Source organism: Chitinophaga oryziterrae, from assembly GCF_009758125.1.
GTDB lineage: Bacteria > Bacteroidota > Bacteroidia > Chitinophagales > Chitinophagaceae > Chitinophaga > Chitinophaga oryziterrae.
In genome coordinates, this window is the sequence record NZ_WRXO01000003.1 from 692,058 (window position 1) to 807,400 (window position 115,343).

The window sequence follows — 115,343 nt, forward strand, 5'->3', positions numbered from 1 at the left end:
TTAGCGGTCCCAGGCTGCGTACGGAAGGCATCAGCAGGGTAGTGGTTGCATCGGTATACAGCTGACTGGGTACAAAGCGCAGGAATGTCATCACGATCCCGTTGTATGAAATCAATTGCTCCTGTGACAGCATGTTGGGATCGGGAAGTACTGCCTTTATGATAATATTCACGAGTATCTGGTAGAAAATCGTGAAGAACAACCAGATAGCAATGGCTGTCAGCGCCGAGGTAGCGGTTTGCCGGAATTTTACCGATAAAAGTATGGATAGATTAAGCCAGAAGGATACATAGATAATACTCAATACAACAAAACACAGGATGCGTATAAACTCGGACGGCTCTATCCTTACACCCGTGATCATCAGTCCACCGCCTATCATCAGCAGATTGAGAGATAAAAATAGCGTGCTGATAACGATCAGGGATGCGACAAATTTAGCATTGATAAGAGAATCCCGGTATACAGGTTGTGCCATCAGCCGGATCAAAGTACCATTGGATTGTTCTGAATTGATAGCGTCAAAACCCAGACTAATACCCAGCAATGGCCCCAGGAAACCCACGAATATATGAAAGGGGGGAAGTGATCCATCCGTTGTCGTTAATAATTTCAGATATAAAAACAATCTGTCCGGATCACGTGAATTGGCTATCGCCTTACTGATATTAGCCATGGACACGTACATGGATCCAAAGAAAGTGAACAGGATAAGTGCTGCCAGGATAATAAAGCGCAAGCTATGTAACTGGTCTGCCACTTCCTTTCTCATCATCACAAGAAATGGAGAACTAATGCTTTTTGAATCTGCCGAAAAAAGACCTGCCTGACTTTTCATTGGGTGCGTTTTCCTTTAAATTATTTTCAAAATATTGTTGATAAATCTCATCCAGACCGTAAGTTTTCTTCTGTACACTGGTAACGTCAAAACCTTTGTGTACAAAGTAGCGGACGATATCAGGTGTAATATCTTCCTGCCCTGAAATCTCTATAACATCTCCATTGATCGTTATCTTTTCCGCCCCTGGCAATTGTAGTGCCTGTACATCAGGCATAATGGCCGTTTTCAAGGTCACCTGTACTACATAAGGCGCTGTTTTGAACAGGTTGCCGGTGAGCGTTTCAATATTGCCTTCAGCCAGTAAATGCCCGGCCACAAATATGCCTACGCGATTACATACCTGTTGTACCTGATGCAGGTGATGGGAAGATAATAATACGGTCAGGTTCTGACGCTGGTTCAGTTGCCGGATGAGTTCCAGGAAATCTTTTACCCCTGCCGGGTCCAGGCCCAGCGTAGGTTCATCGAGGATGATGACTTCCGGCTGTTTGATCAGCACATCTGCCAGGCCGAGCCGCTGTTTCATCCCCCGGGAGAAAGTCCCGGTTTTCTTATTGATGGCAGTTTCCAGTCCAACCTCTACGAGCATTTCCCTGGCAATATTCTTCACTTCTTTTTCCGGGATGCCGTTTAGTCTTCCTATATAGATAAGGTTTTCCAGCGCGGTGAGTTCATTATAGAAGCCTACGTTGTCGGGCATGTAGCCTACTTTACGTTTTACCGGGATAGGGTTGCGGGAAGCATTAATCCCGCAGATACGTGCCTCTCCCGCAGTAGGTATTGTTAATCCCAGCAGCATCAGTATGGTGGTGGATTTACCTGCACCATTGGGGCCCAGCAAACCGAATATCTCTCCTTTGTTAATAGACAGGTGAAGGTTGTCTACAGCCTTAAAGGAGCCATAGTGTTTGGTGAGGCCATTCATCTCAATGATTGGTTGTTCCATAAGCTGCTATCTCCTGCCATATTTACGGATCAGATAATACACAACGCCCAGCGCCACCAGTATAACGAGAAGGCCCAGCCATCCTGTAAGGACGGAGGTCCTGACAGTCATACGGAAAGCTGCATCAGACGAACTATTGTTGTTCCTGGCCGAGAACGTGGTAACATAATCTCCTGCGATGGTTTTATCGGGAACATGCAGGGTGGCGATAACTTCCTCGTCTTTGCCGGGTTCCAGTCTGGTAATTGTGGAAGGGGAGAATGTTGTTTCCCATTGCGGAGGGGCCTGTGCAGAAAGCGCCAGGTTTTCGAGCGCAATGGTACCCGTGTTTTTCACCAGCAGGTGGATCTCTTTCCGGCTACCTTCGGTCACATCATCACTGAGCCTTCCGGAGGGAGTTGTGAGCTGAACGGTATAAGTCCCTTTCACCACTGCTTCCAGGTTTAGCCTGGTGGAATCCGATCCGGCAGTTGCCACTACGGGAATGGCATATTTGCCAGGTTTAGTTTGTATGGTAGGATTGATCTCTATGGTAATGTCCTGGGTCCTCCCGGAATCGATGTTAAGGGATGTTACCTGCATACCTTCCACTTTGAAGGCTATATTCCAACCGGGAGGAATCGTGGCAGAGAGCTGGTAAATACGTGGCAGGGAGGCCGCGTTACGAAGTTTTGTGTTGTAGGTAAAAGTGGTATTGGCGGCAGCTTCGATGTTCATCAGCCTTGCTGTAAAAGGAGGAGTACCTTTCTGCGCAATACTTTGTTTACTCAATAATAATAAGAAAAGACAAAAAAAAGAGTGGAACTTAATCCGTTTTGGATACTGTTTTTTCGCAGACATAAGATTAATAAATAAGGATTATATTCTTTATGAAATAATAGCTATTTACCTTTCCATACAACAGGGAGCTGTTGTCTTAAACGGGGAGCAAATTAAAAATAATTCTCAAAATTAATTGCAAAAAAAATGTGAAAATTATTTTTTCTCTGCCAGATCCCCTATTTGAATTTCGTAATATTGTAAAATGAATAAAACAGAGACGATAGAAGATTTCTATAAAAGAAAGCTCAATTGGGTCCCCGATAGCTTGAAAAAGGAAATCGGACATTTTAATGTTTTCAGGATTGAGGATTTTGTTGGAAAGCATGCCAGACCAGTACCCTATAGCCGGAGGGATTACTTCAAAATCAGTCTGCTTATTGGCAGAAGGAAAATACATTATGCCGATAAAACCGTTGAAATAGATAAGCAGGCGTTATTGTTCTCTAATCCTTTAATACCTTACAACTGGGAATCGCTGGACGAGCAGCAGAGTGGTTATATATGTGTATTTACGGCTGCTTTTTTCCATCATTTCGGCAATCTGAAAGACTATGCTGTTTTCCAGCCGGCCGGGACACCGGTACTTGAACTGTCGGATGAGCAGGCCGTTCGTATAAGATCCATTTATGAGCGTATGTATGAAGAGATTGAATCGGATTATGTACATAAGTATGATGCCCTGAGAAACCTGGTGTTCGAGCTGCTGCACAGCGCCACGAAAATGCAACCTGTCAGGAGTGTCCCAAACCAGGATAATAATGCTTCCCGCAGGATCTCTACTTTGTTCCTGGAACTGCTGGAACGTCAGTTCCCTATTGAAGATACCCGGCAACGGTTCCAGTTACGTTCTGCTTCTGATTTCGCTCATCAGTTGTCTATTCATGTTAACCATCTTAATAAGGCGTTGAAAGAAACGACGTTAAAAACTACTTCTGATATTATTGCGGAAAGGGTATTGCAGGAAGCAAAGATCCTTTTGAAAAACACGCATTGGAATGTATCTGAGATCGCCTACACTTTAGGTTTTAATGAAGTGACCCATTTTAATAATTTCTTCAAGAAGAAATTGAACATTACTCCTTTGCAATTTAAGAATGATTGAATTTCGTAATCCTTGATTTGAATTTCGTTATAGCCTGCGTTACCAGTGGTAGTAACTTTGCGTTATTAATTCAAATGAAATGAAAACGAATAAAATTGCGTTAGTCACCGGTGGTAGCCGTGGACTGGGAAAAGATATGGCCATTGCTCTTTCCTCAAAAGGCATTGATGTTATATTGACTTACAACACCAATAAACAGGAGGCGGAAAATGTAATAGCAGAAATAACATGGGCGGGCACTAAAGCTGTTGCCTTACAATTCGACGTTTCCAAACCCGCCTCTTTTGATAGCTTCCTGGAGCAGGTAAAGGATGTGCTGAAAGCCACCTGGGACACGGATAAATTTGATTATCTCATTAACAATGCTGGTATAGGCAGATCTGTTTCTATCGCGGATATTACAGAGGATACCTTTGATGAGCTGATGAACGTTCATTTTAAAGGCGTTTATTTTCTTACGCAGAAATCTCTTCCTTTGATGAATGATAACGGTGGTGTAATCTTTATTTCTTCCGGTTCTACACGTTTTAATGTACCTGGTTATTCTGCATATGCTTCCTGTAAAGCGGCGATAGAAGTATTCGCCCGTTATGTAGCGAAGGAGTACGGCTCTCGTGGTATCAGGGCCAATGTACTGGCGCCTGGTGCGATAGAAACGGATTTCAACGGAGCGACAATAAGGAACAATCCACAGACGAAAAGTTTCATTACTTCACAGACGGCTTTAGGTAGGGTTGGTAATGCGGATGATATAGGAAGTGTAGTTGCCTTTTTATGTTCCGGTGATGCCAAATGGGTAAACGGACAAAGAATTGAAGTTTCAGGTGGGATATATTTGTAGTTGTGCGAGGATTGAAAGGCAGTATCTATTAGAGATGAGCAACTAACAGTATTTTAGGCCGGGTATAATAAGGGCAAAGTTAGTATAAAGTTTGTAATTAACAAACTTTATACTAACTTTGCCCTTAGTTCTTTGAACTATTATAACCGTGCCTACGGAATACAAGTGGCGAATTTTCAGATGGATGTTCTTAATGCACTTATGTGTCTTGCAGAAGAGAATCCTAATGGATTCACAGTGTATGTGCCCAGTTTAAAACCAGTAAAAAAAGGCTGGGTAGTTGCCAAAATTGAAACACAGAATAGTTTTGGAGACGAAGGCTTGCTGAAGGTCCTTAAATATGCAACTGGTACCACAGGTATAGTTGGGTATTGGAATAATGAAGGCGTTTTTTACTGGGACACAGTTATGGTGTTTGAAAGTGAAATAGAGGCAACAGAGGCAGGAATTGCCAATGAACAAATTGCTATCTATAACATTGAAAACAATGAGCTGAAAATTTTGTAAAAAGAAGTAGGGGAGATTTCTTCCCCTGCTTTTTACTTTGATATACATAACCTTTAAAAAAAAAATTATGGAAATTAAGAATTTGCGGAAAATTGATTTCCTCGCTGACGAATCAATTAAAAAAATGGAATTTGGTGCCTTACAGCATCGAAGATTCTCAAATATTGAGTTCAAAATTTTGAGAGTAGATAATGAGGGGAAAACAATAACAATACAAACATCTCAGGGCAAAAGCCTTTCCGAGAATTATGCAGACTTACCCAAATTAGTTAAAATAACGAAAGATTTGTTTTCACGTTATATCAATGATTACATTGTTCACGTACAGGCAATACCATATTCGCATCCTAAAGTTGATGAACTTAGTACATCATTTATTCGGGACAGTCTGGAAAAAAGAGGCATAAAAATTAAGGATATTGAAAAGGAAACCGGAATTGACAAAACAAATTTATCGGCATGGTTAAATGATAAAAGGCCCATGAGTCAACCCGTTAAGGCTATGTTTTATTTTCTGTTAAAATCCACAGCGTCAATTAAATCTGAGGATAAAGGTGTGATGAATAAGTAAGGGAATATTGCTTGGGTTTGGGGATAGCGATTATCGCTTTGGCTTATTACTAATTGTGATAAAAGGTCTTTTTTGATGAAGTGATTTACTAGATTTGTATTATGAATTATATGGATATTCAATGGGTGATACAACGAAACCTCACAAATGATTTTGAAAGAATAGCAGCTTTCTGCGAAAAGATTGGTGTCAAATTCATTGGATTAGATATCATACCTTTTACCTCCGAGCTTCCTGCATTTGATAAAAGCCGGAAATCCATCATTTACGGCTCTACGACTTTTAACGATCTTGTATTTAAAAATAAAGAGCTTAAGCAAGGTGTATTTTATGATGAGAAGAACTTTTCAATAGAAAATTATATTGAGAAGTGGGGGAGATATATGCTTAATTACGATGCTTCAATCAGTACTTTTCAAGCGTTAATAGAAGGAGATAATTATAGTCCGGATAAGCAGTTGTTTATTCGTCCGGACGATGATAGCAAATCCTTTGCAGGAGAGGTGAAACGTTTTGACGAGATAGGAGATTGGTATAATAAACTTAAGATCATTGAGAATACTAATTTATCTCTTGAAAGTAAGATTGTGGTATCTGAGCCTTATAACATTCAATTTGAATGGCGTCTCTGGATTGTTAACAAGAAAGTGATTGCTGCATCAAAGTATAGAGAATATTTTAAATTGAAAAAGGAGCAGGGATGTCCTGAAACGGTAATTTCTTTTGCGGAAGCAAGGTGTCAGGAATATACTCCTCATGATGTTTTTGTAATGGATATTTGTTTGTGTGGGGATGAGTATTATATTGTTGAATGTGGTTGTATGAATGGGTCCGGATTTTATAATGCGAATATTGATGATATTGTGAGTAGTGTGTCGGATTATTTTTTATCAACGATCTAATGAAGATCTTTGTAAAAAAAAGGACTCTTATCAAATATTACTTATAGCCTGGGCTTTGAAGAATTGGCCACTTTCTCCAACTTCTTCAAAAAGCAGACCTCTTATTCCCCTTTATCTTATCGTGAATAGGTGGAGGAGGTTTCTTTTTTGCAAATAATGGATTGATTCTCGTAAACAGCGAACCCTGTTTCGTCTGATCTTTGTTCTATCAAATTAAAACGTACAAAAGATGGAACTCAGCAAGAATACAATCCTGATCACGGGCGGAACAAGCGGCTTGGGACTCGAATTAACCCAACGTCTCCTGGCGCTTGACAATAAAGTGATCATTACAGGAAGAGATCAATCAAAGCTCGACGAAACAAAGAGGCGTCTTCCGGAAGTAGAGATTATTCAAAGTGATGTAAGCGATCCGGAAGCGATAAAACGCTTATTTGAGCAGGTTACCAGCCGTTTCCCTGCGCTGAACATCCTGATCAACAATGCCGGAGAAATGCGTAAGATCAACCTGCACGATACCTCAATGGACCTTCATGACATCACCCGTGAGGTTGAAATAAACCTGATGGGACCTATCCGTATGGTGCAACAATTCCTGCCCCATCTGAAGTCAAAGAAATCGGCGGCGATCCTCAATGTAACTTCCGGTATCGCCCTGGTACCCTTCCCCTTGTCTCCTGTTTACGGGGCTACCAAATCCGGACTTCATTCCTATACACAATCTTTACGGGTACAGCTCAAAAATACATCTGTCAAGGTGTTCGAATTGCTGGCGCCTGGTTCAAGGACGCCGCTGAATGACAAGTTCAAGGAAGAGGAGGGCTTTGATCCCAAAATGCTGATGGAACCAGACAAATTGATCGACGTTGCTATTAAGGGATTGCAAAAAGATACATTGGAGATCTATCCGGGTCTTGCCCGCGTGCTGAAGATCATGAGCAGGTTCGCTCCCGGGTTCATACTGGGACAAACCAGTAAAGTGGGAGCTAAAACAATGTCAGGCAGGTAATAATTTCATATAAAAAAAGCAACATGAAAATTCTTAGTGGAGTACTAATTTTATTGACCGCCTTTTTAAGTTTTAAACACGGGTGGGATGGATTGCACATGGACGCACATCCTGAACAGGCTAAAATGATGGAGGGCCTGGGCATAGGCAAAACAAGCGCGGTCGTTTTCAGCATCGTCACTATTGCCGTTGGTATAATGATCTTTTTCCCACAGACATTCTTCCTTGCTAACCTGATTAATGCCGTTTCTATATTGATCATCATGGCATTATCGCTAAGAGCAGGGAATATCAAAACAGCGCTGATAGAGATCCCGTTTCTGTTAATTCCATTGGTATTGATCTTTCTGGGGCATCCGTTCAAAAAGTAAGCAGGATTGAGTCATAGCAGCAATTATGAGGTGGGAAGTTCCATCTCATAGTCATGTTTTTCAATCTCTTTTTTCATTTCCGCTATCAATTGTTGTTCAGTCGGCAGGTATAACTTATACTCGCTTGCTATTATAGTTTTATTATTTTCTGGTAGGGAAATTTTCACTACAGCATTATTTTTCTCTGCACAAAGTAGTATTCCGATAGTTGGATTTTCAAAATCCTTTTTTTCATAGCGATCGTAATAATTTACATACATCTGTAATTGCCCTATATCCTGATGAGTAAGTTTCGTCGTTTTTATTTCTACGATAACAAAACATCGTAAAAGGCGGTTGTAAAAGACCAGGTCAATAAAGAATTCATCACCTTCAATGTGTAATCGTTTCTGTCTTGCTATAAAGGCAAAGCCATTGCCGAGTTCCAATAAGAAATCATGTAAATGGGTGATAATAGCCTGTTCCATGTCTTTCTCATAATAGGATGCTTCGCGGTGTAATCCTAAGAATTCCAGGTAAATTGGATCTTTGATTATCTCTTTAGCATCAGACATGTGTTTTTCATTCCGGGCTATTGCTAAAACGCTTTCCCTTTCATTGCTCATCAGCAGTCGTTCCCATAGGTTACTATGAATTTGGCGCTCTAACTGACGCACGGTCCAGTTGTTTTTAATTGTTTCTGCTACGTAGAAATCTCTTTTGTCTTGATTATCAAGTCTTATTAATAGTTTGTACTGACTCCAGCTCAATTGCGAATACACTGTATTCGCAATTGGGAATGTCCGGTAAAACTGTCGGATTAACTCTACTTGTCTTTTAGAAAATCCACTTCCGTATTCAGGTTCTAACTGTTCCGCTATGAATTTAGTAAGATAATTACCATAATCTGCCCGGTCTTTTCCTTCCTGTTCTTCTTCAAAAATGCGTTTACCAATGTGCCAATACATTATTGTACGCTGATGATCAACCAGCCTGATAGCCTTATCTTTCGCCTTGTCGATAATATCTTTAATGTCTACGATTACAGATTGATTGAGAATCATATGGTATATATTTTGAGGTATGCAAACTTACATAAAATATGAAGCGCAACAATAATGGCTGAGCATTATTTTGCTTCTGATTCGGGAAATGAAAGGATGGTTTCGTATTGTTTAACACGTTCAAACTACTTGCTCAAGTTCATCTGCTCAAAACTATCAAAACGGCAGATACCTGATATTTAATTATTCAGGAAATATAAGGATACGTATTTACCAGGTACGGGGCTAAATGTGTCTTTTTTAAGCACATTTAGCCCCGGATAATATTGTTACGCTAAAACTTAGCCTGCAATATCAGGTAAAACTCTTAGCATTTCCCGTTTATCCTGGCTGGTGATATTATCAAGATATAGCCTTAAATTACTTAACTGACCTATTTTGTTTCGAAGAAGTTTCTTTGATTTAAATTACTGCGTTCCCACTGCAACTTTCGAAAATGAACAAATGATCTTTTGTTTACGATTTTCATTCATACAGCTATTTGGGGTACTTCGCACATGTTTTCCAGCATGCTCACACATATTATTCATTTTTGCATTCAGTAAACGACTACTTTCCATAAAAAAAATTATGCCAAGATGTTACAATTCCGCTTTTGCTGCCTGGGGAGGTAAAACGGGAACAATCAGAAAACAAATCGTTTACAGGAACAGGAGCGGCAGGACTTTCGTCAGCAAGTATCCTGATATGAGTAAGGTACAACCCAGTATTGCACAGTTAGATGCTAACGATAGATTTGCGGCGGCTGTCAGATTTGCCCAGGATATTGTGCATGATCCGGTAAAAAAGGCAAATTATCCGGTGTCTAAAGGGAAGACAGTATATCATACTGCTATCAGGGATTACCTGAATCTGCATTGAACAGGTTCAAAACAGCACTTGAATAGGTTCATCCTACGTTTATCCTACGTCTTTTAACGTAGGATAAACGTAAGATAAACCTGTTCAATTGCCGTGATCTTCCTCATCAAGAGCCGTCATCTTCCTCATCACGGATTACTATACGATTGAAACTATTTCTCAGATAGTCTCTCATTGCGAAGCCATACCGGGCTTCAATCTGGGGGCTGGTCAGACTGCTGGTCACATGCGTGAGTATCCCTTCCCTGAGGTATTGTTCGCAGCGTGTATGGATTATCTGCTCCATTACATAGCAACTGGTGCTATAGTGCCGGGATTTTAGTTCTTCGCCCAGTTCAATAAAACAGAAATCCTTTTTCTGCTTTACACTGTCGGTAATGTATGGGAGGATAGCAGCAGGGCCATTTACTGAAAAAGCATTGCTGATAAAAGCACAGGTGACTTTTTCAAATCTGGGCTGATAGTCCGGTTCAATCGTAAAGAGTCGTATAAGCTCCATTATGTTGTTCTTGCGCGAACCTAGGCCTACGACCAGCAAACCTTTTTTCAGGTCCACACCAAGCTCCTTTGCGGCTTTTTTACGGCCTAGCGCCCATGCTACCATAGCTTTTACACCAAGCTCCTTACTGCCGATGTGGAAGCTGTCTCCAAATAGGTGCTTACCCATATCATTCATCCGTTCGCGAACGGTATCGTAATTACTAAGGGGTGTCAAAATCCGTTGTTGATCCATTGTTGTCATTATCTTTTTTATTGTTTCTGAGAGCAGTTACAAATGTTATAGCCATTCCTTTCCAGTTCTGGATAGGTTTGCCATTTGTTTTCCAGTCTTTCTTCTCAAAATGTTCCCGGAAAATGATGGCTTCATCAGGGGTGAACTTTCGTAACTCAAAAAAAATGCGTACTTCTTCCGGAGAAGGAGTATAATTCGTGTTTGTACGGTTTACATTATTTACTACAGTTTTATTATTAATAAAAGGCTGTCCTGAATCCGGGACTTCATTTTCCTTTAAATTCCCGGATTGTCCTGAATCCTGGCTTTTGCTTGTCCCGGTATCGGGATTATCTTTTGTACCGGTATCAGTATTAACTGCTTCTTTGTATGACTCCAGCATTTTTACACACCCCTTTTTTCTATCGGGATAAATCAGATAACCTGCTGTAGAAAGATATTTCAGACAAGTGTAGTAGGTGTCTGTTGACCCTATCCCACTTGCAGCCATGATCTCCTCGCGGTTTAATTTTATGTGTGGATTAAAATGCTGTTTGTTCCATTGAAGAAACAAGTGTATGTACAGTACCTGGTGTTGAGATGTAATGGATGAGTCTTTCCTTACTCTGTCGAAGAAGAGTTGTTGCTGTTTTATATAATTGACGGGCATTATCAATTAGATTTAAATAGGGGATCCCCTTTAAACAAATTATTGTGTAAAGCTGAAGATTGAATTGTGAGGGATCACAATTTCTTTAGAGAGAGAATCCAGTATGATTCAGCAGGATGAAAAACAAAAATAACATGGGTCAAAATTTATATAGATAGCGTAAAAATAAGAAATATTTTTCATCATATAACATAGGCTCAGTATGAGTTTTAAGAATTTGTCCTCTTTTTCCTTAATTAAGGACAAAGAGGACAAATTTCCTGATAGATACGTTATTTTCAGTACATATTTTTCATACATTCGTATAGAATATTACCCTCAGAATACGATGCACCAGGACTTTTTTCTTCAAATCAGTACAAAACTTCTCGTAAAGATCAATAGCAGTGAAATATGCTATATCGAAACAGAAAATCAATTCTCAAAAATAATAACGGATACGGCCATTCACCGCGTTTATATTGCACTGTATCGTCTGGAGTCCTTGCTGCCGGAAGATTTGTTCTGTCGTGTAAACAGGTCTTCTATTGTATCAATTTGTAAAATCTCAAAGATAGGGGAGGAAGCTGTCTTTGTGAAAGAAAGGGAAATCTACATTAGTAAAAAATGCAGGAATGAATTAATTACACGTATAAAAGTGATAGGTTGATAATTGCTTCACCCGGCATTTGTAGCATCTTCACAAAGGAATTGTTCGTTCTTCGCATAGTTTTTTTCAAAACACGATGTATTCCGGGTTAATATTGCTGTAACGATTACGGTTACTGAGGCTGCACCTGAAACAGGAGAGAGGTGCCTTCTGTTTCACTCAGGAATCCGTGATGATTCATTCACACAAAAAAAAATTACAATCATGGCAAAGACAAAAGATAACATATTCACAGAGGGACTGTCTGGTACAGTCGCCGGAAAAATGACGCTCCGTCAAAGAGCAGGAGCAACCATCGTAAGCAGAAAGAGCAGGGGGACCACTATTCCGGCTACTGATGATCAGCTGGTAATACAGGATAGATTTAAGGAAGCCACCATGTATGCAAAGATGGCTATCAAAGATCCGGTTACCAAAGCACTCTACGCTGCAGTGGCCAAACCTGAACAGAGTGCCTATAACGTTGCTTTCAGAGATGCGTTCCTTGAACCTGAAATAAAAAGCATCGATACAGCACTATACAAAGGCAACGCCGGAGAAATCATCGTGATTCGTGCAGATCAGTTCAAAATAGTGAAGATGCTGGTGGTGATCACAACTGCAGGTGGCCTGTTCGTAGAGCAGGGATATGCAGTCCTGAGATCGGCTGGAGGTTCGCATGAGTTAGGCTGGGCATACACTACTTTATCAAACAACCTTCCAGTGGCAGGTACGAAAATAACAGTGACTGTTTATGATCGTCCCGGACATGAAGCTGTTAAAGAAGTGGTAATTGCGTAAGAGCAGTCATCCCGTCATCCTTCGTTGAAAAACGAGGGATGACTTTTTAAATGACAATATCGGAATGTTCCTTTTTACTAACTCTGTGCCGTCGGACGAACAATAATCTCACTTACATCAACATTAGCTGGTTGTTCTATCGCATATGCTATAGCGTTAGCAATAGCTTCCGGTGCAATCCCTATCTTTCCCATTGCGGCTGCTATCTGCGCCTTCATCTCTTTATTCGTCATGGACTCTATAAACTCCGTATTAATCATCCCCGGAGAAATGATCGTCACTCTTAATTTGTCACCTGCTTCCTGCCGTAATCCCTCAGATATAAATCTTACCGCGGACTTTGTCGCTGCATAGACGGCCATCGTTGGAACTATTTTATAGGCAGCAGTAGAAGCGATATTAACGAAATGCCCGAAGCCCTGTTGTCTGAAGACTGGCAGCGCTGCTGCAATACCATACAACACACCTTTCACATTGATATCGATCATATCTTCCCAGTCTTCTACTCTTAGTTCATCCATCATTGAAATGGGGCCAACTCCTGCGTTGTTAATGAGAACGTCCAGTTTACCATATTTCTCAATAGCCAGCGCTACCATATCAGACAGATCATTCCGCTGTTTTACATCTGTCTTGATATACACCGCCTCTCCACCTGCTGCTACGATTTTATCTGCAAGCGCCTGCAGCCGTTCCGGCCGCCTTGCTCCTAATACCACCTTCGCACCACGACCAGCCAATAATAACGCTGTTGCTTCACCTATACCACTACTTGCACCGGTAATGGTTACTACTTTGTTTTCTATCATATACTTTGATTTTGAGGATACAAAGGTAGGATAGAACCTTGCCAGCCTGTTAACGGTATTCAAACAGGAAACTAAGAAATTCAAATAATGAGGTAATTGAAACAGGTTGTCAAAAGTAGATAATACATCTTCAATATGATTGTAACAAAATATAATGCATTTTTGTTACAAAATATAATAGGCTCCTTTAGGAGCCCCGTCTTTGTAGCAAACACATTAAACAACAAAACAAAGACTTCGTTAGTCTCCTAAAACTGCTAGTATCAGGGGACTCCTCCGGAGTCTATTATGTAGAAGATAGATTGTTGCTACAAACACGGGGCTCCTCCGGAGCCTTTTAGTGTCTAATAATACTTTGAATACAGCATTTTTCAATAAGAAGTAAAACAGTATTTAGTTGATTTGACCCGCTAAAAACAAAATATGAAAGTCTGATTTTTTTTAGGGAATGTCAATATGGCTACATCTGCGTTAATGAATATATTTGATGTAGCAATTTAGATGAAAAATTGCTACATTTGGTAAACACTTTAACCATAGGATTTACAGCTATAATGAATGCCCATGACACACTTTCAGATCTTGAATTGATAGAGAGATTTAATCCAGCCTGATAAGGCTGCTTTCTCAGCGATTTACGAACGGTACTGATCACTCCTTTATCGTCATGCTTGTCGTATGTTAAAGGATAATGAGTTAGCGGGAGATGTTGTTCAGGATATATTTACTTCGTTTTGGGTCTGCAAGAGCGAGATCAACACAGCTATTCCACTGTATTCTTACCTGTATGCATCTGTTCGCTATCGCATCATTAATATGATGAACCGCGAAAAATTAAAATCAATTATGTAGCTTATCTCTCTGCTTTTATAAGTGAGGGCCCATACACAACAGATTATACTCTACGTGAGAAAGAATTGAGGTTACAGGTAGAAAAAGAAATTGAGAATCTTCCCCCAAAGATGCGTGCAGTTTTTGAGTTGGGCCGTAAGGCATACCTGAACCATAAAGAAATTGCAGAGAAGGCAAATATATCTGAGGAGACTGTCAAGCGTCAGATCTCTTATTCCATTAAAATATTACGTTCTATATTGACTGTCCATTTATTTTTATATCCGATGTCCGCTGTTCTGATGCTGAATAAAATTTTCAAGTAACGTTCTACCATTACACATCATTTGATTCTAACGTAGTTTTTGCAATAACTGAATTTGGACCACATAGACAGGTTTGGCAACCATATCTATAATGGCGCCAATATAGTAGTCGAGTTATCAACCAACATTTTAAACCAACTAAACCAAAGTTATGGATAAAACTGTTCGTGTTAATGGCTTGTTCCCTCTCGTTCCTAAAAACAGGAGGTACCTGTCAATAGTCAAATACGTTATCGTCATGAAACAATTTATTACTATACTAATTCTGAGCTTAAATGTTTCTGCTAATGTCCATTCGCAACGGATTGACCTGGTGGTGAAAAATCAGCCTATCAGGGAAGTGTTGCGGAGTATTGGGAAACAGACAGGGTATAATTTTTTGTTTGAGAGTGACCTGTTGGATATAGCTAAGCCGGTGACGGTTAGTTTGAAACAGGCGAGGATAGAGGAGGCGTTGCAAGAGATTATGAAAGATCAGCTCTCTCCCGCCCAGCAAAAAGATATTAGTGGTATGGTACAAGACGAAAATAACAATCCATTACCAGGTGCTACAGTCATTCTGAAAGAACAGAAAAACCGGATTACAGTGACGGACGGAGATGGACGGTTTTCCTTTGCTAATGCTCCAGATCAGGGAACAATATTGGTGAGAATGATCGGTTGGGAAACGAGGCAGATCAAGTACAAAAATGGGAACATCATTAGTTTCGTGCTTAAAGAGGCGAACACGAATATGGAAGAGATGCAGATTATTGCCTACGGTCAGGTAAATAAGAAATACTTAACCAGCAACATTTCCAGTATAAAAGGCAATATCATAGCACAGGCTCCAGTAACCAATGTATTATATGCATTGGAAGGCCGTGTTCCTGGCTTATTTATACAACAAAGCTCAGGCATGGCCGGAAATGCCGTGAATGTAACTGTACAAGGCAAAAATAGCATTCAAAGCGGCAACCTACCCTTCTATGTCATAGACGGAGTTCCATACAACCCTGATGTTATTCCTACCAATGTTAGAAGTGGTACTACCGGAATTGGCAGCGCTATTGGGTTTATTAACCCGGCAGATATAGAAAGTGTGGAAATATTGAAAGATGCAGATGCTACAGCTATTTATGGCTCAAGAGCAGCAAACGGCGCCATCTTGATCACCACAAAAAAAGGGAAGGCTGGTCTAACTAAAGTAGATGTAAATATGCAAACCGGCTGGGGTAAGATATCTAAAAAACTCGATTTTTTAAATACTGAGCAGTATTTGGCTTTACGTAAAGAAGCGTATAAAAATGGAGGACAACCAATTCCTACGAATTACGATTATAATGGTAATGCAGATTTAACTGTATGGGATCAAAGCCGTAGTACAGACTGGCAAAAAGAACTGATTGGCGGTACGGCCCAATATCAAAATATAAGCACCTTCATTTCAGGCGGGAATGAAAACACTCAATTCCTTGCAGGGGGTGGATACCAGAGAGAAACAACAGTTTTTCCAGGAGATTTTTCAAACATAAAGGGTAGTATACATTTTAATTTAAATCACAGTTCTTTAAACAAGAAATTTCATTTCAATTTAACTACAAATTATCTTAATGGTACTAATCGCTTACCAGGTGCAGATTTAACAAGCGCGATTAGTTTGGCTCCAAATGCACCTGCTTTATATAATCCAGATGGTACCATTAATTGGTCGCTGCTTCCACCTAATGAAATCGTAGCTACATTCGACAACCCTATCGTAGCATTAAAGAGAACATACACTGAAAAAACAAATAATCTTATTAGTAGCAGTAATATTTCATATGAAATCGTCTCTGGATTAATTCTAAAAGCCGGTATGGGATATAATAGACTTCAAAGTGACGAAATCTCAATTTCGCCTTTAATATCCTTTAGACCGGATTATAGATCAATTATACTTCGAAGTGCTAAGTTTGCCAATAAAAACACCGAAACCTGGATTGCAGAGCCGCAATTAACGTATGACAAAGATTTTTCCTTCGGTCATATAGAGGCATTAGTTGGCGGAACTTTTCAACAAACAAAAAACTATATGCAATCCTTCAATGCACAAGGTTTTGCAAACGATGCACAATTAGAAAATATTCAATCTGCATCTACTGTGACGGTTAGTGATGCATTACAATCCACTTACAAATACAGTGCAGTTTTTGGAAGATTAAACTACCGCTATAAAGACAACTATGTTTTAAATCTATCAATGAGGCGGGATGGCAGCAGCCGCTTCGGTTCTGAAAATTTATTTCATAGTTTCTATTCCATTGGTGGAGCGTGGATTTTTAGTAATGAAAACTTTGTTCGGAATAGTTTATCCTTCTTGAATTTCGGAAAATTGCGTGCAAATTATGGAACTACTGGTAATGATCAGATTGGTGATTATCAATTTCTGGATTTATACAATTATTATCGTGTAGGTATGCCCTATCAACGAATTGTTACTCTTTCACCTGGTGGACTACCAAATCCTTACCTACAATGGGAAGAAACCAAAAAACTAAATTTAGGACTAGATCTTGCTTTTTTAAACAATCGGCTAACGATCACGGCGAACTATTTTCGAAATCGCTCTTCAAACCAATTGTTAAATGATATCCTCCCAGCGATTGCAGGCTTTAGTTATATTCTCCGTAATTTACCTGCCATAGTTGAAAATAAAGGTTGGGAGTTTCTATTGGAGACAAATCCTATAAAAGCGAAAAATTTTAACTGGCAAAGTTCAATTAATCTAACCATACCTAAAAACAAACTAATTAAATACGACAACCTAAACGCTAATAGTAATTATGTAATAGGACAATCTCTTTTTTTAGCAAAAGTATACAAATATGCCGGGGTAAATTCTGAAACCGGTCTTTATCAGTTCACAACCAGCAAGGGACAACTAACGTCTAGTCCTGATGGACAATCTGACAGAACCGTTTTAATTGATTTAAATCCCAAATGGTATGGTGGTTTTTCAAATACAATAACATACAAAGGGTGGAGACTTGACTTCTTGCTTCAATACGTGAGAAAGAATGGTCAAAATTATAAATATCCTTCTTTTCCAGGTAATAGTAATAATAACGTTACAACTAATGTTTTAAATCATTGGAGAACTCCAGGAGACAATGCAGAAATACAAAAAATAACAATAAATAGGCCAGAATTATTAAACCCCACCCGTGCTATAAATCAAAGTGATGTTTCTAACGGAGATGCTTCCTATGCTAGGCTAAAAAATGCGTCTCTTAGTTATCAATTACCTGCATTATGGCTACGAAAAACACACATCTCACAAGCAAGAATATATATACAAGGGCAAAATTTGCTGACTTTTACAAAGTACTATGGTGCCGATCCTGAAACGATGGCACAAGGTTCTCTACCACTTTTACGAATATATACGCTTGGAATACAATTTACTTTATGATCATAAATCTTGTCTCGATGAAAAAAAACATAAAAAAATTATATACTCCTCTGTTCTATATGAAAATTATTGTTTTACTGTTCTTTTGTTTCGCTGAGAGCGGATGTAAGAAATTCATAGAAGTGGAGGCTCCCATTACGAGTGTAAACGGTGGTAATGTATATACAGATGACGCAAATGCAATAGCTGCAATAACCGGAATCTATGCAAAAATGTCAAATACAGGTTTTAGTTTGAACTTCTCTATTTATCCAGAGCTTTCAGCGGATAACTTTACATTGTTCACCACTTTACAAGATTTAAATTACACCTTATATTTTCAAAACGCCCTAAATTCACTATATACTAATTCTCCTCAGTTTTGGGATGATGAATATAACTTTATCTATACCTCAAATGCAGCAATATCAGGATTAAGTGTTACCAATAGTCTTACCCCTGCCATAAAACAACGACTATTAGGAGAGGCTTATTTTATAAGGGCTTTTCACTATTTCTATCTTGTAAACTTATATGGGGATGTTCCGCTGGTGCTATCTACAAATTATATTGACAATTCCAAATTAAGTAAAACACCAATAGCCTCTGTTTATCAGCAAATGATTTCAGATTTGAATCAAGCCAAAAGTTTATTGGACGATCAGTATGTGGATGCATCTATACTGAGAAAAACTACTGAAAGATTAAGGCCAAATAGAATGGCAGTAAATGCTTTGCTTGCACGTGTTCAATTGTTTGTGAAGAATTACGCAGCAGCAGACGCTGCCTCAACAGAAGTGATTAATAAAACAGATCTATATTCCGCTCGGATACCTTTAAATCAGGTATTTTTGAAAAATAGTATGGAGACCATTTGGGCACTACAGCCGATGAGATTTGAATTTAGTACCGACGAGGCCAATTTATATATACCCTCAGAATCGATCGGTCCAGTGTACTTATCTGCATCTTTTTTAGGCAGTTTTGAAATGGGAGACTTACGTAGATCCACCTGGATAGGTGAATTAGTCTTTGATATGTATGACTACCCTTACCCGGCGAAATACAAAGCCCTTTATGGAAGTTCAACATTAACAGAATATTCAATTGTGCTACGTTTGGCAGAGCAGTACTTAATCCGTGCAGAGGCCAGAGCGAAACTCAACGATATATCAGGAAGTCAATCCGATCTCAATGAAATTCGCCATAGAGCTGGTTTACCGAATACTTCAGCAAACACAACTGAAGACCTTCTTACTGCTATCCTTAAAGAACGTAGAATAGAACTGTTTTCAGAATGGGGCCATCGCTGGTTAGATCTTAAAAGAACAGATTTAATTAATTCTGTGATGCAAAAAGAAGCACCTTTTAAAGGAGCCACCTGGCAGCCGTACATGGAATTATATCCGATTCCATATGCAGACATTAAAGTTAACAGCAACCTAACCCAGAATACAGGTTATTAATACTCCACTAGCATGGGAATAAGCCTTCTAATAAGTTTATCCATCCAGTTTAATAATAAAGGAATTTGAATTAAAAGGTTAGTCGATGTGCTCCTTATGAGAGCAGTACACATCTAAAGAGTGAATTTCGAATGCTTTTAAAAGAAGAAATCATTTAAAATATTTTTTCGGGTTACTTACTTAGCTCATCACAAATATAGATAGAAGAGAATTTGAATAATGGCATATTGAATGTGAAGAAAGAAGAAAAGTTATATCTATAATTATCAGTACGGCAATCATACTTCACTAAAAGTACTCCGGTACCTTCCAGGCGCAACTCCGGTGGATTTTTTAAACACTCTAATGAAGAAGGAAGAGTCGCTGTAGCCGACTTCAAGACCGATATCGGAAATAGGGAGATCAGAGCGGATGAGAAGTGTCTTAGCTTTAGACATACGTAACTGCTGGATGTATTGCAGCACAGTCACACCAGTTTTAAGCCGGAACCCATTTTGAAGCGCGCGCTCAGTGGTACCCATATTTTTGGCAAGTTCTTCGATGTTGAAAAGCAATTCGGGAGAGGATTCTATTTTATGTATCAGAGATAAAATCTCAGTATCAAAGAGAGCAATAAGCCGACTGTCCTGGAACGCGCGACGATGAACCCCATCAAGATAAGCGATGGTACAATCAGCAATACGGTTGTCGTAATATTTGATGCGCGCATCACCAGTAAGTTGATTGTTCTTGATTTTATCTAATTCAACACGGACAGTACCAGAATATCTCCCATAAGGCAGTTCAATAACAGATTTATAGAGACCAACGAACGCAGTCATTAACTCAGAAAGCATAGAATAGGTAGAAAGCAACTGAGAGAGTAAAGACACAGAGGGTTCGATATAAATACTATGATAAATCTTATGCGCAGATAAGGGAAGCGGAATAGAAACATCCGGTCCAAGGTAACGCATACAAAGATGAGAACTATTAAGTGACACTTGCAGGAAGATAACAGGGGAGGGAGATGATAAAGTAAGAGAAAGGTCTGAAGATGTAATCTCCGCATATAGCTCACTATATAGATGCCCCGCAATTTCAACGGATTGATTAATGAACACTCCCCAACAGCCGGAAATAAATTGCACAGAAGTCCCGGGGATGTTTAAAGCTAGTTTACGGTAACGGGTTGGCAGCTCTGATAAGACCTTTCCATCTGGTAAGCTGATGTTTACAGGCATTATTTAAAGATTTGTATGGTTAACAATGAAATTAATAGAGCTAAGGGTATAACAATAACAAATATCCTCATAGGGAAGAGGAATAAATAGGACGAAAGCAAACTATTAAAGGAGAAATAAAACTTAATTAGTACTAATTCTCTTTCCGGAACTCATGGGGTGTCTTCCCTGTAGTACGTTTAAACGCCCGGGAAAAGTAGGAATGATCAGTATACCCGACCTCAAAAGAGATCTCCGCAATACTATCATCAGAAGATAATAGGAGAAGTTTGGCTTTTTCAATACGCTGCTGCACAAACAACAACACCGTAATCCCTTTTTTAGACTTGAACGCATTTTCCAGCGCGCGCGGGGTCATCCCCATTCGCTGGGCCTGTTCGATAACGTTGATAGGCTTTTCCGGGAATTGCTGAATAAGGGAGATGAATGCTTCTATCTGAATGATAATAACACTCGTGATGCGGTTATCCCGGTGAATCTCTTCGAGATAAGAAAGCACGAAGTCACTAAGCCGGCTGTTGTAGTATAGTACACTCGCCTGCCCGGGGATCTCCCAGTTTTTCAGGTTCTGTATCTCTTTATGGGCTTTCTTGCCAATCTTGCCGTAAGGAAGCACAAAAAGGGTATCTGATTTCAAAAGTTGTAAGAGATGAGGGTAACTACCCGCCAAACCCGTTAATAAGACCATAGAAGGGGAGATATACACCGAATGGTACTTTTGACCCGCAAACAGGTAAACGACGTAAATAGCACCTGGTTTTAAGTAATGCATGCCCCGCTTGTTGGATTGGGGAAATATACGGCCGTCAGGATACCGTAAAGTGTAAGCCTCCGAGCAATTGCATATTTGTGATGAGTAAATGAGTATCTACTTTTGCTGCAGTATCCAATTATGCGGAAGCAATTGAATGATGTTTTTCTTTGGATAGGCAGAGATTCGGGATAACACGTCCGCTAACCATGTAGCGGGATTTATATGGTGTAATTTACAGGTACCTAATAGACTATATAGCATAGCCGATCTTTTCGCGGCTTCATGCGAACCTGCAAACAGGTAATTCTTTCGTCCTATTGCGGTAGGGCGAATACTGTTTTCAACAGCATTATTGTCGATGTGCAATCGACCATCAGTTACATAGGTGCTTAGTTTATCCCAACGTTTTAAACTATAAGCAAGTGCTTTACTGATTGGGCTTTTGGGCAATACGAGCTCATACTCATGCCTCATCCATTCACCCAGTAGTTTCAGGATTGGCAGAGATTGTTCCTGCCTGATCTGGGCACGGCCTTCTGCCGACAGCTCTTGCTGTGTGCAGTTCTTTTCAATAATATAGAGTTGTTGGATCTGGTCCAACGCATATTCAGCACGGGTTTTATCACTATCCAGTGCTTCAATAAAATAACGTCTTGCATGCGCCATGCAATGTATCAACATGATGCCATTCTTTTCAGCAATGTCATCATATACGCCATAGCCATCCGTCTGCAGGATGCCTTTAAAGTGCTCCAGCATTCCAGATGGGCCTTCTTTATTGCGCCCTTCCTGGTAGTCAAAGACAACTAGTTTATTAATACAATCCTGGTAAATCCAATAGAAGCCGCGATGTGTTTTGCCGTTCTTGTCCTTATCCAACACCGGGCATGGCGTCTCATCAGCCTGCAAGTATCCGGACGCCAGCGTCTGCTTCACCAGTATTTCATAGAGTGGAGTGATTAGTCTACTGGTACCTGCTACCCAATCACTAATCGTAGAATAAGGTAATTTTACACCCGCCCGCTCGAAGCGTTGCATCTGGCGATGCAATGGAAGGTGATCAACATATTTATCAATGACCAACTGAGACAATAATCCTGGACCCGCTATACATTTATCAATAGGTTGTCCAGGAAGATCCGCAATAACAATATTGCTTTCCGTGGTATCCGTTGATGGAAGTAAATATTTGGGGCGGATATATCTTTTGACATATAGTTCAGCGGGAATACACTCCAGTTGTTCTGTCTCTACCTGCCCAATTCTTTTACTACCAGCAGGCAAGTGATCAGGTTCGAGAATAATATCCTCTCTTCTCAGGTGTTCAGGTAGTTTGCTTCTTCCTGGATGAACAGCCGGTATTTCAACTGTATTAGTGCGGATGTATTCAATCTTGCGGGTGTTAGTGACAGCCTGTGTGGCTATCGCAGGTACTGTTATGTCCAATGCCAGTTGTGCTGCCTGATTTTCACTAGGTATAAACTTTTCCTGCCGGCTGCCAAAGATCATCTTCTTCAGCTGTTGTAATTCATGCTGTAGTTGCTGCAGTTTAAAATTGAGATCCCTGTTCTCTTTTTGGGAGATCTCATATAACTGTTTGTAATCGTTATTTGCAACCGGGGTGTTCATTCTGTTGCAATAATAACAAACAAAATAAACTTAGATGTTAGCACGATGTTAATGATTGATATTTTCTCGGTGAAAGCGTTTCCTGTAATGCACTCTATTTAAACTGATACCTTGAAGTATCAAAATCAGCTGGCTATAACTGATGACAACATGTTGCTGATCATGTAGGAATACAGGTAATTCAAAAGTACCCTCTTCCAGTCTTTTATGAAAAATGGCAAAACCATCTCCCTGCCAAACTAACAATTTAATCTGGTTGCGCTTATTATTAAGGAAAATGAAAACATCTCTTGATACAGGGGCTGTATGCATTTGCTCTCTGACAATAGCTGCCAGGCTATAGAAGCTTTTATTGATATTGACAGGTATCCGGTAAAGGAAATACCTGCAATCCGGATTAAGGGCTATCATTTCGAAGAAGATATTAATTCCTTCAGAAAACTGGCGTCTACCATTTGATTGATCACCACTCTGCTATTATCAGCTAGGATGTATTCTGCAAATGGAGTCGCTGTTCCAATAGGAACCTGTGGGATCAGCGATATGAAAGAGGAAGAAGATGGTTGTTGAGATTTTCGTTTACACCCCATATTGAATTGTTTCATCCAGTATTTGAGGGCCGACAGAGAGATGTCATTCTCACTACAGAACGCTTTCATCTTTAATGGGCTTTGCTGCCAGTCCTGTAATATTCTTTTCTTTTCACGCACCGATCTGCGAGGTATGGAGCTGGAAGACTGTTTTGGTAATTCTACATTCATAATACACCAAAAATATCAGTATTCGGGATTATAGAAAACATGTAATTGCTCGGAGGCTTACGTCCAGAATAGCAATAACGTTGAAATGGGTAGAATTAGAGTGTCGACATTTGCACAACTTGTTGATACTGCCGAGAAACGATTATTTGGTCTAAGGGAAAAACTAAATGATAGATATGAAGACGTCCTTAATAAGAAAATTTACTCAATGGATGCGAATTCAAAAAATAGTAATATTATTAATGAGCTATTTGATGGGACAAATGGATAATCAAATAATAATTTGAAAGTAACAATTATTTGATAGTAACAATATTGTCTTTCAGTGTATAATCTATTTCCTCTGTAGACTTCAGCCTCTCGAGAAACTCATTTACAGGTTGATTTCTATCTATTACCCCATAGAACATTTTCTTTTTGACAGCCGGGTCCAGTACAACCGTAACCCCGTACCAGCGGGGAAGTACCTTCGCTACTTCTTCCATTGTAGCAAGGTCAAAAACGTAAATACCTTTCATCCAGCTCAACACCTGTTCCTGTTTAAAGTCTGATATAGCCAGACTCCCTGTCTGAATATTTACCTGTTTACCTGGAGAGAGGGTCACGCTATCCTGTCCGGCTACTAATCGCACTTTTCCTGTCACGAGGGAAACATTCTCTTTACCATCGAAAGTATTCACATTAAAGCTCGTTCCCAGGACTTTCACCTCGCTGTTGGGCAGATGGACTATAAAAGGCTGTTTAATGTCAGGAGCGACCTCTATATACGCTTCTCCATCTACCCAGATCTCTCTTGCCCTGCCTGAAAATTGAAAAGGAAACCTTACTTTGGTAACAGAGTTCACCATCATGGTGCTTCCATCAGACAATACGAGATTATAAAATTTACCTGCCGGTACGGAAAGAGAACCTATCCCACCTGTACCGCCATTAAATTTCAATGTCTTATTTGCATTGTGTAAAGAGAGGTTACCAGATCGAATCGCTGTATCAGCATGTTCCAGATTCACGACTTCTCCATTATCCAAACTTAACAGGATCTGGTTAGTAGCTACAACTTCTTTTTTATTCTTATTTAAAAGGACAAATGCGCCTATCAATGCCATCGCCATTACAGCAACACCCAATCCTTTTCTATATCTTGATTTTTTAGAATGACCTAATTGATCAAGAATCAATTGGGGATTGACATTCTCATCCAGTTGTAGCATTCCTGCGGCTGCTTCTGGTTTATTCAGCACATCATGCATTTCCTGATAGAGCCTTCGTGCGTCACTATCTGTTGCTAAGATGTGACTCAGTAGCGCTTTTTCATTGGGCGTGATGTCGTTATCCATTTCAGATACTATGAGGGCTTGTATCAGCTCAGGTGTGTATTTCATACCGATTAACTTTAATAAAGACGAACAATACTTGATTTCATAACAGAGAAAAGAGAGAATTCTTCATAAGATCACGAATGACCTTCATGGCTCTGTTCACGTAAGTGCGGGAAACCGGGACTGAAATACCTAATTGCTGAGCTGTTTCTTTATAGTCAAGGCCCTGGAGATAGACCATCGTAAATGCCTCTTTATAGATATCGGATTTTACACTTTTAAGCGCCGCTTGTATGTTGTTAAGGAATTCTTTATGTTCCTGTTGTGTATTAGCTGGCGCGGCTTCTGTATGGTTGTGATTGAACTCTACTGCATATTTATGATGTAGTCCTTTCGTTCTTATCATGTCCAGGCATTTGTTCCTGGCGGCAGCAGAGATATAGCTTTTAAGGGAAGTGCTTACATTCAGTTTGCACCTGTTCTTCCATAGCGACGAAAATACATCCTGCACAACATCTTCTGCCTCCTGCTGATTCTGCAACATGAAATAAGCTACACGAAAGGCTTTCATTCGATGCCTGGTGTAGATAACAGAAAAGGCGTATTCCTTTTCTTCTTTAAGTTCCAGTAATAATTGTTCATCCAGAAGTTGGTCCATATTATGACAATCTTGATTTTAGGAGGCAACGATGGATGGAAGATCTGTACTAAATTTAAATTCTTTTTTTGATAAGTCAAGCCCTATTTGGAAAGATTTTTATAGGCTTCATTCCTTAACCAGGTATTAACTATATGGATGTGATTTTGCTCTAATTCTTCTCTGACGTTAACATTTAGACGTGGTTTTTAGCCTTTTTGAAAAAAGTTACTCTTTTGAGTTATGTTTTTGTTATCTGTCCGTCATTGGTAGGAAGGACAGCTTATATCCGTATTACCAACCAACCAATCACAGCGCTTATGTCTAAGTCTACAGGCAACTCGTCGTTCCGGCTATGGAGCGGTATTTTACTCTTATTTGTTTTTACTGCGGCTTCTTTATATGCTCAGGGAAAGCCACCAGCAGAAAAATTAGTATCCCTTAACGTTAAAAACGAAACACTTAAAGTGATTTTTGACAAAATCACTGAACAAACATCCCTCTACTTCACAGGATCAGCAGACCAGCTTGATCGCAATTTTAGAACTTCTATAACGGTAACGAATGAACCGCTGAATTCTGTATTAGCTAAATTATTGAAAGGGAAGGGTGTGAGTTGGTTGATCGGGGAGAAGACAATTACGATTGTGAAGGGGGAGGGCGGAAACCATATTTCTATTTCTAATCAATATCCTAATCCTGTGTTTAATGATTCGCTAATTACTGTTAGAGGGAAAATTATTGATGAAAAGGGGCAGCCTATACCAGGTGCAACTATAATAGTCAGTGGTACCAAATTAGGAACAATAAGTCATAATGATGGTTCTTTTATAATGAAAGACGTCGAGAGAGATGCCACTCTATCCATTAGTAGTGTTTCGTTTGTAACACAAGATATTTTTATACATGGTCAAGAAATTCTAAAACCTGTGGCATTAAAATCATTAGTTGAGACGCTAGACGAGACAGTAATTATAGCGTATGGAACAACAACACAACGCTTTAGTACAGGCAACGTAAGTGTTGTGAAGGGTGCAGAAATAGAAAGGCAACCAGTATCCAATCCGTTACTTGCATTGGCCGGTAGGGTACCAGGTGTTTTTATTACACAAAGCTCAGGAATTGCCGGTGGCGGGGTGAAGATTCTTATTCAGGGTCAGAATTCTATTTCAAAAGGTAATGAACCTTTTTACGTAATTGATGGCGTTCCTTATACAAGTCAACTACTTCCTAGTATTAATGGAGATTTATTAGGCTATTCGGGAGTAACAAACCCAGTAGCTGGAAATCCACTCAATTATATTGACCCATCAGATATTGAAAGCATTTCCATCCTAAAAGATGCGGATGCTACAGCAATATATGGCTCAAGGGCTGCAAATGGAGCGATCTTAATAACAACAAAAAAAGGAAAGACCGGGCAAGTCAAGCTCGATGCTAATCTTCAGCAAGGTTGGGGTAAGGTTGGTAGGACGATTAAATTGTTAAATACCAAGGAGTATTTAACAATGCGTAATGAAGCAATTAAAAATAGTAATAGGACTGTAGGACCTACTGATTATGATATAAATGGCTTTTGGGATACAACTCGACAAACGAATTGGCAAAAAGAATTGATAGGTAAAACTTCGAAATATTCTAATGCAAATGTTTCGATATCTGGAGGGACAAACCTTGCACAATATATGATTGGCGGAACTTATCGTAAAGAGACCTCTGTTTTTCCCGGTGAATTTGCAGATCAGAAGGCAGCCTTTCATTGTAATCTAAATAGCACTTCTAATAATCAAAAGTTTAACCTTCAATTTACGGGAAATTATTTGGCTGATATAAATAAGCTGCCGATTTCAGATCTTACAGGAAGGTCTATATTACTTGCTCCCAATGCTCCAGCGTTATACAATTCTGATGGTAGCCTTAATTGGATGTTAAATAATGCAGGTAATTCTACGTGGAGTAATCCTCTTGCAAGTTCATACATAGAATATTCAAATAAGACTAATAATCTTATAAGTAACCTATTACTTAATTATAAAATTTTTTCCGGATTTGAATTACGTACAAGCATGGGTTACACAAACTTAGTAGCTAATGAGATATATACAGCTCCTATGGCATCGCAATCTCCAGAGGCACAACCAACGTTTCCCAGAACGGCACAGTATGGGAATAATTCAATTAATTCATGGATAATTGAACCTCAGGCATCATATAAAAGAGGATTAGGAATGGGGAAATTAGAAGCGTTGATTGGTACTACTATCCAACAAAGTAACAACAGAAGCTTACAACAATATGGTTCCGGTTATAGTAGTGATCAGGTATTGAAAGATCTTCAATCAGCAAGTTCAATAACTGTATCATCGAGTATAGCTTCTATTTATAAATATAATGCCTTATTTAGCCGTATAAATTATATTCTTAGGGATAGGTATGTAATAAATTTAAATGCGCGGAGAGATGGGAGCTCAAGATTTGGAATTGAGAATCAGTTCCATAACTTTGGGTCAGTTGCAGCAGCCTGGATTTTTAGTCAAGAGACTTTGATTAAAAGCAAGAGGTATCTTTTAAGTTATGGGAAAATAAGAGCTAGTTACGGGACAACAGGTAATGATCAAATAAACGATTATCAATTTCTTAATCTATATATCCCTTATTCAGTAGGGGTGACTTATCAGGGGATTAATTCTATTGTTCCACAAGGGTTAACCAATCCATATTTACAGTGGGAGGAAACGAGAAAGTTACAATTTGGTTTAGATTTGGGATGGCTAAAGGATAGGATATTGTTGAATATTAACTATTCAAAGAATCGATCCTCAAACCAACTTTTGCAATATAATTTACCAATTTTGACTGGCTTTTCAAACATTGCAAGAAATTTTCCTGCAAAAGTTGAAAACAACGCATGGGAGTTTGCTGTTAACGCAAAAATATTTGATAATCATGTCTTCAATTGGGAGAGCAATTTTAATTTGACAGTTGCAAATAATAAATTACTTGATTTTCCTAACTTGGCGACCTCCTCATATGCTCAAAGCTTAGTGATAGGCCAGCCTATTAATATCGTAAAACTTTATCAATCAGCTGGTGTTAATTCTACAACTGGTATTTACCAATTTTTTGACAGCAAGGGAGTGATTACATCTAGTCCTAATAGTAGAACTGATATGAATTATATTATTAGTAGATTTCCTAAGTTCTATGGGGGATTTCAGAATGTAGTTTCGTACAAGGGAATCGAAATTTCCTTTTTATTACAATTTGTAAAACAAACTGCTTTAGGGAATTACATTGGCTCTAATCCTGGAAACACAAATAAGAATCAACCCATTTCTGTTTTAGAAAGATGGCAAAAAACTGGAGATGTTACTCAAATACAAAAATATAGCACGAATTCGGATTTTAGTGCATTTTTTGGTACTTTCTATGCTCGTCAAAGCAACCTTTCTTTTACAGATGCTTCTTATATTAGATTGAAGAATTTGTCTTTTACTTGGAAATTTCCCTCTTCCTGGAGTAGGAGGTTACAGCTACAGAATGCGAGAATTTATTTTCAGGGCCAAAATCTGTTGACATTTACAAAGTATAAAGGATTTGATCCAGAAACAGCGAGCTATGGAAATTTGCCACCTTTGAGAGTATTAACATTTGGTATTCAGGTATCACTGTAAATTTTATTCGCTAATCAAATTATATAAAAAGATGAAATCATATCATAGATTAAGTCAAGTTACCAAGATTGACAAAAGTCGTGCAAAATCGGGTAAAGTGATAAATAAAAACTTTATTAGGACTTTATGTTTTAATAAATGGTTAATAATACTTCTTTTTCTGATTGCGAATGGCGGATGTAAAAAATTAGTAGTTGTAGAAGGTCCTTATACAAGCATTAATGAAAGCAATTTGTTTTCTAATGACGCAACTGCTATTAGCCTTATGACTAGTGTTTACGCAAAAATGAGCGCAAATTCAATTTTTAGCGGAGGGTTAACATCTATTTCATTTTTTTCAGGATTGTCATCAGATGAGTTTTCTATTTATACAGGTATAAATGATATTAATTTGCTTGGTTATTATAAAAATTCATTGTCTAGCTCTAATAGTAACTCTTCTGATTTATGGCTAAATGTTTATCCTATAATTTACATTACGAATACAGTTATTGATGGCTTGTCACAATCAAATTCTTTGACGCCATCCATTAGTCAGCAGTTACTGGGAGAGGCTAAGTTTATTCGTGCATTATGCTATTTTTATTTAGTTAACTTTTATGGAGACACACCTCTTGCCTTGTCAACAGATTATACAGTAAATGCGAGTCTTGCTAGAGCTCCTAAAGATATTGTTTACGGGCAAATTATTGAGGATCTAAAAAGCGCAAAAAAATTATTAAGTAGTAATTATATTGATAAAAATTTGATAGTTATTGGTAACGAGAGAATAAGACCGATCAAATGGGTGGCATCCGCATTATTGGCGAGGGTTTATTTATTTATGCATGATTATATAAATGCAGAAACTGAATCGACAAGTATAATTCAAAATACATCGCTGTATAATATTGATTCAGATTTAAATGAGACTTTCTTGAAAAATAGTAACGAAGCTATCTGGCAATTACAACCAGTAAATTATGGTTGGAATACAGAAGACGGACGGGTATTTATAATTCCAAATACAGGCGTTAGTGATGCTTATCCAGTGTATTTAAGCCAATTTATATTGAATAGTTTTGAAGCTAATGATTATAGGAGAAGATATTGGGTTGATAGTGTTAATGTCGATGGAATAATTTACTTCTATCCATATAAGTATAAAAGTTCAACATTGGGGGCTGATATTACGGAATACTCAATGGTTTTTCGGTTGGCAGAGCAATATTTAATTCGATCTGAAGCTAGAACTATGCAGGGCAATATGACAGGAACTACCGGTGGAATAAGCGACTTAGATGTTATTAGGCATAGGGCTGGTTTAGCGGGGTATTCAGGAGGTGCTGATAAGCCAAGTGTTTTGGCAGCAATTCTACATGAACGACAGGTAGAATTGTTTAGTGAGTGGGGGCATCGTTGGTTAGATTTGAAAAGATCCGGAAATATAGATGCGGTAATGTCAGTGGTTACGCCACTAAAAGGGGGGACATGGAATACGAATTGGCAGCTATATCCTATTCCATTGGGCGAACTACAAAAAACTCCCAAGATAAAGCAAAATCCAGGATATGAATAATGGGTTAGGCTCTTCCTAAGTCGGTATAAGATTGTTGGTATAGCTAATACAATTTAGCTCAAGATGCATAAATATCATTTGTCTATGATTTGATCAATTGAATTGACTGAATCCAATAATCAATCGCTGTATCGAAAAACAATTATCTATTAATCTGTATGGGCAGCGATTTGTTGAATATTTGTACCAACAACAACGAAAAATATTTTTAAATCGGTTGTAAATATTACACCTCTACAATACCAGTTAGAGTAACTGCGGTATTTTTTGTCAATCAGTTATTGAAAACCACTAATAATCATCTACAAAAAGTTATATGATGAGAATGTTTGAATGCAAATGTTTTGCAGTATTGGTGTTATCCATAATTTTCTGCTGTACAGTTCAGGCCCAAATGAAACCTAATTGGAAAATGCAACCGGTTCCGGTTCAGACTAGATGGGCAAAAGAAGTGTTCCCAACCAATGTATTGCCAGAATATCCTCGTCCACAATTAATACGGAAAGATAATTGGCAGAATTTAAATGGGTTATGGGATTATACAATTACTGATACGTCAGCTTCAGTGCCTTCTGACTACCAAGGCCAAATACTGGTTCCTTTTTCTCTTGAATCGGCTTTGTCAGGAGTACAAAAGCCGCTATTGCCAAGCCAAAACCTTTGGTATCGTCGTAGTTTTATAAAGCCGAAGTTGAAGCGAGGCCAGAAAATATTATTGAATTTTGGTGCTGTTGACTGGCAGGCAACAGTTTTTGTGAATGGTAAGGAAGTCGGTAAACATACTGGGGGATATACTGCATTCTCTTTCGACATTACGGACATGCTACAGTTAGAGAATAATGAACTGGTAGTAAAAGTATTTGATCCAACAGATGCAGGTTTTAATCCTCATGGCAAGCAAACCTTGTATCCTGCAAATATATATTATACGGCTATCTCCGGTATCTGGCAAACGGTTTGGTTAGAGACTGTTTCTGCATCACGTATAGTCGATTTAGGTATAAAAACAAATATTGAGAATGGAACGGTAATGTGTAATATTAATAGTGAAATGCTCGATAGTAATATACAAATGGAAGTAACAATTTCAACTGAACGGAAGATTTTAAATAGAACTATTGGCAAATATAAGGACCTATTCTCTTTAAAAATTCCTAATGTGAGGCTTTGGTCACCTGAGGACCCTTTCTTGTACGATTTATCAGTTAAGTTGCTAAAGAAAGGAAAAGTAGTAGATGAAGTAAATAGTTATTTTGGAATGCGAAAAGTCGACATTCAAAAGGATTCAAAAGGAATAGATCGTATTTTCCTTAATAATAGGCCTTATTTCAATCTCGGTACCTTAGATCAGGGCTATTGGCCTGAAGGCTTATACACTGCACCTACTGATGCGGCCCTGAAATTTGACATAGAAGTTATTAAGGCTATGGGATTTAATACGATCCGAAAGCATATAAAAGTAGAACCGGCTCGTTGGTACTATTATGCAGATAAAATTGGAGTATTAGTTTGGCAGGATTTTGTGAATCCTCCTCCCTCTCTTCCCGATAATTCTAAAAATGAATTTGAAAAAGAATCCAAAGAGATTATGGATCAGTTGGATAATTATACTTGTATTACGACTTGGGTTCTATTTAATGAACGTTGGGGTTCCTATGACCAGAAAAGACTTACTGAATGGGTTAAGAAAAGGGACCCAAGTCGAATTGTTAATGGGCATACAGGGGAGTTACTTTATATTAATAATCAACTGCGTTCTCCATCTGACAGTCCTTATGTGAGCAGTGATATAACGGATTTACACTCTTATCCATATCCTATGATGGCTGTTAAACATGTTGGGAAAGCAATGGTTTGTGGTGAATTTGGGGGCGTGGGAGTTTCTGTACCTGGTCACCAATGGACTGATTTGCAAGGTTGGGGCTATATCCAGGTAAAACCTAAGGAACTTGAGATTAAGTATAAATTTATGATTGATACTTTAAGTAAATTAAGAGAAGAAGGTTTATCTGCCAGTATTTATACAGAACCATTTGATGTGGAGGGTGAGGAGAATGGACTATTAACTTATGATAGAGAAATTGTTAAGATACCAATTGAAAAAATACAAAGAATCCATAATCCATTAATTCAGTCCAATAAACTCTCGCTTTTATATTCTAATTCTTTAATTGTAAAAAATATTGATTTAAATGATACTGATGATCAGTATAAACAGTTTTTAGCATTGTATGAATCTGGTAAAAGAGACTCTATTTTCTTGAGAAGATTGACCTTAATGGCTTTTCGCTTAAAGGATCAGAAGTGTCTCACAAAAATTGGTAAAAGCTATATTGATAAATTGACTTGTTTGTATACAAAGGAGAATCTTTTTTTTATTTCAAATATTACCAGAACAACTGATGACGAAGGATTTAGAATATTTCAATCAAATCCTGAAAAGATAAACAAGATTTTAGGAAGGAACGAGGCCGAAAATATGGTGAAGTCGATTATTTCGAATGAATACATTGAGCCATTTTTGCATATCGGAGGTAGTAGTCCCAATTGGGACAAAATGGCGACTCTACTCAAGAGCAAATATGGTGTTATCGGCTCTGAAAAGGTTTTTGGGACTGCAATGATTTATTACCTGGATAGGAAGGATTGGAATTCATTCGGTAAATATTATTCACTTTATTATAAGACAGCATTATCTCGCAGTGAATATCATATTAATAATATCTCATGGTTATTATTTCAAAATGTAAATAGTCCCGAAGATTTAGAAATGGGGTGTCAAACAATGAAGTACTCGATTGAACATTTTGATCAGCTCAATTTCAATGCTTATGATACCTATGCTAATCTATTATATAAATTGGGAAAAAGAGAGGCTGCTATTGAATGGGAGGAAAGAGCAAAAGAAATGGCACCGACTTACCATAATGTAATAGAGAATCTTAAAAAAATGAAGGAAGGAATAAATACATGGAAGTAATTATTTGATATTAAAGTAATTTATATAAATGAAACACAAATAAAAGATTTGTACTGCATTCTTAATACAGTTCTAATACTGACATTCATACAAAAGGGATTTGATATTAAATCAGTGTTGTCCGGGTAGAATAATAAGTTTAATTAAATATAAAATGGAAGGATTAAGCTCTAATGGTTTGGGTTTTGATACTCATACAACAAACTTGAATAAGGATAGTGAATTTCTTGGACGGGCGTATTTTTCACAAATATTAATGTGATATCGGCATCGATTATTAAAGATGCAGTTCTAATGGATGAAAGTAATAGATATTATGAAAAGTAATTATTTCGAGCGCATTTTACCAGCCTCTTATATGGCGTATTAGGTTATTGTAATGGTTTACGAGAGATCTGTAAAGAGAAGGTAACCTATCCGAGATTAGATAAGGGTCCATCAAGGAATATGCTCTCTTACACGGATATCAACAGAGGTAACCATGCATTTGAAAATAGTTATTTCGGTCTGTTATGCAAATATCCGGGAGTTGTCTCTGACAGCCGGATGAAAGGATTAAGCAGTAGCAACCTTAAGATCGTCGATAGCATAATAATCAGTCCTTTAGGTGATATACTTAGGTAGCCCCAGGTTAGATGGAACTTAGAAAAAGGAGGCATTAAAGTAGATAAGACTATGGATACGTTTAGGGGCGTGGCTGAATTTATGCAAATGACAGCAACAAAGGTACATGACGGGAGCTCCCTACTACAGATAAAGATTTCAGCAGAAAGTTAAATATCGCTAGATGATAGAATTATTATTAAAACAGATCAAATGAAAATTTTCGCTGAAGGGCTCCTGGAGAGAAGGCGAGAATGGCTATCAAAATGCCAATTTATTGTGGATATTGATTGCTCTGTTCCTAATGGTTGTGATAAGGGAAAAATGGCTATAGGGAGTCATTTGCTAATATGATCACAAGATACGACTTCATTTATAGGCTATATGTGATTGTTGAACTTTATCAATGATACCTATTAGGCATGAACAAAAGTATATAATCCAGATTTGAGCTCAGTATAAATAGAAACTATCCTTAAACAGATATGAAAGAATCCCTTGGAATTTGCATATTTAAAAATTCGATTTGCCTGAAGAAAAATAGTATTAAATATTAAGATGGTGTAGTTTAAAAATGTTATCATGAAGAGAAAGATAATAATAATAATATGGATTTTATTGCAAGTTGTTTGTTTTTCAAATGCTCAAAAGAAGTGCATAGACTCTTGTGCCGTTATTAATAAGTGGTCAAATTTAGGCTCAATAATTATTAGTCCGAATGGTAAGTATGTTGCATATTCAACTAATGTAAGCGGGCAGAAATTCTCTACTTTAGTTTTGCAATCTACTAATAGGAAATGGGAAAGAGAATTCTATAAAACTCCCATTTCGAATATGAAGTTTATAACAAATGATAGCAAGAATGCCATATTTTTTAAATCAAATGATACTTTGTGTATTAGTACGTTAGGGACTTCGATAATTGAGGATATACCTAAAGTTAGTTCAGTGAAATATTCGAAAAATTGCAATGCTAACTGGATTGCTTATATGATTAATTCTTCTGATGGAAAACTAATTGTAAGAAATATTAATAATAACGAAATTTTTTACTTTACAAATGTAATCGATTATGATTTTTGTGAAATAGGAACCAGCATGATTATTAAAAAATCAGATAAGGAAAAATATTCATCAAATGAGTCAATAATGCAGTTTAATTTACTCAATTTAACTGTTAAAACGATATGGGAAGGACATAATATTGATAACCTTATATTGTATCCAGATGGAAGTAAGCTAGCATTTACCTCCGAAACGCAGAATATTAAAGGAAATACAAAATATATTTTCTTTTATCAAATAGGTATGAATATGGCGAAGCAGGTATCTGATAGTAGTTTTAATAGAATGGATGATAAACTTGAGTTAAGTAGTATATTGAAATTTAGTAAAGATGGTGAGGCGTTATTTATTACTCTAAAAGAGAAGATTGATACTCCTCATAAAAAGAATACTGTTATGGTTGATGTTTGGAGTTATTTCGATACTAGACTACAGTCTAGTCAACTAAAAGAGGCTTCAAATAAGCATAATTATCTTGCTGTATTACAATTACGTGATGAAAGAATAATACAACTAGAGCATGAGGATGAATTTAATTATGATGTTCCTAATAGTCAATTACTAGTCTACAAACGAAATGGCGATGTTGATCAAAGTGAGTCTTTCTGGAATCCTCAATTTAAATATTCAATAATATTGGAATCAACGAAAGATGGGAAAAGAAAGGATATACAAGATAATAGTGATTTTCTTTATACATTATCTCCGTCGGAAAAATTTATTATTTATTACGATTATAATAAGATGAATTTCTTTGTATATCAAATTTCAACTGGGGAATTTAGAAATATTACCAAGAGTATTTCAACCAGTTGGAAATTGTATGATAGTGAACAGCCTGATGCAATTTATGGTTCAAGTGGCATAACAGGATGGACTGAAGATGATAAATTCGTATTGATTCAAGACCAGTATGATATTTGGAAAATAGATCCTACAGGAATAATTGATCCTCAAAATATTACTAATGGTTATGGACGACGTAACAACATAGTATTCCACATTTGTAATAGTGAATTAGATGAACCTATTAATAGTAAAAGACTTTTATTGTTAAGTGCATTTAACAGAAGTAATAAATATAATGGATTCTTCACTACAACCCTAACGCAATTTGGAGATCCAAAATACCTTACAATGGGACCGTACGTTTATTATCTAAAGGAATTTGGTTTAGGTAATGCTCCTATTAAGTCATCTAAAAGTAATTCGTATATTATTTCTCGCGAAAGCTCAACTGAATCCCCAAACTATTTTTATACTAAGGACTTTAAGTCCTTCACTAGTTTGAGCGATAATTTCCCCGAAAGAAGTTATAATTGGCTATCATCAGAATTAATAAAATGGGAAACTCCCGGTTGGGGTATAAATGATGGTATTTTATATAAACCAGAAAACTTTGATTCTAGTAAAAAGTATCCTATTATTTTTCATTACTATAACAAAAAAGCGCAATTATTGAACGCATTTATCCGCCCTGGATTTTGTACAGGAAGTATAAATATTCCTTGGTTTGTTAGTCAAGGCTATTTAGTATTCACTCCTGATATTCATTTTAAAGTAGGCGAAACTGGTGAATGCGTTAGGAACACTATTGAATCTGCGGCTAACTACTTGATTAGTAGATTTGCATTTATTGATAAAAATAGAATGGGGATCCAAGGATTTAGTTTTGGTGGTTATCATACCAATTATCTTGTTACCCATACTAATATTTTTGCGGCGGCAATGGTTGGTGCAGGATATAGTGATTTAATAAGTGTGTATGGAGGTGTAAACAAGGAAAGTGGTGTAGGCAATCAACAATTTATTGAAAAAAGTGGGATTGGAATGGGACTGACCTTATGGGGTAGTCCAGAAAGATACATTAATAATTCTCCAATTTTTAAAGTGGATAAGGTTGTAACGCCGTTGCTAATGATGAATAATATTCAAGATGCTGCTGTTGATTTTTCGCAAGCTATGGAATTTTTCAATGCATTGAGAAGATTAGGAAAGCGTGTTTGGTTGTTGCAATACGATGATGGCGGACATGGTGTATTGGGTAAATCCGCAATAGATTACACTATTAGAATTAATCAGTTTTTTGACCATTATTTGAAAGGAACCGCAGCGCCTAGATGGATGACAAGAGGAATTAAGGCTACTCAAAAAGGTATTGACAGCGGATTTGATTTAGATTCTATTGTTCCTCCTCCTTCTATAATAATAGATGTTGCGAATTAATTATGTTTTGTACACTAGTAATATTTTGGTAGGAATATTTTTAATTAAATTTATTTCTTTATTAAAGAAGGGTGTATCAAAACCAATTGATACACCCTCATTTCTTAGTGATTAACTTTAATTAATCTAATAGATTGATTGGATCTTTATATAGTTTGGGTAACCCATGTTAAACAGGTTGTAGTGGGCTGTATAGTTGTGAAACTGTATTCTAAATGCTTTCCTACATTTGGAATTGTTGTCGTTAATGTGGTAAAAACAGGAACTGAACAAATTCCTCCTGGTACACTTGGAACATAGAATAGATTTGTATCTCTAGCTTTGATGGCTAATGCTCCACCTACTATTGCAAATATTGCTACTACTGTTAGAACGATTTTAGCTTTCTTCATAAAACAATTTCCTTTATAAATCAAAAGGATAAACTTAATGTGGATAAGAGATCTGCTTACTCTTTTCTTAGGGTTTTCAGCTTTCCCCTTTAAATTCCTTTACTTTTATAACCGTTACTAAGGCTCAATGAAAGTTTTAGGAACGCACTACCTGATCAGGATAGTACTTGTCAGTATATACTGAATAAATTATCGATGAATTTTAACGTGAGTTGATAATAAGATTAGTTATTAGGTATTCTGAAGTGATATTATTTAATAAATAATTTTTAGTATTACAAAATTTGTAAGCATTAATTAAATGAATCCCAATAGAATTTCCTATTAAGCTTAAAAATGAATTAAAGGATTAATCCATGTTCTGCTTACAACTGTAGGATCTAAATAGATGTTGTGAATTTCGAATGCTTTTAAAAGAACAAATCATTTAAAATATTTTTCGGGTTACTTACTTAGCTCATCACAAATATAGAGAGAAGGGAATTAGAATAATGTTACTATGGATGTGAAGAAAGAAGAGAAGTTGTATCTATAATTATCAGTACGGCAGTCATACTTCACTAAAAGTACTCCGGTACCTTCCTGGCGCAACTCCGGTAGATTTTTTAAACACCCTAATAAAAAAAGAGGAGTCGCTGTAACCGACTTCGAGACCGATATCGGAGATAGGGAGGTCAGAACGAATCAATAGCGTTTTAGCTTTAGACATACGCAGTTGCTGAACGTATTGCAGAACAGTAAGACCAGTTTTAAGACGGAACCCATTTTGAAGCGCACGCTCGGTGATCCCCATATTTTTGGCAATATCTTCGATGTTGAAAAGCAATTCGGGAGAGGATTCTATTTTATGTATGAGCGATAAAATCTCAGTATCAAAGAGAGCAATAAGCCGACTGTCCTGGAATGCGCGACGATGAACCCCATCAAGATAAGCGATAGTACAATCAGCAATACGGTTGTCGTAATATTTGATACGCGCATCACCAGTAAGTTGATTGTTCTTGATTTTATCTAATTCAACACGGACAGTACCAGAATATCTCCCATAAGGCAATTCGATAAGAGATTTATAGAGACCAACGAATGCAGTCATTAACTCAGAAAGCATAGAATAAGTAGAAAGCAACTGAGAGAGTAAAGACACAGAAGGCTCGATATAAATACTATGATAAACCTTATGTGCAGATAACGCAAGCGGAATAGAAACATCCGCCCCGAGGTAACGCATACAAAGATGCCCAGGGTGAAGAGAACTATTTAGTGACACTTGTAGGAAGATAACAGGGGAGGGAGATGATAAAGTAAGAGAAAGGTCTGAAGATGTAATTTCCGCATATAGCTCACTATATAGATGCCCCGCAATTTCAACGGATTGATTAATGAACACTCCCCAGCGGCCGGAAATAAATTGCACAGAAGTTCCGGGGATGTTTAAAGCTAGTTTGCGGTAACGGGTTGGCAGCTCTGATAAGACCTTTCCATCTGGTAAGCTGATGTTTACAGGCATTATTTAAAGATTTGTATGGTTAACAATGAAATTAATAGAGCTAAGGGTATAACAATAACAAATATCCCAATAGGGAAGAGGAATAAATAGGACAAAAGAAAACTATTAAAGAAGAAATAAAACTTAATTAGTACTAATTCTCTCTTCGGAACTCATGGGGAGTCTTCCCGGTAGTCCGTTTAAACACCCGGGAAAAGTAGGAATGATCAGTATACCCGACCTCAAAAGAGATCTCCGCAATGCTATCATTAGTAGACAATAGTCGTTGTTTGGCTTTCTCAATCCGCTGCTGCTGCACAAACAATAACACCGTAATACCTTTTTTAGACTTGAACGCATTTTCCAGCGCGCGCGGGGTCATACCCATTCGCTGGGCTTGTTCAATGACATTGATAGGCTTTTCCGGGAATTGCTGAATAAGGGAGATGAATTCTTCTATCTGCATGATAATAACGCTCGTGATGCGGTTATCACGATGAATCTCTTCGAGATAGGAGAGCACGAAGTCACTAAGCCGACTATTATAGTATAGCACACTCGCCTGCCCGGGGATCATCCAGTTTTTCAGGTTCTGTATCTCTTTATGGGCTTTCTTGCCAAACTTGCCGTAGGGCAACACAAAAAGGGTATCTGATTTCAAAAGTTGTAATAGATGAGGATAACTACCCGCCAAACCCGTTAATAAGACCGTAGAAGGGGAGATATACACCGAATGGTACTTTTGACCCGAAAACAGGTAAATGACGTAAATAGCGCCTGGTTTTAAGTAATGCATGCCCCGCTTGTTGGATTGGGGGAATATGCGGCCATCAGGATACCGTAAAGTGAGGTCTCCGGAAAGCATACCAAACAGCACCAGTATGGGTGCTGTAACGGTAATATGTATCTCGGTATTGACTAAAGGTTCGAAATAATGTTCACCATACAGGTAGTCACTGATTTGTGCATACTGATGAATAAAAGTACCAGGAGCGCCGTGGGTGTAAATAATCGTTGTGTCATCAAAGGGTAACTGTAGTTTCTTGTGTCGCAAAGATATCAGGGTTGTTGTGGTCACCTGATTAACTAATGCTTCAGGCAGCTGAAACATCATCGGCATGCTTATCTATTTGCCGGTAAAGTTCGTAATAGCAAATTGATTCGATTAGGACGATAGCTAATTATTTTCATGATTATCAACCTGTTTTCGTTTTAATTTTTAACATATAAATTTTTAATGTAATTTGGATTAGAGCCCGGTGCCAATGTGCTATAGTACTCATTCTGCGGATTAAATGAAAATGAAGCAGTTAACCTGAAATACTCATTATCGACCATGTCAAAGATCTATCCTGTAATCCTGGTGCTATCCCTCACCTGCTCAAAAGGATTAGCACAATGTGGTATAACGGTTACCACTATCCCGAATACCTTCATGTGCCAGGGAGCCTCTATACAAATGGACGCCACCGGTGGGATCACCTACAAATGGAGCCCGAAAACAGGCCTTTCCAGCGACAGTATCGCCAATCCGATTGCTAAACCCGACGTCACTACCACTTACATCGTAACAGGTTATGATGCCAAAGGATGTACAGGAAAAGACAGTGTAACCATTCGCGTTAATCCATTGCCGGAAATAACGAAGAACAACGATACAGCGATATGCGCAGGAGACCATGTTACCTTATCCGTCAGTACCAACTATCCCGCAACATATAGCTGGTCGCCCGCTACAGGATTAGACAATCCTTATGCCGCTAACCCGGTAGCATCGCCCATCGCTAACATAGAATACACGGTAACAGCTACCACGGAATTCCGTTGCAGCAGCAAAGCGAAAGTAGACCTGGTCGTGAATCCCGCACCGGAATTCCTCATCAGACCAGATACACCTGTTATCTGTATCGGTCAGCATATACTGATCAAAGCCAGCGGGGGAGATGAATACGCCTGGTATGTAAAAGACTCGCTGATCTCTGACGAAGCAGGATTAACAATAGCGCCGACAACAGATACATTATACAAACTGAGTATCACCAATAATACCTGTCACTATACAGATAGCTTCAGCGTACCTGTAAAAGTCTATAAGATCCCTGTAACCTCATTAACTAAATCCAACAACATAGATTGCGTACATCACGATGCATTGTTAGAAGCTACCGGTGGAAATAAATATAAATGGGAAGAAGCAGATGGACTCAGCGATCCCAATATCGCCAATCCGATCGTGACGCCTGCAAAAACAACGACCTACCAGGTAACCATCACCGATGAACATGGCTGTTCTAATTTAGAAGCAACGACCGTAGGCGTGGATTTCAATTCTTCACTCAGCCAGTACACATTACCCTCTGGTTTCACGCCAAACGGAGATGGTAACAATGATTGTTTCGGATTAAAATACTGGGGAAGGGTAGAAGGGCTACGGTTCAATATCTATAACCGCTCCGGAGAACTGTTATTCTCAACCACTGCATCAAACGCCTGCTGGGACGGATATTACAAAGGAATGCCGCAACCTGTAGGGACTTACCTCTACTCGATTACGGCAAAAACAGCTTGTGGCAATGAATGTAAAAAAGGAACAATTGTATTACTCAGATGAAGGTCATAAACTGGCAATACTCTCCAGCAACAACTGCGCCTGTGCATACCTGGACGTTCCAACCGGAATATTCAACAGCCATTTACGACAATCGGCATAATTTTTCTCTTTCAGAAAACGGATGGCCATAAAGTAAGCCGCATCATATTTGAAAACGGAATTCCCTTCATACACATGTTCCAGCATTTTAGCCGCTTTCGGCATATCACCCGTCTCTATCAATGCAACACCATAATAGAAGGTGATCATCGCGTCATCCGGTTTCTTTTCAGATAATACCTGTAATTCTTTAGCGGCTATAGCAAATTCCTGATTGTTGAAAGCAGTCGTCGCCTGTTGCAACAACGTATCTGTATGATCCCCTCTCTCTGCAGACGTCACCATCTGCAAACTGCCATATTCTTTAAACAGGTCGTGCTGTTTCCAGGGATGGAACAGGTTCACCACCAATATCAGCGCTACCGCTGCCGCTGCAGAGGCCCACTTGATATAAATGCCTACTGGTCTTATTTTACCTTCTGTTTTACCGAAATACTCTTCATTCAGCGAATGCAGGGTCTGTGACAACGCCTTATCGGATGCATCAGGGGCCAGTTGCGTACGTAACGCAGCCTGTACCTGCCGGTATTGCTGTACATTCTCCTGCAGGGCTTTGTCGCGTTGTAACACCTGTTCAAACTGTTGCTGTTCTTCTCCGGCCATATCGCCGTTAACATACAGCGCTATTTCTTCTTCAGTATATGAGTGCATACGATTATTCTATTGTTGTGAACGGATAATTTTTAGCAGGGTAGCCATACATTCGGACTTCTTCTTGCGCAGGTAACCATAGGTAACACCCAGAGACTCAGCTATTTTCTCCTGGTGTTCATCCTGTAAACTACGCTGAATGATCTCCCTGCATTTTTCTCCCAGTTGGCGAAAAGCATGCATAAATAGCCTGGTCTGGCCTTCCTGCTCTGCAATTTGCTCCGACATGGCAAAAACATCTTCCCCTACATTATCATATACATCCGCACTGTGATTTGTTACCGGGTCATTCGACCTTTTTTTTAATTCATTCAGCCATTTCCGCTTACATACTAATAATAAGAAGGGCTCAAAAGGGCAGGTGAGCTGCAATTGCTTGTGCTTCGCCTGCTGGTAGATGGCGGTCAGGGCTTCCTGGAAAATATCCGCCGCATCCTGTCCGGTACCACTGTTATTAATAATGTATCCTTTAATCTTATCAGCAAACTGCTCATAAATCTGCCGGATGATCCGGCTATCATTCTGTAACAGGCCTTCTATATAACGTTGATCAATATGCGTGACGGTACTCATTGTCTGTTTTCTGTGGGTCTGCTAATATATAATAAATTTTTTTAAGGGAGGGGGGTAACAAAAGGAATGACCGGTTGATATACCTGTAGAAAGGCGGTAGCTGAAAAGCCTGAAAAGAGTAAGCAACTATTTTAAATCAGATAACTATGAATGTAAATCCTGTAGTAAAAGACGCTTGCCTGTTGTTAATAGCGATACTGTTGGTAACACTCATGCATGCCTGTAAGAATTAAATTAACTCACTTCAAAAAATAACAATTATGAAAAAGTTCCTAGTTTTAGCATCTGTAGTAATGATCGCCGCTTGTACTAAAGATACACAGGCTCCTGCTCCTGACAATTCCATCAAAGCCGCTGATTTCTTCGCAAAATACCAGGTAAAAGAACAAACCTTCAAAGGTAGCGCTGCCCTGGGTTTCACTATCACAGGTGAAAAAGGTACCAAGATCACTTTCCCCCTCCATGCCTTCAAAGATTCTATCACAGGCGCTGAAGTAAACATCGGAGATGTTGAGATCAAATTAACAGAAGTATTAAGCAAAAAAGATATCCTGTTATCAGGTCCTATGACCGAATCCAATGGTCAGCTGTTGATTTCAGGCGGTGAAATAAAAGTAACTGCTAAACTGAATGGCGCGGTATTGATCCCCGGCGATTCTGCCATCAAAGTAGAAGTGCCACAGGTAATGAAAGCGGGCGATATGAACCTGTTCGTACAGGCTCCAAGGAAACAGGCCGATGGTGGTAACATTCCTCCGGAATTCCAAAGTACCTGGGTACCAGCTCCTTATGCTCCTTTCGGTATGGGCCCCAATACCTATGTATTCAGTCTGCCTGCTTTCACATGGGTGAATTGCGACCGCTTCTACAGCGATCCTGCTCCTAAAACCACGATCACTGTGTCTCCCGACTTCCAGGATTCAGATTCTATCTCCGGTTTACAGGTAATGATCGTGTTCAAAGATATTACGACAGTCATCACACTGCCTTTCAACTATACCTTAACACAGTTCCAGTCCTACTTAAACTCCCTTCCAATCGGTAAAGAAGGAGAACTGGTACTGATCGGTAAAGATGAAAACGGCTACATAGAGTTCGGTACTCAGCACATCATCATCGCTGCAGATATGCACATCGATGCGCCAATTGCCCGCTCTTCTGAAGCAACGGTATCAGCTTTTCTCAATACGGTACAATAGTTCAGTGATTCTTGCTTTGACCCCAAAAGGATGCTCCTCAGCCGGAGCATCCTATTTTTAATTATATGGATAATTATTATATTTAAGGATTTATATTACCTTGTGTTATAGATCCCAATAGTAAATGTAGCACTATGAAATACTGGTTCCTTCTGTTCTGTATAATATGTGTGAAGAGTTATGCGCAGTCGACAGACAGCATACCTGCTCAGGTGAATACGCAGGAGACAGATAACAAGATTGAGTTTTCATCTGATTTACGTGCCTTGCGGCCTATCGCAGGCGCTCCTTCTCCTTTTTACTCCTACTTCTGGGAATTCGGAGATGGTACTTTCAGCTTTGAAAAAACACCTCAGCACATTTACAGCGATACCGGGAATTATGAAATAAGATTATACGCGACCAATAATTATGACGATGGAAAACCACCGCCAACAAGGCCCCGCCCTGTAAGGATCAAAAATAAGTCCTTCGCGGATGCTGCTACGCCTTCCGGATTCTTTAAAGGCGGTGGCGCTATTGAAATGAAAGTGAACAGGATGCCCAGGGCAGGAGAGGAAATGGTATTGCTGATAGGATACCGCCAACAGACAGTCAGCGGTGGATCGCTGATGTTGCTGTACAACGATAAGGATTTTAAGCAGGATAACTTTGCCTGGCAGGAAGTCCGTTCCCATCACCAGGAAAGGGATATCCCCGCAGATTCCATGTGGGCATACATGCAGGAACAGCCCTTGAACATGCCGCTGTTACTGGCGAAGAACGGCCCGGCGGATGAAGATGTCATCACCAACCCGCTCCGCAACCAGCAGGTAAAGACAATGGTAATGGACCAGATGCACCTGTTCCGTAAGAACCATGTATGGCGTATGGAAAAGATCCTGCCGGGGGCAGAACAGTTTATGTTCGTTTCCCTGCAGACCACGCCGGAGATGGTGAAAGATACCAATGCCGTCGTAAACCTCACCGCTTTATTCATCCCCGACGATCCTTCCGCAGAACCGGAACAATACGTGCTGGAACTGCCCATAGTAGCCTCTCATGATCCCAACCGCATGATTATGCGCAACCGGCACATGAACTACCGCTTTACAGGTAAAAAGAGAACACTCACTTATAAGATACAATTCCAGAACACCGGTACCGGCCCTGCTTCTAAAGTAGATGTAGGTATCCGTATCCCGGATGTATTGGATGGTGGCTCGGTAGACCTGGTGGAAATTCAGCCTAAATGTATCCCCTGTGCCAAAGCCTACGAGCATCAGAGCTGTGTGGATACGGTAAGGACAAAAGACAGCGTGCATTTCGTTTTACGCAATATCTACCTGCCGGGCATGCAGCAGGATGGCGTGCATGATGAAGATTCTACCAAAGGGTTTATCAAATACACCATTCACTTTAGCCGTAAGCCGGCCAAACAGCCATTTACCAGTCGGGCTGCGATTGTCTTCGATCACAATGAACCGGTGGTGACCAATCGTTCTACCGCCCGTTTTATACCCGGCATTTCCCCTGGGATCATCATGGGGTATACCAGCAGGCTGGGAACTTCAGGAAGCTGGAAAACGGGCGATAAAGGGTTTACGATAGGGGCCAGTCTTTCTCCCTATGCACCGCATCATCAGTACCTGCAACTGGAATTATACGCCAGTGCTTTCAATGAATATACACAATACCTGGGCCGCCGGGAAGGAGGAGATACTGTCATTAACGGTACAGGTTATAAAGTGCGTTATCGTGATAAATATGAAAATGTACGTGTAGTAACCATTGAAGCAGTGCCTTTGCAATTCAGGTATAATCTGAATAGCTGGATAGGGGTAGGTGTAGGGATGATGGCGAACGTAAATCTAAGCTCACGCGTTAAACATACATTGAATACCCTCGCCGAAAACGCAAATGGTGGTAATGCGACTTTACTTACAGGAGAGCTGGATAGTAAACAATCCTGGTTTACAGAATATAACCCTGGTTTCTTTGGAGATCTGCAACTGGGCAGAGTACGTACAGGACCGGCAGCGGGTATACGTTACCAGTATTATACAAATCCTTCACAACAGCGATTGTATGTGTATGCCACGTGGAGATTGTAATTATTTTTGTGCCTTGTTTGTTTAAATCCTATTCAGTACTTTGCTATTGCATTTTAGCACATCCTATGCAATTAACCGTCAAAGCCAAACAGCTTGGCCGTAAAAGGGACTTAATCGACAAGCGGGTAATAGAGATTGAGGATATCGGGCAAGCCCCTACTGTGGCGCAACTGATCAATGCCGTAGTAATGCAGCAGGTGAGGGAATTTAACAACAGACCCAACGAAGCGACTATCCTGCCACTGCTGGATCAGGAGGTCTCCGGCAAAATCAGTTTCGGTAATGTGTATAATGATACGAAAGCCGATCCGTCAGCAGCAGTTAAAACCGCCCTGCTGGCATTTCAAGACGGATTATTTGTTATTTTTGCCAATGAGGAGGAGTATACGAAATCTGAACAAGTCATTCATTTACAGGAAGATACTATTGTTACCTTTATCCGTCTAACATTTCTTGCCGGTAGTTACTGGTAGATTCATCCATACCTCTATTTTATGCAGAAAGAAGTTCTGAACGCTAAGGTAATCCCAAACCCCTTAGAAAATTATGCTGAAGCCCTGAAATCGAATAAGTTAGCCCTCTCCGCCAATGCCAGAGAACTGGGACTACTCTTATTGAACGATGCAGAAGAAAAATCCCGGAGAAGAGATATCCGCCGCTGGCCGGTATGGCCCGTAGATCGCCATAGCGAACGCTACAAGCGTATAGCCCAGCTACTGGGCGATCAGCACTGGGATAACGAAGAGAATTATAACCTGCTGCTGTTCTTTTTCGGAGCAGAAAAAGCGGCCTATATGCGCTATGCCTGGAAACAGGCGCCTTACCAGATGTACCAGGAAGGGTATGCGCGCCGGTCTTTCCGTTCGCCCAATACACCTCATAACTATCTGGCCAGACAGATCAATAATCTCATTCACATACTACCCCAGGCATATAGGCAGTCGCACGATGAAAATTTCGAGTACATCACCATCTTTTATGACCTTACAATTGTAGAACAGATCCGCTACAATTATTTAATGGCAGAAAGGAACCCGGAGATTTTCAGGTTATGGTCGGCCGCTGTGGATATGGGGAATACAGATGCCTTCCAGGTATTGGAAGATATCATTTACAATAAAGATGCAGAAGGAAAGGTTACACAGAATATTATAAAAGCACTGCTGAATAGTGATAAACCGGAAGCCTGGAAACTGATAGAACAGTTGCTGCTCTCTGCACAACGGCAGGAAGGGCTGCGACAGGTGATCCTGGAATCGCTGGACGAAACCAGCATTGGTGCGATGAAACACCTGTTGCGCGTGATAGTGGACAATGACCTGGTACGTTTCTCTTCCGTCGTGCGTGCAATAGATGTGTGGGTAGGTATGGGCTGGGAGAGTGAACGCGAACCTGCGGTGAAGAAATTCATGGAGAAGGCGATTGAATACCTCGAATATCCCGGACTCATTCCTGCAGCTTTAAAATCGGATAATAATGCAGACGTGTTCATGGGATTGTGGGCACAGGGAGTATATGATGTACAGCAAACAGTACCTTATCTGAAACAGCTATACGAAAAAGGAAATGTACAGAAACGTGCACTGGCCTTGCTGTTTGCAGATAATACCCGTTTAAATGAAATCAGTTTTCCCCTTCACCTGTCAGCGCTGAATGATAAAGAACTGATGCCATTGGCACTGGCTGTAAATGCCCTGCATAGCACCATCGGTATACGTGATAATGCGAATTATTACAACCAGCATTACCCCGACCTTTTCCATAAACTGCACGAAGTATATAAACGGGTAACGGTAAAGGAAATAACCTTCCCCGGAGCAGTGTTCTCCTGGTTAAAAATAGAATTCTCCAGTAGCAGGATCTTAATGGCCATGATCATGCTGGTGGGTGAATACCCCGACAGAATGGATATCCTGACCGGTTACATGGATGAGATGGACAGCCTGATGAAGAGAATGCTGACGATAAGGGTATTGCCTGAATACGCTGCTTATGACGTTACTTTCAAGACGGGTGATAAATGCAGCCTGACGGATTTTCAATACAAGTATGCAATGCTGATCCTGAAAGACAGATTTGAATTCGATACTGCTTACAAGGTATTATATCATACACAGTTTACCACCGAAGAACTATCTACCTTCCCCGCACTACTGAAAAGAAAAGCCGCAGAGTTCCGGGGAAATATCATTTCCCTGTTGTTGCGTCAAACTGATAAAGCCCTGATACCTGTTATACAGGAAATTTTAAAAGGAGATGCAGAACAGCGTATGGCCGCACTGGATATGCTGATACAGTTGAAAAAGAAAAACCGCCTGGCCAATGAAAGTGCAGTATGGATCACGGCTTTCAGGGAAAGGAAAAGCATTTCATCCAAAGAAGAGGTGCTATTGTCGCAGTTGGGAGAAGGCAGTAAAACGAACGATACATCTGCTGAAAACGGCTATGGATTATTTGATCCTAAACAGTGTGTACCCGTTATAGATCCGGTGATAGACAGGAATAACCTGTATGAAAAAATGTTGGCGAAATACCCTTATGCGTTTTCCGTACCGATGGAAACTTTAAGAGAAGCCATCACTGAACTGTGTGATCTATTCGAAGCACATAAGGAGGAAGAATACGAGGAAGAAGGATATGATGGTGTCCGCAGTAAAGTATTATTGGGGAATGCTTTACAGTATCATCTCTCACGCAGAGATACGCTGGTGAAGGATGAAATTCCTTTACACGAAGTATGGCAGGCCTGGTATGAGAAGTGGGCTTTAACACCCTCAGATCTTTTCCTGATGATACAGGCTTTTACCCAGCCTTTCAATGCCTATGCTAAAATATTTTCAAAACAACTACCGGCTGTAGAGGAATTTATATCGGGCCACTATTCGAGACTAAACAGGTATAGTAATCCGATCATGGCCCTGCTCAGTATTTTGAGCATATATAGCCCGTTTGAGAATGCGGATGAATTTGCATTAGGCGCTACTACCCGTATGTTCGCTTCCCTGGGAGATGAACTGTTGGAAAAAGGGACAAAGGCAGACGGGCCGCAGGACTACCGCGAGGGCTGGCAGCAGTTGCCCGGTATGTTCCTGTTTCTCAAATTGGTAAAGCCGGAAACAATGCCGGACGAACTGGTTGCAAGTTGCTGGAATTTATATCACTGGCGACAATTCTCCGGACTGAAAGAAAGCATCCCCCACAATATTACGCCACTGATGGTCTATTGCCGTGCATATGAAAAAGGAATCATCGGAGAGCCTGATCTGTTGCGTGGTATCATGGAACCTGAACACATGCGCTTATTATCTTCGCCCAGGCGCAATGAACGGGAGTTTGACTATATGGGTCGTTTCCCTTTCCTGCAACCGCTTTTTGAAAAGGCCCGTAATCATGTACTCGATATAGAATTGAAAAGAGGAGATCTGCCAACATCTGTAACTTTCATAGCAGAAGAGATCCAGTCTCTATTTGGCGTAAACCGTTTTGCAGAGATCATTGCCGGTTTGGGCAAAACAACCCTCCGGAAAGGCTATTACTGGGGTGGTGGTGATGCCGGTAAAACCTCTTCCTTTAGTGATTTACTTAAACAGTGTCTGGCATTACCTACCGATACACAGGAGCAGTTTAATGCAGCCATGCAACAGATAAAGGCCAATGAACAGCGATTGATAGATGCCGCTATGTACGCTCCTCAATGGCAATGGTTTGTGAGCAATTACCTGGGCTGGAAGGGGCTTGACAGCGCCATCTGGTGGATGCACGCACATACTAAAACGGATGGCTATAAATCAGTGAATTCAATCACAGAAAGCGCAATAGCCCGTTATTCTTCATTGGATGTAGAAGAATTCAAGAACGGTGCGGTAGATAAAGAATGGTTCCTGAAAGCATATAAGGAAATAGGCGCTGAACACTGGCCCATGGTATACGACGCAGCGAAATACATTACGGACGGTAACGGACATCGCCGCGCACGTATTTATGCGGATGTATTGTTAGGCGTATTAAACCTGAAAGAAGTTACAGAGAAAATAATGACTAAACGCGATCAGGATTATGTACGCATTTACGGCCTGGCTCCACTGAATAAAACCAATAAAGCAAAGGATATCCTGGCCCGCTACGAATTCCTGCAACAGTTTAAAAAAGAGAGCAAACAATTCGGCGCACAGAAGCAAAGCTCCGAAGCCTTATCTATACAGATCTCTATGGAAAACCTGGCCCGTAATGCCGGGTATCCCGATCCGATACGGCTTACCTGGGCAATGGAAACAAAACAGGTACAGGCTATCCTCTCCAAAGAAACACAGGTGCAGTATGATGATGTGCTGATAGGATTGATCATTGATGAAAAGGGAGAAGCAGACGTAGTATCTTTTAAAGGAGATAAAGTCCTGAAGGATATTCCATCTAAATATAAAAAAGATAAAAAGATAGAGGAACTGAATGGCTTTAAGAAAACATTACGTGAGCAGTTCCGTCGTTCCCGTATAGGACTGGAAGAAGCCATGGTAAGAGGGGATTTATTTTTGATGAGTGAAGTAAAGGAATTATTTACACACCCTGTCATTGCGAAACATCTTGAAAAGCTGGTATTCATATCAGAAGAAAAGCATGGCTTTTACCACGATGGTACACTGGTGAATGCGGATGGGGAAGTGTCTGCACTCAATGATAAAGATCAGTTACGCATTGCGCACTGTACGGACCTTTACAGCACTGGTTCCTGGTCTGCTTACCAGCATTATGCCTTTGATAAGAAACTGCAACAGCCTTTTAAACAGATCTTCCGCGAATTGTATCTGATCACTGATGATGAGCGTCAGGAAGTAGCAGTGTCCAGACGTTATGCCGGTCACCAGGTACAACCTAAACAAACACTGGCGCTGCTGCGTTCCCGTGGCTGGAAAACAAACTATGAACAGGGCTTGCAGAAGGTGTACCATAAAGAAGGTTTCGCTGCCTGTATGTACGCTATGGCCGACTGGTTCTCTCCGGCTGAGATGGAAAACCCCACCCTGGAGACATTGGCGTTTATGGATTTGAAAACCTTTAAGAATGTGCCTTTCGATAAAGTACATCCACGCATTTTCAGTGAGGTTATGCGGGATATAGACCTCGTAGTGAGTGTGGCCCATGCCGGTGGTGTAGATCCCGAAGCCAGTCATTCTTCTATTGAAATGCGCAGTGTTTTATTGAAAGAAACCCTGCGATTATTTAAACTGGATAATGTAACCATGAAAGGTAGTCATGCCCTGATAAAAGGCTCGCTGGGTGAATACAGTGTGCACCTGGGAAGTGCAGTTGTGCATCGTGTGCTATCTGGTTATTTATCTATCTTACCGGTGCATTCACAGCACAGGGGCAGGTTATTCCTTCCTTTTATGGATGATGATCCGCGTACCGCAGAATTACTCTCTAAAGTGCTGCTGCTGGCCCGGGACAATGAAATACAAGACCCTACTATTTTACGTCAGATAGCTGATAACAACTGATTGTCGAAAAAAACGAGATATGCAAATAACTGAAGAGATCAAAGCAAGAAGGACCAACACCCGGGAACAGGCCCTGCTCATGATGGACATGGTGCCGCTTTCCGATACGGACAGTAAATACAACCTGCTTTCTTCTGCTGCCACCTATCTGAACGATCCGGAAGTGATCGGCAAATGGATCGGCCTGATCGCAGCGGAGACGGATACACGTTTACAGGCTGATATGTTGCAACGCCTTGCAGCGGGTGGCTTACAGCCTATCCCGGATAAGGAGGCCTTCATTCAGCTGTTGTCCGATACTTTACAGCAGAATGAATCAAGAGACATCATTTTACCATTGCTGGGAAGATTCTCCATCACAAATCTTACTGCGCGGCAAAAGCTCATGGACTTTTACCGCGAACATAATAACGCCGATACCCGCCGCCAGATCCTTTCCTGGTTACTGATACCGGTAGAGGCCAGTGAAGAAGACATTACCTTTTACCGGGAAGTACTGGAAGAGACAGATACTGTCAATAAACTGGTGCTGGTCAATCGCCTGTTATTACAGAATAAAATGGACAGCGAACAGATAGCCGGGTTATTGCAACCCATCACACCGGACGTGATCAAGGAGATGGTGTTGCGCTATTGCCTGGACCGCTCCCTTGTATTACCTGAGCCGCTGTGTGAACTGGTCCGTTCCGATAAGAACCCCGGCGTACGCAGATTCAGTATACAATTGCTGGCCGTACATCCTATCAGTGATACCGCGGTCATGGACACACTGCTGAAAGCATTGCAGTCAGATCCTGATGAAGCGGTGCGGCAGGCAGCCATGATGATATTTACTTACAGCATTTCGCTGACCCCTGCCAATATTGAATACCTCTGTAATTGCCTGCTGGCGGAGAAAAATGTACAGATGGCATTGCAGTTATTACAACTGCTGGCCCCTTATTCCGTGAATAATATTATCCTGTCAGAAGCCTTATGGACTTTGCTGGATAAGCCTTTGCAGGCAAATGTGGCCATTGGGATCTATGATATTCTTGGTAAACAGGTGCCGGTAAACATATCCTTCCTGGATAAATTCGTTGCGGCATATGATAAAGAGCAAAGAGATGATGCCAAAGCAGTGATCTTAAAAGCGATCAGCACAGCAATGAATGAAGGAGGGGAGTGGAACGACTTCTATCTCAAAGCATTGCAGGCTCCCTCTCCCGCTATCCGCGAATGGGCGATACGGGGTATCAATATGATACCACTCACGCCCGAAAATTCCGGTGCAGTAGCAGCAGCGGCGTCTGTCCTGTTACAACAGGAACTGAACCGCGATCTGCGGATAAACCTCGCCCGTAAAATCAGTAAGATCCCTCTGCTGCCGGCTGAAACCGTGCAGATCTTTACCCGGCTGGTGGACCATGACGCCAATGATCAGATGGTAAGCATCGCCACTTACGTACAGGAAAAGGCGATCGCACATACAGGTGGTTCCAGCATCAACTGGGACCAATGGTTATACAAGGCAGATGTCTCGCATGAAACGGATGGGATATTCCCGCACCTCTGGGTGTTTTACGAGGAGAACCCGAAGATGGCCAAAAAAATCCTGTATGCCTGTCTGAACCCGGCCAATGCCAACAGTCTGTATTATCAAAACGTATCTGATGTGGATATCCTGGAGTTTCTGATGGTGAATGACGGGATCGATGATCAACTGGTGCGTTATGCCATGAACAAGTTATTACAGGCGGATCTCGGCTATGAAGGCAAGTTCTATCACTATCTGCTGATCATTAAAAGCAATCCTCATGCACCGGAACTGAAACCCGCCTTATGGCAGTTGCTGGAAACCCGTGGTAATAATATTAAGCTCATACAATTCGATGAGTTGTTGAGAATCGTCTGGGGTCCTGCACTGGAAGCGGAATTCAGGCAACGTATGCTGCAACAGCAAACAGTCAACGGCCTGTTGCCATTCCTGAAATACCTCAGTGTGAACAATACCTGGGAGCCTGTACCCTCTTTACTCAAAGATGCAGCGAAGCTGCCGGGCGTGCTGGAAGACTCCGCCTTTAAGAATGCACTCAAAGAGGCATGTTACAGCGCCGGTATTGACTTCGATACCCTTGTCCGGACATCTGCGCCTCCACCAACGAAAGAAGTGGAAGAAGGCCCTGGATTTGCGGATTAAATTTTAACCATCATTTTAAATAAAAATATGGCAACAGACATTGCTTTATTCGACATACTTATATCAGCAGAACGTAGTACCGGTGATCGCCTGAAAGCATTGGCAGACTTACGTCCTTTCCTTGAATCAGAAGACGGTATTACCAAACTGTCCGAAGCTGCGCGTGCGGAAGAGACCAAAGAGGTGAAACGTGCTATGCTGCAAATGCTTTGTGAAACTGACATTGCACGCATAAAAAATCATCAATCCTATATCGATACCCTGGCGTCCATCGCCTGCCTGGATGCGGAACGTGATATACGTTATACCGCGGTGAAACGATTGGCTGCCATAGCGGCGCATAATCATGAGATACAGGAGATACTGGCCCTCACGCTTGTCTATGACATGGACACAGACGTGCAATTAGCCAGCATTCAGGGCCTTCAGAGCGTGGTGTACAAAACAGAGGCAACCATCGCCGCGTTGTACACTTATCTGCCGCTGGCGCCTTTTGTGTGCAGACGTCCCTTACTGGGCCTCATACAGCAATTAATACATCCGCATCCTGCACAAATGATGCTGCACTTCCTGGGGCCGCTGGAACAGGAGTCCCTGCGTTTGGAGGTGGTAAGATCTTTGGCGGGTATGCCTTTCCTGCTACCGGAAGTACTGACTTCCATCGCGGAAGCACTGGCTACCGAAAGCTCTCTGCCGGTGCGGGACGCCATTATTCAACTCCTGGCGGGCCTGCAATGGATAGATGCGGCGCTCTTTACGCACCTGTTTGCCGCCCTGCAGCAAATGCCTGATCAGCCAATGCTGCTGACACTTGTTGCGGAACGTCTTACAGCCAATCCGGGATTACAGGAAGATTTTGTCAACTTGTTTACCCAAACAAAATCTGCGGGTTTAAAGATCAATCTGTTGTCGCTGTTACAGCATACGAACATGCTGCAACTGATCACCTGTGCGATGGAAGATCCTAATCCTTATGTGCGGCAGGCGGCTTTACCATTATTGGCGAACAAATTCTCTGAATGGCAGGGTGTGCTGGAGCCTGTATTGATGCAGGCACTCAGCGTAGAACCTCTTGTTGCATTGCGTTATGCGCAGGTGGGTGTGATATTGAATACCGGTCGTAAATCTGCACAGACAGACGATAAACTGGTACAACTGGCGGTTACTGAAACAGACCATCAGCTGAAAATGCAGCTGGTATATGCAGTATGCCAGGTAGTGGCAAATAATGAGAATAGACATGCCTTACTGCAATTATTCAGTGAAGTACTGGAAAGCCCCTGGTATCCGGAAGACCTGAAACAATATGTAATAGCACGTTTACAGACATTCGCCTACAGTAATGACCCGGCCTTGAAGAAAAGCCTGGAACTGATGCTGGACCAGGCCAAAGATGTCTATGAGCTGGAACGCATTTACGGTGTACTTAAAACATTGGAAACAGATTTTAGTCAGCTTGCGCCGGCATTGTTACGCGTACTATATCGTCACATCGCCTTTTATCCGCAACAACCACTGCACGACTGGGTACAGATGATCGGCAAACTGGCCGACCAGCACGCGGAACTCCGCGCGGGGTTACCTTACCTCGTTTCTGTAACAGGCGCAAACTGGCTGCTTAAAAACGCAGATAAAAGCGATCAGACGGGGGCCTTCCTGCCTACCTTCAAAAACGCCATGCTCACAGACGGTAGTGCCTCCTCTTTCCTGGGAATGAAAAACCTGATTACGGAGGCATGGAATAACCGTACCATCAAAAAGAGTGAGATCTCCGAATTATATAAAATACTGTTGCGTATGCCCAAATCGGTAGGACTGATCCAACTGTTGCTGGGCATTATGCAGCAGGGGAAACTCGTAACACCGGAGCTGGTGAAAGTGAGCCTGGATTATATCCTCCATGCACAGGACCATAGCGGTATCTGGGAAGTGCGTCAATACCTGGAGAAAACCGGCTTCATGGACCTCGAATACCGCCAGCGGCTGGTGAGCCTTTTTACACAGGAGAACTTCGACCGCTACAGGCAGTACAATGTGCCGGACATTCATTCCAAAAGACGTATCACCACCCTCAATGATTGGGAATACGCCGGATGGACCTGTCCTTATGCGCAATGGCCTTTAGCGCAGCTGATATTCACCGTGGAACCAGGTGATCTGGTCACCCGTACTTTGAGTAAACCGGTCACCACTGAAGATGCTTCCTGCACCTTGCAATACCTTGTGCTGGAGCATTTGTTCCGCAACAGCAGTGGTAACTGGGCGAAATTCATTTATAAGGACATCGCACAATTCGAAGCATTTTTATTGCTGTTGAAAAACAGTATAGAGCAGTTGCCTGCAAACAATGCATTGCGCGACCGTATGTTATATACCTACTGGAAAAGGTGGAATGATTATGTTAGTCTGCTGAATGGCAAACCCATACCGCAGGCGCTCGCAGATACCGCTACGCTTGTGTATGCAGGTGTATGCGAAAAGCTGAAGGAGTTCAATCCGGCATTTAATGGCAAGCAGTATCCGGATGTACTAAAAAATATGAATAAGGATTTGCTGCAACAGCATTGGCCCTGGACAGCGGAGTTATGGGATGAATTCTCTTATAAAAACTTCCCGGTAAAAGACCCTGATCAGGAATCCGCCGTAACCTTATTTCAGCGGGCAGCCAAGACGTTGAATGCAGGCAATAATACAGAAGCATATCAGTTGCTGAAAGAGCTGATTACAAGTTATCCGCATACCCGTCTGGTGAAGGAAAAGTTATCGATGATCGATAATTCTATTAAAAAGTTGGAAGAAGAGATGAACAACTAATTAAAGCCAAACCGGTTTTGTTCAAGGGGTGGTTTAATAAAAAAGGTCGGGATTTCTATCCGATAGAAATCCCGACCTTTTTTATTATGCTGTTTTCAGTTTATCTGTAGTATCCACCATGTCCATGATAATAATGAGGGTGGTGATAATATCCTGGTCTGTCCCGGACAACCAGGCAACTACTTAAACCGGAGATAAGTACTGCTGTGAGAATAAGATATTTTAGCTTTTTCATGATTGTTAGGTTTGAAATATGTGATGTATAGATAGAAGCTAATCGTCTGCAGTACGTTTAAACTTCGTCTTCACATATACTAATGACAAAACTGTGCCAGATTACATGTAGAATTGTTATCTACTGTTAACGTGTTGAATTAACAGATCTTTAACGGGTTGTCATTAAACCTAAGCGTACATAAAAGAGAATTTCATTGCAGTTAAATAAAATTATTAATGCTTCGGATACCAGTTCCGTAATCTCACTTCAATGGCAGGATTACCGGCATTCACAAGACGCTTGAATTCATTTACATCACTCAGGCCGCCTTTACCGCGATAATGATAAGGGTATACTACTTTGGGCTTAAATGCCAGCACACCACTCGCAGCTTCTTTTACATCCATTGTGTAAGGAAGGTTCATACATACGAACGCCACATCAATATTCTTCAGTGAACGCATTTCAGGAATAGCCTGTGTATCGCCGGAAATGTAAATGTTTTTACCACCGATATGTAAGATATATCCATTACCACGTCCTTTAGTATGCATGGAAGCAGGACTCTCCGGAAGGTTATACATCGGGATAGCGCTGATGGATATGCCCGGTTGTTTGGTGGTGCTGTCATTAGACAATACTACCACATGATCTTTATTAGGCATTTTATCCGCCACTACCTTCGGTACGATGAAAATAGTATTCGGTTTGGCTACAGCAGCCAGCGTAGTAGAATCAAAGTGATCACCATGGATATCAGTGATCAGGATAATATCCGGAGAGCTTACACCTGCGAAATTAGCAGCACCATTGGGATCTGCATAAATAGTTTTGCCTCCTGTGCTGAGAACAAGACTTGCGTGCTCAATGGGTTGAATAATTAACGGGCCACTGCTGGTTTTCAGGGTATCCTGTGCCTGGGTTTTTCCGATCAATAAAGATAAACTGAGTAATAGTATACGGTATTTCATAAAAATGATTTTGAGGGCACTAAATTACAAATTACTTACCTGTATCTTTTAAAAAAGGCTTTATTAGTAAAATGAAGAGTATGATTACATCATCTTCGCGTCAGATGTTGTTGATCAATAAATACACCTTATCTGACGTGAATATTAGGTGAAGTTAAATTGAAAAACAAATCCTGAGCCCATATTCCAAAGCTACATCAGGGAACTAAACAGTCAGATGCAGTGTATTTATGATCAACAACATCTGAAGGATGATTTGCGACAATGCGGAATGTTTGTATCTTCAACGATCAAACAGCATCTCTATATCACTGTACTGTGCTGCTTCCTGGCAGTAAAATCCTTTGCACTTCCTGATACGCTGCAAAAGCGTCTGCAGCAGTTGCAACAGGCAGATGACCTGTCGGGCTGGTTATACGAGCGGATGGAATATGTCGCCGCCGATCCTGCTGCCCGTATAAATGTACTGATGGACTGTAAAAAGGATGCCTGGCGTCCTATCCGTACCGATGAAGACTACCTCGCCTGGCTTGATCTGCTCGTGAATCAGGGTTATTACCAGCTTTATCTCGGGAATATATTGCAGTCGATTCAATGCTACGAACAGGCCTACTCTTTTTATAAACAAACATTACCCGATCCCTATGATGTGGAAGACCACATCCTTAAACCGTTAGGGAATAATTATACCCGGCTGGGAGATTATGAAAGCGCCTTGTATATCCAGGAGCAGATGCTGTCCCTGGCCTTAAAGAAAAAAGACCCGGCACTCATTGCCGCTGCTTACGCAAATATGGCGGTACTGAGGAGATCTCAGGGGGAGTGGCTGCAGGCTACCGCCCTTGCTAAACAGGGATTAACATACGCCGGTGATAAAGCCCCTGTAAGAGGACTCTTGCTCAACACCCTCTCAGACCTCGCTACTTCCAGAGGAAGTTACGACAGCGCCCGTTTGCTGAACGCTGCTGCCTTAAAAATACTAAAGGGCACTAACCCTTACTGGCTGGAAAGCGCCTATGTACAGGCAGCTGCCACCAGCAGCAACCCGTTACAGCAATACCAGCTGGCCTTGCAGGTGATAGAAAAATACTTCAAAGGAGGACGGCAACGCGAAAAAGCCAATGTATACGTGCTGATGGGACGTGCCTTACTGGAACAAAACAAACCGGACGCCGCCCGGCAGCAATATCAGCAGGCACTTAAAATACTACTGCCATCCTACACCCCGGATAAACTGCCCGAAGAACGCTGGTTATACGGCGAATACATTTTACAGGACGCCCTGGAAGGACTCGCCAGAACATATCATCAGCAGGGGCATTCACAACAGGCACTGGCAGTCATAGATCTCTGTTTCGCCGCCGCTGCTAAATTGAGGAACGAATTTGCCGGTATGGACTCCCGCCGCTTACAGCAACAGGAAACCCGCCGCCGTGTAGAACTGGCCATGAAAATAGCTTACAGTCTGTATACAACGACGAAAGAAACGCAATACGCCAACCGTATGCTGCAATACGCAGAACAGGGGAAAGCGCAATGGCTGCTGGAAGAGATCCGCAGGAATATCGGTTATGCCGCCATGCATGAGAAAGACACCCTGTTCCACCGCATGCAGCAACTGGAACAGGCCATCGCCTATTACAACCGGGAAGCGGCCGACAAAACAGACATGATCTCTTCCCTGGAATATGAGATGAGCGGCCTGCAAAGGAAATTGCAGGAGCGTTACCCGGCGCTGTTACAAAGCAACCGGGTTACCAGTACCCAGCTGAATGACCTGCCCGGGAATACGGAAGTGATAGCCTGCTTCGCAGGAGAAAAACAATGGTTCCTGCTGGAAGCAGATAAACACGGCGTAAAAGCAGTACGCACCATAGATAACCTGACCACACAATGCCGGTACTTTGTACAGCACTATTTCAAAGAAGGCCCCAATGCCATGATGAATGACCCGGTGGCCTATTACAAAGATGCCTATAAATTATATGGGGAAATATTAGGCGGTAAGAAATGGCAACCCGGCCATCAGTACTTATTTTTAACAGATGATGTACTGGGTTATGTGCCATTCGATGCCCTGGTCACAGACAGCACTTATCGTGCTGATATCAATACCTGGCCTTTCCTGGTAAAACAGGCGTCGATCAGTTACGCGTACTCATTATTAAGCTGGCAGCAGCTAAGAAAAAGGCAGCGGGAGAAAACAAGCGGTTTCACCGGCTTCTTCATTACACATGACAGCAGCAGCCGGGCCATCCCCGCTGTAGTAGAAGAACAGCGTCAGCTCAAAACTATTGTCAGCGGTAAATATGAGGAGAACCAGGCCGCTACATTGCAGGCCCTTGAACAGGCATTACAGCAAACGGGAGTCCTGCATATCAGCACACATGCCGGCGTAAACCAGGAACCCATCCTGGAAATGGCAGATGGTAACTTTGCCCTGTCTTCCCTTACCGCCCGCTTACACGCCCCTCAGCTGGTGGTGCTCAGCGCCTGCAGGACAGCAGACGGCTGGCTGATGCAGGGGGAAGGTGTACAGAGCTTATCCTGGGGATTTGCCGCAGCGGGCATCCCGGGAGTGGTTGCCGGGTTATGGAACGTGAATGATGCCGGAGCGGCTACTTTTATGCCTCATTTTTATGAGAACCTGCGTAAGGGGCAGGAGATAGGGCCCGCACTGCACTCAGCCAAGCTACAGTGGCTGCAACAGCAGACCAACCCGGTATTGCAACTACCTTATTACTGGTCGGGCTGGGTATATATGGGCATTCCGCAAACAATCACTTTATCAGCTCCCGTACCTGTCTATTGGTGGTGGATAGCTGCTTTATTATCGATATTTTTCCTATTTTACCTGTATAAAAAATTAACCCATGTCAAAACAATCAAGACGCCAGTTCATGTCAACCGCAGCTAAAACAGCTGCCGTTACAGGTATAGCCACACTTACAGGTGGCGTTGCAACAGCGAAGGAAACACCTAAAGTGTTTATACATCATGTATATTTCTGGTTGAATAATCCTGATAGCCAGGAAGATAAGGACAAGCTGATTGCCGGGTTGCGCAAACTCGCCGTGACGGCCAAAACCATCCAGCAGCATCATATCGGGTTGCCTTCCACTACCAACAGGGACGTGGTAGACCGCTCTTACGCCGTATCCTGGATGTTGTTCTTTAAGAACAAAGCAGAGCAGGATATTTTATCAGACAGATCCTGCACACTTAAACTTCATTAAGGAATGCTCTTCCGTGTGGAAGAAAGTGATCGTGTATGATTCAGAAGATATATAAAACACGAATGCGAATGATCAGCTGATCATTCGCATTTAATCTCTTCACGTTCTCTTATAATTATTGCATGCCATCCATCATATTAGCGCCATTCGATCCCTGGCTCTTGCGCTTGAACAAGCTCGCATCTATCTTCCCGAAACGATAAGCAAAGTTCAGTTTTACCATCTGTGGATCGCGCAGGCGATTATAGTTCTGTATAAAGTAAGCGCTGGACGAATACTGGTCCGTTTTACGGCTTCTGAAAATATCACTCACACTCAATGTTACACTCGCTGCTTTACTCTTCAGGAAACTCTTCTTAATGGCAATATCAATGCCGTAGAAAGGACGGATATAACCCTGGGAAGAACTCTGAGCCTGCATGTCCGGAGGACCGCCACCAAACTGACGCTGGGTATTCACGGGTAAGTTTGTTTTAGACTGATAAGTAGCGGTCAGCTGGATATCAAAATTAGCCGGTAGCTTGAAGTTACTGTTGAACTTACCGAACACACTCCACAATGCATCCTGCTGAACAGCACTGGTAGTATCGGTGTTGATCTTGGAATTATAGATGTTAATATTGGTAGAGATATCCCACCATTTGGTAAGAATATTCTGTACCGTTATTTCCGCACCGGTAGTATAACTGCTGTTAGCATTGATATAAGTATTGATCAGTGCTGAGCTGCCGGTCGCTTCATCTGTTTGTCTTTCGGTATAACCGGTAATCAGGTGATCCGTATATTTATAATACGCCGATGCCAGCAAGGTATGATTGCCTGCAAATGTTTTCAGGTAAGAGAGTTCAACAGAATGGGTGAACTCCGGTACCAGGGCAGGATTACCTTTGGTGATATTCAGCTTATCGGTAGAATCCGCAAAAGGGATCAGCTGGAAGAAATTCGGACGGTTGATCCTGCGGTTATAACTCAACTGTAATTCCTGGTTATGTTTCAGCTTCTGACTCAGGAACAGGGTAGGGAAGAGACTGGCCGGGTATTCATTCCCAAACTTCTCATTGTTCTGTACCAGTTTCCCGTCGTAATTGGATTTCTCTACTCTCAACCCTAATTTATAACTGAAGCTGCGGATACCGCTGCTGAAAGTAGCATAAGCGGCATATACATTTTCATTATTCTCGTAGTTACTGCTGGGATTAGGGATCAGTTCATAATCGCCCAGTACGTCACTAAAGATATAATTGTAGTTATTGTTCTCTGTATGTCTTAACCCTGCTCTTAAACCAGCTTCTAATTTGGTGGTGGCGTTGAATGGTTTCACATAGTCCGTTTGGATCGTGATATTCCTCATCTTACCATTTCCCTGTATTTTCTGCAGTTCATTGCCGGTAGCGGTACCACCCCTGGTGGTATAATAATTTGTGTTGTAATCAGCGTTGTTTTTGTAAGCGCCTCCGAAATAGTTGGCGTCTACGGTCAGCTCTTCTCCTTCATGAGGGAACAGGTGTTTCATACCCAGTACCAGGCCGGTACCATTGAAAACACGGCTGCTGTTCGTTAAACGTTGTCCGTAGGAATGCGAGGTAGTGCCGGCAGCGGTGAAGGTAGTATCTGAATTGATGTCCAGTGTACTGGTTGGTTTCATGCTACCATGTACTTTCACGCCTGATACGGACAATGTGGTACGGTTGTTCACGAAGTAATCCAGTCCAAGGCGACCGAAAGCAAATCCGCCACCATTCCTGGAAGCATTGTTCTGCAGGGTATGGATGGGGTCTGTTTCTATGGTCGTACGGTCGGTCATACCGGTAGTACGGTCCTTGTTCTGGTTGATCATGGCGCTGGCCGTGATATTCACTTTATCCTGGCGGAGGTTGAAATCAGCCCCGCCATTTAAAGCCCCGCGTTTATCAATACCCGCGCGAAGGTTACCGTTGTAGCCTGTTTTGCGGTTCTTTTTCAGTACGATATTGAGTATGCCCGCACCACCACCGGAAGCATCGTATTTAGCGCTGGGAGCGGTAATCACTTCTACGCTTTCGATTGCATCCGCCGGAATCTGTTCCAGCGTGAGGGTAGTAGGCCGTCCGTCTATGAATAACTGGGGAGCTGCGTTACGCATGGTAACGTTACCGTCAATGTCCACATTTACGGAAGGCACGTTTTTCATGACGTCCAGGGCAGTACCACCGGTACTGGAGATGTTCTTTTCAACGTTGAACACCTTTTTATCTCCGTCTATCTGCATCAGTGGTTTGGTACCGGTAACGGTCACCGCCTGCAGCTGACTGATACTTCCTGTCAGTTTGATATTTCCCAGGTCCTTATCAAAGGAAGGAATAGTGCCGGGAGCAGGTTTTTTAGTTAAGAAAGCGACTGTCTGGGTATAGGTTTTATAACCGGTAGCACTAATTTTCAGTTGTAAAGGGCCAAATACCGGTAATTCTTCCAGACTGAAATCACCATTATTCTGTGTCATTACACCTTTTACCAGCACATCTTTTTTGGCACCACTGGCAGAGTCGAAGCGGCTCTGTAAAACGATCACCGAAGTGTAAGGCATTGGTTTGCCGTCACTGTCCAGAATTCTTCCATAGAGGTGGCCGATATTGGCCGGACGAGTACCTGGTTGGCCGCCGGGCATTCCACCGCCGGGCATTTGTGCGTTTACAATAGTAGAACAGGTCAACAGGGCGAAAAGCCATATAATTTTTTGCATAAATTCCTTTTCAGATGACGCAAAACTAATTGCGTATTTCCATTATACATAGTAAAATGAGGCAACGATATAAAATAATGCGACGAAAGGCGCAGATCAGGGATGAATATTTTTATTTAGTACCTGTGCCGGTAAGGGCTGCCACAGCATCCCGGTAATTATCGCCTACCGGCAATTCCATTGTACCGATAAAGACGCTGTTTTTCCGGATGGCAGTAATATGGGCTACCGCTATAATATAGGATTTGTGAATGCGGATGAATTTAGCCGGGGCCAGTTGTTCCTCTACCTGTTTCAGGGGCATACGGGTCACTACGGGCTTGGTATCGCCTGTCAGGTGGATACGGATGTAATCCTTCAGTGCTTCTATCCATATGATGTCAGCGATGGTGATCTTCAGCAGGCTGTAATCGGCATTCACGAAGAAGAATTCAGGACTGGCGGCCGGAGAAGCAGGCGCATTATTTTGCTTTAACTGGAAAAGTTCGCGGGCTTTGTTGCAAGACTTGATAAACCTGGGAAGGGATACCGGTTTTACCAGGTAATCCGTTACATCCAGTTCAAAACCTGCCAGTGCATATTTCTCATAGGCCGTAATGAGAATGATCATGGGTTTTTGGGCCATGCTCTGTATGAACTGTAATCCCGTTAACCCGGGCATCTGAATATCCAGGAAAATGAGATCTACCGTATTTTCCTGTAATGCTTTTATTGCTTCAAAGGCATCAGTACACTTGGCTACCAGTTCCAGGTAGGGTACCTGGCGGATGTTATCTTCCAGCAGCTCAAGTGCCAGGGGTTCATCATCAACAGCTATACAACGTAGTGTCATAAAATAATAGATTAATGCAAATGTAACTGTAAAGACACAACGAACCAGCCTTCCTTTTTGTTGATCAGCAACTGGTAATTATCCTTGTATAAGAGGTTTAAACGGCGCTTTACGTTCGTGAGGCCTATACCGGACGTTTTATCTTTTACTTCTTCGTATTCCGTATTGTATTTGTTCATCACGGAAAACTGCAGCAGGCCCTGTCTGGCACGCAGCTCTATATCAATACGGGCATCCTGTATCAGGCCGGTGCCATGTTTAAATGCATTTTCCACGAAGGGTATCAGCAGCATGGGCTCTATCTCGTACCCGTTTTCCGGCAACTGCAAATTTACATTCACCTGCACTTTGGCTCCAAAACGTTGCTGTTGAAGGTCTATATAACTTTGCAGGTAATCGATCTCCTTATCCAGCGGCACTTTATCTTCATCCGCTTCATACAGCATATACCGCATTAAAGAGGAAAGGTTGATCAGTGAAGGTTCCAGCTGATCTGACTGTTTCCTGGCCAGCGCAACCATATTATTGAGTACATTGAACATAAAATGAGGGCTTACCTGCGATCTTAGCAGGGTCAGCTCCGTTTTAAGGTTCTCATTTTCACGGTCACTCGCCAGTTTATCACTGTTCATTTTATCCCTGATCATTCTCCAGGCCGTGCTGCATGCCAGCATAAAAGTGAGGGAAAAGAAACTGAACAACATGGTGGGTTTCAGTTCAAACCGTTTGTAACTAATGAAAATCTCGCTAAATACCCACCTGGACCCTACCAGGGCAGCAAAAAGCAGTAATAATATCGTCACAAATTCCGGGTACTTTTTGCGGTAAACCAGTTTCGGAATGAGTACTGTCGCATTGAAGTAAAAGAAGAGCGTTAGCAATACCGCATTCATGAAATAATGAATGAGATTAGCTTTATCATCAGGTTCCGGACGATGCTGTTCCGAAGGACGTAACAGGAAAGGCAGGCTGAATAGGGTGATCCATATAACTGTATGCAGGAATATCTGCGTCCATTTCCTGGAATACCATGCCTGTCTGGTATCGTTTTGTACAATATTCATTCCTTTATCAAACAATTTAACCTGTCAAAAGAACTAAAAATTTGAGTAGGAAAGGAAAATATTGAGATGAAATCCAGTTTTTTCGCTACAAACTTGAAGTTTTCTGTTAAATTGCTGTTATAAAGCTCATCTTTTCCCTGTAAGCAGGACGATGTGCAACCATATAACCAGACTATGATTGATCATGCGAACCATTGGTGGAGCGCAATAGCGAACGCTATTGAGGAGGGCTACGTTGCAATAGATTTGCATGGTCAGGTGATTGCCTGGAACCAAAGCGCACTCAAAATCCTTCATATCTCCGAAACTCAGATCCAGGATACTGCTTATTGGAAAAGTACCGTCATACAGCCGCTTGCTGTTATGCTGCAGGAACGTCAGGACTTTTCCGGAAAGGAGATCAGTCTTCATTTTGAACGTGGTAGTACAACCTGGCTGAGAACCAATGGAAGGCATCTTATAACGGATACGGATAATGGATATATCCTCACATTTACAGATATAACAAAATGGATCGACACCAATAAATCCGAACGTGAACTCAGACATACAAAAGACAAACTGGAGGAAAGTCAGAAGGTATTTGAAAGCGTATTCAATTATTCTCCTACGGGTATAGGGCTGATAGGCCCCGATGGTAAATGGATGGACGTAAATGAATCCCTGATGAATACCCTGGGTTTTACCCGGGAGGAATTGAAAGCAACGGATATAGCGGATATCATCCATCCGGATGATCGTGAAAGTGCCGTGAACCAGATCATAATGATGCTGAACGGTGAGATCAATACTTACCGGGCAGAAAGGAGGTACATGCATAAAGACGGCCATTATATCTGGGTATTCCTGGCCGCTTCGCTGTTATGGTATGCAGATGGCACACCGCGGTTCTTTATCATCCAGATGGTAGATGTGACCGAACTGAAGCATTTAAATACAGAAGCACAGACTAAAAATATTATCCTGCATGCTACTTCGGTAGACCTGCGGCAGAAAATCAAACAGCTTCAGGAGTTCAACAGGATCATTGCCCATAACCTCGGAGGACCTGCAACGGCGTTGGTCGCCTCTACAGACCTGCTGCCGGAGATCACTGAGGAGAATGACAGGAGCCGGTTGTTACAACACATGAAAGCCACTGCTGAGGCAATATTATACACGCTGAAAGACCTGAAACAGGTACTGGACCTGAAAGAGAATAATGAAGTGCCATTTACCGAGTGCGATCTGGAAGCGCTTATTCAACAGAAATGGGGCTTACTGAACCCACTGATAGAAAAGAAAAAGGCAGCGCTGTACCTGGACCTGCAAGTAGACACCATCTTTTACGGCAAGGCTTACCTGGAGAATATATTGTTTAACTTACTAAATAATGCCCTGATTTATACCCGTCCGGACGTACCTCCCCAAATCCACGTTTCCTGCCGGAAAGAAGAGAAGGAAATAGTACTGGAAGTAAGGGACAATGGCATGGGTATTGATCTCGATAAGCACGGTACACAGATATTCAGATACAAAAAGATCTTTCACCGGGGTTTAAGCGGAGAGGGAGTCGGATTATTCATGATAAGGAACCAGATTAAAACATTTGGTGGCAACATTAAAGCAAAAAGTGAAGAAGGCAAAGGCAGCAGCTTCTTCGTATATTTCAATAATAACCGGGAACCCATATTAAAGCAAGATGAACAAGATTAAAAATGCGTGTATTGTGGATGATGACGATCTCTTCCAGTTCGTTATGCGGCAGCATTTTGAACGCCTTGGAATGGTGGAGAACATCCACAAATTCAGCGATGGAGAACAAGCGTTAACTTACATCAGGTCCAATCTTCAACAACCGGACCTGCTACCGGAACTTATACTGCTGGATGTGAATATGCCGTATATGGACGGATGGCAGTTTATGCGCGAATTCGTGAAATTGGATATCCCTGCGGATAAAAAGATCAAAATATATATCCTTTCCAGCTCTACCCATGAGAGCGATTTACAGAAGGCAAAGGAATTTCCTGTGCTGGCTGGTTATCTCGTTAAACCTCTTTCAAAACAAACCATTCAGCAGCTGCTCTCAGAACTGTTACCGGCTCATACAGACTAAACAATATGGCATGTGGATTGTTAACTCATCTGTACTTAAACCAAATAAATATGAAAACACTGGGTTTTATTCTGCTAATTGCCGGCATCGTTATGATCCTTATCAGAGGCTTCTATGTAACAACAGAGAAAAAGGTGGTAGATATCGGACCAGTGGAAATCAATAAAAAGGAAAATAAATGGATCGGCTGGCCTACTTATGCCGGTGGCGCTGTTGCAGTACTCGGTCTTATCCTTGTGCTGACTGATAAAAAAAGATAGTATTTTGCAGGCAAATTAGAATGTATGCCTGAGTTGTTCAATGATCAGTTACAAATAACCATTGCCGAAAAGGGAGCGGAACTACAGCATATCATCCGCAAGGATTCCCAACTGGAATACCTTTGGAGTGCTGATCCTGCTTTCTGGGCAAAAAAGAGCCCGGTATTATTCCCTATAGTGGGAACCCTGAAAAATAATACATACACATATAAAGGAAAAAACTACACACTTGGCAGGCACGGCTTTGCCAGGGACCATGTGTTCACTGTAAAAGAACAAACAAATACGCGTGTAGTCTTTACATTGACTGATACAGAACATACCTTACCCGTATATCCTTTCAACTTTACATTCAGCGTAGTATATACTTTAGATGGAGATGTGCTCACCGTACAATACATTGTTGAGAATACCGGCGCAGATACAATGTACTTTTCTGTAGGCGCACATCCTGCATTTAAAGTACCACTTACAGAAGATGCCGGTTATGAGGATTATTATCTCTCTTTCAGCAAAAAAGAAAACGCGGATCTATGGCCTTTAACCGATGGTGGCTTGATAGAAAAAACACCTGTTCCTTACATAAAGGATACAGATAAACTTCCTTTACAACATTCACTTTTTTACCAGGATGCATTGGTATTCAAACACCTGGCATCAACAGCCGTTTCCTTAAAAAGCGATGTATCTCCTCATGGTCTGGAACTGACTTTTGAGGGCTTCCCTTTTATGGGTATCTGGGCAGCTAAAGATGCTGATTTCGTTTGTATAGAACCCTGGTGTGGTATTGCAGACAGCGTAGATGCCGGTGGAGAGTTATCAGAGAAGGAAGGTATTAACAAGCTGCTTGCAGGACAGGTTTTCGAAAGACAATGGTCGGCCCGGTTTTTCTGATAAATCAGGAAAATAATGTTATGATACGGAAACTGAAATATTACATTTGACCGGCAAACTATATTTTACTGGTAATAATAAATTGACCCATTGGCATCATCTTCTACGCGACCCGCGCCTGCATGGTTGGTATTGCTGGCTTTTCTGGCTATTTATATTGTATGGGGTACTACCTACCTGGCTATAGTATATGGATTAAAAGGATTCCCGCCTTTTCTGCTGTCTGCACTCCGTTATCTGATTGCCGGTACATTACTGGCAGGATGGTGCCGTATACGCGGACAAAAAATCCCTCCGGTTGCTGTGATCAGGATCTGTGTTATCAGTGGTTTACTGATGCTGATAGGAGGGAGTGGACTGGTGACCTGGTCTGAACAATATGTAGGCTCCGGACAGGCAGCTATTATCATCGCTTCAGAACCGTTCTGGTTTTTGCTGATAGATAAAAAGCGCTGGCATATGTATTTTACGAACCTTTACATTATAGCAGGACTGCTAATAGGTTTTACCGGTATCATACTATTCTTTGGGTTCAGTAAACCGGAAGTAGCTGCAGAGATGCAGTGGATTGGTTATGCGGTGATAATCTTGAGCGCTATCTTATGGGTGGTTGGGTCCCTGTATGCGGAAAGCAGGCTGGATGGCAGCACCAGTAACATTGTGACCGTTTGTATACAGCTGATAGCAGGGGGCGTAGGCAGCCTGTTAATTAGCGGGATCAAAGGTGAACTCAGTACATTCTCATTTCCCGCAGTGCCATTACAGGCCTGGGGAGGATTATTATATCTTGTAATCATGGGATCGTTAGTCGCCTATATGGCATTTACCTGGCTCATAACAGTGCGTCCGCCAGCACTGGTAAGCACCCATACCTATATTAATCCATTGGTTGCGGTGCTTATGGGCTGGGCTTTTGTAAATGAGCGGTTTTCCGGGATGCAGTTACTGGCAATGTTTATTATACTGGCAGGAGTATTGTTAACGAACTTCCCTGCTTATAAAGCATTTCTCAAAAAATGATGAACCTTGTATTATGAAATACAGATGATCCCGAATGCCTCGTTCCCGGGACCTTTTTACACAATAAGGTTCACCCGGATAGATAGTGCCACAGTTTGAATATTATGACAGATGTTGTTGATCATAAATACACTGCATCTAACTGTTTAGTTCTCTGATTTGGCTTTGGAATATGGGTGCAGCATTTGTTTTTCAATTTAACTTCACCTGATATTCACGTCAGATAAGGTGTATTTATCGATCAACAACATCTGGCGCGAAGATCATGTAATCAAACTGAGGCATTACCACCGAATATCCCCCACAGCAATAAGGTATTTTTTAAATACCTTTGTCCCGGAAGCTAAATCCATAGAAAAATGAATTTTAACCTGGAAAAGATCCCGGAACGTACACAAAGTCCCCGTTCATATGGTATTACAATGGTTACTGATAAAGGACTGAGCCTGCAGGATACAAGAGACTTCCTGTCTGGCGCCGCTCCTTATGTAGACATGGTGAAACTGGCTTTTGGTACTGCTTACGTAACGCCTAACCTGGACCAAAAGATCAAAATATATCAGGAACATAATATCCCGGTTTATTTTGGTGGCCTGTTACTGGAAGCTTTCATCATCCGTAATCAGTTCGACGACTACCTGCGTATCATTAAAGACTACGGTATCAACTATATGGAAGTATCCGACGGTTCTCTTACTATTCCTCACGCAGAAAAATGCGGGTATATAGAGAAACTGGCTAAGCTGGGTACGGTATTAAGTGAAATTGGTTCCAAGGATAAAGACAGAGAACATATTACACCGCCTTATAAGTGGATAGAGCTGATGAAAGCTGAAATGGAAGCTGGTTCTTCCTATCTCATCGCAGAAGCCCGTGAAACAGGTAATGTGGGCCTTTACCGTGATTCTGGTGAGGTGCGTGAAGGACTGGTACAGGAGATCCTTACAAAGATCCCTTCTGAGAAGATCATATGGGAAACTCCCCGTAAAGATCAGCAACTGTATTTCCTTGAATTAGTGGGCTGTAACGTGAACCTGGGTAACATCTCCTCTAAAGAGGTCATTGCACTGGAAGCAATGCGTGTAGGCCTGAGAGGTGACAGTTTTCAATTCTATCTGAACGACTAAATTTGGGTGCAGGGCGAAACCCTGCAAAAAAACCTTCAATTTTTTAGTGATGGTGCTTAGCACCATCACTAAAAAATCCTAACTATCCTTTTAAAATACTTTCAATCTCCTGCAACTCTTCTGCTGTATAATGCACATTCTCCAATGCTCCCAGGTTGTTATCCAGTTGGGCTACAGAACTCGCACCAATCAGCACAGTGGTGATCCGCTTATCTTTCAGTAACCAGGAAAGCGCCATCTGTGCCAGTGACTGACCCCTGCGCTGTGCAATCTCATTCAAACGAACGATCTTACTCACTGTCTCATCCGTAATCTGGGCCGCTTTCAGGAAACCGCTGGGTTTACTGGCGCGTGATCCTTCCGGGATACCTTTGATATATCTGTCGGTCAGCAATCCCTGTGCAAGCGGGGAGAAAGGGATACATCCCACACCGTTTGCTTCCAGTACGTCCAGCAAACCGTTTTCCACCCATCTTTCAAACATGGAATATTTAGGCTGATGGATCAGGCAGGGAGTACCCAGTGATTTCAGCACCGCTAAGGCCGCCCTGGTCTCATCCGCAGAATAATTGGATAACCCGACATATAAAGCCTTCCCAGACCGTACAATACTATCCAGCGCACCCATTGTTTCTTCAATAGGCGTATTGGGATCAGGACGGTGGGAATAGAAGATATCTACATAATCCAATTGCAAACGACGCAGGCTCTGGTCCAGACTGGAAATCATGTACTTCCTGGAACCCCATTCCCCATAAGGACCAGGCCACATTAAATAACCGGCCTTGGAAGAAATGATCAGCTCATCACGGAGTGTACCCGTGTTAAAATCTTTTTTGAGGATAGCGCCGAAGTTTTCTTCAGCAGATCCAGGAACAGGTCCGTAGTTATTGGCAAGGTCAAAATGAGTAATCCCTTTATCAAAAGCACGGCGTACGATCTGCTGGCCATTGTCAAAAGAATCTATAGAACCGAAGTTATGCCACAGACCCAGTGAAATAGCCGGAAGCCGGATACCGCTTTTCCCGCAGCGGTTATATTGCATAGAGTCATACCGGTCGGTAGCTGGTACATAAGCGCTCATAATATTGAATATTTAGGATGTCCAAGATAGTTGTTATTTGTAAACAAAAAGGTAAAATCTGCAAATCCGGAAGAGGGCGATAGGTGTAGATTTATAATATTACAAGCTACCTGTTTGTGTACATGCCGGCTGCCGCATTTATCAACCAATGGTATAGTAAGAAGTATCAGCGCCTGTAACTACTGTGGATTTCCATTACATCTAATTAATTGCAACAATGAGCTATCAGTTTACCCATCTGAAAGTGCCTCTTATTGGCATATGTCTATTGCTGCTACCTTACGTGCTGTTTGCCCAGGTGAAATTATCGGGGAAGGTGACAGACAAAAAATCTAATACACCCGTGCCCGGGGTGGTCGTACGGGAGAAAGGTTCCAAACAGGGAACTACTACCAACGACAAAGGACAGTTCACCCTTGAACTGAAAACCACCAACCCTTCATTGCTGGTAAGTTTCGTAGGTTTTCAGTCGCAGGAAATAAAAGTCGGCAACAGGTCCACTCTCGACATTCAACTGGAAGAAGACGTAAAAGGACTCAGCGACGTAGTCGTAATCGGCTACCAGGATATCCAGCGGCGTAAAACGACCGGCGCCGTCTCTTCCGTAAAAGGTAAAGACATCGAAAACATTCCCTATGCTACATTCGACCAGATGCTGCAAGGGCGTGTAGCCGGTCTTTCCGTATTAAGCGTGTCCGGAGAACCGGGCAGCAATGGTATCGTGAATGTTCGTGGCAGCAACAGCGTTACATTAGGCGGCGTAAGTAATCCGCTGTATGTGATAGATGGTGTCATCTATAACGTAAACGATATGCTGCCCTCTAATAACGGCTCGTATAACAACAATCCGCTGACCGCTATCAATCCGAATGATATCGAATCTATAGATGTCTTAAAAGATGCATCCGCAGCAGCTATCTATGGTGCAAGAGGAGCCAATGGCGTTATCCTTGTAAAAACGAAACGCCCTAAATCCGGTTTGCCTCAGTACACCGTAAACTATTACACGGGCATTGCACAGAAGCCTGCCATGAAACCTATGCTGGTAGGTGCGGCAGAGAGAAGAATGAAGATGGAGATGCTGTATAAAAGCGGGTATAACAACTTCGCTAATCTGAGCGTGTTCTTAACGGACAGCCTGAACCCTGCTTTTAATAATAACACCGACTGGCAGGGTATCTTCCTGCAAAACGCTTCTATTAATAATATAGATGCCAGTGTAAGTGCCGCCAATGTAGGCTATAGTTATCGTTTATCTGTAAATGGATATAAAGAAGAAGGGGTGATGAGAGGATACTATATGAAACGTTTATCACCTCACTTATTCCTGTCATTAAATCCGGGTAAAAAGATCAATATTTCGATAGATGTATTGCCTTCTTTTGTGAAGGTGAAACATGGTACCGGTGATGGTACCCGTTATCCGTTCGATACCTGGAATTTCCCTTCCTCTTTCTGGAATGTATCAGCCCAGCAGGTGGCGGCGTATCAGGGTAATTATAGCAACGTACTGGATAATGATAATTTCTTCTACCTCACCAGTAATGTAAAGCTGACGGATACACTGGCGAAGAATCTCGTATTTACCAGTTCCTTCTCGCATAATTATAATAACAACAGAAGGGATTATTATAAGGATAAATCTATCAATACCCTCAACCGTAATGATGCGTATAACTTTAATAACCTGACGGCCCGCTGGGAAGTAGAGAATTATATCAACTGGTCAAAGACGATGGGCAAACATAGTGTAAGCGTAGTACTGGGGCAGGGGGCAGAGAACCAGCAGAATAAATACACCTATGCAGAAGGGAATAATTTAACCGTAGGAGGATTACAGACGATCGAAGGGATCTCCCGTGGTAACAACCTCTATGCACAATCTCACCTGGAAGAGCGTTCACGGTTGTCCTGGTTCGGTCGTCTCAATTATGAATACAAAGAGAAGTACCTGATTTCAGGAAGTTATAGAAGAGATGCTTCTTCCAAGTACAGCAGCAGCAATCGCTGGGGTAATTTCTACTCTGCTTCGGCAGGATGGATCGTATCAGAAGAACCATTCTTTGAGCCGGCGAAGAAGATAGTGAACTTCCTGAAGTTCCGTGGTAGTTATGGTGTTACCGGTAATGACCCTGCGGGTTATTATGCGAAGTACCAGGCGCTCACCACCAATGCGAGTTATTACTCTTCTTCCCTGGGGGGTAATGTGATCGGTAATATGAGTAACTACAACGGTACTACGGTCGTATATCCTGATTACAATTCACCTGCTGCTAACAGGAATATTACCTGGGAAAGTTATCCGCAAACGGATATTGGGATGGACGTGAATTTTATGCATGACCGTATTTCATTGACGGCCGACTGGTACGCACGGGATGGTAAAAATGTATACCTGGATAATGTACTGGCCCGCGGAACGACCGGTTATTCTTTCTATTCCGGTAACCTGGTAGACTTCCGCAATACGGGTATAGAAATTACTTTAAATACCAGCAATTTCCCTTCCGGCTGGAAGCTGCAATGGAATACCAACTTCAACATCGCCTTTAACAAGAACTATATTACCCGCCTGCCTGATAATAACCGCGACCTGGTTGCTGGTCCGCCCTGGATGCAGCAAACCCTTACAGTTGGCCGTCCGATGTTCACCTACAAAGTATGGCAGGTGAATGGCGTGTACGCAAAGGATGCTGATGTACCTACAGACCCTTTAACAGGTAAACGTTTAACCTTTAACGGTGGTAATCCATATGGCGCAGGAGACCCTATCCTGGTAGACCAGAACGGGGATTATAAGATAGACCTGCTGGATAAAGTGTCTTATGGAGATCCGCAGGCACATGTGACCGGTGGTATAACCAACACCTTTACCTACAAAGGGTTCTCTCTATCGGTGCTTTGCACCTTTATTAAGGGCAGGAAATTATGGAACGGATACCTGTCGGATAAACTCAATGGTTCCAGCGGTGCTATTGCCAGCAGCTGGGGCGTGGTATCCGGACCCGCATCCGATTTCAAAGGCGCTACTTTCTGGCAACAGGCAGGAGATGATGCTCAGTACGGATCATTGTTAAGTAACAACGTAGACAAATGGAATATTGCTAATTCTGTCTTTGTGGAAGATGCCAGTTTTTTCAGGATGAAGAACATTATGCTGGGGTACAACTTTTCATCAGCACTTGTTAAACATCTGAAAATTGGCGGTCTGCGGATATATGGTATGCTGGACAACATTTTTGTACTGTCTAATGCTACCGTACCAGACCCTGAGCTGATAAATGCCGCAGGTTATTCCAGCGGTAACGATTATCCGCTTCCCAAGAAGTATACGTTGGGCTTACAGGTACAGTTATGATCACTATGAAACAGCTCTTTATGAAAAAGTATATATTCTATTTACTACTTGTGTTAACCATCACATCCTGTAGTAAGTTCCTTGATAAAGAACCTTACAGCACCGCTACTGATGGTGGTATATGGCGTACGGAAGATGACGCCAATTCTGCGGTAGCTGCCTGTTACGCTTTGCTTAGAATGGCACTGAATGATGGTATGGCGTATTATGCCTATGGCGATATGCCTACCGATGAATTCAGTTCCACGTATGGTGGGGGCGACTATGCTTACTACTACATTAAAAACGGGCTGTGGGCACAGCCTGTTCCCGCTGCGAACACCTACGAGCCAGTGATGAAATTGCGGCGTTATGAGAACTTCTACCGTGTCATTGATCAATCCAACCGTTGTATCAAACATATCCCTTCTATTGCTACTGACCGTCAGCAGGAATTCCTGGGAGAAGCTTATTTCAACAGGGCTTTCAGTTATTTCTACATGGCGCGTGTATGGGGAGGAGTACCACTGGTATTACAGGCGGTGGAAGATGTAGCGACCACCACCAATGTAGCCCGCGCTACGGAAAAGGAAATCCTCGATCAGGCTATTGCTGATGCAAAACAGGCGATCATTTCCCTTCCCTGGACGAACGGCGTATCTTCTGATAAAGTAGTACGCGCCAATAAAGGCGCTGCTTATGCCTTGCTGGCACATATTTACGCATGGCAGGGGGATTACGCCAAATGTGCGCCTATTGCAGACTCTGTGATCAGCAGTGGCCTTTACAGTTATGTGAACAGGAATAATTACCTCACTATTTATGATGGCAAATCTTCTGAAGGCATCTTTGAAATAGCGCAGAATGCCACGAACGAAGGGGCATCTTATAACAGTATCGCATTTTATACGCTGAGGTCTGATAAATATCTGTCCATCAATACCGGCAACTCTTTCTTACCGCTCAATTTAACCACCTTATCAGCATTATATAGTGATACTACCGATCTGAGAAGGAATAGTGCTTTTGCTTATCTGAGCTCTACAGACCCTATCTGCATCAAGTATGATAATATCACGTATAACGGTACCGGCAATACTGACCCTTTAGCGTTTAATAACATCATCGTTTTTCGTTTATCAGATATTACACTGCTGAGGGCAGAAGCATTGGCTGCTACCGGCGATTACGGAGGGGCGCGTACATTACTGGATGAGATCCGGGCATTGGCCGGATTGTCTCCTTCGGAAGCAGATGACGCAGACTTATTTGAGAATGTTATTGATGAACGGGGAAGGGAGTTGTTCCTGGAAGGTCATCGTTTCTATGACCTGGTACGCCTGGCCAAGAAGACTGGTAAAGTGGCGTTTGGAGATGATAAGATCTCTGCCACTCAGTTTCAGCAGGGCAAGTACTACTGGCCCTTGGACCCGGTGCTGATCACGGCCAATTCCCTGCTGGTACAAACGCCTTACTGGAAAGGTAAATTGTAAACGATTAAATCATTCATGTATGACACGTATACTGATAATATGCCTGTTGCTGTTTACCGCCTGTAAGAAAGATGCTTACCTTACGGACGGCGGACTCAGTTCCGCACACACCGATCTCTCTACATATGACTATCTCGCCAAACAACAGTTTCAGTTGTTTGATACGGTAATCATGATCATAGATCATTATAACCTGAAGGATGAAGTCAATAATGCTAAAACATTCTTTGCACCTACAGACTATTCCGTAGCCAGGTTCCTGCAGCATAAACTGGACTCTGTCCGGCAGATCAATGAGAATAACCGTTACTCACTGGATGATATGTACAATGATATTACCGTAGATTCTGTCAGGCAATATCTTTTCAAAGAGGCCATCACGGTGCCGGATGCAAAGGAAACAGCGGTAACGTATACCACATTAGGCAATACGCCCGCTGCTATCCTCAAAATAAAACAAACAGACCCTGCTTATTATACCTGGTCTAAAACACCGGTATACCTGCTGTATTACACCAGGGTAAGAGGCACACTGGATAATAGTACAACAGATCCTAATGATCCGGATGCGGATACGCGGGTACCATGTCAGACTACGGGTATTCTTACTTCCAGCGGAGGAGTGTTACACGTACTCACTAACCAGCATGTATTTGTTCGTTTTTAATCCACTTAACAGCTAACTTATGAAACGGTTTTATATATTGATCTTGCTGCTTTGCGCCTGTAAAAAGCCGGTAGAAGGATATCTGGGGGAGAATATTTATTACAGGAATAATCCGTTCAACGTTCCTCAGGGTATTGCTACCTATTCAGACCCTATTGAGTCTGATGGGTCTACCAATCCTTTATACGCAGATTTATTACAGATAAGAAATAAAGCGACCGGTCAAATCGTAGACAGTCTTTTTTCGGCTGTGCAGAATGTGCCTGTATATCTTTCTGCTGTTACCTTTGAAGATTCAACGGTGGCCTTATTAAGTAAGAAACTGGGGGATAGCCTGGTGAAGCCTTTTAATGTCAATCATACCGGCGGGCGGCTGGAACTGACGCAGGCTACGAATTATGTGGAAGCGGGTACATATACCATTGATGTGAACGTGTTTAATATGCGGGGTAGCAGAACACTGAAGAATGCCTGTGATATAATTATCAATCCGGCTACTGCTTTTGATCTTACCTATAAGGCATGGAGTAAGTCCACATTAGTGGGTGAGGTGTTTACAGGGATGGATGCTTCTGCCCTGGTGGTAGATGTTCAGCGTGTAGCAGGGCCTAATAAGATCATCCTTAAATTTGTAGATAAGAATGGAACGCCTTTTAGTCCGGCTAAAGGAGAGATTATCAAGAGAGGGGACCGGCCAACTTTATCCAACTGGGACCCTTATTTCCCGGAGATAAAAACAGATTCGGGGTATATTTATGAATACCCGGTAGCACCGGAATTCCCTGTTTTCTCCCAGTGTTTTATAGGCAGCAGTGCCTGGAATAATTATATCTGTTATTATCGTGTGGCAGGGCAGTTCACCGATATTAACATGAACATCAATCCCGTATTTACGATTAAATATTTATTGCAGGGAACGTATACGGTCACAATACATTTAAGTAATGTGGTTAGAAAACAACAATAATTCATTTATGTCAGGACGTTATTTTATTTTCCTCTTCGGATGTTTATTTACTAACAGATTATTAGCGCAGCTGCCTTCTTATCATCCCTCCCGGGATGATGAAAAGGCGGCTTACCGCAGTGCTGCATTGCTGGACTCCACCATCCGTAACAAAGTGTATAAAGCAAGTGTAAGGGCCCGTTGGTTACCGGGAGAGACCAGCTTCTTTTATAAGAACGTCCTGGCAGACAGTACCAGTGAATTTATATTGGCAGATGTTTCCAGGGCGGTTAAAAAACCGGCTTTTGATCATGCACGAATGGCCGTGGGTTTATCAAAGGCGATGGATACAACATTAAAAGGCGATCGGTTACCCATTACTGATCTTGTTTATCCAACAAAAACAAATGCTGTTTTAGTGCAGGTAAAAAGCAAATGGTATAGTTGTAATTTATCTACCTATAACTGTACGGTAACAACAGCACCTGTATTACCCATTAACAACAGCGGGTTTGAACATCATAGCCGCTGGGAATATCATGATGATAATACGGCCAGCGATAGCGTATCTCCCAGTAAGGAATGGACGGCCTTTATCAGGGATGGGAATGTATTTGTAAAATCAGGGGAAGAGGAAATCCCTTTTACGACGGATGGTACAAAAGACAAGCCTTATGGTGCATTGAAATGGTCTCCTGATAGTAAATACCTGGTTGGATATCATATCAATCCTGTGGCGATACAATCCGTACATCACCTGTTTTCTTCCTTACCCAATACCACCAGGGCCAGACTGGATACAGAAGAATATGCGCAGCCCGGAGATCCTTTTACCAGCTTCGAGATGTTTATATTTAATCTGGCAGATAAGAAGGCCGTTAAAGTAAATACGGAAGTGTATGATTTCCTGGGAAAGCCTTATTTACGCTGGCGTAAAAGCGATCCCCGTTATTTTACGTATGAAAAGGCAGACAGGGGGCATCAGCGTTTTCGTGTAATAGAGGTGGATGCCTCTAATGGCAGTACCCGTAATATCATTGATGAAAAGACGAATACGTTCATTTATGAAGAGCGGATCTTTACACATTATTTAGAAGATAGTAATGAGATGATCTGGTCTTCCGAGAAAGATGGCTGGTATCATTTGTACTTAGTGGATATGTTGAAAGGGACCATTAAGAATGAAATCACTACCGGTCAATGGATTGTCCGTGGAGTAGATAGTGTAGATGAAAAGAAACGGGAGATCTGGTTTCGCGGCAGTGGTATGAATGCCGGGGAAGACCCTTACAATATTCACTATTACCGTATTAATTTCGATGGATCTCATCTGGTGAAACTCACTACCGCCAATGCCCAGCATGCGCTCAGTTTTTCCCCTTCCAAAACTTACTACCTGGATACGTATTCCCGGCCGGATTTACCTCCGGTGACGGAATTACACCGTACCAGCGACGGGAAGCTGATAATGGAGGTAGAAAGGGCCGATCTGAAGGATTATCTCGCGATGGGGATGCGCTTACCGGAAGTATTCCATACAAAGGCAAGAGACGGGCAAACGGATATTTGGGGTGTGGTATGCCGCCCCCGTCATTTCGATAGTACGTATCGTTACCCTGTGATTGAAAACATTTATGCCGGGCCGCAGGACGCCTTTGTACCTAAAACCTTCATGCCTTACGGGGAGATGCAAAGTTTAGCTGAACTGGGTTTCATCGTGGTACAGATAGATGGCATGGGCACTGCGAACCGCTCCAAAGCCTTTCATGATCGCTGCTGGCATAACCTGGCCGATGCCGGCCTGCCGGACCGTATTCTCTGGATTAAAGCCCTGGCTGCGCGATATCCTTATGTAGACACTTCCCGTGTGGGATTGTACGGCACTTCTGCCGGCGGGCAAAACTCCGCAGGCGCTTTGTTGTTCCATCCGGAGTTTTACAAAGCTGCGGTGTCTGCCTGCGGATGTCATGATAACCGGGTAGATAAGCAATGGTGGAATGAGCAGTGGATGGGGTATCCTGTTGGGCCGCATTATGAAGCACAGTCGAATGTGACGAATGCAGCAAAATTACAGGGCAAATTATTACTGATAGTAGGAGAGGCGGACCATAATGTACCGCCGGAATCTACTTACCGTGTAGTAGATGCGCTGATAAAAGCCAACAAGGATTTTGACCTGTTGGTAGTACCAGGTATGGACCATAGTGATGGCGGGCCTTATGGCCGTAAGAAGAAACGCGATTTCTTTGTACGGAACCTGTTGGGTGTAGAGCCACCTGAGAGGAATAAAGACTAAATAAGAAAAGGGGGTATCAAACTTTGATACCCCCTCTTTTGATTAATTATGTGAGATCACACAATTTTATTTTATCCCTAGTTTTAGTTTCGCAGGTGCCAGCAAATCCTCGCAGGTAGCTGTTACCACAATATCTTTTGAATTATCTAATACACATGCAATTCCTTTTTCTGCTGCTACATCAGACACTGCTTTCTTCGCCTTTGCAATAATGGGAATAGTCAGTTTCTGTTCACGTGCAGCGATCTTCTGCTCCATACGCTCTTTATACTCTTCTATATTGGCCTTGGACGTTTCCAGCTCTTTTAGTCTTACATCTTTCAGATCCTGTTTCAGTGTTGGCTCGTCTTTCTGATAGGCCGTTACTTTCGCCTGGAATTCGGTCATCAGCATTTGCCCGTCTTTGTTCAGTTCCTGTTCATATGCCTGCAGCGTATCGTAAGCCCGTTTGGCTTCCGGCATGCTGGAAATCAGTTGCTGCATATTAATGTAAGCAACTTTTGCCTGTGCATGACTACGAGTAGATATTAAAGTAGTGCAAGAAACCAGGAGTGCGATCGTACAGATTTTAATCATAAATGTTAATATAAGGTTGAGGCTGTAAATTGTAGAATAGTATTAAAATAAAAAGTTAAAGGTATGGTAAAGGAACGTTAAGCCTTGGGTAGTTGTTCATTATCAACTTGTTATATTGAATGTCGGGGCTCTGCGGGTAAACCGTGCTTAAAAATAGTGTCATCTTTTACAGGCAGGGATTTTTATAATGATCCGCGATTTGGGAAGGTTTTGAATGGATCTTTTCAATAGCGATGAATGTAAAATATGCATTATGTATCATGGGGTAAAACAGAAGTGACTCTTCTTTTGCCTGTAATTAGAGAGTGTCCGGGGAGTCTCTGAGAGTAGAGCATACGTAGAACATACATTGGATATAGGTTGAACATACTTTGATGCCCTGAACCGGCCAAAGAAAGTATGTTCAATCTATATCCAACCTATGTTCTACATATAGAGACTCCCCGAACTGTCCTGCTATGGGTTTATTACGCGTGTTCTACGCTCTGGAAATAGCTGTTAATGTATTCGCTGGGCGATTTGCACGTTACCGTCTTAAACACCCTGTTGAAGTTGGTAATGCTGTTAAAACCACAGGTATAAGCGACGGTAGCAATATTATCATAAGTGCCGTCGGTTAGTTTTTTACAGGCTTCGTTGATGCGTACTTCATTTAAGAAGGAGACGAATGTATGCAGCGTATGCTTTTTAAAGAACCTGCAAAATGCCTGCGGTGTCATGTGAGCCTGTTTGGCAGCATCTTCCAGCGTAATGGGCTTATCATAGTGCTGCATGATGTAGTTGTAAATATTGCCCACACGTATCCCTTCATGTTCACTTACCAGCTGTGTTTTTTGTCCGGATGCCAGCGGGGTAATATCTGCATAGGTAGATAATTGTTTCAACAGGTCCACGAAGTGGATCAGTTGCTCTGTGCCCGTGCTGTTGGTTACTTTCAGCATTTTGCCCGATATCTCTACTGCATGCTCCGGCGGGACTTTAAAGCCCGACTGGTGCTGCTGTACAAAGTTCTTCAGCAGCTTGATTTCCGGCAGATTAAAGAAGGCGGATAATTCCCCGTAAGGATTAAAGAAGATCACCAATGCCACTATCTTCTTCCGGCTTTTAGGCAGGAAATAAGAGGATTCACTTTTGAAAATATGCGGTTGATTGGCCCCCAGCCAGTAGATCTCATTAGACCGGAAGGAATGCATATTATTATCCGCTACCAGCGTTCCTTCTCCCTGCTGTATCCAGGTCAGTTGTATCTCCTGATGCCTGTGCAGGTGCGGATAAAAGTAAGGGAGCACATCTTTTTGTACAATGATGGACTTGTCCAGCGGAACAGGTATAGTGAACTGCAACACTTTCATCTTATAAATTTTTTTAATTACAGGTATTTTGGTTGATCAGTCTGTTGGCAATGAGTGTTAATCGTACAATTATTCTTCCTCTTGTAAATCAAACTTACGGATATTAACTCGAATTTCATAGAATAATCATCGAATGGGTGAAAAAATGGTTAATCTCCCCGTTTAATATCTTTTATTCCTTAAAAGAGGTTAATATCAGCCTATAATTGATTACTATCAGTTAGGCCCGCTGACTATGTTTGAAATATTTTTGACAAAAAATTATTCTATGAGTATCGAATGGAAAGGGATATTTCCTGCGTTTACCACAAAGTTTACATCAGCCGATGAACTGGATCTGCCACTGTTCGGGAAAAACCTGAAAGTGCAGCTGGATGCTGGAATTGATGGAATTATTCTGGGTGGTTCACTGGGTGAGGCTAGTGTACTGAGCAACACCGAAAAAGAAAAGCTTACCAGGTTTACCGTAGAACAGGTTGCCGGTAAAGTGCCTGTTGTAATGAATATAGCGGAAGGCGCTACCCGCGATGCGGTACAACTGGCTAAAGACGCTTCCAAATGGGGCGCAAAAGGGCTGATGTTATTGCCGCCTATGCGTTATAAGAGTGATGAACGCGAAACCGTTGCTTACTTTAAAGCAGTCGCTTCGTCTACCGATCTTCCCATCATGATTTATAATAATCCTGTTGATTATAAAATTGAAGTAACCCTGGAGATATTCGACCAGCTGCAGGAATTTGCTAATATCCAGGCCGTAAAAGAATCTACAAGAGATGTATCGAATGTTACACGCATGATCAACCGTTTTGGCGACAGGTATAAAATCCTTTGCGGGGTGGATACCTTAGCTATGGAAGAATTAGTTTTAGGCGCCGTAGGTTGGGTAGGCGGACTGGTATGCGCTTTCCCTGCTGAAACAGTGGCTGTTTATCGCCTGGTGAAAGCTGGTAAAATAGAAGAAGCGCTGAAAATTTATCGCTGGTTCCTGCCGTTATTAGAACTGGACCTTCATGCTAAACTGGTACAATACATTAAACTGGCAGAACAGCAGGCCGGCTTAGGCAGCGAACTGGTAAGGGCTCCGCGTCTGGCGCTGGTAGGAGAAGAAAGAGAAAGGATCTTAAAGGTGATAAATACCTCTATAGCTAACAGACCTGCTCTTCCGGAATACCTCTCATTATAAAATAAGTTACATGCAGATAGATACAATTATGCAGCAATCTGCACAGGCATTTGATATATACAAACAGGTTAAACCCGCTGAAAGAGCAGCTTTCCTGGAGACAATTGCAGCAGAGATAGAAAAGCAAAGGGAGATTTTAGCTGAGACAGCCGGAAAAGAGACCAACTTACCTGCTGCCCGTCTGAACGGAGAGATTACCCGTACTACCAATCAGTTAAAGCTGTTCGCAGAACTGATAAAGGAAGGAAGTTGGGTAGATGCTGTGATAGATACTGCGAGACCAGACAACACGCCACCCCGGCCAGATATCCGCAGGATGCTGCTGCCTGTTGGTCCGGTGGTTGTTTTCGGCGCCAGTAACTTTCCGTTCGCCTTTTCAACGGCAGGGGGAGATACGGCCAGCGTTCTTGCTGCCGGTGCTACCGTTGTGATTAAAGGCCATCCGGCACATCCGCGTACCTCTTTACTGGTGTTTACTGCTATGCAAAAGGCGATCGCTGCTGCCGGTATGCCGGAACATACCGTACAACATGTGGCTGATGTAGCCTTAGGTAAAGAACTGGTGCTACATCCGCTTACTACCGGTGTAGGTTTTACCGGCTCTTTACAGGGTGGTAAGGCGTTAATGGGTTATGCAACCGAACGGGAATCTCCCATCCCTGTATTCGCAGAGATGAGCAGCATCAACCCGGTGGTATTCTTCCCGGATGCCCTGCAAACGCAGGCTCCTCAGTTAGCGCAGACATTTGCGGCTTCTATTACACTGGGCATGGGACAGTTCTGCACCAACCCGGGATTACTCATTGCTATCCAGAGCGAAGCGCTGGAAAACTTCCTGCATCTGCTGGGCACTGCGATTGCTGCCAGTACGCCACAGAAGATGTTACACAGCGGTATTCAGCAGGCCTATGTGAAAGGACGCGCGAATATGCTGGCCCAGGAAGCAGTGACCTTAGTCAGTGAAACGGCCGCACCTGCGGGTGAAGAAGCATGGCCTGCACTGGCACGTTCTACCGGTGCGGAGTTCCTGAAAAATCACGCTTTAAAAGAAGAGCTTTTCGGGCCTTATTCCCTGGTGGTCACCTGTAAGGATAAAGCAGAACTGATGGCGGTATTAAAAAGCCTGAAAGGACAACTCACTACTACTGTTGTAGGTACTGAAACAGATACCGCACAATGGCAGGATGTTATAGCCCTGCAAGCTACACTGGCAGGACGTATCATATTAAACCAACCACCTACCGGAGTGGAAGTATGCGCTGCAATGGTACATGGCGGGCCTTTCCCGGCAACATCAGACCAGCGCTTTACTTCTGTAGGCACCAGCGCCATTAAACGTTGGGTACGCCCGGTATGCTTTCAGAACTTTCCCGATCACCTGTTACCGGATGCTTTGAAGAAGGATAACCCGCAGGGGATTTGGAGAACAGTGGATAATCAGCTGACTAAGTAACAGACGCAGTTTAATTTTTGGGTGCAGGGCTTCGCCCTGCAAAACCCCTTCAATTTTCTTTAATGGTGCGAAGCACCATTAAAGAAAATTAACTCAGTCGCTACAGCATAATGAAAAACTTTTTTGTTGAGTTAGATAAGTATTTTATCTGACTCAACAGATAATCAAGCCCACATAACTTATGTCAGACCAACCAAAATCTTTCCGGCGCTCATTCGGATTGCTGGACGCAACGATGATCGTCGCCGGCTCAATGATAGGATCAGGCATCTTCCTCGTAAGTGCAGATATTACACGCAACGTGGGTTCTGCGGGTTGGTTAGTCCTGATCTGGATCATCACAGGCGTTCTCACACTCACCGCTGCACTCAGCTACGGTGAACTAAGCGGGATGTTCCCTCATGCCGGCGGACAATACGTTTACCTGAAAGAAGCATTCAATCGCCTTACAGGATTCTTATTCGGCTGGAGTTTCTTTACCGTTATCCAGGCGGGCTCCATAGCAGCGGTAGGCGTGGCTTTTGCTAAATTCTCCGCTTATCTCTTCCCGGTATTAAGCGAAAAGAATATCTTACTGGACCTGGGCCTGATACAGATTTCGGCTGCGCAGGTCACCGCTATCCTACTCATCGTATTACTCACCTTTATCAATACATTAGGGGTAAAAGAAGGGAAGCTGATACAAACCTGCTTCACCTTAGCAAAGATTGCGGCACTATTGGCATTGATCATATTCGGTTTATTAGCTGCTGATAAATCTGTATGGGATGCCAACTGGCAAACAGGGTTTACACTGCAGAAGATGACTCCCACTGACCTGGTCCCCTATGCCGGTTTATCCGTATTAGGGGCTATCGCGGGAAGTATGGTGGGCAGTTTGTTCAGCAGTGATTCCTGGAATAATGTCACCTTCATTGCCGGTGAGATCAAAAAACCGGAACGTAATATCGGTCGTAGTTTGTTCCTGGGTACATTACTGGTAACCGTGATTTACGTGGCTACTAATTTAGTGTATATCAGCATCCTGCCTATGAACGGCATTGCCTTCGCGGAGAACGACAGGGTAGGAGTGGCAGCGGCTATCCGCATCTTTGGCCCTAATGGTACTTATATCATTGCAGGGTTATTAATGGTCTCTACTTTCGGATGTAATAACGGACTGATATTATCCGGTGCAAGGGTATGTTATACCATGGCAAAGGACGGCGTATTCTTTAAGAAACTTGGTGAGTTAAACAAGAACGATGTTCCCGGCAAAGCTTTATGGATTCAGTGTATCTGGGCTTCTATATTATGCCTTAGCGGCAAGTACAACCAGTTGCTGGATTATGTGATCTTTGTTGTGCTGATATTCTATATTCTCACGATTGCGGGTATCTTCAGATTAAGGCGTAAACGCCCTGACCTGCCTCGTCCTTACAAAGCATTTGGTTATCCTTTCTTACCGTTATTATACATCATTGCCGCTATCGTTATCTGCCTGGCATTATTAGTGTACAAACCTTTATACACCTGGCCCGGATTAGGTATTGTGTTATTAGGAATACCGGTATATTATTTTGTTTGGGGAGAGAAGAAATAAATAAAAAAAGGGATGCGCCGTATCAGCGCATCCCTTATATAAATTAAACAAAATAATCACTGCTGCCCTGCAAAAGTGCCATCTTCCACGTCCGGCGTATCATCCGCATTCTCTTTTTGAAGATGTACATTATTCAGCTCTTCAAACGTATTACCATCTTCATAAGCTACCGCTACATACACAGATAATGTCTGCCTTGCAGGCCCTTTGAAAGAACCCTTCACCGGACTGCAATCCCTGAAATGCCTGCCTACAGACAACTTCACATGTTTGTTTGTCACCCACACATTATTAGTAGGATCAATACCTGCCCAGCCATAACCGGGAATATACACTTCCACCCAGGCATGCGTAGCGCCTTCTCCGCGCATACCGTCTTTATTCGGACAAATATACCCGCTCACATAACGGCAGGGGATACCTGCGGAACGCAGAATATGCAGCATCAGGTGCGCAAAATCCTGGCATACACCTGCACGGTGTAACAGGATCTCATCTACTGTTGTCTCTATGTTCGTGATCCCCTTAATATATTTAAAATGCTTAAAGATATACTCACTGCAATGTTCTGTAACAGCGGCAATACTCTTACCCGGCTGACAAATAATCGTTCGTATATTATCCACCGCGCCCTGTGTGTTGATCATATCCGGCCTGGCCAGTTCCAGCATTTTCAGCTGACCGTCCATCTCTTGCCTCAACTCATCAAACCCGCTGTGAAAGTTGATCTGCAACTGGGTAGGTGCAATCGTACGTACGAGCAGCTTACTTTCTATCGTCAGTGCTTTATGCGGGGAAAGTATATTAAAATCCCCCGTTTTATTACCCCAGTAATCAGTAAAGGTCTGCACATCAGGATGGCCTGTAATCAACAGGTCATGTTGAAGGATTTCCTGTTCAGGACACTGATAAGGATATATTTTGATCGCATTTACGCTTTCCTTTACCGGTCTGTCGTACTCGTATTTGGTAATATGATGTATTCTGAAAATGGGCATATGGAAACTGCTTATGCGTAAGAGAAAAATTTCTGACTTAATAAAGTGGTAAAATACAGCAGGTCATTCCGGAGATCTTCCAGGTACTGCTGCAGATTATCATTATTCAATACATCCAGGTCCGTGTTCTTCACTTTGCTGAATAAACGGCCAAAACACCGCATCAGCGCCGCCATATCTTCAGAGGAGTTCTTACGTGTCACATCCTGTAAATGACGGTCTATACGGCCCAGTGAATATACCACAGAATGCGGGAAGTCCTCATTAAATGATACCTGGTGCAGTACATCATGATTATATAAAGAAGAACGGTATGTCTTTAAATGCAGCTCATAACCGGATAAGGACATCAGTAAATGACGCCATAACATGATGTCTTTGATCTCATCCATCCGGTAGTTAATACGCTGATACTGCTTGTTGGTAAGTACGATCGTCTCCAGGCACCGCTCTATGTATTTGCCAAGGTTCATAAAACCCCAGCCGATACCACGTGCCATTGTGATATCGGTAATACCGGTATAGAGTACGCTGTGACGGGTAAATAAATCGAGTATATCCGCTGCTTCATAATTGGAGAGGCGTTTATCCAGTGAAGGCTGGTGAATGAGGTGATAAAATGAATTCACCTCTTCCCATACTTCTTTGGTAATATAATCCTGTATCCCGCGCGCATTTTCCCTGGCCTTGGTGATGATCACCTTCAGCGAGTTATGATTCGTATTGTCGGTCAGCAGTTTTTTAAGTGCATCACCGGTATTATGGGCAATCGCGTCCATCTCAGCATCCGTGCAACTGGTAAAAGTTTCCAGTACCGGTTTCCATGTGAGCGGACCGTTAACGTCTTTATCAAGAGAAAGAATATAATGTGTGGAAGTTACTCTTAGTAATCCTTCTGCCCGTTCCATATACCGGGCCAGCCAGAAAAGTGAATCAGCAATCCTACTTAGCATGAAAAATTCGTTTGGTTGATCAATCTATTACCCAGGTGTCTTTGCTGCCACCACCCTGTGAAGAATTAACAATAAGAGAATCCTTGCGCAGCGCCACACGGGTGAGCCCACCCGGTACGATCTGCACGCCCTGCGGGCCGCAAAGCGCATAGGGGCGAAGGTCCACATGTCTTGCCTGGAAGGTGCCATCTATAAAACAAGGTACAGTAGACAGCTTAATGATAGGCTGGGCAATGAAACTGCGGGGATCTGCTTCAATCGCTACTTTCGCTTTCTCCCAGTCTTCCGCACTTACTTTATTACCCATGATCATGCCGTATCCGCCCGACTGATTCGTTTGTTTTATTACCATCTTCTCAATGTTATCGAACACGTATTTCCTTACAGAAGCATCGTGTAACTCGTATGTGGGTACGTTGGGAAGGATAGGCTCTTCATTCAGATAATATTTGATCATTGCCGGTACGTAGGCATATACGGCCTTATCATCTGCCACACCATTACCCATTGCGTTGATGATCGCTACATTCCCTTTGCGGTAAGCGTTCATCAGTCCGGGTACACCCAATGCGCTGTCCGGCCGGAACAACAAAGGATCGAGGAACTCATCATCAATCCGGCGGTAAATCACGTGCACCTGTTCCAGTCCGTCCGTTGTTTTCATATATACTTTATGATGGTCCACTACCAGGTCGCGTCCTTCTACCAGGGTAATCCCCATCTGACGTGCCAGGAAAGTGTGTTCATAATAAGCGGAGTTATAAATACCCGGCGTCAGTAACACCACGGTAGGGTTGGACAACTGTGTAGGCGCCATCTGCAATAAGATCTCATGCAGCAGGAGGGGATAATTGCTGACCCTTCTCACGTGATTGGCCGCCAGCAGTTCGGGGAAAATGCGTTTGGTCACCTCGCGGTTTTCCAGCATATAACTTACGCCCGAAGGAGTACGCAGGTTATCTTCCAGTACATAAAACAGCCCGTCTTCCCCACGAATGAGATCGATACCGGAGATATGTACATAGATATCGTGTGGTACTTTAATGCCAAATACATCCCTGGTATAATGTGGACAGGAAGCTACCAGAGACGCAGGGACCACCTTATCTTTCAATATCTGCTGATCATTATAGATGTCCTTCAGGAACATGTTGAGCGCTTTCAGGCGTTGTTTGATGCCCAGTTCAATATGTTCCCATTCTTTGCCTGTAATAATACGGGGAATAATGTCGAAGGGGAAGATGCGTTCAATACCCGCATCATCGCTGTACACTGTAAAGGTGATGCCCTGGTTCATGAACAACTCTCCGGCAAGGCGGTCTTTTTGCTGGAGGGCAGATACATCAAACTGTTCCAGCGAGGTAAATACTTTGCTGTAATGGTCCCTGATCTGTTGCTTGTCGTACATTTCATCCCATATATCGGCCGCACTGTTATACTGATCTAATAATTTAAGCCTGTCCATAAGCTTCTTTTTTGAATGAATTAGGGAATGATTTTAGCAACATGGACAATTTAATGTTTTAATGGGATAAAGTAAAGATTTCTGATAGAAATCGTGTTAAAATAGCACAAACTTACCTTTAATTAAATATATCTGATATATTTTAATATTTCGGGGGAGGTTAAAATACAGTCCAAACCCGTCAATATCTGTCACTCGTCCCGCATACTATTCCCCTAATTTTAGAATGAGTGAAACCCGATCCCGTATTCTGATATCTCAAAATAAACCTTAAAAAAGTACATTCATGAAAACATGTTTACAGCTATTGCTATGCCTGTTAATAACGGGCAGCGTTGCCGCGCAAAAGACAGTTTACATCCCCGCAGAATTTTCTACGGCCCCTCTGAACACCTGGTCTTACAGCAAATCATACCAGTCGGCCAACTTCATTGTCTTCTGGGGAAATGTAGTAGGTACAGACCCGGCAAACTATTCAGATCCCAACCTGGCATTTAACCCGCAGTCGATTTGCGACACCCTGGAAAAGATTTACACCAGGTACATTAAGGAGATAAAGTTCTGTTCTGATACTTCCACCAAAAACCTGGGTAAGTATAAGATCATTATTGTGATGAATGATACCTGGGGGACCAATGGTCCTACGGGATGGGCTTTTGGCGGCACTTACGGCAATACCATCGGGGCTATGTGGGTACATCCCAATTCAACAAGAGACGGGGGCGTACTCAGTCACGAGTTAACACACTCTTTACAGGGCATGATCTCCATCCAGGAGAACACGGTAGGCGGTGGTTACATCAACTATGAGCCTGCCGGCTTCTTCTGGGAAGCGCATGCCAATTACATGCGTACGCAGATGTATCCGCGTTTTGCAGGAGATGACCTGCCCCGGTGGTTCGGTACGGAAATGTTCCACTGGAGTTCCACCCGGCATCACTATGGCACATTCAAACTGCTTTACACGATTCAGCAACTGGACGGCATCGGTATGGTAAACCGCTTGTGGAAAGAGTCCCTGGCGAATGAACACCCGTTAATTACTTACCGCCGCCTGAAAGGCTGGACACAATCCCAGCTCAATGATTTCGCTTATGAATACGCCAAACGTGAACCTACCTACGATTATACGATCAATGGGTTCGGCGGTATCATGCGGGCAGAAAGGGACCGCCTGAAAACCCAGGAACCACATTATATCTGGCGTATGCATACGGTGCTGCAACAGATCAGCGCCACTACGGGAAGGTACGTAGTACCGGACGCTTTCGCGCCGCAGGACTATGGCTACAACATTATTCCGTTGTACACCACTTGTAGTTCACGCCTGGTAACCGTTAAATTCAAAGGGCATACGGAAGTGAATGCTACTGCCGGCTGGCGTTATGGCTTTGTGGCAGAGAATGCAGATGGTACGGTATCCCGCTATGGAGCGTTGAACAGTGCCAACGAAGGACAGATCAGCTTCCAGATGAATACCAACGAAATGAAGTTGTACCTGGTGGTGATGGGAGCGCCTACCACGCACACCTCTTATGTGTGGGAGCCGGGATGGCCTAAGATCAAAAGATATCCTTATGAAATCCGTATTGCCAACGCAGTACCCGAAGGATACCAGAGTACTTACCGGTCTGCGTATAAAACTAACGGTCATGCACATTCCAATGGTGGTGGCTGGGTAGCTAATACCGCAACAGTTGCTTCTACTGCATATGTTGGCCCCAATGCGATCGTACTGGGCTCCTCTAACATTTCAGGTACTGCACGCATAGAAGGTACTGCCTGGATAGAGAATGCCACTGTGCAGAATAGTGTAGTAATCAAAGGAAATGCAAGTGTATGGAATGGTACTTACTCAGGTACAGCACAGGTGCTGGACAATGCAGTATTAAGTAATTGCACAGTATCCGGTAATGCCATTGTGAAGGGTGATGCGATGGAATGGGGCGTAACTTTCGGTAATAGTGTGGTAGTAGGTGGTGATGCGGAGTTAGGCAGTTGCAGTACGAACGGTACTTATTTACAGGTACCTCATCCGAATAACGGTCGTACAGAATGTGATGGTAAAACGGCTACTGATGCATCTAACGTAGATGTCAACAGCACCTATACCCAGTTCACAGATACACAGATGGCTTTCACAGGTAGTGTGGCCTGTGCTGCTGCTACCGTGGCTGTTGCGCATGAGGAAGTTCTACCCAATGAGATGACAGTATATCCTAATCCTGCTGTGGGTTCATTCAATGTAAGCCTGCCGGCTGGTGAAGGAATATTATTATCGCTTTATGACAGTGAAGGGAAAGAAGTACTGAGAAAGAATGTAACGTCTGTAAGCAATGTAACTATAGATACCGATGGGTTTAAACCAGGCGTATTTATATTAAAAGTTACAGGCAGGAACAAAACCTTTACAAAGAAGGTGATCATCACTAAATAGTATCAGTACAAATAACAAAACATAATAGGCTCCGTCAGGAGCCTATTATGTTTTGTTAATAAACGAATTTTATAACGGAGTTTATTATTTTTACAACTGCATCCACACCAGTTTATATTTCTTACTATCTATATCCAGCTTCAATGTAACGTATACATTAGTTGCTGCATCATAAGAAGCGATGGAGGGCAAATGCATGACATGTTTTTTACGTTCGGGTTGCCCGAATATAAATTTCCTTTTAGGCAGGATATCAGAATCAAGAATATCATAATAAAAAGCATCACAGTCACCCACGCCTCTGATAGTAGTAACATCTCCTTTCAGCATATCTTCTGCATTCTCAGCCACATCATTTACCATGATATAACTTTTATCTTTAGCACGCAGGTAATTGAAGAATTTGAATTCATCTCTGTCACCAAACAGGGTAGTATGGGTACTGTTTTGTTTAGATAACATTGAGAATGGATGTACCACAATATCAATCAGGAAATAATCCGCAGGCATCAATGCACTACCGGTTTGTTTATCTGTTTTATCATAATTGCTGATTGCAATATGCCCCGGTATGTAGAAAAAAGGAAACCTGTCTTTAGGGCCCGACACAACTTTACGTATAGCCTCAAATACAATGCTGTAGCTACCATCTGCATTAATATAAATATTCTGCGGAGCGCCTGTATAAGGACGTTTTTTTCCGAACAATTCAACGGCCTTTTCATTCACTTTATCCATTGTCAGTTCCAGTGTTTTGTCTATCTTTTTCTTATCGGGGTCGAATGTGATCAGGTTATTCGCATAGACGTGATGTTCATTATCATCATCTTCATAAGATGAGATCAGCATTATTCTATTGGTAACAGGGTTATAGCTCATCAGGCCAAAATAAAAATCAGAGCTTTTATTTTTATTACCGGATGTCATATTGATATCCGGTAATTCCGTCAATTCTACTTTAGATGAGCCTTTTATCAGTTCGGCCAATACCAGCTCCTGATCTAAATCTTTTCCCTTGGTTCTATCTGAAGTAGCTGCTCTGGCCAGTACTTCCACTTTCTCATCACCTATTACCACCATATCAAGATACCTCATGTATTTATATCTTTCATGAGGAGTAGTATAATAAGATCTGGAAATTTCTTTATTATCAGCGGTATAATGAACAATTTCAATACGCTTGTTCTGGTCAGACGCGAAACTATTCATCAATACAATGGCATAGTTATTACTGTTCTCATCTTTTTTGAAATAAAAGCCTGCTGCCGGTACATTGCCATACATCCCTACGGATAGCTGTGAAACAGTTTCCTTTATGAGTTCTCCCAGCTGTTCTTCTTTTTCTAATTCCCCTGTATTCGCGTCAATAATCAGTCGGATCAGCTTCGGCACTTTACTATCTTGCGCACTAATTAAGTATGTAATCTTACCGTTATTCTCAAACATACCTAATGCATTGCAATATTTTAATTTATCCTTTTCATAAGCAGGCTTAATAAACTTCTCTACTTTCTGTTTATGATTAGGCCCATACATACGGAACTCTATATCATCTTCATCCGTGAAAATCTGTATAAAAACAGTATTCCCATTCTTCAACTGGAATATTTTTCCCCGCCCTCTTCCTGGTTCTTTAAATTCAGGCCCTTCAGCGATCGTCTTAAATTGTCCATAACCAATGGTGTGTAATAAAATAAGCAGGAATAGGATAAATGATCTCTTCATTAGATTTTAATATATAAGATGTAAAACTAATACATTAAATTAGATTTACATGTAATGCTATATTAACACAGGATGATATCATTCTGTTATTGATTGATTGTTAATATTGAGTTTACATCCGGAGAGTATGTTTGTACTATAATGGACAAGCTTGCAGACAACCGGCTGATGGAGCTGATAAAGGGGGGAAACAATCACGCATTCACTGCATTGGTAAACAGATACTGGGAAGATCTATACCGGCATGTGTATACCCGGCTGCGTCATGAAGACGATGCCAAAGACATTTTGCAGGAGATCTTTATTACTGTATGGAAGAACAGGGAAACCATTACTGTAGATGATAAAGGAATGGGTGCTTACCTGTTCCAGGCCGCGCGTTACTCCGTCATAGATCATTTCAGTAAGCCCCATACTATTATCTATAATGAAGAACTGTTAGAACAGTTAGTATCCGCTTCGGCCCACGAACAACTGGAATTAAAAGAAATGGAGCAACAGGTGATCAAAGCGCTGGACCGCATGCCTGAAAGATTACAACTCCCTTACCGGCTTAGCCGCTATCATCACCTCAGTAACAGGGAAATAGCCGACAGGTTATCGCTGTCCGAACAAACCGTTAAGAATAATATTTCCATCACATTGCGCTACTTACGCACACATATAAATGAAACAGGTCTGCTGGTCGTTATAGTGTTCATAATTCCTTAACATACTTTATCGGTACTTCTATCCCGCTACGGGGATATATAGTGCGTATGGACCTGAAGGCTATCTTAAACAAATATATTAATGGTACTGCTACACCGGCAGAAGTTGAACTGGTTGAAAAATGGTATGCTTCCTTCAGAGAAGATGTGATACCACATGAACCGATAGAAAAAGAACAACTGCGTAAAGAGATCGTGTCCGGTATTATGGAACATCTTCCCAAGAAATCCAAACAAAAATGGTGGAAGGTGGCTGCTGCCATTGTACTGTTGATTGCCGGAAGTGCAGTATTCTTCAGGCAAAAGCCGGTGAAGGTAACAGGCATCGCTAAACTGGTAAATACTGCTGCCGGAACCAGGAAAATAGTTACCCTGTCTGATGGTTCTGTGATTCATTTAAATGCATTAACACAGATAACAATTCCGGAGGATTATGGTGTAACAGACAGACATGTAATATTATCCGGAGAAGCATTTTTTGAAATAACACCTGATCCAACGCATCCTTTTATCGTTAGCAGTGGTACATTAAACACCACGGTATTAGGTACTTCCTTTAATATAAGGGCTTATAAAGAACAAAAAGAATGGCAGATAGCGGTAGCGACAGGAAAGGTAAAAGTAGCGCAATCACAACAGGTATTATCAGATTCTCTTACTGCCAGCCATTGCCTGGCCTACAATTTCAGCACAAAAGAAACAAACATCAGCAATATTCCGGGAGATATGACAGGAGCCTGGCGTAAGAATATCTTCTATTTCAATAACAGTACGTTGTCTGAAATAGGAGAGGAACTGCAACGCCAGTACAATATCCCCGTAACTGTGACAGGAAAAAACACCGGTCATTATAAGATCAGCTTCTCTCAACAGCCACTGGCAAAAGTGTTGAAAGTATTATCAGGATTAACAGGTATTACCTATGCAATAAACAACAAAGAAGTAATCATTCATAGTAAAAATTAAAAAGCCAGAAGTGTTTGCGGCACTTCCGGCTGGTTTGCACACTTGTTAGTGTGCAGCGTTTTCAACTTACATTAAAAACATGTCAAAGATGCACAAAATTTTCTCAGGTTACTACAACCTGTTTAAAAAGCTTTTTTCTTTAAAAATGAGAATTACCAGCTTCTTCCTGCTATTTTCTTCTGTTTTGTCTTTTGCTGCCAGCGGCTCCGGACAATCGATGAATGAAATCAAAGTGAGTCTGCACATCAAAGACAGACCCCTCAAAGAGGTGCTGAACCTCGTTGAGCAGCAATCCTCCTTTATTATAGGCTATAACCGGGATAATATCCCTGATAGTAACAGGATCAGCTATTCTGCGGATAATAGATCGGTGGCCAGGGTACTGAATGAATTACTGTCGGCCTACCCGGTGATGATCAGCCAGGTAAATGAGAAATATATCCTCATCAATAAACTACAGCAACCTGTAGTCCTCACCGGTAAAGTAACGGATAAAACCACCGGAGAAGCCTTACCTGGCGTAAGTATCAGTATCAAAGGAACTTCTTCCGGTACGGCTACGAACGTAGAAGGTAAGTTCTCTTTACGCCTTCCGCAGGATAGGGAAGAGGGGATACTGGTAGTATATTTTCTGGGATATAAAAGACAGGAAATTCCTGTTAATAGAAATACCTCTGCGCTGAATATTGCACTGGTGGTAGACCGTATGGGGCTGGATGAAGTAGTGGTGACCGGACAGGGGCTGGATATCAGCAAGAGAAGGTTATCTACCAACGTAGTGAGCATAGGTACCAAAGAACTGGATCAGGCGCCTTCGGGCAGGCTGGACCAAATGTTACAGGGTAAACTGCCCAATGCGCAGATCCGCCTTACAGGCGGTCAGGCAGGGGCTACTTCCATCATCCGCGCCAGGGGTGTTAACTCCGCTTTTGTGAACTCTACGCCTATTATTTATGTAGATGGGGTAAGAATGGATAACCTGAACACCGCTTCCAAATTAGGTGGTGGTAGTACTCAGGGGGCTGCTGTAAGTGCGATCGCGGATATTCCACTGGATAATATTGAAAAGATAGAATACATCAATGGTGGTGCGGCTACTACCATGTATGGTTCTGATGCTGCCAATGGCGTGATCCAGATCTTTACTAAAAAAGGTGGGGCCGACAGAACAGATATTACTGTAGAAACACAGATGGGGGTAGAGACACCTACCGCAGATTTCCTGCACTTTAAACGGACTAAAGACCTGTTATTCCAGAATGGCTTCTATCAGAAACAACACCTGGCTCTGAATGGGGGAAAAGATAACTTCGGATATAGCTTCTCCGGTAACTATAGTAACAGTAAGGGGGTACAGATCTTTAACCAGAACAGCAACCGCCGTATCGATTTCAGCAGCGGCTTCCGTGCCGGTTTAGGTAAAAAGGTGGTATACGAAAGCTCTTTCACTTATGTGAACAATAACTACAAACGCAACCGCAATGGTAACCAGGGCGGATACACCGGTCTATGGTTTGCAGAAAGCGGTGCTTCTTCCATTACAGGCCCTAAGTTTAGTCCGGTCATAGATACTTTGTCAGAGGCTTCCTATGCAAAGATGAAAGCCTATGTATCACAGGCAGAACGTTTACAGGATAACAACATTGCGGTAAACAGATTCCAGACTTCACAGGTGTTTAAATACACACCTATGAAGAACCTGGTATTCAAGGCTACCGGTGGTATCGATTATCGTGTGCAAAAGAACCAGGTGATCACCACTAATCAATATCTCTCCTTTACAACTAATACTACTGTAACAGATCAGGGTAGTGTATCTAATGCCGACCGCAAATACCTGGGCATTACACTGGAGCTGAATGGTCAGTATGAAGCCAAGGCGGGTGATTTCTCTTTTGTAACGACTGCCGGCGGTCAACTATTCCGTAATGAAGATCAGCAGATCTTATACGTGGGTAGTAATATCAGGGATGGATCACGTATCATCACTAACGCAGCTACTAAAACCAGCGATGAATATTTTTTACAGGTAGTGAATTACGGGATGTACCTGCAGGAAAATATCGGGTTCAAAAACAAATTGTTCCTGGATATGGGTATCAGAGGGGATGGTAATCCCGCTTTTGGTAAAAATATCGGTATCCAGTATTATCCTAAAGTGGGTATCTCTTATGTACCCAGTGCAGAGCCCTGGTTTGATGCTGTGGCAAACGTACTTTCTTCTGCTAAGGTCCGTGGTGGTTTTGGTGTTGCCGGTAACTTACCTACCGCCTTTGCTAATCAGCGCACTATTGCTTTCAGCGGATATCAGAACGGACAGGCTGCTTATTTCGGACAACCCGGTAATGCAAACCTGAAACCGGAAAAAACACAGACTGCGGAAGGGGCTGTTGACCTGGGTTTCTTACACGACCGTATCCTGTTATCTGCAGGGTATTATCATTCTACTACTCACAATGCCTTGTTTTATGTACCTGCTACACCTTCCAGCGGACAATCACAATCGCAGTTGTATAACGTGGGCAGGATCCTGAACCGTGGATATGAATTTAACTTCGTGGCAGTTCCTGTGCAAACAAAAAATATCACCCTGCGTGTAAATGCTTCTGTTAATACACTGTATAATAAAGTGCTGAGTTCAGGTGGAGTGGCACCATTTAATATTAATGGTTTTAGTGCTCGTACTATCCAGACGGTTGTACAGGAAGGTTATTCCATCGGTTTCCTGAGAGGGAATAAAGGGGTGTTTGGCGCCGATGGTACACTGGCATCTACTACTGCCCAGCAGGACCTTGGCAAAACTATTCCGGACCTGTTTGGCAGTTTCGGCCTCAACTTCCGCTACAAAAATTTCGAACTGTATGCCAATGGTGATTACCAGAAAGGCGCATATGCAAACTCATTCGACAGACAATTCCGTTTCAACTACGGTGCAGGTAATGAAGGCATTCCACAGGCAGAAATTGATAAGAACAAGCGTACCAACTGGTTGAACTTTACCAATATGTTTACAGAGAAAACCGACTTCCTGAAAGTAAGGACTATCGGTTGCTCCTATACGCTGAAAGGGGCGTTATTAAATAACAAGGTAAAGTCCGTGACGATTGGCTTCATGGCAGTGAATCCATTGAACTTTGCATCATCCAGCTTTGATCCTGAAGCAACTATCAGTGGTGCTGCACAGGGACAGGGAGGCGCTACTACAGGTGGTATTTCTTATGCTACCTATTCTTCTCCGCGTCAATGGCTGGGTTCTTTTAAAATTAACTTCTAATGCTGAAACAATGAAGAAAGTCTTTTTATATACCATCCTCACCGTATTACTCGGGGCCTGTAATGTATTAAACCCGAATATAACAGACGATGTATACGTGGGTAACTCCGGCGCTACTTCCAGTTGGGTAAACGGTTTACGCCGGCAACTGGCTCTCACCATGAACCAGGTTGTAGTGAGTACCGAACTGGTATCTGATGATTATTACAACAACCGTACTTTAAGCAGTAAGGTGTTTGATATCCCGCAGATAGATTATTTTGATCTGGATGTAAACAACCTGCAGATCCAGGTACAGAGCCTGCGTGAAATGGCAGAATATGGATTGAACAAAGTACTACCGGGAGATATCACCACTAAAGCGGCTGATTCCGCAGAAGTATATTTCAGTCTGGCTTTTGCACATATCCTCAGTGGGGAACTGTTTGTAGGGTTACCTGGTAGCAGTGGTGGTGTGGTACTTACTCCCACAGAACATCTGAATCTGGCTATTGCCAGTCTGGATAAAGCCATTTCCCTGCTTCCTGCCAATGATGAGCAAACAGCTTATATCCTGTTGAAAGCACGCGCTTATTATAGTCTGGGTGATGCCGTTAACGCTGTTAAATATGCGAACATTGCAAAGGCTAAGAATACATTACTGCGTCAGGTAAAATACGATGGTACAAATGGTGTGAGCAATGACATGCAAACTTACCTGTTCTCTTCTACGAACAATGAATTTGCACCGCTGCCCCGGCTCGATTTCCTGGACCCTAAGTATTACCATACCGGCTTAGCCAGTTCCGACCAGAAGCCTGTTACCATTGTAAAAGGAGAAGAGGCTTACCTGATCATTGCAGAATCGCAGATAGCTGCCAATACGCTGGATGCTGGTCGTCAGACATTAAAAGACTTACTCACACAGGTCATTGCAGTGCGTCCCGTTGTACAACTGGATGATAGCAAAGAAACCCGCAATGGAGGGAACCGTACCGATTATCCGCTGACCGCCGTAAATGTAAAATTCGATGCATCCGACAGTACCCGCAGTAACTATGTACTGAACAGAAAGGCAGGTACGATCAGCGCTTATACTGTTTCCGGTACGAAAGTAACGGCCGCTGAACTGGATGCTGCTGTTACACAGGATGGGCTTTTATACTTGCTGTATCGCATGCGCCAGGAGATTTTCATGGCAGAAGGCCGGCGCATGACAGACCTCGGTATTAAGTTCCCGGTATCTCAGACAGAGCAGCTGAATAATAAAAATGTAAAGGATGCGGATATTAAAGCGCAGATCCCTTCTTTTATTCCGCTCGCCCGGGGCATGGATGATTTTACTTATGATGTAGCGAATGGTATCGTTACCATGAAGTACGATATGAATAAAGTGCTGGTGGCTAATAAACAGGCTAAAGAAATTTTCCCATTCATTAATTAAGAGATCATGAGAAAGATATTCGCAATAGTTTTTATCACATTACTTTCTGCCGGCCTGAGGGCACAGACGGCGAAGTATGTGGTAGTCGTAAGTGTTGATGGGTTCAGACCGGATTTTTACCTGGATAGATCATGGCCTGCACCGAATATGCAGCAGATGATGGACAAAGGAATTTATGCAGAAGGCGTAAGAGGTATTTTCCCTACGGTTACCTATCCGTCCCATACTACATTGGTTACGGGTGTAATGCCTGCGCGTCATGGTATCGTGTATAATACTCCTTTTGATATGAAAGGATTGTCCGGCCGCTGGGTTAAAGAATACAAGGATATCAAAGCGCAAACTTTGTGGGATGCCGCGCATCTGGCAGGTTTAAGAACAGCTTCTGTATCCTGGCCGGTAACAGTAGGCGCCACGATTGATTATAACATTCCTGAAACATGGTCGGAGAAAACACCGGGCGACCGTCGCGGTGCTACCTCTGAGGATGCTACGCCAAAAGGGTTGTTCGAGGAAGTACAGGCAAATGCTACCGGGCATCTGGAAGCCAATGACCTTGACCTGCACTATCTGAGTATGAATGAGAACCTGGGCAGAATGACGGCCTATCTCATCATGAAATACAAACCCAACCTGGTAACGGTACACCTGCCCTGCACAGATGAATTTGAACACATGGAAGGACGGGAAGGAGAAGGGGTGAGACGTGCCGTTGCATCTGCCGACAGAGCCATTGGTGATATCATGGAAGCCCTGCAAAAGGCAGGTATCAAAGACAGCACTGCTTTGATCATCACCGGGGACCATGGATTTGTGGATATACATTCCAGTCTGGCCCCGAACGTATGGCTGGCACAGCAGGGTCTGATAGGTGTAATGCCGGACCGTGGCAACTGGAAAGCCGCGTTTCATTCTTCCGGAGGTTCCGCTTTTTTACACCTGAAAGATCCTAAAGATGAAAAAACATTACAGCAGGTGAAGACGATATTGAGTGAATTACCCTTCTCCCAGCAGAAACTGTTCCGAATAATAGACAGGGCTACGATGGATAAAATGGGCAGTGATCCTGAAGCAGCGCTGGCATTGACAGGTGTGCAGGGCATCTCTTTCAATAACAATGCAGACGGGCCGGTATTAAGACCAGCAAAAGGCGGCGCACACGGTTATTTCCCTGACTTTAAAGAAATCCGTACCGGTTTTGTGGCAATGGGTGCAGGTCTGAATACCGGCGCTGTATTTCCTGAGATAGGGTTGGAAGATGTGGCTCCCCTGGTAGCAAAATTATTGGGGATTGAATTGAAGCTGGCAGAGGGTATAGTGTATCCCGGCATGTTAATAACGCCTAAGAAATAAACGCAGGGATTACGCTTCTAACAGTGCTTAACTAAATGACATTGATATTGATATAAACACACGAAATGTTTACTTTTTTAAATGAACGGAATGAACAACCTTTTTTCGGGAAAAAAGGTAAATATTTGCTCCCGTTAAAAACAAAAAACATTGTAACCCAACAACAATGTTTGTTTAATCCGATTTCTTCATTTAAAATTATCAATTAATGGAATTCATGAGCCATTTAGAGCAGGTTAACCGCCTGTGGCGGAAAGACAGCCGTATTCTTTTAGAGCATATCAGCCTGTATTATGCTCTTTTCACCTGGTGGTATTGTCACCGGGCCGGAGAAAAGGTAGCGATTTCCAGCGAGAGGATGATGCAGAGAAGTAAGATAAAATCAAAGGAAATGTATGAAGAGACCTTAGAAGAGCTGGACAGTTACGGGTATATTACTTACACACCATCTAAAGGGTTGGGACTGCCCGCAACTATCGCGATTCATTCTTTTGGACTGGAAACAAAGGTAAAAGAGAATACCCTTGAAAAACAAAGAGAATTAATAGCTAAAAGAGTCACCAGAGAGGCCATTTTTGACTGGTTTATCAGGAGCCGTGCCTGATTGCTGTCCCACATTGGAAAGCGCTGAAATTTCAGCGCTTTCTTCCTTTTACCCTTATATATCCTCAAAGAAAAAAACAGAAAAAAAGAAAAGTAATAATATATTTAGCGATCAAATGACGTCCTTTCTCAAACAACATATAAACAAGCACATCTCTATTTCAGACACGGAACTGGAAGAGTTCTGCAATTTGTTCCAACATGAAATTATTAAGAAGAAAAGCTTTTTATTGAGAGATGGCGATGTATGCAGGTTTGAGGGCTTTGTTACCAAAGGACTTTTTCGCGTATATCATATTGACAAAAACGGGGCGGAGCAAATACTTTATTTCGCCATGGAAAATTGGTGGATCACAGATATTGACAGCTTTACGAATGAAAGGCCATCACAACTATTTATCGAAGCATTGGAAGACAGTGAAGTGTTGTTGATCTCAAAAAAAGATAAAGAGTTTGCTTATACAAATTTACCCGCTATAGAGAAGTTATTCAGGGTAATGACCCAAAAAACACATGTTGCCCTGCAAAGACGAATGATCGATAACCTGAGCAAAACGGCTGATCAGCGTTATCTCGACTTTATAGAAAAATATCCCCAACTCCATCAGCGGCTTTCTAACCTTCAGATAGCGGCCTACCTGGGCATCAGTCACGAATTTTTGAGTAAAATAAGAAATAAAATTGCCAGCAAGAGATAAGGCGGATTTCATTTATTGAACTTGTTCAATTTTTTTAGGCATCCGATGATCGCATCTTTGCGTCATCAAAAAGTGCAATAAGAAATGAAACAAATTATTTCAACGGTTTTTTTAACAATTTTAATCTTATTCAAAATGGATGTTCATGCACAAAGTTTCAAGACTATTGAAACAAGCCAGTTGACATTACAGGTTTACAATGCATCAGAGAATAGTTTTGGCGTGGCTTCGGTAATCGTATCGGGAAAAACGGATGCCGTTTTAATTGATGCGCAATTTACCCTGGCAGACGCAGAGAAAGTAGCCCTGGAAATCAAAAATTCAGGTAAAAAGCTAACGGCTATTTATGTTTCTCACAGCGATCCGGATTTTTATTTCGGACTGGAAGTATTCAAAAAATACTTTCCGGAAGTAACCGCTTACGCTTCGCCGGCAACTGTGGCGAACATTATGGCTACTGCTCAGAAAAAGTTAGATGTATGGGGTGAAAGACTAGGTAAAAACATTACGTCAAACGTTGTTTTACCTCAGGTCATCAAAGGGAATAGTATTGATCTGGAAGGGCAGAAATTAGAGATCATTGGGCTGGAAGCATTTCCCGCCAAAACCTTTATCTGGATACCTTCCATTAAAGCCGTGATTGGTGGTATCAACGTTTTTGGCACCACTTTTCACCTCTGGATGGCGGATGCGCAAACAGCGGAAGCACGTAAACAATGGATCAGTGTATTAGACAAAATTGAATCACTGCAACCGGCAATCGTGGTCCCTGCTCACGCGAAGTCTGAAACAGCTTTTGACCTGAGCGCGGTGAAACATACAAAAAGCTATATCCAGTTCTATGAAGAGGCGCTCAAGACCAATAAAACGTCAGAAGCACTGATAGCGGCACTAAAATCAAAATATCCAACATTGACTTTTGAAATTGCTTTGCAGATAGGGGCCAAAGTAAACACAGGAGAAATGAAATGGTAAAATTATCAGCAACCTTCATCCTGGCAGTATTGCTTATACTGTCAGGATGTTCTTTAAGTGAAAAGAGAATGACAAACCTTGATATCATAAAAAGTACTTATGAAGGAAAGACTTCTGAAGAGAATGGTGAAAATCTGGCTAAATATGTGGCTGAAGATATCTCCTGGACAGAAGCCAAAGGTTTTCCTTACGGCGGGACTTATACCGGTTTGGAAAGTATTACCAAAAATGTTTTTAGCAGATTAGGAGGTGAATGGATAGATTATAAATTTACACCGGAAGACTATGTCGCCAACGAAGATAAAGTCGTTGCATACGGTACCTACACCGGTACGTACAAACTTACCGGCAAACCATTTACCGCCAGAGTGGCGCATGTCTGGAAATTGAAGAATGGAAAAATAGTAAGTTTCGAGCAGTTTGTCGACAGTCAACCGGTAAACGATGCCATTAAATAGCCGTTAACCACTTACTTTCCCCATATAAACTTTGGTGATATAGCCAAAGTTTATATGACCGTTTTCTGCATGTTTATCAAAAATAGTCCTTAACCTTTCCAGCATGGGTTCATAATTCGCAGCACCCGGTTTAGGGATATAAGAAGAGGATAACAAACGGCCCTGCACTCCCTCATAATCCAGTAGCTGGTTATTCTCAAACTCCGCTTTCTCCATGGCCGCAGGGGCGAAAAACACGGGTAATGTGCCATCTGAAGCAATATCCCTGTGTCCTACTTCCTGGTAATCTGTCCCAAAATCCTGTAACAACACTTCATAGTCTTTTTCAAAGGGTGTGTTAACCTCCCGGATATTCCAGATCAATACAATGTATCCGGTAGCGATACGCTCAAACTCTGCTTTCGCCAGCAGGGGATTGAACCAGTGAAATGCCTGTCCGGCTACTATCATATCCACACTCTTATCCGGTAGCTGCGTATGCTCCGCTGTTCCGTTTACACTGGTAAACCCAGGGTAATTTTTTAACAACTGTTCTGCCTTGTGCCGCATCGCATCATTTGGCTCCACTCCGTACACTTTATTCCCGTTACGAAGGAACATTTCCGTGGAAATACCTGTCCCTGAGCCGATATCAGCAATCACAAAGGATTCATTAAAGCCAAATTTTTCCTGCAGGTGGGTAATGATTTCTTTCGAGGGATAATTAGGGCGGTACCGTACATAATCTTCCACTCTGTCTGTAAATCTTTGAGTACTGTTCATAACTTAACCGGGTTTACCCCACAATATTACTTTTTTATGTTAATTTATGCACACCATTGATCAATACCTGCACTATTATATTCAGGCCTTACAAGTATTTTTGAAGACAGCAACCAATTTCAATGAAGAAGACATTCTTTTGTATAGATGCACACACCTGCGGTAATCCGGTAAGAGTAGTGGCGGGCGGTGGCCCGGTACTCCAGGGCGCGAACATGAGCGAGAAAAGGAACCATTTCCTGAAAGAATACGACTGGATACGGACCGGACTGATGTTCGAACCCCGTGGCCATGATATGATGAGCGGTAGTATCCTGTACCCGCCTCACGACCCGGCTAATGATGTGGCCGTATTATTTATAGAAACCAGCGGCTGCCTGCCAATGTGCGGTCATGGTACGATCGGTACTATCACCATCGCTATAGAAGAAGGACTGATCACACCTAAAACACCGGGAAAGGTAAGGATGGAAGCGCCGGCCGGACTGGTACTCATCGACTATACACAGGAAGGCAATAAGGTGAAAAGCGTGAAACTCACCAACGTGCCTGCTTACCTGGCAGCTACCGACCTCGTGATTGACTGTCCTGATCTGGGGCCGCTTACCTTAGACGTCTCCTACGGGGGGAACTACTACGCGATTATCGATGTACAGGAGAATTTCCCCGGACTGGAACATTTCTCTGCTTCTCAGCTGATCACCTGGGCCAGGGAGATCAGGAAACGCATTAATGAAAAATACACTTTCGTACACCCGGACAATCCTCATATAAACGGCTGCTCGCATGTCCTCTGGACGGGCGCCGTGATGGACCCCACATCTACAGCCCGTAATGCCGTGTTTTACGGCGATAAAGCGATAGACCGTTCTCCCTGCGGCACAGGAACCTCTGCCCGTATGGCGCAATGGTATGCCAAAGGAAAACTCAAAAAAGGGGATGCCTTCATTCACGAAAGCATTATCGGTTCAAAATTCACCGGTACCATTGAAGAAGAGACCAGTGTTGCCGGACAACCGGCTATTCGCCCGGGTATAGAAGGATGGGCCAGGATATACGGCTATAACACAATTACGATCGATCCCGAAGACGATCCTTATGCATACGGATTACAGGTGATTTAAACGAACATATGAAAGTAGTAATTATTGGAGGAGGGATCATTGGCCTTAGCAGCGCCCTTTACCTCTGGCAGGCAGGATATCACGTAACAGTAGTAGACAGGTCTGAACTCAAAGACGGCTGTTCTTACGGGAATGCAGGGTATATCTGTCCCAGCCATTTTGTACCACTGGCTACTCCCGGTATTGTTAAACAGGGTCTTAAATGGATGCTCAATGCTAAAAGCCCGTTTTACGTACAGCCCAGTCTGAACCGCTCCCTCATCAACTGGGGATGGCAGTTCGTAAAGAGCGCTACCAAAGGACATGTGGAACGCTCTGCAGTGCCATTGAGGGATATTTCCCTGCTGAGTAAACAGCTCTATGAGGAATGGACCAAAGTATTGGATTTCTCCTATGATCCGCAGGGAATGCTGGAACTGTTCAACACAGAAGCCAATGCCCATCATGCAGAAGCTACTATCAAAGAGTCGAAAGCGCTGGGAATAGAAGCCCGTCTGATAGATAAGGCTACGCTGGCAGAGATGGAGCCGGATACGCCTATAAATGCATTAGGCGCTATCTATTTCCCCGGTGATGCACAGCTTTACCCAAATCAGTTGATGAACAACCTGCAGGCTTATTTAAAATTGCAGGGAGTGAAATTTGAGACTGGTCAGGAAGTGACCGGCTTTGTGACAGAGGGGAATAAAGTCAAAGGAATAAAAACAAATACACAGGTGATAGATGCAGACCATATAGTCGTGGCAGGTGGCGTATGGAGCGGTGAACTGGCTAAATTACTGCAACTGAATATCCCGATGGTAGGTGGACGGGGTTACTCCGTTACGCTGGAAAACTCTCCTTATAAAGTAAGACATTCCGTTATCCTCAGCGAAGCGCGTGTGGCTATTTCTCCTATGAATGGCAACAAGATTCGCTTTGGTGGTACGATGGAGATCACGTCTGTGAATACACCGCCACGGATGCAGCGGGTGCAGGGTATCCTGGAATCGGTAAAACGTTATTTCCCTGCTTACGATATTCCTTTGCCGGCACCGGAGAATGTATGGTACGGTTACCGTCCATGCAGCGCCGATGGCTTACCACATATAGGTAATATGCAGCGTTACCCGAATGTAACGATCGCTACCGGGCATTCTATGCTGGGTATCAGCTTAGGCGCAGGTACCGGTAAACTGGTGAGTGAACTCGTGCAAAAAATACAACCATCAATGGATATCAAACCTTTCCATGTAGAAAGATTTGACTAAAAATATACCTGCTATGAAAAGAAGGCTTTTACAGTTGTTATTTATGATGATATTAGGACAGGCAAGCGCCCAGCAGCAGATGACAGACCTGCTGGTACATTACGAGGCCGATAAAGGAAGCCTGAACAGGTTTTATACGATAGATAATTCTCCGGAACGCAGGGAACGTTTAAAAACATTCAACAAAGATTACCTGCAACAGCTGGCTGCTGTTAACTTTGATGCTTTACCTGCCGGCGCCCGTGTGGACTATGTTTTATTAAGAAGAGATTTACAGGAACAACTCCGTGTACTGGATGAAGAAACAAAAGAATATAATCAGTTGGCTCCCTGGTTTCCGTTATCAGATAAGATCTATCTTTCAGAGAAAGAAAGAAGGAGAGGAGAGAAGCAGGATGCACAGGCATTAGCCGCTACTTTCCGTGAAATGGCGTTGTCTTTGAAGGAAAAATCAAAACAATTAACTGCTACCGGCGAACTGGATATTCATCTCCTGCGCAGAGGCGATGCTATTGCAAAAGGCTTGTCTGAAGCATTGCACAGCGTACATACTTTTTATAATGGCTACGATCCTTTATATACCTGGTGGGCGCCTGCTCCTTATAAACAACTGGACAGCGCGCTGAAAAGTTACGAAGCAGTATGGGCGGAGAAAATAAAGACTGCACCGGGCAGTAAGGACGATGGCAGTGGTATTGTAGGGCATCCTATTGGCCGGGATGAACTGATCAGACAGTTACAACTGGAAATGATCCCTTACTCACCTGAAGAGCTGATAGACATTGCCAATAAAGAATTTGCTTTCTGTGATGCTGAAATGCTGAAAGCATCTGAAGAGATGGGCTTTGGAAAGGACTGGCACAAAGCCATGGAGAAGGTAAAGAACAGTTATGTTCCTGCCGGGGACCAGCCGGAAGCCATGATGAAGCTGTATAATGAATCGGTGAGTTTCCTTAAAGAAAATAAACTGGTAACACTGCCACCACTGGCAGAGGAAACCTGGCGTATGATCATGATGACGCCGGAAAGACAGTTAGTGAACCCCTTCTTTACAGGTGGAGAGGAATTCAGTATTTCCTATCCTACCAATGATATGGAAGAAGCGGATAAGATGATGAGCATGAGAGGTAACAACCCTCATTTCTCCAGGGCGACTGTTCACCATGAACTGCTGGCAGGGCACGCCTTACAGGAGTTTATGACCAACCGTTATAAAACGTACCGTCATTTCGAAACACCTTTCTGGATAGAAGGATGGGCGCTGTACTGGGAAATGCTGTTATGGGACAAGAAATTCCCACAGTCGCCCGAAGACCGCATTGGTATGTTATTCTGGAGAATGCACCGTTGCGCACGTATCATCTTCTCACTCAATTATCACCTGGGTAAATGGACACCTCAACAGTGTATAGACTTCCTGGTAGACAGGGTAGGGCATGAGCGCGCCAATGCGATCGGTGAAGTACGCCGTTCCTTTGTAGGTGGCTATAGCCCGCTGTACCAGGTGGCTTACATGATTGGCGGTTTACAATTCATGGCATTAAAAAGAGAACTGGTGGATAGCGGTAAGATGACTTATCAGCAGTACCACGATGCGATATTACAGGAAAACATGCTGCCGGTGGAAATGATCCGGTCCATACTAACGGATAAGCCTATTGCGAAAGATTTCAAAACCACCTGGCGCTTCTACAAATTGTAACGACATGAAAAAACTACTGCTTTTCGCAGCTCTACTGGCTGTGCATGCACCGTCATTCTCACAATCTTATGCCCCTGGCAGGGTTAACCCTAAGATGAAGGTAGCAACTACAGTGCCTCTCTATGCTTACACCTTTAACCTGCAGGATGTAACCATTGCTGATGGCCCTTTCAAAACAGCAATGGAAGCGGATTCCCGCTATCTGCTGCTCATTGAACCAGACAGGCTGCTGGCCGACTTCCGGGAGCATTCCGGACTGAAAGCCAAAGGGGCGCGTTATGGTGGCTGGGAGTCATCCGGACTTGCAGGCCATACCCTCGGGCATTATTTATCTGCCTGTGCTTTGCAGTATGCCGCTACAGGTGATAAACGTTTCCTGGACAAGGTCAACTACATTGTAAAAGAGCTGGGCGAATGTCAGCAAAGCCGTAAAACCGGCTATGTTGGCGCTATTCCAGGAGAAGATACGGTATGGTCCCAGGTAGCAGCAGGGAAGATCCGCTCCCGCGGATTTGATCTGAATGGTGGCTGGTCGCCCTGGTATACAGTCCATAAAATAATGGCCGGATTACTGGATGCATATCTGTATTGTGATAATAAGGAAGCCCTGGCGATAGAAAAGAAGATGGCTGACTGGACAGGCAAGACTATCAACCATCTGCCGGATTCCCTGATACAGAAAATGCTGCTCTGCGAATATGGTGGTATGAATGAAGTGCTGGTAAATACATATGCGATCACCGCTGATAAAAAGTACTTAGACCTCTCCTATAAATTCCATGATGCCCGCATCCTGGATTCCCTGGCAGCACAGTTAGATGTATTACCAGGCAAACATTCAAACACACAAATACCTAAAGTCATCGGCTGTATCCGCCGCTACGAGCTCACCGGTAAAAAGAAAGACAGTGTGATAGCAGGGTTCTTCTGGAACACCGTGACTACACATCATTCTTATGCTCCCGGCGGGAACAGTAACTATGAATACCTCGGTGCACCGGACAAACTGAACGACTACCTGACGGATAATACGATGGAAACCTGTAATACCTACAATATGCTGAAACTTACCCGGCATTTGTTTGAATTACATCCTGATGCACATTTAATGGACTTCTACGAACGTGCTTTAAACAATCATATCCTGGCTTCCCAGAACCACCAGGACGGTATGATGTGTTACTTTGTACCACTGCGTATGGGTACGCGCAAGGAGTTCAGTGATTCCTTTAATACGTTCACCTGCTGTGTAGGCTCCGGTATGGAAAACCATGTAAAATACGGGGAGAGCATTTATTTTGAAGGAGCAGACGGTAGTTTGTACGTAAACCTGTTCATTCCTTCCCGCCTGCAATGGCATCAGAAGAATGCGGTAATAGAACAAAGTGCAGATGGCGATAAGGTAGAGCTGACCGTGAATATAAAAACACCGGCTATTTTCCCTTTACGCATCCGTAAACCCCGTTGGGTACAAAGTGGTATGTTGCTGACCGTAAACGGAAAGGAACAGCCGCTGACACCGGGAGCGGACGGTTATATCAGTATCAGCCGCAAATGGAATAACGGAGATAAAGTGGCCTTTACGTTGCCTAAAAGTATTTATTCCGAAGCTATGCCGGATAACCCCGGCAGGATCGCTTTTTTCTACGGCCCAACCATACTGGCAGGCATAGTAGGGGATAAAGAACCGGAAGGTATTCCTGTGCTGGTATCAGCAGATAAAAATGCGGCGGACTGGATAAAGAAAGATGATAATAAGATGGTATTTCATACCAGCAAGGTTGGACTGCCAAACGACATTACACTCATTCCATTTAATGCGGTGCAGAAAGAATACTATAGCGTTTACTGGGATGCATTCAGTCCGGAAGGCTGGGCTACCCAACAGGAAAAATACGCTGCTGATAAGAAAAGACAGCAGCAGATAGAGGCCAGCACAGTGGATATGTTACGTGTAGGAGAGATGCAGCCGGAAAGGGACCACAATTTTACAGGAGATAAAACCAATACAGGAGAAGACCATAACCGTAAATGGAGAGTAGCAGAAGAGGACGGGTATTTGTCTTTCACGATGAAAACAGATCCTGCCGCTGTCAACAGCCTGCTTTGTACTTACTGGGGGATGGATAACCGTTATCGCAAGTTTGATATACTGGTAGATGGGGTTAAAGTAGCTACAGAAGACCTGAACAAGTATAAAGAGAGTAAGTTCTATGAACTGGTATACCCTATTCCGGCAGAACTGACCAAGGGTAAAAAACAGGTAACTATTACCATGAAAGGAGCCCCGCACAATAGTGCAGGTCCTGTATACGGGACTATAAGGATGATGAAAGAATAGTGTATTTTGTACAAAACATAATAGGCTCCGGAGGAGCCTCGTGTTTGTAGTAAATATGTATATTCTCTTTAATAGACTCCGCCAGGAGTTCCCTTCTAAAGATGAAGAAGGGGGCTCCTGGCGGAGTTTTTGTTTTGTTGTTTAGTGTGTCTCTACAAACACGGGGCTCTGTTAGCCTTTCTCTTCTGCTATGATGGATTCATCTTTTCAACATCCCATCCATCATATAAACCCACTTCGCAATAATCAGCCAATTCATTAAAGGCAAGATTTCTTTTATGCAATTTTTCAGTGACATATAATCTCCAACCACCGTTATTGAGTGTTGCCTTTATCATTGTTCCCTTTCTAATTTTCTTGTTTCTTGGTATTATTTTTAGTAACCTGTCATAAAAGACATCCCACGCTGGTTGATAAAACCGATCTGGAACTGGATAAAGCCACTTTAAAACGACAGGAAGATATTAACGCATTACCCTATGAGGCCCAAGAGTATATATTCAACCATATTGATATAATGATTCTGGATTTTAAAAATAAAAAGACGTATAGCCATAAATGATAAGAGTCCCACCGATTGGTGAGGCTCTTATCCTCTTTTTAGAGGGCGTTCATTATTTCATCAACAATTTTTTCTTCTTTACCATAATCCTCTTTTTCACAATTGTAAGAGGCAAATACTAACATATTATCCTTTATAAAAAGCCAATATTTCCAATATCTTACTCCATCTTCATCTAACAAATAATTAGTACAAGCATAAAGATCATTTACTGATATAACAAACTTATTATGCTTATCACTTACATAATCTTCCAATTCATCTTTTAAAGATATATTTTGGGAGTTAGATGCGTAATAGATCGAAAATTGTATCGAGCCAACTCCATTTATAGGATCATACAACGATATGACATTTTTATCTTGTTCAATCTGCCAGCTATTAGGATATGTAAAAATTATGTTTGTTTCATTGTAATGTTGTTTTTTCATGGCTTCTTATATTGCTTTGGATCATAATAAATTACTCTGCCGTTATTTCCCGTTGCTCTTTCATATTTAGGTAATTGCCTTGCTCCTTGCGCTTTACCACTAGGTGTGTTAGGCTTTAACTCAACAGGATGACCACTCGGGGTTACTGCATCTGGCTTGACCGTTTTTCCGGTAGCTGGATCTATTAAAAAAGGTTCAACAGCCCATCCTTTAGCAGCAGCTTTTTTGGAAAAATCAGCATGGGCTTCTTTCCCTGCATTTACAGCTGCTGCAACTTTAGGGTTAGCTGTTCCTTTTCCAATGCTGGCTGTATTTTCTACCATTTCACTCCCTCTTCCTGCGCCTCTTATTGCACTAACAGCCTTCCCTACGCCTTCGGTCGCGGCTACGACTGTAACTTCAGCAGCCGTTTTCCCTATAATCTTGCCTGCTCCATATGTCCCTTCATTCACAACTGTCCGAACATTATCTGCTGCATTATATGCTGATCTTAAGGCCCCAAATGGATCTGCTGCATTAAGTGCAATATTTTGGGCAGAAAAGCCACTCACTATGGTTTCTACAGGATGGGTAACCGCATCAGCGATATTGATAAAATATCCTGTAAAGCCATCCTTTACGCCCTGGATTAATCCAGGAGGATCACCCGGTTCATCCCCTAAAAAGTCACTATACCTTATGGGATTATCATAATTAGAAACATAAGGGCTCCACATTTCCATATCCTCGATCTTCGGATCAAGTTGATACCATCTACCACCAGTTTGATCAAGAATGCGGTAATAAGCATCATACTCATTCAAATCAAAGTCACTATTAAGCTCTATGCCATTATACTTCTTTTTATTCTCCGGATAATTCGCACCTTTTAAAGCTTTAGACGATATCCCCGCTATGGAGCCTCCAAAAGGATAATAATTACCGTCTTCCTTTTACAATCTTCAAAGAACTACTAATGCCCTAAAAATAACGGTTTCTTTTTTTTCAATTGAATAAAAAAAACCTTATCCCAGACTGATCTCGACAAACAGATCAGCACCTCTGGTAATGTCATCGGCAGATATGAGAGGGATATCATCACCCATCCATTGATGTAATTATTAAAATGGTAGTGGGATTTTGAGTGTCGATAATATACTGCTAAATTGATTTTCATCAAGCAAGACATTTTCATCTAAACCCGGTGCCAATCCTTTAATGTTCTCTTTCATGTTACTTGCTAATGTTAAAGTAA

Annotated in this window: 89 protein-coding genes and 1 pseudogene (1 of these 90 only partly in view); 55 read left to right on the top strand and 35 right to left on the bottom strand. The window is 42.2% G+C overall.

Annotated elements, in window-relative coordinates:
• The 3 genes in view from GO495_RS14635 to GO495_RS14645 are tightly spaced (at most 6 nt apart) and all read right to left on the bottom strand, a layout consistent with a single transcriptional unit that may run on beyond the window.
• Nucleotides 1–838, bottom strand: the 5' portion of a protein-coding gene (locus GO495_RS14635) for an ABC transporter permease (RefSeq protein WP_157300440.1). Its footprint begins 155 nt before the window's first position; the window shows 838 of its 993 coding nt (coding positions 1–838); its start codon is at nt 836–838; its stop codon lies beyond the left edge, outside the window.
• A complete protein-coding gene (locus GO495_RS14640; RefSeq protein ID WP_157300441.1) occupies nt 792–1,787 on the bottom strand; it encodes an ABC transporter ATP-binding protein in 996 nt (331 codons plus the stop codon). Before GO495_RS14640 ends, GO495_RS14635 begins: the two co-directional genes overlap by 47 nt.
• A gap of 6 nt (nt 1,788–1,793) precedes the next feature.
• Nucleotides 1,794–2,558 carry a COG1470 family protein gene (locus tag GO495_RS14645; protein ID WP_240915228.1) on the bottom strand — a complete coding sequence of 255 codons (765 nt, stop codon included), beginning with the start codon at nt 2,556–2,558 and terminating at the stop codon, nt 1,794–1,796.
• A 253-nt stretch (nt 2,559–2,811) separates the two neighbouring features.
• On the opposite strand from GO495_RS14645, the gene GO495_RS14650 reads away from it, so the two are divergent.
• The 7 genes from GO495_RS14650 to GO495_RS14680 all read left to right on the top strand — a co-directional run bounded on the left by GO495_RS14650 (nt 2,812) and on the right by GO495_RS14680 (nt 7,912).
• Nucleotides 2,812–3,711 (top strand): helix-turn-helix domain-containing protein, encoded by a 900-nt coding sequence (locus tag GO495_RS14650; protein WP_157300443.1) that lies wholly within the window; start codon nt 2,812–2,814, stop codon nt 3,709–3,711.
• A 79-nt stretch (nt 3,712–3,790) separates the two neighbouring features.
• A complete protein-coding gene (locus GO495_RS14655) occupies nt 3,791–4,552 on the top strand; it encodes an SDR family NAD(P)-dependent oxidoreductase (protein WP_157300444.1) in 762 nt (253 codons plus the stop codon).
• Between the two features lie 132 nt (nt 4,553–4,684).
• A complete protein-coding gene (locus GO495_RS14660; RefSeq protein ID WP_157300445.1) occupies nt 4,685–5,059 on the top strand; it encodes a hypothetical protein in 375 nt (124 codons plus the stop codon).
• 67 nt (nt 5,060–5,126) lie between these two features.
• On the top strand, nt 5,127–5,630 hold the full coding sequence (locus GO495_RS14665) for a helix-turn-helix transcriptional regulator (protein ID WP_157300446.1): 504 nt from the start codon (nt 5,127–5,129) through the stop codon (nt 5,628–5,630).
• A gap of 110 nt (nt 5,631–5,740) precedes the next feature.
• Nucleotides 5,741–6,532 (top strand): ATP-grasp domain-containing protein, encoded by a 792-nt coding sequence (locus GO495_RS14670; protein ID WP_157300447.1) that lies wholly within the window; start codon nt 5,741–5,743, stop codon nt 6,530–6,532.
• 229 nt (nt 6,533–6,761) lie between these two features.
• On the top strand, nt 6,762–7,541 hold the full coding sequence (locus tag GO495_RS14675) for an SDR family oxidoreductase (RefSeq protein WP_157300448.1): 780 nt from the start codon (nt 6,762–6,764) through the stop codon (nt 7,539–7,541).
• Between the two features lie 23 nt (nt 7,542–7,564).
• A complete protein-coding gene (locus GO495_RS14680; protein WP_157300449.1) occupies nt 7,565–7,912 on the top strand; it encodes a hypothetical protein in 348 nt (115 codons plus the stop codon).
• Nucleotides 7,913–7,935: 23 nt separating this feature from the next.
• Here the strand turns inward: GO495_RS14680 and GO495_RS14685 are convergent, their stop codons facing one another.
• The gene (locus GO495_RS14685; protein WP_157300450.1) at nt 7,936–8,955 is read right to left on the bottom strand and encodes a PDDEXK nuclease domain-containing protein; all 1,020 of its coding nucleotides are present in this window, start codon (nt 8,953–8,955) and stop codon (nt 7,936–7,938) included.
• Nucleotides 8,956–9,525: 570 nt separating this feature from the next.
• Between GO495_RS14685 and GO495_RS14690 the strand changes: the two genes are divergently transcribed.
• On the top strand, nt 9,526–9,816 hold the full coding sequence (locus GO495_RS14690) for a hypothetical protein (RefSeq protein WP_157300451.1): 291 nt from the start codon (nt 9,526–9,528) through the stop codon (nt 9,814–9,816).
• Between the two features lie 106 nt (nt 9,817–9,922).
• Here GO495_RS14690 and GO495_RS14695 read toward each other — a convergent pair whose 3' ends face one another.
• Both GO495_RS14695 and GO495_RS14700 read right to left on the bottom strand, forming a co-directional pair.
• Nucleotides 9,923–10,558: a hypothetical protein gene (locus GO495_RS14695; protein ID WP_157300452.1), complete on the bottom strand. Its 636-nt coding sequence runs from the start codon at nt 10,556–10,558 to the stop codon at nt 9,923–9,925.
• The gene (locus GO495_RS14700; protein ID WP_157300453.1) at nt 10,518–11,198 is read right to left on the bottom strand and encodes a hypothetical protein; all 681 of its coding nucleotides are present in this window, start codon (nt 11,196–11,198) and stop codon (nt 10,518–10,520) included. The genes GO495_RS14695 and GO495_RS14700 overlap by 41 nt, the downstream gene beginning before the upstream one ends.
• 328 nt (nt 11,199–11,526) lie before the next feature.
• On the opposite strand from GO495_RS14700, the gene GO495_RS32685 reads away from it, so the two are divergent.
• Nucleotides 11,527–11,847: a LytTR family transcriptional regulator DNA-binding domain-containing protein gene (locus tag GO495_RS32685; protein ID WP_170302683.1), complete on the top strand. Its 321-nt coding sequence runs from the start codon at nt 11,527–11,529 to the stop codon at nt 11,845–11,847.
• A 204-nt stretch (nt 11,848–12,051) separates the two neighbouring features.
• Complete coding sequence (locus GO495_RS14710; protein ID WP_157300455.1) at nt 12,052–12,627, top strand: hypothetical protein; 576 nt, start codon at nt 12,052–12,054, stop codon at nt 12,625–12,627.
• A gap of 77 nt (nt 12,628–12,704) precedes the next feature.
• Here the strand turns inward: GO495_RS14710 and GO495_RS14715 are convergent, their stop codons facing one another.
• A complete protein-coding gene (locus tag GO495_RS14715; RefSeq protein WP_157300456.1) occupies nt 12,705–13,436 on the bottom strand; it encodes an SDR family oxidoreductase in 732 nt (243 codons plus the stop codon).
• 666 nt (nt 13,437–14,102) lie between these two features.
• Between GO495_RS14715 and GO495_RS32690 the strand changes: the two are divergent.
• The 4 genes and pseudogenes from GO495_RS32690 to GO495_RS14735 form a co-directional block, all read left to right on the top strand.
• Nucleotides 14,103–14,288, top strand: a pseudogene (locus GO495_RS32690) (sigma factor); the annotation flags it as partial.
• A gap of 65 nt (nt 14,289–14,353) precedes the next feature.
• Nucleotides 14,354–14,593 carry an RNA polymerase sigma factor gene (locus GO495_RS32695; protein WP_420808916.1) on the top strand — a complete coding sequence of 80 codons (240 nt, stop codon included), beginning with the start codon at nt 14,354–14,356 and terminating at the stop codon, nt 14,591–14,593.
• A 151-nt stretch (nt 14,594–14,744) separates the two neighbouring features.
• Nucleotides 14,745–18,026: a SusC/RagA family TonB-linked outer membrane protein gene (locus GO495_RS14730; protein WP_157300459.1), complete on the top strand. Its 3,282-nt coding sequence runs from the start codon at nt 14,745–14,747 to the stop codon at nt 18,024–18,026.
• Nucleotides 18,027–18,043: 17 nt separating this feature from the next.
• Nucleotides 18,044–19,471 carry a RagB/SusD family nutrient uptake outer membrane protein gene (locus GO495_RS14735; protein WP_170302684.1) on the top strand — a complete coding sequence of 476 codons (1,428 nt, stop codon included), beginning with the start codon at nt 18,044–18,046 and terminating at the stop codon, nt 19,469–19,471.
• Nucleotides 19,472–19,749: 278 nt separating this feature from the next.
• Here the strand turns inward: GO495_RS14735 and GO495_RS14740 are convergent, their stop codons facing one another.
• From GO495_RS14740 to GO495_RS14770, 7 genes are all read right to left on the bottom strand, one after another.
• Nucleotides 19,750–20,694: a helix-turn-helix domain-containing protein gene (locus GO495_RS14740; protein WP_157300461.1), complete on the bottom strand. Its 945-nt coding sequence runs from the start codon at nt 20,692–20,694 to the stop codon at nt 19,750–19,752.
• Nucleotides 20,695–20,827: 133 nt separating this feature from the next.
• Complete coding sequence (locus GO495_RS14745) at nt 20,828–21,466, bottom strand: helix-turn-helix transcriptional regulator (RefSeq protein ID WP_157300462.1); 639 nt, start codon at nt 21,464–21,466, stop codon at nt 20,828–20,830.
• A gap of 96 nt (nt 21,467–21,562) precedes the next feature.
• Complete coding sequence (gene tnpC, locus GO495_RS14750; RefSeq protein WP_157300463.1) at nt 21,563–23,077, bottom strand: IS66 family transposase; 1,515 nt, start codon at nt 23,075–23,077, stop codon at nt 21,563–21,565.
• Between the two features lie 48 nt (nt 23,078–23,125).
• Entirely contained in the window at nt 23,126–23,488 is a 363-nt protein-coding gene (tnpB, locus tag GO495_RS32700) for an IS66 family insertion sequence element accessory protein TnpB (protein ID WP_157300464.1), read from the bottom strand.
• Complete coding sequence (gene tnpA / locus GO495_RS14760; RefSeq protein WP_157300465.1) at nt 23,485–23,838, bottom strand: IS66 family insertion sequence element accessory protein TnpA; 354 nt, start codon at nt 23,836–23,838, stop codon at nt 23,485–23,487. The genes tnpB and tnpA overlap by 4 nt, the downstream gene beginning before the upstream one ends.
• Nucleotides 23,839–24,134: 296 nt before the next feature.
• Nucleotides 24,135–25,220, bottom strand: coding sequence for a FecR family protein (locus GO495_RS14765; protein ID WP_157300466.1), 1,086 nt, complete (start codon nt 25,218–25,220; stop codon nt 24,135–24,137).
• A gap of 37 nt (nt 25,221–25,257) precedes the next feature.
• Nucleotides 25,258–25,815, bottom strand: a complete 558-nt coding sequence (locus GO495_RS14770) for an RNA polymerase sigma factor (RefSeq protein ID WP_157300467.1) — start codon at nt 25,813–25,815, stop codon at nt 25,258–25,260.
• Nucleotides 25,816–26,114: 299 nt separating this feature from the next.
• Between GO495_RS14770 and GO495_RS14775 the strand changes: the two genes are divergently transcribed.
• The 4 genes from GO495_RS14775 to GO495_RS14790 all read left to right on the top strand — a co-directional run bounded on the left by GO495_RS14775 (nt 26,115) and on the right by GO495_RS14790 (nt 37,900).
• Complete coding sequence (locus GO495_RS14775; protein ID WP_157300468.1) at nt 26,115–29,468, top strand: SusC/RagA family TonB-linked outer membrane protein; 3,354 nt, start codon at nt 26,115–26,117, stop codon at nt 29,466–29,468.
• A 31-nt stretch (nt 29,469–29,499) separates the two neighbouring features.
• A complete protein-coding gene (locus GO495_RS14780; protein ID WP_157300469.1) occupies nt 29,500–31,026 on the top strand; it encodes a RagB/SusD family nutrient uptake outer membrane protein in 1,527 nt (508 codons plus the stop codon).
• A 394-nt stretch (nt 31,027–31,420) separates the two neighbouring features.
• Nucleotides 31,421–34,006: a glycoside hydrolase family 2 protein gene (locus tag GO495_RS14785; protein WP_170302685.1), complete on the top strand. Its 2,586-nt coding sequence runs from the start codon at nt 31,421–31,423 to the stop codon at nt 34,004–34,006.
• A 1,185-nt stretch (nt 34,007–35,191) separates the two neighbouring features.
• Nucleotides 35,192–37,900: an alpha/beta hydrolase family protein gene (locus GO495_RS14790; RefSeq protein WP_157300471.1), complete on the top strand. Its 2,709-nt coding sequence runs from the start codon at nt 35,192–35,194 to the stop codon at nt 37,898–37,900.
• 146 nt (nt 37,901–38,046) lie between these two features.
• Here GO495_RS14790 and GO495_RS14795 read toward each other — a convergent pair whose 3' ends face one another.
• The 3 genes from GO495_RS14795 to GO495_RS14805 all read right to left on the bottom strand — a co-directional run bounded on the left by GO495_RS14795 (nt 38,047) and on the right by GO495_RS14805 (nt 40,898).
• Nucleotides 38,047–38,292: a hypothetical protein gene (locus GO495_RS14795; RefSeq protein ID WP_157300472.1), complete on the bottom strand. Its 246-nt coding sequence runs from the start codon at nt 38,290–38,292 to the stop codon at nt 38,047–38,049.
• 550 nt (nt 38,293–38,842) lie between these two features.
• A complete protein-coding gene (locus tag GO495_RS14800) occupies nt 38,843–39,799 on the bottom strand; it encodes a helix-turn-helix domain-containing protein (protein ID WP_157300473.1) in 957 nt (318 codons plus the stop codon).
• Between the two features lie 133 nt (nt 39,800–39,932).
• The gene (locus GO495_RS14805) at nt 39,933–40,898 is read right to left on the bottom strand and encodes a helix-turn-helix transcriptional regulator (protein ID WP_157300474.1); all 966 of its coding nucleotides are present in this window, start codon (nt 40,896–40,898) and stop codon (nt 39,933–39,935) included.
• Between the two features lie 216 nt (nt 40,899–41,114).
• Here GO495_RS14805 and GO495_RS14810 point away from each other — a divergent pair, with 216 nt between their 5' ends.
• Entirely contained in the window at nt 41,115–42,389 is a 1,275-nt protein-coding gene (locus tag GO495_RS14810) for a T9SS type B sorting domain-containing protein (RefSeq protein WP_157300475.1), read from the top strand.
• A gap of 3 nt (nt 42,390–42,392) precedes the next feature.
• Here GO495_RS14810 and GO495_RS14815 read toward each other — a convergent pair whose 3' ends face one another.
• Entirely contained in the window at nt 42,393–43,139 is a 747-nt protein-coding gene (locus tag GO495_RS14815) for an anti-sigma factor family protein (RefSeq protein ID WP_157300476.1), read from the bottom strand.
• 9 nt (nt 43,140–43,148) lie between these two features.
• Nucleotides 43,149–43,712 (bottom strand): RNA polymerase sigma factor, encoded by a 564-nt coding sequence (locus GO495_RS14820; protein WP_157300477.1) that lies wholly within the window; start codon nt 43,710–43,712, stop codon nt 43,149–43,151.
• Nucleotides 43,713–43,972: 260 nt separating this feature from the next.
• On the opposite strand from GO495_RS14820, the gene GO495_RS14825 reads away from it, so the two are divergent.
• The 6 genes from GO495_RS14825 to GO495_RS14850 all read left to right on the top strand — a co-directional run bounded on the left by GO495_RS14825 (nt 43,973) and on the right by GO495_RS14850 (nt 57,492).
• Complete coding sequence (locus GO495_RS14825) at nt 43,973–44,911, top strand: hypothetical protein (RefSeq protein ID WP_157300478.1); 939 nt, start codon at nt 43,973–43,975, stop codon at nt 44,909–44,911.
• Nucleotides 44,912–45,045: 134 nt separating this feature from the next.
• Nucleotides 45,046–47,004 (top strand): PKD domain-containing protein, encoded by a 1,959-nt coding sequence (locus GO495_RS14830; RefSeq protein ID WP_157300479.1) that lies wholly within the window; start codon nt 45,046–45,048, stop codon nt 47,002–47,004.
• Between the two features lie 65 nt (nt 47,005–47,069).
• Complete coding sequence (locus GO495_RS14835) at nt 47,070–47,477, top strand: hypothetical protein (RefSeq protein ID WP_157300480.1); 408 nt, start codon at nt 47,070–47,072, stop codon at nt 47,475–47,477.
• Nucleotides 47,478–47,498: 21 nt separating this feature from the next.
• Nucleotides 47,499–52,499 carry a DUF4132 domain-containing protein gene (locus GO495_RS14840; protein WP_157300481.1) on the top strand — a complete coding sequence of 1,667 codons (5,001 nt, stop codon included), beginning with the start codon at nt 47,499–47,501 and terminating at the stop codon, nt 52,497–52,499.
• A 19-nt stretch (nt 52,500–52,518) separates the two neighbouring features.
• A complete protein-coding gene (locus GO495_RS14845) occupies nt 52,519–54,678 on the top strand; it encodes a HEAT repeat domain-containing protein (protein WP_157300482.1) in 2,160 nt (719 codons plus the stop codon).
• A 27-nt stretch (nt 54,679–54,705) separates the two neighbouring features.
• Nucleotides 54,706–57,492, top strand: coding sequence for a hypothetical protein (locus GO495_RS14850; RefSeq protein ID WP_157300483.1), 2,787 nt, complete (start codon nt 54,706–54,708; stop codon nt 57,490–57,492).
• A 100-nt stretch (nt 57,493–57,592) separates the two neighbouring features.
• Here the strand turns inward: GO495_RS14850 and GO495_RS32385 are convergent, their stop codons facing one another.
• Together GO495_RS32385 and GO495_RS14855 are read right to left on the bottom strand one after the other, a co-directional pair.
• Nucleotides 57,593–57,727: a hypothetical protein gene (locus tag GO495_RS32385; RefSeq protein WP_276611817.1), complete on the bottom strand. Its 135-nt coding sequence runs from the start codon at nt 57,725–57,727 to the stop codon at nt 57,593–57,595.
• A 215-nt stretch (nt 57,728–57,942) separates the two neighbouring features.
• On the bottom strand, nt 57,943–58,680 hold the full coding sequence (locus GO495_RS14855) for an MBL fold metallo-hydrolase (protein ID WP_157300484.1): 738 nt from the start codon (nt 58,678–58,680) through the stop codon (nt 57,943–57,945).
• A gap of 217 nt (nt 58,681–58,897) precedes the next feature.
• On the opposite strand from GO495_RS14855, the gene GO495_RS14860 reads away from it, so the two are divergent.
• Entirely contained in the window at nt 58,898–61,597 is a 2,700-nt protein-coding gene (locus GO495_RS14860; protein WP_157300485.1) for a CHAT domain-containing protein, read from the top strand.
• Nucleotides 61,554–61,916, top strand: coding sequence for a Dabb family protein (locus GO495_RS14865; RefSeq protein ID WP_205691264.1), 363 nt, complete (start codon nt 61,554–61,556; stop codon nt 61,914–61,916). Before GO495_RS14860 ends, GO495_RS14865 begins: the two co-directional genes overlap by 44 nt.
• Nucleotides 61,917–62,031: 115 nt before the next feature.
• On the opposite strand, the gene GO495_RS14870 is transcribed toward GO495_RS14865, so the two are convergent.
• The 3 genes from GO495_RS14870 to GO495_RS14880 all read right to left on the bottom strand — a co-directional run bounded on the left by GO495_RS14870 (nt 62,032) and on the right by GO495_RS14880 (nt 66,531).
• Nucleotides 62,032–64,635: a TonB-dependent receptor gene (locus GO495_RS14870; protein WP_157300486.1), complete on the bottom strand. Its 2,604-nt coding sequence runs from the start codon at nt 64,633–64,635 to the stop codon at nt 62,032–62,034.
• Nucleotides 64,636–64,747: 112 nt separating this feature from the next.
• On the bottom strand, nt 64,748–65,467 hold the full coding sequence (locus GO495_RS14875) for a LytR/AlgR family response regulator transcription factor (protein WP_157300487.1): 720 nt from the start codon (nt 65,465–65,467) through the stop codon (nt 64,748–64,750).
• An 11-nt stretch (nt 65,468–65,478) separates the two neighbouring features.
• Nucleotides 65,479–66,531: a sensor histidine kinase gene (locus GO495_RS14880; RefSeq protein WP_157300488.1), complete on the bottom strand. Its 1,053-nt coding sequence runs from the start codon at nt 66,529–66,531 to the stop codon at nt 65,479–65,481.
• A 153-nt stretch (nt 66,532–66,684) separates the two neighbouring features.
• Between GO495_RS14880 and GO495_RS14885 the strand changes: the two genes are divergently transcribed.
• From GO495_RS14885 to GO495_RS14910, 6 genes are all read left to right on the top strand, one after another.
• Nucleotides 66,685–68,226, top strand: a complete 1,542-nt coding sequence (locus GO495_RS14885; protein WP_157300489.1) for a PAS domain S-box protein — start codon at nt 66,685–66,687, stop codon at nt 68,224–68,226.
• On the top strand, nt 68,213–68,629 hold the full coding sequence (locus GO495_RS14890; RefSeq protein ID WP_157300490.1) for a response regulator: 417 nt from the start codon (nt 68,213–68,215) through the stop codon (nt 68,627–68,629). Before GO495_RS14885 ends, GO495_RS14890 begins: the two co-directional genes overlap by 14 nt.
• 50 nt (nt 68,630–68,679) lie before the next feature.
• Nucleotides 68,680–68,889: a hypothetical protein gene (locus GO495_RS14895; protein ID WP_157300491.1), complete on the top strand. Its 210-nt coding sequence runs from the start codon at nt 68,680–68,682 to the stop codon at nt 68,887–68,889.
• 24 nt (nt 68,890–68,913) lie between these two features.
• On the top strand, nt 68,914–69,783 hold the full coding sequence (locus GO495_RS14900; RefSeq protein WP_157300492.1) for an aldose 1-epimerase family protein: 870 nt from the start codon (nt 68,914–68,916) through the stop codon (nt 69,781–69,783).
• 90 nt (nt 69,784–69,873) lie between these two features.
• A complete protein-coding gene (locus tag GO495_RS14905) occupies nt 69,874–70,803 on the top strand; it encodes an EamA family transporter (RefSeq protein ID WP_157300493.1) in 930 nt (309 codons plus the stop codon).
• A 359-nt stretch (nt 70,804–71,162) separates the two neighbouring features.
• Nucleotides 71,163–71,930 carry a phosphosulfolactate synthase gene (locus GO495_RS14910; RefSeq protein WP_157300494.1) on the top strand — a complete coding sequence of 256 codons (768 nt, stop codon included), beginning with the start codon at nt 71,163–71,165 and terminating at the stop codon, nt 71,928–71,930.
• A gap of 82 nt (nt 71,931–72,012) precedes the next feature.
• On the opposite strand, the gene mgrA is transcribed toward GO495_RS14910, so the two are convergent.
• Nucleotides 72,013–73,014, bottom strand: coding sequence for an L-glyceraldehyde 3-phosphate reductase (gene mgrA, locus GO495_RS14915; protein ID WP_157300495.1), 1,002 nt, complete (start codon nt 73,012–73,014; stop codon nt 72,013–72,015).
• Between the two features lie 217 nt (nt 73,015–73,231).
• Here mgrA and GO495_RS14920 point away from each other — a divergent pair, with 217 nt between their 5' ends.
• From GO495_RS14920 to GO495_RS14940, 5 genes are read left to right on the top strand one after another with little or no spacing between them, the layout of a single operon-like run.
• Nucleotides 73,232–76,372, top strand: a complete 3,141-nt coding sequence (locus GO495_RS14920) for a SusC/RagA family TonB-linked outer membrane protein (protein WP_157300496.1) — start codon at nt 73,232–73,234, stop codon at nt 76,370–76,372.
• 20 nt (nt 76,373–76,392) lie between these two features.
• Nucleotides 76,393–77,844 carry a RagB/SusD family nutrient uptake outer membrane protein gene (locus GO495_RS14925; RefSeq protein WP_170302686.1) on the top strand — a complete coding sequence of 484 codons (1,452 nt, stop codon included), beginning with the start codon at nt 76,393–76,395 and terminating at the stop codon, nt 77,842–77,844.
• A 19-nt stretch (nt 77,845–77,863) separates the two neighbouring features.
• Nucleotides 77,864–78,511 carry a hypothetical protein gene (locus tag GO495_RS14930; protein ID WP_157300498.1) on the top strand — a complete coding sequence of 216 codons (648 nt, stop codon included), beginning with the start codon at nt 77,864–77,866 and terminating at the stop codon, nt 78,509–78,511.
• A 19-nt stretch (nt 78,512–78,530) separates the two neighbouring features.
• Nucleotides 78,531–79,478, top strand: coding sequence for a hypothetical protein (locus GO495_RS14935; protein WP_157300499.1), 948 nt, complete (start codon nt 78,531–78,533; stop codon nt 79,476–79,478).
• A gap of 7 nt (nt 79,479–79,485) precedes the next feature.
• Nucleotides 79,486–81,753 carry a S9 family peptidase gene (locus GO495_RS14940; protein ID WP_157300500.1) on the top strand — a complete coding sequence of 756 codons (2,268 nt, stop codon included), beginning with the start codon at nt 79,486–79,488 and terminating at the stop codon, nt 81,751–81,753.
• 66 nt (nt 81,754–81,819) lie between these two features.
• Here GO495_RS14940 and GO495_RS14945 read toward each other — a convergent pair whose 3' ends face one another.
• Together GO495_RS14945 and GO495_RS14950 are read right to left on the bottom strand one after the other, a co-directional pair.
• The gene (locus tag GO495_RS14945; RefSeq protein WP_157300501.1) at nt 81,820–82,329 is read right to left on the bottom strand and encodes an OmpH/Skp family outer membrane protein; all 510 of its coding nucleotides are present in this window, start codon (nt 82,327–82,329) and stop codon (nt 81,820–81,822) included.
• Between the two features lie 467 nt (nt 82,330–82,796).
• Nucleotides 82,797–83,681, bottom strand: a complete 885-nt coding sequence (locus GO495_RS14950; RefSeq protein ID WP_157300502.1) for an AraC family transcriptional regulator — start codon at nt 83,679–83,681, stop codon at nt 82,797–82,799.
• Nucleotides 83,682–83,949: 268 nt separating this feature from the next.
• On the opposite strand from GO495_RS14950, the gene GO495_RS14955 reads away from it, so the two are divergent.
• From GO495_RS14955 to GO495_RS14965, 3 genes are all read left to right on the top strand, one after another.
• Nucleotides 83,950–84,864 carry a dihydrodipicolinate synthase family protein gene (locus GO495_RS14955; RefSeq protein ID WP_157300503.1) on the top strand — a complete coding sequence of 305 codons (915 nt, stop codon included), beginning with the start codon at nt 83,950–83,952 and terminating at the stop codon, nt 84,862–84,864.
• A 10-nt stretch (nt 84,865–84,874) separates the two neighbouring features.
• Nucleotides 84,875–86,317 carry an aldehyde dehydrogenase (NADP(+)) gene (locus GO495_RS14960; protein WP_157300504.1) on the top strand — a complete coding sequence of 481 codons (1,443 nt, stop codon included), beginning with the start codon at nt 84,875–84,877 and terminating at the stop codon, nt 86,315–86,317.
• Between the two features lie 181 nt (nt 86,318–86,498).
• Complete coding sequence (locus tag GO495_RS14965) at nt 86,499–87,899, top strand: APC family permease (RefSeq protein WP_157300505.1); 1,401 nt, start codon at nt 86,499–86,501, stop codon at nt 87,897–87,899.
• Between the two features lie 56 nt (nt 87,900–87,955).
• On the opposite strand, the gene GO495_RS14970 is transcribed toward GO495_RS14965, so the two are convergent.
• From GO495_RS14970 to GO495_RS14980, 3 genes are read right to left on the bottom strand one after another with little or no spacing between them, the layout of a single operon-like run.
• The gene (locus tag GO495_RS14970; protein ID WP_157300506.1) at nt 87,956–88,897 is read right to left on the bottom strand and encodes a transglutaminase family protein; all 942 of its coding nucleotides are present in this window, start codon (nt 88,895–88,897) and stop codon (nt 87,956–87,958) included.
• Nucleotides 88,898–88,908: 11 nt separating this feature from the next.
• The gene (locus GO495_RS14975) at nt 88,909–89,850 is read right to left on the bottom strand and encodes an alpha-E domain-containing protein (RefSeq protein ID WP_157300507.1); all 942 of its coding nucleotides are present in this window, start codon (nt 89,848–89,850) and stop codon (nt 88,909–88,911) included.
• A gap of 19 nt (nt 89,851–89,869) precedes the next feature.
• Nucleotides 89,870–91,315, bottom strand: a complete 1,446-nt coding sequence (locus tag GO495_RS14980; protein WP_157300508.1) for a circularly permuted type 2 ATP-grasp protein — start codon at nt 91,313–91,315, stop codon at nt 89,870–89,872.
• 286 nt (nt 91,316–91,601) lie between these two features.
• Between GO495_RS14980 and GO495_RS14985 the strand changes: the two genes are divergently transcribed.
• Nucleotides 91,602–93,752: a DUF6055 domain-containing protein gene (locus GO495_RS14985; protein WP_157300509.1), complete on the top strand. Its 2,151-nt coding sequence runs from the start codon at nt 91,602–91,604 to the stop codon at nt 93,750–93,752.
• Between the two features lie 90 nt (nt 93,753–93,842).
• Here the strand turns inward: GO495_RS14985 and GO495_RS14990 are convergent, their stop codons facing one another.
• On the bottom strand, nt 93,843–95,477 hold the full coding sequence (locus GO495_RS14990; RefSeq protein ID WP_157300510.1) for a hypothetical protein: 1,635 nt from the start codon (nt 95,475–95,477) through the stop codon (nt 93,843–93,845).
• 141 nt (nt 95,478–95,618) lie between these two features.
• Between GO495_RS14990 and GO495_RS14995 the strand changes: the two genes are divergently transcribed.
• The 9 genes from GO495_RS14995 to GO495_RS15035 all read left to right on the top strand — a co-directional run bounded on the left by GO495_RS14995 (nt 95,619) and on the right by GO495_RS15035 (nt 105,937).
• Complete coding sequence (locus tag GO495_RS14995; protein WP_157300511.1) at nt 95,619–96,188, top strand: RNA polymerase sigma factor; 570 nt, start codon at nt 95,619–95,621, stop codon at nt 96,186–96,188.
• Between the two features lie 47 nt (nt 96,189–96,235).
• Nucleotides 96,236–97,153 carry a FecR family protein gene (locus GO495_RS15000; protein ID WP_157300512.1) on the top strand — a complete coding sequence of 306 codons (918 nt, stop codon included), beginning with the start codon at nt 96,236–96,238 and terminating at the stop codon, nt 97,151–97,153.
• 88 nt (nt 97,154–97,241) lie between these two features.
• A complete protein-coding gene (locus tag GO495_RS15005) occupies nt 97,242–100,427 on the top strand; it encodes a TonB-dependent receptor domain-containing protein (protein WP_205691265.1) in 3,186 nt (1,061 codons plus the stop codon).
• Nucleotides 100,428–100,437: 10 nt separating this feature from the next.
• Nucleotides 100,438–101,850, top strand: coding sequence for a tetratricopeptide repeat protein (locus GO495_RS15010; RefSeq protein ID WP_157300513.1), 1,413 nt, complete (start codon nt 100,438–100,440; stop codon nt 101,848–101,850).
• 6 nt (nt 101,851–101,856) lie between these two features.
• A complete protein-coding gene (locus GO495_RS15015; protein WP_157300514.1) occupies nt 101,857–103,203 on the top strand; it encodes an alkaline phosphatase family protein in 1,347 nt (448 codons plus the stop codon).
• A gap of 217 nt (nt 103,204–103,420) precedes the next feature.
• Entirely contained in the window at nt 103,421–103,807 is a 387-nt protein-coding gene (locus GO495_RS15020; protein ID WP_157300515.1) for a hypothetical protein, read from the top strand.
• Nucleotides 103,808–103,922: 115 nt separating this feature from the next.
• Nucleotides 103,923–104,504: a Crp/Fnr family transcriptional regulator gene (locus GO495_RS15025; protein ID WP_157300516.1), complete on the top strand. Its 582-nt coding sequence runs from the start codon at nt 103,923–103,925 to the stop codon at nt 104,502–104,504.
• A gap of 135 nt (nt 104,505–104,639) precedes the next feature.
• Nucleotides 104,640–105,479, top strand: a complete 840-nt coding sequence (locus GO495_RS15030) for an MBL fold metallo-hydrolase (protein ID WP_205691266.1) — start codon at nt 104,640–104,642, stop codon at nt 105,477–105,479.
• Nucleotides 105,473–105,937: a nuclear transport factor 2 family protein gene (locus GO495_RS15035; RefSeq protein WP_205691267.1), complete on the top strand. Its 465-nt coding sequence runs from the start codon at nt 105,473–105,475 to the stop codon at nt 105,935–105,937. Before GO495_RS15030 ends, GO495_RS15035 begins: the two co-directional genes overlap by 7 nt.
• A gap of 3 nt (nt 105,938–105,940) precedes the next feature.
• On the opposite strand, the gene GO495_RS15040 is transcribed toward GO495_RS15035, so the two are convergent.
• Nucleotides 105,941–106,699 carry a class I SAM-dependent methyltransferase gene (locus GO495_RS15040; protein ID WP_157300518.1) on the bottom strand — a complete coding sequence of 253 codons (759 nt, stop codon included), beginning with the start codon at nt 106,697–106,699 and terminating at the stop codon, nt 105,941–105,943.
• A 122-nt stretch (nt 106,700–106,821) separates the two neighbouring features.
• Here GO495_RS15040 and GO495_RS15045 point away from each other — a divergent pair, with 122 nt between their 5' ends.
• The 4 genes from GO495_RS15045 to GO495_RS15060 are packed head-to-tail and all read left to right on the top strand — an operon-like array spanning nt 106,822 to nt 113,116.
• The gene (locus GO495_RS15045; protein ID WP_157300519.1) at nt 106,822–107,823 is read left to right on the top strand and encodes a 4-hydroxyproline epimerase; all 1,002 of its coding nucleotides are present in this window, start codon (nt 106,822–106,824) and stop codon (nt 107,821–107,823) included.
• An 8-nt stretch (nt 107,824–107,831) separates the two neighbouring features.
• Entirely contained in the window at nt 107,832–109,073 is a 1,242-nt protein-coding gene (locus tag GO495_RS15050) for an NAD(P)/FAD-dependent oxidoreductase (protein ID WP_157300520.1), read from the top strand.
• A 13-nt stretch (nt 109,074–109,086) separates the two neighbouring features.
• Complete coding sequence (locus GO495_RS15055) at nt 109,087–110,775, top strand: DUF885 family protein (RefSeq protein ID WP_157300521.1); 1,689 nt, start codon at nt 109,087–109,089, stop codon at nt 110,773–110,775.
• 4 nt (nt 110,776–110,779) lie between these two features.
• Nucleotides 110,780–113,116, top strand: coding sequence for a glycoside hydrolase family 127 protein (locus GO495_RS15060; RefSeq protein WP_157300522.1), 2,337 nt, complete (start codon nt 110,780–110,782; stop codon nt 113,114–113,116).
• A gap of 188 nt (nt 113,117–113,304) precedes the next feature.
• Here GO495_RS15060 and GO495_RS15065 read toward each other — a convergent pair whose 3' ends face one another.
• The 3 genes from GO495_RS15065 to GO495_RS15075 all read right to left on the bottom strand — a co-directional run bounded on the left by GO495_RS15065 (nt 113,305) and on the right by GO495_RS15075 (nt 114,912).
• Nucleotides 113,305–113,454 (bottom strand): hypothetical protein, encoded by a 150-nt coding sequence (locus GO495_RS15065; protein WP_157300523.1) that lies wholly within the window; start codon nt 113,452–113,454, stop codon nt 113,305–113,307.
• 262 nt (nt 113,455–113,716) lie between these two features.
• The gene (locus GO495_RS15070) at nt 113,717–114,109 is read right to left on the bottom strand and encodes a DUF3805 domain-containing protein (RefSeq protein ID WP_157300524.1); all 393 of its coding nucleotides are present in this window, start codon (nt 114,107–114,109) and stop codon (nt 113,717–113,719) included.
• Entirely contained in the window at nt 114,106–114,912 is an 807-nt protein-coding gene (locus tag GO495_RS15075; RefSeq protein ID WP_157300525.1) for a hypothetical protein, read from the bottom strand. Before GO495_RS15075 ends, GO495_RS15070 begins: the two co-directional genes overlap by 4 nt.
• Between the last annotated feature and the right edge of the window lie 431 nt (nt 114,913–115,343).

Coding starts and splice junctions, on each gene's coding strand:
- GO495_RS14640 (WP_157300441.1), bottom strand. CDS start 1,787: ATGGAACAACCAATCATTGAGATGAATGGCCTCACCAAACACTATGGC.
- GO495_RS14650 (WP_157300443.1), top strand. CDS start 2,812: ATGAATAAAACAGAGACGATAGAAGATTTCTATAAAAGAAAGCTCAAT.
- GO495_RS14655 (WP_157300444.1), top strand. CDS start 3,791: ATGAAAACGAATAAAATTGCGTTAGTCACCGGTGGTAGCCGTGGACTG.
- GO495_RS14665 (WP_157300446.1), top strand. CDS start 5,127: ATGGAAATTAAGAATTTGCGGAAAATTGATTTCCTCGCTGACGAATCA.
- GO495_RS14670 (WP_157300447.1), top strand. CDS start 5,741: ATGGATATTCAATGGGTGATACAACGAAACCTCACAAATGATTTTGAA.
- GO495_RS14675 (WP_157300448.1), top strand. CDS start 6,762: ATGGAACTCAGCAAGAATACAATCCTGATCACGGGCGGAACAAGCGGC.
- GO495_RS14680 (WP_157300449.1), top strand. CDS start 7,565: ATGAAAATTCTTAGTGGAGTACTAATTTTATTGACCGCCTTTTTAAGT.
- GO495_RS14685 (WP_157300450.1), bottom strand. CDS start 8,955: ATGATTCTCAATCAATCTGTAATCGTAGACATTAAAGATATTATCGAC.
- GO495_RS14690 (WP_157300451.1), top strand. CDS start 9,526: ATGCCAAGATGTTACAATTCCGCTTTTGCTGCCTGGGGAGGTAAAACG.
- GO495_RS14695 (WP_157300452.1), bottom strand. CDS start 10,558: ATGACAACAATGGATCAACAACGGATTTTGACACCCCTTAGTAATTAC.
- GO495_RS14700 (WP_157300453.1), bottom strand. CDS start 11,198: ATGCCCGTCAATTATATAAAACAGCAACAACTCTTCTTCGACAGAGTA.
- GO495_RS32685 (WP_170302683.1), top strand. CDS start 11,527: ATGCACCAGGACTTTTTTCTTCAAATCAGTACAAAACTTCTCGTAAAG.
- GO495_RS14710 (WP_157300455.1), top strand. CDS start 12,052: ATGGCAAAGACAAAAGATAACATATTCACAGAGGGACTGTCTGGTACA.
- GO495_RS14715 (WP_157300456.1), bottom strand. CDS start 13,436: ATGATAGAAAACAAAGTAGTAACCATTACCGGTGCAAGTAGTGGTATA.
- GO495_RS14730 (WP_157300459.1), top strand. CDS start 14,745: ATGGATAAAACTGTTCGTGTTAATGGCTTGTTCCCTCTCGTTCCTAAA.
- GO495_RS14735 (WP_170302684.1), top strand. CDS start 18,044: ATGAAAAAAAACATAAAAAAATTATATACTCCTCTGTTCTATATGAAA.
- GO495_RS14740 (WP_157300461.1), bottom strand. CDS start 20,694: ATGCCTGTAAACATCAGCTTACCAGATGGAAAGGTCTTATCAGAGCTG.
- GO495_RS14745 (WP_157300462.1), bottom strand. CDS start 21,466: ATGCATTACTTAAAACCAGGTGCTATTTACGTCGTTTACCTGTTTGCG.
- tnpC (WP_157300463.1), bottom strand. CDS start 23,077: ATGAACACCCCGGTTGCAAATAACGATTACAAACAGTTATATGAGATC.
- tnpB (WP_157300464.1), bottom strand. CDS start 23,488: ATGATAGCCCTTAATCCGGATTGCAGGTATTTCCTTTACCGGATACCT.
- tnpA (WP_157300465.1), bottom strand. CDS start 23,838: ATGAATGTAGAATTACCAAAACAGTCTTCCAGCTCCATACCTCGCAGA.
- GO495_RS14765 (WP_157300466.1), bottom strand. CDS start 25,220: ATGAAATACACACCTGAGCTGATACAAGCCCTCATAGTATCTGAAATG.
- GO495_RS14770 (WP_157300467.1), bottom strand. CDS start 25,815: ATGGACCAACTTCTGGATGAACAATTATTACTGGAACTTAAAGAAGAA.
- GO495_RS14775 (WP_157300468.1), top strand. CDS start 26,115: ATGTCTAAGTCTACAGGCAACTCGTCGTTCCGGCTATGGAGCGGTATT.
- GO495_RS14780 (WP_157300469.1), top strand. CDS start 29,500: ATGAAATCATATCATAGATTAAGTCAAGTTACCAAGATTGACAAAAGT.
- GO495_RS14785 (WP_170302685.1), top strand. CDS start 31,421: ATGAAACCTAATTGGAAAATGCAACCGGTTCCGGTTCAGACTAGATGG.
- GO495_RS14790 (WP_157300471.1), top strand. CDS start 35,192: ATGAAGAGAAAGATAATAATAATAATATGGATTTTATTGCAAGTTGTT.
- GO495_RS14795 (WP_157300472.1), bottom strand. CDS start 38,292: ATGAAGAAAGCTAAAATCGTTCTAACAGTAGTAGCAATATTTGCAATA.
- GO495_RS14800 (WP_157300473.1), bottom strand. CDS start 39,799: ATGCCTGTAAACATCAGCTTACCAGATGGAAAGGTCTTATCAGAGCTG.
- GO495_RS14805 (WP_157300474.1), bottom strand. CDS start 40,898: ATGCCGATGATGTTTCAGCTGCCTGAAGCATTAGTTAATCAGGTGACC.
- GO495_RS14810 (WP_157300475.1), top strand. CDS start 41,115: ATGTCAAAGATCTATCCTGTAATCCTGGTGCTATCCCTCACCTGCTCA.
- GO495_RS14815 (WP_157300476.1), bottom strand. CDS start 43,139: ATGCACTCATATACTGAAGAAGAAATAGCGCTGTATGTTAACGGCGAT.
- GO495_RS14820 (WP_157300477.1), bottom strand. CDS start 43,712: ATGAGTACCGTCACGCATATTGATCAACGTTATATAGAAGGCCTGTTA.
- GO495_RS14825 (WP_157300478.1), top strand. CDS start 43,973: ATGAAAAAGTTCCTAGTTTTAGCATCTGTAGTAATGATCGCCGCTTGT.
- GO495_RS14830 (WP_157300479.1), top strand. CDS start 45,046: ATGAAATACTGGTTCCTTCTGTTCTGTATAATATGTGTGAAGAGTTAT.
- GO495_RS14835 (WP_157300480.1), top strand. CDS start 47,070: ATGCAATTAACCGTCAAAGCCAAACAGCTTGGCCGTAAAAGGGACTTA.
- GO495_RS14840 (WP_157300481.1), top strand. CDS start 47,499: ATGCAGAAAGAAGTTCTGAACGCTAAGGTAATCCCAAACCCCTTAGAA.
- GO495_RS14845 (WP_157300482.1), top strand. CDS start 52,519: ATGCAAATAACTGAAGAGATCAAAGCAAGAAGGACCAACACCCGGGAA.
- GO495_RS14850 (WP_157300483.1), top strand. CDS start 54,706: ATGGCAACAGACATTGCTTTATTCGACATACTTATATCAGCAGAACGT.
- GO495_RS32385 (WP_276611817.1), bottom strand. CDS start 57,727: ATGAAAAAGCTAAAATATCTTATTCTCACAGCAGTACTTATCTCCGGT.
- GO495_RS14855 (WP_157300484.1), bottom strand. CDS start 58,680: ATGAAATACCGTATACTATTACTCAGTTTATCTTTATTGATCGGAAAA.
- GO495_RS14860 (WP_157300485.1), top strand. CDS start 58,898: ATGCAGTGTATTTATGATCAACAACATCTGAAGGATGATTTGCGACAA.
- GO495_RS14865 (WP_205691264.1), top strand. CDS start 61,554: ATGTCAAAACAATCAAGACGCCAGTTCATGTCAACCGCAGCTAAAACA.
- GO495_RS14870 (WP_157300486.1), bottom strand. CDS start 64,635: ATGCAAAAAATTATATGGCTTTTCGCCCTGTTGACCTGTTCTACTATT.
- GO495_RS14875 (WP_157300487.1), bottom strand. CDS start 65,467: ATGACACTACGTTGTATAGCTGTTGATGATGAACCCCTGGCACTTGAG.
- GO495_RS14880 (WP_157300488.1), bottom strand. CDS start 66,531: ATGAATATTGTACAAAACGATACCAGACAGGCATGGTATTCCAGGAAA.
- GO495_RS14890 (WP_157300490.1), top strand. CDS start 68,213: ATGAACAAGATTAAAAATGCGTGTATTGTGGATGATGACGATCTCTTC.
- GO495_RS14895 (WP_157300491.1), top strand. CDS start 68,680: ATGAAAACACTGGGTTTTATTCTGCTAATTGCCGGCATCGTTATGATC.
- GO495_RS14900 (WP_157300492.1), top strand. CDS start 68,914: ATGCCTGAGTTGTTCAATGATCAGTTACAAATAACCATTGCCGAAAAG.
- GO495_RS14910 (WP_157300494.1), top strand. CDS start 71,163: ATGAATTTTAACCTGGAAAAGATCCCGGAACGTACACAAAGTCCCCGT.
- mgrA (WP_157300495.1), bottom strand. CDS start 73,014: ATGAGCGCTTATGTACCAGCTACCGACCGGTATGACTCTATGCAATAT.
- GO495_RS14920 (WP_157300496.1), top strand. CDS start 73,232: ATGAGCTATCAGTTTACCCATCTGAAAGTGCCTCTTATTGGCATATGT.
- GO495_RS14925 (WP_170302686.1), top strand. CDS start 76,393: ATGAAAAAGTATATATTCTATTTACTACTTGTGTTAACCATCACATCC.
- GO495_RS14930 (WP_157300498.1), top strand. CDS start 77,864: ATGACACGTATACTGATAATATGCCTGTTGCTGTTTACCGCCTGTAAG.
- GO495_RS14935 (WP_157300499.1), top strand. CDS start 78,531: ATGAAACGGTTTTATATATTGATCTTGCTGCTTTGCGCCTGTAAAAAG.
- GO495_RS14940 (WP_157300500.1), top strand. CDS start 79,486: ATGTCAGGACGTTATTTTATTTTCCTCTTCGGATGTTTATTTACTAAC.
- GO495_RS14945 (WP_157300501.1), bottom strand. CDS start 82,329: ATGATTAAAATCTGTACGATCGCACTCCTGGTTTCTTGCACTACTTTA.
- GO495_RS14950 (WP_157300502.1), bottom strand. CDS start 83,681: ATGAAAGTGTTGCAGTTCACTATACCTGTTCCGCTGGACAAGTCCATC.
- GO495_RS14955 (WP_157300503.1), top strand. CDS start 83,950: ATGAGTATCGAATGGAAAGGGATATTTCCTGCGTTTACCACAAAGTTT.
- GO495_RS14960 (WP_157300504.1), top strand. CDS start 84,875: ATGCAGATAGATACAATTATGCAGCAATCTGCACAGGCATTTGATATA.
- GO495_RS14965 (WP_157300505.1), top strand. CDS start 86,499: ATGTCAGACCAACCAAAATCTTTCCGGCGCTCATTCGGATTGCTGGAC.
- GO495_RS14970 (WP_157300506.1), bottom strand. CDS start 88,897: ATGCCCATTTTCAGAATACATCATATTACCAAATACGAGTACGACAGA.
- GO495_RS14975 (WP_157300507.1), bottom strand. CDS start 89,850: ATGCTAAGTAGGATTGCTGATTCACTTTTCTGGCTGGCCCGGTATATG.
- GO495_RS14980 (WP_157300508.1), bottom strand. CDS start 91,315: ATGGACAGGCTTAAATTATTAGATCAGTATAACAGTGCGGCCGATATA.
- GO495_RS14985 (WP_157300509.1), top strand. CDS start 91,602: ATGAAAACATGTTTACAGCTATTGCTATGCCTGTTAATAACGGGCAGC.
- GO495_RS14990 (WP_157300510.1), bottom strand. CDS start 95,477: ATGAAGAGATCATTTATCCTATTCCTGCTTATTTTATTACACACCATT.
- GO495_RS14995 (WP_157300511.1), top strand. CDS start 95,619: ATGGACAAGCTTGCAGACAACCGGCTGATGGAGCTGATAAAGGGGGGA.
- GO495_RS15000 (WP_157300512.1), top strand. CDS start 96,236: ATGGACCTGAAGGCTATCTTAAACAAATATATTAATGGTACTGCTACA.
- GO495_RS15005 (WP_205691265.1), top strand. CDS start 97,242: ATGCACAAAATTTTCTCAGGTTACTACAACCTGTTTAAAAAGCTTTTT.
- GO495_RS15010 (WP_157300513.1), top strand. CDS start 100,438: ATGAAGAAAGTCTTTTTATATACCATCCTCACCGTATTACTCGGGGCC.
- GO495_RS15015 (WP_157300514.1), top strand. CDS start 101,857: ATGAGAAAGATATTCGCAATAGTTTTTATCACATTACTTTCTGCCGGC.
- GO495_RS15020 (WP_157300515.1), top strand. CDS start 103,421: ATGAGCCATTTAGAGCAGGTTAACCGCCTGTGGCGGAAAGACAGCCGT.
- GO495_RS15025 (WP_157300516.1), top strand. CDS start 103,923: ATGACGTCCTTTCTCAAACAACATATAAACAAGCACATCTCTATTTCA.
- GO495_RS15030 (WP_205691266.1), top strand. CDS start 104,640: ATGGATGTTCATGCACAAAGTTTCAAGACTATTGAAACAAGCCAGTTG.
- GO495_RS15035 (WP_205691267.1), top strand. CDS start 105,473: ATGGTAAAATTATCAGCAACCTTCATCCTGGCAGTATTGCTTATACTG.
- GO495_RS15040 (WP_157300518.1), bottom strand. CDS start 106,699: ATGAACAGTACTCAAAGATTTACAGACAGAGTGGAAGATTATGTACGG.
- GO495_RS15045 (WP_157300519.1), top strand. CDS start 106,822: ATGAAGAAGACATTCTTTTGTATAGATGCACACACCTGCGGTAATCCG.
- GO495_RS15050 (WP_157300520.1), top strand. CDS start 107,832: ATGAAAGTAGTAATTATTGGAGGAGGGATCATTGGCCTTAGCAGCGCC.
- GO495_RS15055 (WP_157300521.1), top strand. CDS start 109,087: ATGAAAAGAAGGCTTTTACAGTTGTTATTTATGATGATATTAGGACAG.
- GO495_RS15060 (WP_157300522.1), top strand. CDS start 110,780: ATGAAAAAACTACTGCTTTTCGCAGCTCTACTGGCTGTGCATGCACCG.
- GO495_RS15065 (WP_157300523.1), bottom strand. CDS start 113,454: ATGATAAAGGCAACACTCAATAACGGTGGTTGGAGATTATATGTCACT.
- GO495_RS15070 (WP_157300524.1), bottom strand. CDS start 114,109: ATGAAAAAACAACATTACAATGAAACAAACATAATTTTTACATATCCT.